We start from the raw sequence: 115343 nt of genomic DNA, 5'->3' as shown, positions 1-115343 counted from the left end.
CGGTGGCGACGCTGAACCGCGAGACCACACTGCTGCTGCTGCCGTTCTGGGCGATCTCGGAAAGCCTGGCGAGCGAAGGGCGCTTGAGCGTGCGTGGGCTGCTGCGGTGGCGGGTGCTGCTGGTGGCGGGGCCGCTGCTGGTGTTCTGGGTGCTGTGGCACCACATCGTGTTCGGGATTTTCAAGACCAATGCTTCGGAGTACTACCCGCGGTTCCTGTTCAACCTGCGCTGCTTCGCGCGGCTACGGTACTGGCCGCAGCTTGCGTGTGCGTTCGGGTTCCTGTGGCCTTTCCTGATGCTGTACTGGCGCGAGGTGCGGGACCGGCAGCTGCGGGCATGGCTGCTGGTGCTGCCGGTCTGGTACGCGTTTATGTTTCAGTGGGCGATTCTGACGGAGACCCGCGTGTTCGGGGAGCTGCTGCCGTTGCTGGCGCCGGTGGCGGTGATCATCGCCGAGGAACTGCTGAGTGCCAGGGTACTGCGGCTCGCCGCGCAGGACACGGCGCCAGCGTTGCCGCGTGAGATGGGCCGCGGTGGATGGACCGAGCGGGTGCTCGAGGAGAACCACCCGCCGACGGTGGTTGCCGCGTCGCGTTAGCTCTTGCTGGTGGGGCGCATGAGCACCTCGGAGACGAAGCTTTGCTGCTCCTGCCGGACCAGCATTTCGACGACATCGGCGACGTCGCCGGGCTGGATTTTGCGCTTTGCCCGCTCGTCTTCGCCAGCATCGCCGCCGCCGAAGCCGGTATTGACCGAGCCGGGGGCGACAACGGAGACGCGGATGCCGTGCGGGCGAAGCTCCTCCGCAACCGAGTAGGTGAGGCCATTCAAGCCCCACTTGGAGGCGGAGTAGGCGGCGCCGTTGGGCAGGGGATTGCGCCCGGCCAGCGACGAGATGTTGATGATGTGGCCGCTTTTGCGCTCGATCATGAGAGGCGCGAGTGCGCGGATCATGAGGAAGGGACCGCGGAGGTTGGTGTCCATCGTCTCGTCCCATTCGTCCGGGGTCATCTCGTGGAGCGGCTTGCCGATGCGGCCGACGCCGGCGTTGTTGACCAGCACATCGCAGCGGCCTGAGCGGTCGCGCACCGTCTGCGCGAGGGCTTCGGCGGCGGCGGGGTCGCGCAGGTCAAGCGGATGCACCAGGGCTGAGCCGCCCTTGGCCACGATGGCGGCCTGGACGGCTTCGAGCCGGGTACGGTCGCGCGCGACGAGCAGGACGTCAGCGCCCATTGCGGCCAGACGGTGGCTGATTGCTTCGCCGATACCACGTGCCGCGCCGGTGACCACGGCGAACTGGGATGCCATGCTTTGTGTGTTTGCCATATAGAGGAGAGATGCAGCGTCGGCGGCTGCCGGTCTGGTTCTGTGCTGTATCGGCACAGCCCGGGTATGGTCCGGCTATACGTATGGATTTTCTAAGCGAGTGGATTGTGCGTTATAAGAGTGGAGAACGGTTCCGGCTGGGTTTGTTCTCTTCGCGATGAACGAAAGCTGCACGGATACTCGGTTCCCAGAGCAATCCCAGATCGACCCAGAACTTCAGGAGCGTTGCATGAACAAGGTAGTTGTCGCATCACTGCTCGCGTTTGCGACCAGTACACTCGCCGCACTCCCTGCCGTCGCCCAGGACCAGACCACTGCCGCAGCGCCGGCGCAAGGTGCTTCATCCGGACAGATCACGATCAAGGATCCGGCGGAGTACAACGCGTACACGAACGCTATTGGACAGAGCTCGCCCGCAGCAAAAGCGCAGGCTATCGAGGCATTTCTCACCCAGTATCCGAACTCCGTGGTGAAGCAGGACATGCTGGAGCAGCTGGTGGGCGCCTACACGCAGGCGAACGACACGCCCAAGACCATGGACGCGGCACGCCGCCTGCTGGTGGTGGACCCGAGCAACATGCGCGCGCTGACCTACATTGTGTACGTGGAGAAGCAGCAGGCGCAGGGCGACCAGGGAAAGCTGGATGACGCGGCCTCGCTGGCGCAGAAGGGCCTGGGCTCGAGCAAGCCCGCGGCGATGTCGGACGCGGACTACACCAAGCTGAAGGCCGTGGCGACCCCGATCTTTGAGAGTGCGATTGCTGCCGATGACACGGGCAAGAAGGACTACAAGGGCGCGATCGATGCATACCAGGCGGAGCTGAAGGCGTACACCGACCCGACGCAGACCCAGACCGGCCCCGGACTGCTGGACACCTACCTGCTTGGTCAGGCGTACCTGCAGGTGGACCCGAAGGACCTGGTCAACGCGATCTGGTACCTAACGCGCGCGGCGCAGTTTGCCCCGGCCCAGTCCAAGGACCAGATCGAGAAGACTGCCGAGTATTGGTACAACAAGTACCACGGTGGGATGGACGGCTTTGACCAGGTGAAGACACTGGCCATGGCGAACCTGATGCCGCCGCCCGACTACAAGCCGGTACCGGCACCGCCGCCGCCATCGCCCGCCGACCTGGCCCACAAGGCCGTGGAAGGAACGGCAAACCTGAAGACCATGGCGCTGACGGACAAGGAGTTCGTGCTGGCGAATGGTTCGACCGAGGATGCGGAGAAGGTCTGGGCCACGATGAACGGCCAGACGTTTGCGATCCCGGGCAAGGTTGTGGTGGCGACCGCGGACTCCGTGCAGCTGGCAGTCTCCGAGGATGCGCAGCAGTCGAACAAGGCGGACTTCACGATCAACATGAAGGAACCCTTGAAGACGGTGCCGACGGTGGGTGCGACTGTGACCTACGTGGCCACGTTCGATTCCTACACGCAGAACCCGCCAATGATCGTGCTGAAGGATGGCGGTCCCAAGGCAGCAGCGGCACCGGCGCACCGCGCGACGCGTCGTTAAAGTAGGGCTCCCAAGGTAACGTGGGAAGAGCGAAACAGCGAGGGTAGCCTGCCAAGGCTACCCTCGCTGTGCGTAGTGCGGTGGTAGAGTAAGAGGCGCATGAACGTACAACGCCGCCTTGCCGTCGCACTCGCCTGCCTGCCCCTTGCAGGGTCTCTTGTACTTGCCCAGCAGAACGTGCCCTCAAACGCACAGCAGCCAGACCCGGCGCAGACGGTGCCGCCGAGCGCGACGCAGACTGAGCCCGGCACGCACAGCTCGCAGCTGACCCCGGCGAGCAAGTCGCCGGCGCCGGTGCAGCGGCCGGATGTCCGCCTGGACTCGAAGCCACACACGGACATTGATTTTTCGATCGACTCCTCGAAGGAGGCGCCGGACCTTGGACTTGGGTCCGCGCAGATGGACCTGGGCCCGGATATTCTCCCGACGACGCCGCCGGGCATGCTTGCAACCAGCGAGCCGGGCAATCCCCGGATGGTGTACTACGCGTTGCCGGGGCATACGGCGACCGACATGGGCGCGGGGGATGCCAGCATTTTGCAGAGCCGGCAGGCGGAACTGGAGCATGCGGCGCGCTCGCACGGGTTTGACCTGAAGCAGGGTGGATGGGCTTCGCGGCAGTCGATCTGCCCGGCGCCGGCAGGGATGCCTGCGGAGCGTGGGGGGCTGCTGCTGCTGCGCTTTGACCGGCAGGATGCCGGACGGGTGTGGGCGTTTACGGCGGTGGTGCCCGGTGACGCGAAGGAGCCGATCCGGGTGGTGCCGATTGCCAAGGGTCGGCACGAGATCGAGCGGGAGTTCCTGAGCAAGAAAACGAATCGCAAGGTCGTGGAGGCGGTGATTGCGCCAGCCGCGCTGTATGGAAACCTGCAGCCACAGCAGGCATGGATGGCGGCCTCGGCCTGCGCCGCGGCAGTGCAGGGGGCGACCCCGAACATTCCCAACGAGCCGTACCTGTCGGAAGCCGTGCTGACCGCGCCGCCGCCGATGGTGGACCTGGGGCTGGATGGCAAGCGCTGGCTGACCTTTACAGACCAGGTGAATGACAGGCTGTACGTGGTGTGGCACGAGGAAGTGTCCAACACAGGCAAGCTGCGCAAGATCGAGCACGAGCAGAATGTGATTGTAGCGAGACCGATCACAAATCCGCCGGTGCCGGTGGCGACGTATCTTGCGGATGTTCCGCAGCCGCCGAGCCGCATGATGCCGGATCCGCCGAGCCCTGTTCTGGGTTCGCAGCAGTAGTTGATTCGGTCGCGACCTGGCTGGAGTTGTTTTCGAGGGGAATGCCGTGGCCGGCATTCCCCTCGCGTGCGTTGTGCCGCGCGGCCTAGTTGTTGAGCAGGCCCGGGATCACGGGGGCGTCGGCGAAGACCGTGGACAGGGTGAAGTCGCGATACTTTGCTGCTTCCTCTGCGCGGGCGAGTTCAGCCTGCCTGACGCGGGCTTCGGCGTCCTTGCCAAGGATCAGGCGCTTGGGCACGTCCTTTGTGTTGGCGAGCGCCACGACCAGGTCGGCGATCTTTTTGGGATCGCCTTCGGACTTGCCGCGGACGGAAGCCAGCAGCTTGTACACGGCGCCCACGGACGGTTCGTACTCGGGAAGGACGTCGGGCGAGTTTTCGCCGGCGCGCTGGGCCCAGTTGGTGCGGATACCACCGGGCTCGAGGGTGCAGACCCTGACGCCGAACGGCGCGACCTCCGCGGCGAGCGAGTCGCTGAAGCCGCCGACCGCCCACTTCGCCGCGTGGTAGGGGGAGTTGCCGGGCATGGCCATCCGGCCACCGACCGAGGACACCTGGAAGATATGCCCGCTGCGCTGCGCGCGCATGATGGGCAGAGCCGCGTGCGTGGTGTAGACCACGCCGAAGAGGCAGGTCTCTACCACGTCGCGAAACTGGTCGGGGGTCATCTGTTCAAACGGGGCAAAGAAGCCGTACCCCGCGTTGTTGACCAGTACATCGAGGCGGCCGTACTTGCTGACGGCGAGTTCTACCGCGGCCCTGGCTGCTGCTTCATCGCGCACGTCGAGCTGTGCCGGGGTGATGCGCTCCCCGTACTGTGCGACCAGCGGGTTCAACTCTTCGAGGCGTCGGGCCCCGGCGACAACACGGTCCCCTGTGGCAAGGGCAGCCTCGGCGATGTCGCGCCCGAGCCCGTTGCCGCTGCCTGTAATCAACCAAACTTTAGCCATGTGTGTGCTCCTGCTCAATAGACGCTTGAATGAGCGAGTGGTTGCTCAATTATTTGGATCAGACACTACTTCGCCATTCTCCAAAAAGCTTCAAACCCCTGGTCGATGAGCAGCGTTCTGTCGCGTGCTTTTTTTCCGGCAGTGTCCATGACGGCCTGCTGCATTGCGAGCATGGCCGTGGAGGCGAAGCCTTTGGGCAGGTCTTTGAAGGCGCCACGGACCGCGAGTTCGTCCAGTGTCTGCTGTATCCCTTTTCGCCCGGCGTGGACGCGCTGCCGCGTGGCAGCGGAGATGATCGGGGAAAGGTTCAACAGCACGGAGACCTTCTGCTCGCCGGGGTTTTCCAATGCCCAGTGGAGGTAGACCGTCCAGATGTGCCGGGTTCGTTCGCGCAGGGCAGCTCCATGCGGGAAGCCATCGTCGACGCGCCGGTACACCTCGGATTTGAGTTCGACGTAGAGCTCGTTGAAGAGGTCTTCCTTGGTGGGGAAGTACGTGAACATAGTTCCGTCGGCTAGCTGCGCACCCCGGGCGATACGCGCCGTGGAGGCACCAAGGCCGACCTGCGCGATTTCACCCACGGCGGACTTCAGGATCGCCTCGCGCTTTTCGGAACTCTTTGGCCTGGCCATCTTTCCATGATGCCACCGTGATGCCACTGCGGCAGAAAAGCGCAGAACCTGGTGCGCGGCGCCTAGTGACTGCGCCAGGTCTTGTCGGGCGCCCAGCAGGTGGTTTCAAGCGGGCACTCGGCGCAGCGGGGTTTGCGGGCAATGCAGATAGCGCGGCCGTGCAGGATGAGTTCGTGCGAGAAGGCAATCCAGCGGTCGCGCGGGATGATCCGCATGAGATCTTTCTCGATCTTTTTGGGGTCTTGGTGCTTGGTGAGGCCGAGGCGGTTGGAGAGGCGCTGCACGTGCGTGTCGACGACCACGCCTTCGGCTAAACCGTAGGCGACGCCGAGGACGACGTTGGCGGTTTTTCGCGCGGCGCCGGGAACGGTGATGAGTTCGGCGAGCGTCTGCGGGACTTCGCCGTGGAACTGTTCGGAGACGGCTTTGGCCGCGCCGAGGATGGACTTCGCCTTGTTGCGGAAGAAGCCGGTCGTGCGAACCAGCTCTTCCAGCTCCGGCAGGGAGGCGGTGGCCATGGCCTGCGGAGTGGGGAAGGTGCGGAACAGGTCGGGCGTGACGAGGTTGACGCGCTTGTCGGTGCACTGCGCGGAGAGGATGGTCGCGACCAGCAGTTCCCAGGCATTGCGATGGATCAGCGCGCACTCGGCATTGGGCTGAGCAATGGCGAGGCGGTTGAGCAGGTCGTGGATGCGCGCTGGGGCGAGGTCGCGCCGGGGTCGTGGGCTGGGCGGGTCGAGCTTTGCGGGGGCAGCGCCAGCCTCGGCACCTTCAGCGGCGGTATGGACCGCGCGCGCCCCGCTGCGCTTCTTCTGCGGCTGCGCGGCAGTACCTTGCGCCAATGCGGCACGGGCACGCTGCTTCTTGGGCGCGGGAAGGCTTGTTTTGGCAGAGGCGGTGGGTCGGGTCGCAGCGCACATCCGCTGATGGTAAAGCAAGACTGCCTGCGCGGCTGGCGGCCACTTCGGTGCGTGTGTTTAGCGCAAAGCCCTCGGTGTGAGCGAGTACATGTTCCGAAGGGGCCGCCAGCCGCGCAGGTGGTTCTGGTCTTCTACTGCACGGTGGCATCGCCCGTGGACGCGGCGGCGTTGATGGTGGCGCGGGTGGTGGCGGCTTTGTCGAGTTCGCGGTAAATTTCTTCGTTGCGCATGATGGCCTGGACGTAGTCGCGGGTTTCGGTGAAGGGGATGGATTCGACCCACTCGTCGATGCCGGTGTAGTCGGTGGTGGCTTTCCAGTCGTCAACGCGAGCCTCGCCGGCGTTGTAGGAGGCGAAGGCGTACTCCTGCTGGTTGTTGTAGCGGTCCAGGGTCTGGCGGAGGTAGGCGCAGCCAAGCTTGATGTTGATCTGCGGGTCGAGCAGGGCGGCGGAGTCGAGATGGGTGGAGAAGCCGGTGCGCTGGGCCATCTGGCGGCCGGTGGAGGGCAGCAGCTGCATGAGGCCCCAGGCGTTGGCGTAGGAGACAACGCGGGGGTTGAACTCGGACTCCTGCCGGATGAGCGAGGCGACCATGTAGGGGTCGAGATGGTTGGCGGCGGCTTCCTGCTTGATGGTGGCCCAGTAGTCCTGCGGGAAGAGGATGCGCCAGTAGTCGAGAGGCAGCTCGTCGATGGGCGCAGAGGTGTAGAAGGGGATGGCTTTTTTGAGCGAGCGCATGGCGCGGTAGGACTCGCCGTAGGAGGCGTAGAGGCGGGCTTCGGCGAGCGAGCCCCACTCGTCGGAGCCTTCGGCGGCGTGGATCTCCTGCGCGAGGTAGTCGTTGAGGCCGGCGTTGGCGAGCAGCGCGGCCTTGGCGAGGTGGGGATCGCTCTCGGGGACGTCCTCGGTGAGGGTGGGGATCTGCTCGGGCTGGAGAGCGTCGAGCGAGGCGATCTGCGCGGGCGTGACGCTGGCGCCGATCTGGTCGAGCCGCTGCTGCGCGATGGCGGCGTAGTAGAAGTGCTGGAAGACGCGGGTGACGGTGGCGAAGTAGGCGGCCGCGGTGGCTGGGTCATGCTGCTGGTCGAGGAAGAGGCGACCGCGCCAGTACAGGGCGGCGGGGACGTTTTTGCCGTCGCGGAAGGTGGTGAGCTGCTCGTCCATGAGGCGGCCGGCCTCGGGGAAGTTGCGGAGGCGGTAGTTGAGCCAGGCAGCGCGCCAGTGGGCGTTGTCGGCGTTCTTGGACTGCGGGAAGCGGCGCGCGAGCTCGGTGTAGTAGGGGATGGCCGAGGGGTAGTCGCGCTTGAGCATGTAGAGGTTGCCGCTGGAGAAGAGCGCCTCGGCGAGCCACGAGGAGGTTTGGAAGCGGGTGCGGAGCTGGTTGACGAGATCCTGCTGGGTGCCGGTGTCCTGCGCGGAGCGGGCGACCTCCATGAGCAGGTAGAGGCGGTGCGCGCCGTTGTCGTCGTCGGAGTCGGGGATACCGGAGAGCGAGCCGGCGGACAGGCGCTTGAGCTTGAAGTCGCAGGTGGCGGCGGAGAGCAGCAGGCCGTTGCGTTCGCTCTGGTTGAGCGTGGTGTCGGCGGCGAGGGTGCGGAACTCGGAGGAGGCCTCGTTGTACTTGCCGCCGGAGAGCAGGGCATCGGCGTGCTGGCGGCGCTCGTTGACCGAGAGCGTGAGCCACTGGCCGCTGGACTGCAACTGCTGCTGGGCCGCCATGGCCTCGGGGCTGAGCGGGTGTTCGCTGAGCAGGCGCTTGTAGAGGGCGAGCGCATCGGCGGACTGGCCGTTCTGGTACTCGGCCTTGGCAAGGGCGAGCTGGTAGTCGGGCTTGGAGGCAAGGGCATCGCCGGAGTGGGCGCGGAGCACGGTAAGGGCGCGCGGGGCCTGCGACTGGGCGAGCAGGAGGTTGGCCTCGAGGATGGGCATCTGCGGGGTAAAGATGCTGTCGGGGTACTTCGTCGGGAAGGTGCTGAGCAGGGCGTCGGCCTGCGCGGACTGGTTGGACTGCAGGTAGGCCTGCGCGGAGAAGTAGTCGGCGTAGTCATCGAGCGAGTTGCCGGCAGCGTTGGCGCTGGTGAGCGCGGCAAGGGATTCGGTGTAACGGTGGTCAAGCAGGTAGGCGTGGCCCAGCGCGAGGTATGCAGCTGCTGCTGCGGCACCGGTATGGGCGTGCGCGAAGGCTTCGACGCCGGAGTAGGCGGCGGCGGAGCGGTAGTTGCCGAGCTGCTGGGCCATGGGGCGGAGCTGGGTGGAGGCGACAAAGGCGTGCTGGAGCTGCTGGGTCTTGGCGGTCTCACGCGCGGACAGGGCGCGGTGGCGTGCGTGGCGCTTGACGACGACGCGATGGACGCGGCCGTGCGTGCGCTGCCCGCGCGCGTTGCGCTGAGGGCGGGTACCGCGGCCTGAGGATTTGCCGGTGATCTTGCCATGTTTTGCGCCGGCCGCGTGGGTGGCTGCGTGTTTTTGCGCGCCGTGTGTCTTGGCACGGGCGGCAGCAGCGGCCCTGGCATGGGTGGTGTGCTGGAGCGCCCCGGCAGCGGGCGCAAACGGGAGCAACGAGGCAGCCGCAAGCAACAAGGCGGTGGCTGCGCGGCAGAGAGGTGCGGCGGGACGCGAAAACAGGACGATGCGGCTCACGAACGGGGGATCCTCTGCATTGAGAGTAAGCGAGCGGGAGTCGGGCGCCGGGGCAAAAGCAGGGAAGCGCGGCACCGTTGTACCGCGAACAGCACTGGATGGATGCACAGCGGCGCTCTCGAGAGGACGCGTTAGCATGGAGGAGACGGAAGGGCTGCGCTGCCAAGGGGTCACCGCACCCGGCGCCAGGCGCTGCCATCTCAGGAAAGGCGCGAAAAGCTGAAACTCTCACCCATGCCTCCCATCCAATCGGACAGACAGGAACCAGAAGACGGTGTCGGCAGTGTGCCACCGCCGATTGCCGTTGCGGCAATTGCAGATCCAGTCGAGGAACACCCGGACGTTCGTCTCGTCAACCTTGCCAAGGGTGGCGATGTCCATGCATTTGAAACGCTGGTAAAGCAGTACGACCGGCAGATCTTCAGAATCGCGCAACACATCACGCAGAACCGCGAAGACGCGGAAGACGTGATGCAGGACGCGTTTCTGAAGGCGTACGAAAAACTCAACCAGTTCCAGGGCAACTCGAAGTTTTACACCTGGCTGGTGCGGATCGCGGTGAATGAGAGCCTGATGCGGTTGCGCAAGCGCCGCACCGGGCGCATGGTGTCGATCGATGAGGATGTGGAGACCGAGGAAGGCTCGATGCCGCGGGAACTGGCTGACTGGGGCCCGAGCCCTGAGCAGCAGTATGGGCAGTCCGAGCTTGCCGAGATTCTCAAGAAGACGGTGAACGGCTTGCCGCCGAGTTTTCGCGTAGTGTTTGTGCTGCGCGATGTGGAAGGACTTTCCACAGAGGAAACGGCCGACACACTGGGTTTAAGTGTACCGGCGGTGAAATCAAGACTGCTGCGGGCTCGCCTGCAGCTCCGTGAACGGTTGAACCGCTACTTCAGCAACAGGATTGACGGTTCAGGCAAGAAGAATGGGGATGGTGGCGCAAAGTGATCTGCTCTGAGTTTCTGGTGCATCTCGATGACCTGCTGGACGGAACCACTGACCCCACCCTGCGCGTAGCGCTCGAGGCTCACCTCGGAACCTGCGAGCACTGCACGATCACCGTGACGACCACGCGCAAGACGATCGAGGTGTACCGGTCGAACGTGTTGTACGACCTGCCGGACAGCCTGCGCGATCGTTTGCAGACGGCGATTCTGGCGCGGTGCAAGAAGTGCTAAGGATCGTACTGGCAGGCCTGGTGCTGATCATCATCCTGCGCATGGTCAGCCGCGGCACCGGCCGCTAGACCCTGCTTACCGAAACAGCCCCTGGCGGATGACGCCAGGGGCTGTTTGCGTTGCGGCGGGCTGAGCCGAAGCGGGCTAGTTGCTGCTGCTGTCGTCGCGCTTGTGCAGGGTGGGGCGATCGTCGCCGGGCGCGGTGGTGGAGTTGGGGTCCTGCTGCGCGCCTACCTTGCGCAGCGTGGGCTTGTTGCCGTCCTTCTTGTCCTGCAGCTTGCGCTTGTTTTCAATGCGGGCGAGGCGCGCTTTGACGTCGTCGAACTCCGAGGTGTTCTCGAGGTACTCGTTGCGCGGCGGAAGCAGCGTGGCGATCTCGTCCTGCGTGCGGCCGATGCGGTCGGGCGTGGCGGGATGGGTCATGAAGGCCTTGGAGATCATGCCGGGCTTCTGCTTTTCGAGATTCTCGATCTTTTCGAAGAAGGTGACGAGTGCCTGCGGATCGTAGCCGGAGCGGTACAGGTACTGGGTGCCGAGGAAGTCGGCCTGGGCCTCGAAGTCGCGCGAGAACTGCAGGAACGTGAGCGGGATGCCGATGTTGGCGGCTTCGTAGAGGCCGTAGCCAAGGCCTCCGCCGACCATGATGAGCGGGATGGTGCTGAACTGGGCGTAGTTCATGCGGGTCTGCTCGCGCACCGCGTGGTGGGCGGCGACGTGGGCGATCTCGTGGGCCATGACGCCGGCGACCTCGGCCTCGTTGTCGGCGTTGAGGATCAGGCCGGAGTTGACGAAGAAGAAGCCGCCGGGCAGCGCCATGGCGTTGACTTCATCGGAGTCGATGACCTTGACGGTGAAGGGCACGCGCGCGTCCGAGTTTTTGACGATGTTCTGCGCGATGCGGTTGACGTACTCGGTGACGACCGGATCGTTGATGAACTTGGTGCTCTTTTCGAGCTCCATGGAGTACTGCTTGCCCATGCCAATTTCGGTGTTGGTGGAGTACCAGTTGCCGAGGCCGCGTGCGCCGATGTTGCGGTTGCCGACGGCGGAAACATCGTCATCGCTGCCGGGCTTGACGCCCTTGACCACGCCGTCGGGTCCGACCTGCGCCTGCAGAGGGACGGGCTTGTCTGACACGGCGGGGGCCGGAGCGGGCTTCTTGTCGGTCTTATCTGCCTTGTCTGTCTTGCCTGTTTTTGCGTCCGGGCTGTCGGCCGGGGTTTTCTGTGGGGCGGTGGTGGGTGGTGTCTGGGGAGCAGTCTGAGGAACAGTTTGGGGCGTGCTTTGGGGCGTGGTCTGCGGGACCGTCTGGGGCGTAGTCTGCGGCACAGTTGGCGGCGTGCCGGCCGGTGCGGACTGCGCGGCGAGCAGCGAGGGGGCGGCACAAAGGATCAGGGTAAGCGCAAGGGGACGACGGGTCATGAGTACACCTCAGAAGGAGCTTCCGCCTGTGGAGCTCCGGTTCCACCCTATATAGTACGGCGCGGCCACGCGCTTTGCCGCATACGTTGTGGGCGCGGTAAACACGGACGGGGAGCGGTTGAGCGCGGCCGGGCAGGCGCTTGTTGCGAACTCTTGTGCGCCAACCGTATGGCGGCGCCTTCGCGCAAACTCCGCACAGCATCTACACTGTGCACGTATGGATTTCATGGCAGAAGCACACCCCGGCAACACCTCGCAGGCAGCCCCCACGCACCCGATCACCCTGGCCATTGATATTGGCGGCACGGGATTGAAGATGATGACGCTCGACAACGACGCGAAGCCGATGACGGAGCGCGTGCGTTCAGAGACGCCGGTGAAGCCGACGCCGGAGCGCGTCACCGAGGTGCTGGAGACGCTGCGCAAGCAGATGCCGGAGTTTGACCGGGTGTCGGTCGGCTTCCCGGGTGTGATCAAGCAGGGATACACGCTGACAGCGGCGAACCTGCACCCGGAGTGGATCGGGTTCAACATGCAGGGCGAGCTGGAAAAGCGCTGGCAGAAGCCGGTGCGCGTGGCCAACGACGCGGCGGTGCAGGGCTATGGTGCGATCCAGGGCACGGGTGTGGAGCTGGTGCTGACGCTGGGCACGGGCATGGGTTCGGCATTGTTTACGCGCGGGCGGCTGGCGCCTGGGCTCGAGCTGGGGCACCACCCGTTTCGCAAGGGCAACACGTACGAGGACTACCTGGGCCGCAAGGGCATGAAGGAGATTGGCCACAAGAAGTGGAACAAGCTCCTGCTCAAGGCGATCGAGCAGACGCAGCACACGTTTAACTGGGACCACCTGTACATTGGCGGCGGCAATGCCAAGCTGGTGAGCTTTGAGCTGCCCAAGAATGTGAGCCTGGTGTCGAACCAGGATGGGTTGCTGGGCGGCATCAAGCTGTGGGGCGACCAGGACTAGGCAACACGTGGGAGCGATGAAGCCAGCGGCGGGATCAGGGATGGCTGCGGCGAGTGCCGGGGCGCAGCCGCAACCGATCCGCGTGATGGTCGCCGAGGACCAGGCAATGCTGCTGGGTGCGCTGGCCGCGCTGCTGGAGCTGGAGCCGGATATCGCTGTATGTGCCCAGGTGGCTGACGGGGTGGAAGCGCTGGCCGCCATAGCCAGCGCGAAGCCGGACATCGTGGTGACAGACGTGGAGATGCCGCGGATGAGCGGACTCTCGCTGGCGGCGGAGCTGCGGGACCACCACCCTGCCGTGCGCACGATCATCCTCACAACCTTTGCACGGCCGGGCTACCTGCGCAGGGCGCTCGACGCGGGCGCGCGGGGATACCTGTTGAAGGACAGACCCTCGGCAGAGCTGGCCAGTGCGGTGCGGCAGGTGCATGCGGGCAGGCGCGTGTTTGACCCGGAGCTGGCGGCGGAAGCGTGGAGCGAAGCGGACCCGTTGTCGGAACGCGAGCGGCAGATTTTGCGGCTGGCCGGGGAAGGGCGCTCGAGCGCGGAGATTGTCGCGGAGTTTCACCTGTCGGAAGGCACGGTGCGGAATTATCTTTCGGGGGCGTCGAGCAAGCTGGGTGCAGCGAACCGGATCGAGGCTGCGCGGATTGCGCGCACAAAGGGCTGGTTGTAGAAGCACTGCGCTGGTTCGTTCGCGCGGATGGCGGCCTGTTTGTGGGGTTGGAGGATTACGAGAACGGCGGCCTTTGCGGGCCGCCGTTTTTTGTCTTGAGCTGTGCAGGGCTTAGAGGGGCCTGGCGACAGTGGCGGTGGCGCGGCCGCGACGCAGGTGGCTCCACAGGAACCACACGATGCCGAGGAGGATGATCAGCTCAACGGCGACATGGAAGCGGTGAAAGATCTCCTTGAAGCGCGGGTCAGTATCCCAGTGTTCGCCGAGCTTCATGCCGACGTAGGCGAGCACAAAGCACCACGGCCACGAACCCAGGAAGGTGTAGACGTGGAAGCGGAGCTGCGGCATGCGGGCGATGCCGGCGGGCAGAGCGATGAAGGTGCGCACCACGGGGAGCAGGCGGCCGATGAGCACGGTGATGGAGCCGTACTTTTCAAAGTAGTGGGTGGTGCGGTCGAGGTCGTGGTGACTGAGCAGGATGTATTTGCCGTAGCGCTCGATGAGCGGGCGGCCGCCCACGGCGCCGATCCAGTAGGCGACGACCGAGCCGAGGTTGCACCCGAGGGCGCCGGCGGTGGCGACGCCGAGCAGCGTGAGCACGCCCTGGTGCACTTCGTACCCGGCGAACGGCATGATGATTTCGGACGGAAGCGGAATGCACATGGACTCGATGGCCATGAGGATCGCGACGCCGAGGTAGTGCGTGGCGGCGATGAAGGCTTCGATGTAGTGGGCAAGAAAGGCGAGGATCTTCTCTGACATGTCCCGGGGAGTATATCGCGGGCTGCTACCGCCTTTGGTGTTGCGCCCGACGGGGCGGAACCTTCCGTACCGGATGGCCCGAAGATGGGCCGGTCAGGCGGGTGCGAGCGCGGGTGCGGAGTGAGTGCGGCGTTCGGGCTGCTGGCGGAAGGCTGCGCCACGCTGTTTTTCTTCGGCGTTGAGCAGTTGCTTGCGCAGTACGACGCGCATGCTGTCGACGGCGCGCGGAGTGCGGACGAGCTCGTCGCCGGCGCCGGAGTCGCGCAGGGATTCGCCGAGCGGGGAAAGGCAGAAGTCGAGCGAGTCGATGGTGAAGCGGGCGTCCGTCCAGCCCATGTACCAGAACCACTCGGTGTAGTAGAGCCAGGAGCGCTCGTTGAAGGCGCGGACGTGGGTGGGGTCCTGCCAGGCGCCCCAGGCGAGGTCGTAGGGCACGTGGATGCGAAAAAGGCCGCCGGGACGCAGCAGCAGCAGCGCGTTGGTCATGGCCTGCATGAGATCCGGGATGTGCTCGAGCACGTCATTGGCGAGGATCTCGTCGAGGCAGCCGGGTTCGAGCACGACGGGGCCGAAGCGGTCGGTGTGGAGCGTGTGGGCGCCGGGGAACGGGTCGGCGAGGTTGAACACGGCGTCGGGTTGCCAGTGGTCGTTGATGTCGATGTTGAGGCATTCGGCACGCCAGTCCTTGCCGGAGCCCAGGTTCATGGAGCGGGGGAAGGACGGGGTTTCTGGCGGGGCCTGGGTGTGCGTTGTGGTGGCGAGGGCGGTGGTGAGGAACTGCGTTTCGGGCATGGTGGCGAAGAGGGCTGCGCCGCGTTGGGCGAGATCGGCGCGGCGGGTGTGGTCGGCGAGCAGGGCGAGGCAGCCCTGGACGATTTCGTCGTAGGGGAGCATGGCCACGGCCTCGGCAAGCAGGCCGGCGTCGTCGGAGTGCTCGGCTACCACGGCCTTGTGGTTGGTGAGCAGGTAGGAGACGCGCACGGTTTCAAAGATGGGAGCCTCGTGGGCGTGCACGCAGAGGACGAGGCGGGCGCGGGCGATCAGCGCGTCGCGCTCCGCGCCGTAGACGCCGAAGGCGACGTGCAGGCGGACGCCCGCAGCGCTGAGGGCGGCGAAGAGGGCCTCGCGGCGCGGCGAGAGGGAGCCGTAAAAGAGCACGTCGATGTCCTGCTCGACGGCTGTGGGGATGCGTTGGAGCTGCGGGGTGAAGCCGACGGGAACGAGCACGGGCGGGGTGGCGCACGGGTGCCGGTTCCAGAGAGCGAGGTTGAGGGGGCTGTAGTCCCAGATGGGGAAGCGGGTGGCGAGCGCCATGTACCAGGGCGGCAAAGGGGCGACGGCAAGCTGCTCGAGGTTGTAGATGATGGTCGAGGCAGGGAGCTGGGCGAGGTCTTCCTCGGGGAGCATGTGCGCGCCCAGGAGGATGTTGGCGGCGGTGGCGTCGATGGAGTTTTCGCCACGCGCGGCAAAGTGCCCGAGGGCGCGCAGGGCGTGCTCGAGGGTTTCGGCGATCTCGCAGAAACCATCGCTGTGCTGATAGCCCGCGGGGCGGAGCGTCGCTACATGGAAGCGCATGCCGGCGGCTTCCTTTCTGCTGGGACTGGTGTGAGAGTTGCCCCAATGTAGTGCCACGGCCGCGGAGGAGCAATGGTACGTCCGTAATTGAACGGCAAACGGGCGTGCGTAGAGGGGACGACGCATCTGACGAAGCAGGAGCGTGTGGAATGAACAGCATCAAGATCTCAGCAAGAAACCAGCTGCGCGGCACTGTGGAAGCGATTGTGCTGGGCACCGTGACGGCCAAGGTGAGCGTGCAGGTGGGCGAGAACCTGATCGAGAGCGTGGTGACGCGGCAGAGCGTGGAGGAGATGGGGATCAAGGTGGGCGACAGCATCGTGGCGATCATCAAGTCAACCGAGGTGTTGTTGATGACGGAGTAGCACGGCGGTGCGTGCGGGAGCGCTGCGATAAACTGGACAGCAAGAGGAGATACGCCATGGCAGACGCAGTCGCAACGCCCGAGGTGCAGCAGGGAGCCGGCACTGGCCCGAAGGAAGACGCGGGGGAGCAGTTTGCGAAGCGCGGCCAGCCGGCGGTGAAGCGGCAGGTGATCGGCTTTACCTTTTACAAGATTCTGCCAGAGTGGCGGCGCTTGCCGGCGGCGGAGCGGGCGGAGCACAAGCGGCTGTTTGCCGAGGTGTTTCACAAGTGGAACCAGCCGAACCGGCTGCTGACGCTGTCGTACTCGACGGTGGGGCTGCGCGGCGATTGCGACATGGTGTTGTGGTCGATCTGCTACTCGGTGGACGACCTGAACGCGATGCGCGCAGAGCTGCTGGCGACGCCGCTGGGCGGGTATCTTGAGACGCCGTACAGCTATCTCTCGATGACCAAGCGTTCGCAGTACATCATCGATGGCGAAGATGATGCGCAGGCGGAAACGCGCACCAAGCTGCGGCCGGGCGGCCAGCGGTACATCTTTATCTACCCGTTCTGGAAGACGCGCTCGTGGTACCTCCTGCCGATTGAAGAGCGGCAGCGGTTGATGAACGAGCATATCCGTATCGGGCAGGCGTATCCGCGGGTGAAGCTGAACACCACGTACTCGTTCGGCATCGATGACCAGGAGTTCGTGGTGGCATTCGAGACGAACTACCCGGAGGATTTTCTGGACCTGGTGCAGCAGTTGCGCGAGACCGAGATCAGCCCGTACACGCTGCGGGACACGCCGATTTTTACGTGCATCCGCATGACGCCCGAGGACATGCTGGACCGCCTTGGTTAGTTGGCTGGTGAACGCATGGAGAGGTCCGGCGAAGAGCCGGGCCTTTTCTGTTGGGCGGCGGGGCGCGGCGAGTGCGGCGCATGAAGTGAGAAAATAGGGCGTGAGCGAACAGAAGCCAGCCCCTCTCCCGTTTATCGATCTGCAGGCGCAGTACCGCGAGCTGAAGCACTCGATTGATACGCGCATCCACGCGGTGCTTGACCACGGCCAGTACATTCTTGGCCCCGAAGTGAAGCAGCTGGAAGAGCGGCTCGCGGCACGAGTCGGGGTGAAGCACTGTATCTCGTGCTCGAGCGGCACAGACGCGTTGCTGATGGCGCTGATGGCGCTTGGGGTGGGGCCGGGCGACGAGGTGATCACTTCTCCGTTTACGTTTTTCGCGACGGGCGAAATGATCGCGCTGCTGGGCGCGGTGCCGGTGATGGTGGATATTGAACCCGACACGTACAACATCGACCCGAAGCTGATTGAGGCGGCGATTACCGCGCGCACGCGGGCGATCATGCCGGTGGCGCTGTACGGACAGCCGGCGGAGATGGATGCAATCAACGAGATCGCGGCGCGGCACAAACTGCCGGTGATCGAGGACGCGGCGCAGAGCTTTGGCGCGATGTACAAGGGCAGGCACTCGTGTGCGCTGTCGACGATCGGGTGCACGAGCTTTTTTCCGTCGAAGCCGCTGGGCGGCTATGGGGATGGCGGCGCGTGCTTTACCGATGACGACGCGCTGGCGGTGAAGATGCACCAGCTGCGCAACCATGGGCAGGAGGCGCGGTATCGCCACTCGGAGATCGGGATCAACGGGCGCTTGGACACGCTGCAGGCGGCGATCCTGCTGGCGAAGCTGGACGTGTTTGATCGCGAGCTGATTGCGCGGGGCGAGGTGGCGAACGCGTACAACGGCACGCTGCTGGCCCTGCAGAAAACGGGCAAGCTGTTGAGGATTCCGGAGCTCCGTGCGGGGCGCACGAGCCCCTATGCGCAGTACACGGTGGAAGTGGAGCATCGTGACGCAGTGATTGCGGCGATGAGCGAGGCAGGGGTGCCGACGGCGGTGCACTACCCGGTGCCGATGCACCAGCAGCCGGTGTTTGTGCGCAGCGAGGCGGGTGAGCGGGCGGCTGGCACGCTGCCCAACGCGGAGCATGCGGCGGCGCATGTGCTGAGTCTGCCGCTGCATCCGTATCTTGGGCGGCGGTCGATGCAGCGGGTGACGCGGGCGCTGGAGGAGGCGGTGGTGAAAGCCGCGGCGGAAGCGCCTGGGGTGCCTGTGCTGGTGGAGACGGGCAAGGCTTAGCTGCGCCTTGTGGCCGGTGGGACGCGGGTGGAGGCTTCGGCAGGGGCTTGCATCGCGGTCATTTGCGGACGCCGGGCTTGCTGCGTCGAGTGTTGCTGATGTGCGTGGTTTTGCGCTATCTACAGCTCAAAAGTGAGATGTGAGGCAACCTGGTGTTGCTGCTGCGCCGGAGCGTGGCTGCTGCGGATGACGGTATTGGTGGGTGGACAACTTCTGTACTGATCCATCCATCCTAGGCACTCAGTAGGAAGTTCATCAGACGTTCACATGCGGTTGCACCTGCGCTGCCGGGAGCAAGAGCCCGGATGCGGTGATGGGTGGCTGACCGGGTTTTCCTTCCAGTCTGAAGTCGATCAAGGCCCGCTTCATTGTGGAGCGGGCCTTGTTCGTGTGCGCTGCGGCGGCATGTCGAGCCGGCGGCTGGCTGGTTCGTGGGTGCGATGGTAACTGCGTTTTTTTCTGTGTTGAAAGGTTTTCAGTGTCCAAGTCTCGTCCCAATGCTTCGGAACGTAAGAGTGTGCTGCAACGTCGGCAACACGAAAAGATGGCGGAGTCGGCGCACGCGTATGTGCGCGGCAACACGGTGCAGTTTTACCAGTGGCTGCAGAGCAAGGCTGTGCAGGCTGCCTTACCGGCGGGGCCGGATGTGTGGATCTGCGGGGATTGCCACACGGGCAATCTTGGGCCGGTGGCAGATGTGGATGGAAACATCGACATCCAGATTCGTGACCTGGACCAGACGGTGATCGGCAACCCGGCGCATGACCTTGTGCGGCTGGGATTGTCGCTGGCGATGGCGGCGCGCTCGTCGGACCTGCCGGGGGTGACGACGGCGCTGATGCTGGAGGAGATGATCAGCGGGTACGTAACGGCGCTGTCGGGCGGGACGAACCGCGTGGACATCAACGAGGTGGAGCCGATTCGCCGGGTGATGGTGGAGGCGAAGACGCGGCGCTGGAAGCACCTGGCGGAAGAGCGGATTGAAAATGTAAAGCCCACGATTCCACTTGGCAAAAAGTTCTGGTCGCTGAATGCTGCCGAGCGGGCGGAGCTGGAGAAGCTGTTTGCCAGTGACGACATCAAGAACCTGGTGCAGCGGATCGATGGCAAGGACGCGCGCGAGGTGCGGCTGCTGGACGCGGCGTACTGGATGAAGGGGTGCAGCTCGCTGGGGCAGTTGCGCTACGCGGTATTGCTCGGGATCGGCACAAAGAAGCGGCCGGAGTATCGGCTGCTGGATATCAAGGAAGCGAATGCCGCGGCTGCTCCGCATGCCAAGGGCGTGAAGATGCCGGCGAACAACGCGGATCGCGTGGTGACGGGGGCGTGTGCGTTGTCGCCGTTCCTGGGAGAGCGGATGCTGTCGGGAATGATCGGGCAGCGCACGGTGTTTGTGCGTGAGCTGCGGCCGCAGGATCTGAAGTTCGAGTTAGTGGGATTGCAGCAGAAGGAAGCGGTGGCGATTGCCTCGCTGATGGCGGGCGTGGTGGGTCGTGCGCACGGGCGGCAGGTGCCACGCGAGGAACGGCTGGCGTGGGCCAAGGAGCTGAAGACGCGGCATGGCAAGGGGCTGGATGCGCCGCGCTGGTTGTGGAGCGGGGTGCTGGACCTGGCGGCGCTGCACGAGGCGGCATACCTGGAGCATTGCCGGCGGTACGCGCTGGGTGAGAGTGCGGCTTAGCACGAGGTAGAGCAAGCGTGCGGGTACAGAGCCCGTAGCGCGCGATGCTGCTGCATCGTGCCGCCTCGATGCTTGCTTTGAACCTCGCTTTGCTGATGAAGGCGAGAATGGGGTTGTGAAGGCCGGCCGCCCTGGCCGGCTTGTTTGCTTGCAGCGTGCTCGGGAAGCGCATCGGACAGTGACGATCGCTGAGGGCTGATGTGGTTCGCAACGGCGAGTCAAGGCGAGTGGGGAAGGGCAAATGATCTGTTCGCCCAGGTGTTCCCCGCGATGGTTCCATGACACGTGCCCCGGTGCGGCGTCACTGACGATGGATGCTTGCCTGCGCTGTGACCCTGAGTTTCCGGTAAGCACCGCAGGGCTCGCCGTCCGGCGTGACTGTGCTGCTCGGCCGCGCGCTCCGCTGAACTTCGCGCTCACCCGGTAGCCGGGTTCTACCGACTGGAAGCCGGACGCTGCTGTTGGATCGTAGCGGTTGTTCCACGGTCGGTCGTGGCGAAATCCGCAGAAAAATACTTGTTGTTTTCTGTTGACACGCTTCCGAAACCCACTACCATATGGTTGTGGATAAGCTGGGTACAACGTTTGCAGCTCTCTCGGACCCGACGCGTCGGGCGCTGGTGGAGCGGCTTGCCCGCGGGCCTGCCTCGGTGCAGGGACTGACAGAACCGTTTGCGCTTTCGCAGCAGATGATTTCGAAGCACATTGCGTACCTTGTGCGGGCGCGCATCGTGATCAAGACCAAGCGTGGGCGCGAGAGTGTGTGCACGCTCAGGCCGGAGGCGATCAAGACGGTGAGCGACTGGGCAATCGGGTATCGGCGGTTCTGGGAAGAGAGTTTGGACAAGCTGGACGTGGTGGTGAAGCAAATCAAAAAAGCGGAGGAAGCACATGGCACAAAAGACGGCAAGTGAAACAGAGCGGATGGTGATCACACGAGTGTTCGACGCTCCACGCGAAGTGGTCTGGAAGGCGTGGACAGACCCGCAGTACACGATGCAGTGGTGGGGGCCGAAGGGCTTTACGACACCGGTCTGCAAGATGGATTTTCGCGTGGGCGGCAAGTTTCTTCTGTGCATGCGATCGCCGGACGGCAAGGAGTTCTGGAACGGCGGGGAGTACCACGAGATTGTGCCGTTCGAGAAGATCGTGTCGACGATGTACTTTGCGGACGCGCAGGGAAACAAGGTAGAGCCTGCGGCGTATGGCATGGAACACGAGACGATCGACGATGCTCCTGACGTGACGCTGTTTGAAGACCTGGGCAACGGCCAGTGCCGGCTCACCATTATCGGCAACGAAAGTGCGGAGGACGCAGCGGAAAGCGGCCAGACGGAAGGCTGGAACGAGATCCTGGAGAAGCTGGCTGCCGTGGTTGCGGAGGTGGCGCAAGCGAAGTAACGGCTGGTTGGAATGCAGTGAGCGGCGCAGCGGGAGAGGGTTCCCCCTGCGCCGTTTTGCGTTAGCGCATGCCTTCGAGGATGGAGCCGACGATGCCACCGACTACGCCGCTTTGCGCGGTTTCGCGGGCAGCGCCGGGCATGTATTCCTGGAGCTTGTGGGCGAGCTGCGGGAGCGGCAGGGTCTGCAGCCAGATGCGGCCGGGGCCGGTGAGTGCGGCGAGGAAGATGCCGTCGCCGCCGAAGATCATGTTGCGGATGCCCTGGATGCGGGTGATCTGGAAGCTGACCGAGGCCTGGAAGGCGCCGACGTGGCCGGGGTGGACGCGCAGGGTTTCGCCGGGGCGCAGGTCGCGCATGACGAGCTCGCCCGAGAGCTCGAGCCAGGCGATGCCCTGGCCGGTGATCTTCTGGAGCAGGAAACCGTCGCCGCCGAAGATGCCGGCACCGAGCGACTGCTGGAAGCCAACGCCGATGTTGACGGCGGGCGTGGCGCAGAGAAAGCCGTGGCGATGCACGAAGAACTCCTGCCCCGGGCCGACCTCGACGGGGACGATGTGTCCGGGCATCTTGGCGGCGAAGGCGATCTCGCCGGGCGCGCCGACGGCACGGTACTCGGTCATAAAGAGGGAGCCGCCGCCGGCGACGCGCTTGATGGCGCCGAAGAAGCCGCCGCCGCCCGCGAACTGGGTGTGGGTGGTGAGCTGGATGGAGCTTGACATCCAGGAGAGTTCGCCGGCCTCGGAGATGACGGTGTCGTTGGGATCGAGGAGGAACTCGAGGACGGGCATGGTGGTGCCGAGGATGCGGTTCTGCATGGATCAAGTCTCCCTGTGCGCCTGCGATGCCCCGGGTCCGCGAGCGGTGGCCGGCCCGGGTGTCTCGTGCAAGCAGGTACGTCGCGAGGCGCTTCGCAGTTCACGGTACTACGAGAGGCCGTCAGGGCGCCGGGGTTTCATCGACGATGCGGAAGCGCGCGGGCACCTGGAAGGTGGCGGGGTCGGGCTCGCCGGCGACCACCTGCTGGACGGCAACGATCTGCTCGCCGGTGCGCGGGTCGTTGTGTTTGAGGATGAGGTAGATGGAGAGCGCGGGTGCGTACCAGTACTCGTCGGTGATGGTGACGGGTTGGCCGGTGCCGCTGTCAGTGGCAGGCACGGTCCAGACCTTGCGGGTGCCCTGGAGCTGGGTGGCGCGGATGAACTGGTTGCCGAGGTCGGCCTGGGAGGTGAGGACGCCGCCGTCGTGGCTGCCGAGATTGGGCGGGTCGGTCTTCCAGGCTTCGCGGACCAGGGTCTGCTGGTGGGCCAGGTGGGTTTGGGGATTGAGAAACGTGCTCAGGTGGTTGGTGGGGTCGTAGATGAGGGCCGAGAGCAGGGGCGGGTCCTGATCCTTTGGCAGGCTGGCGACCATGGCGCGGCGCTCGTTGTAGATGCGGCCGCTTCCGTCGCGGGCGATGTGCGCGAGGGTAGTGCTTACGTCCTGTTGGCTGTCGGGGAGGACGTGCCTGGAAACGAGGTCGACGGTGGCGGTGAAGGGTGCGCCGGGTACGGGTGTGACAAAAATGCCGCTGGCCCGCTGGAGGACGCCGCGGTAGTCGGGCGGCATGTGCGGCGTGGACTGGGCCGGCGCGAGCACGGTGGTTGTGTAGACAAAGCTGAGTAGCAGCAGGGAACGGGGCACGGCCACCTCGCACGAGCGAGCATAGCGCAGATGGTGGTGATTTGGGACTTTGCTTGGCCCGGGGGTGGTGGAGGAGGGCGAGACCGCGGATCCTTCGCTGCGTTCAGGAGGACAGGTATTTGAGTGGTGTGGTGGGCAGGGTTTTACGGTGCTCAGGGGTGGAAGTGTTGGTTGGGTGGGGAGAGTTGCTGCAGGAACACGGCGGCGCCCTGAGAGAGCACTCCCGAAGAAGTGGGCGCCGGCCATGCAGGCGGTTTTGCTGTTATTTGAAGCCGAGCACCGGGTGGGGGATGTAGGCGGACTCGAGCTGCTGGACTTCTTCGGGGGTGAGTTTGATGTCGAGGGAGGCCACGGCGTCATCGAGGTGATGGGGCTTGGTAGCGCCGACGATGGGGCTGTCGACGTAGGGCTTGGTGAGCATCCAGGCGAGAGCGAGCGCGGCCTGGGAGACACCCTTCTGCTCGGCGAGCGCGGTGACGGCGTCGATGACCTTGCGATCGGCTTCCTCGGTGCCGGCGTACATGGTCTTGCCGAACTGGTCGGTCTCGAGGCGCTTGGTGTTTTCGGAGTTGGAGGGGCGGGCGAGGCGACCGCGGGCCAGTGGGCTCCAGGGGATGACGCCGATGCCCTCGGCTTCGCAGAGGCCCATCATCTCGCGCTCTTCTTCTCGGTAGATGAGGTTGTAGTGGTTCTGCATGGAGGCGAAGCGGGTCCATCCGTTGAGGTCGGCGAGGTAGAGTGCCCGGGCAAACTGCCAGGAGTACATGGAGGATGCGCCGATGTAGAGCGCCTTGCCGGCTTTGACCACGTCGTGGAGAGCCTCGAGGGTTTCTTCGATGGGGGTTTCGGGGTCCCAGCGGTGAATCTGGTAGAGATCCACGTAGTCGGTCTGCAGGCGGCGCAGGCTGGCGTCGATCTCGTGGAGGATAGCCTTGCGGGACAGGCCGCCGCCATTGGGCTCATCGCGCATGACGCCGTGGACCTTGGTGGCGATGACGGTGTTTTCGCGACGGGTATTTGCCTTGAGGAACTTGCCGAGGACCTCTTCACTGGCGCCGCGCGAGTAGACGTTGGCGGTATCGAAGAAGTTGATGCCGAGGTCGAGCGCCTGCTTGAGGAATGGCTGGGAGTCGGCTTCGTTGAGCGTCCAGGCGTGGCTGCCGGGGGTGAGCGTGCCCTTGGCGGGCTCGCCGTAGGACATGCAGCCGAGGCAGATGCGGGAGACCTGGAGGCCGGTTTTGCCGAGTCTGGTGTAGTCCATGGGGAAAGCGCTCCTGTTGCCGCTGAATGCGGCTGCTTGATTCGATGCGTGTGGGCGAGGCGGGTTTCGGGGTGAGTGCGGTATGGATGTTTTCCGAGCGGGGAACTGTCGTTGTGGTACCCGCATATCGAACGCGAGATGCGGGGCACCCGCGTTTGGTCGGGGTGCGGGCTCGGCGCGATGGCAAGGCGGATGCTACGAGGTGGCGGGAAGGATGCCGTACTTGTGGGCGAGGAACTGCTGCAGGGTGGGTGGCAGGGCGGGGCAGAGCTCCTGCCAGGTGAGCAGACGGAGGCGGCAACGCAGGGCGGCGCTGTGCACGGCGCCGATGACGGTGTGCCATTGGGCGATGAGGTCGAGGCGGCGGGCGTCGCAGAGGACGGTGAAGCTGGCTTCCGCAGTCGGATTGCCGGCGTGGGCAGCGAGTACACCGCGGATCAACTGGTAGCCGTGGAAGGCGCCGGTGGGGGTGCGGGCGAGGGCTTCGGGGTCGAGCACCGTGTGCCAGCCGGGGAAGCGGTTGAGCAGGGCGGGGCGGGCGGTCTGGAAGTCGGATTCGGTGAGCTTGGCTTCGAAGAGGCTGTGAGTGTCTCCATCGGTGAGCGCCATGTCGATCTCGGTGGTGTCGACGAGGTTGCGCTCGCGCAGAAGGCGCGGCTGCAGGCCGAAGACGGGCGCGGACGTGGCGGCACAGCCGAGCAGCGCGGCGACACGGCCGGAGCGGAACACGAGCGGGTGGCAGAAGATGTTCATGAGCAGGGCGTCGGAGCTGGCGGCGCAGTCAAGCTCACGCCAGTGCCAGTCGGCGCGGGGGCGCGCGCGGCGGCCGGCGGTGTGTGCCTTGAGCAGGCGGGCGCGCCAGGCGGGATTGCGGCAGATGGCGCGGTAGCTGGCGGGGTGGAAGTTGCCGTGGCGGCCGTGGTCGTCTTCGCCGAAGAGCACGCTGGGTTGTTTCCCGGTGGACAGCTCGTGCAGGAGGGCGTGTTGCTGGGCGAAGGCGTGAGCGCGCGCGTTGAGGTCGGCGCGGAGAGCGTTGCCGGTGCAGTGTGGCTGCGGAATGTGTTGGGGTGGCACCTGGGTATTCTAGGCGAACAAACGGCAAAACGGCGAGCGGTGGGTGCGGGTGGTGCGGGTGGGTCCTTCGAGGTCCTCGGATGGCAGATTTTTCGCTCGGCCGGAGGGCGATGCTGATGCTGGCGGGTGGACCGCAGATCCTTCGCTGCGCTCAGGATGACAGTTGTTTTTTTCGTGGCTGGGAGCGTTGGCGGTGGTGCGGGTGAGCCGCGGGTCCTTTGCTCCTTAGGGAGCGCTTCACGCCCCTGTAACGACACTGCAAAGGTCACAGATCGGCAACGATCGGCCTGCCGCTCGGGCGGTGTGGCTTTGCGCGTTGCGGAGCGTCGTGGGTGTGGTGGTCGGGGCTAAGATAGCGGAGAACACAAACATCGTTGTGGAAAGGGAGCGCAGATGCTCTCAGTGGATGAGTCGAAGCGCCAGGCGGCGGAACGCAGCATGGCGTACGTACAGGACGGCATGCGTGTGGGGCTGGGTACGGGCAGCACCGCAAAGCATGTGCTGGAGTTGCTGGGGAACGCGTCAAGGCGGGTCTGAAGATTGTGGGCGTGCCCACGTCGAGCGGGGCGCATGCGCTTGCGGTGCAATGCGGTATTCCGCTGGCGACGTTCAGCGAGGTGGGGGAACTCGACGTGGCGATCGATGGCGCGGACGAGGTGGGTCCGGACCTGGTGCTGATCAAGGGCGGGGGCGGTGCGCTGCTGCACGAGAAGATCGTGGCCACGGCAGCTAGGGAGTTTATTGTGGTGGTCGGCGAGGGCAAGGTGGTGCCGATGCTGGGCCAGTTTCCGCTGCCGGTGGAGGTGATTCCATTTGCCGGGCCGCTGGTAGAGCCGAAGCTGGCTGCTCTGGGCGGGGCGCCGGTGTTGCGGCGCGCAGCGGATGGCGCGGCGTACCTGACCGATGAAGGGAACTGGATCTTTGACTGTCATTTTGGACGGATCCCGGAGCCGGAGCGGCTGGCCGCCGAGTTGCGGGCGATTGTGGGGGTTGTGGAGCACGGCCTCTTTCTGAACACCGCGACGCGGGTGATCGTGGCCGACTCGACAGGGATCAGCGTGATTGAGCGGTAGTGACCAGAGAGCAGGGCAGCTTTCGGCCGCATCGAATACCATTAGAAATTGAGTGAGAATGCCGCGCGGAACTGCGCGGTGCACGCACATACGAGGAGAAAAGCATGCAGATTGGTTTGGTTGGCCTGGGCCGCATGGGCGCGAACATGGCGAAGCGCCTGATGAAGGGTGGCCACGACGTCGTGGTTTCGGATCTGAGCGAGAAGGCTGTGAGCGAGCTGGAAGCAGCGGGCGCGAAGGGCTCGACGAAGCTTGAGGAGTTCCTGGGCAAGCTGCAGGCACCGCGCGTGGTGTGGTTGATGGTGCCTGCCGGCGCGGTCGACAGCATGATTGAAAAGATCGTGCCGCACCTCGAATCGGGCGACATCCTGATCGATGGCGGCAACTCGTACTACATCGATGACATTCGCCGCTCCAAGGAACTGGAGCCCAAGGGCATCAAGTACATCGACGTGGGCACCAGCGGCGGCGTGTGGGGCCTGGAGCGCGGCTACTGCATGATGATTGGCGGACCGGACAAGGAAGTGCAGTACCTGGATCCGATTTTCTCAACGCTGGCCCCGGGCCGTGGCGATGTGCCGCGTACGCCGGGCCGCGAAGACGGCAAGTCGGACTCGACAGCAGAGAATGGCTACCTGCACTGCGGGCAGTCGGGTGGCGGCCACTTCGTGAAGATGGTGCACAACGGCATCGAGTACGGCATCATGGCGGCGTATGCAGAAGGCTTCAACATCCTGAAGAATGCCAACATCGGCAAGCAGAAGGAAGCGGAGCACTCGGCGGAGCTGACGCCGCTGCGCACACCGGAGCACTACCAGTACGACTTCGAACTGGACAATGTGGCCGAGGTTTGGCGCCGCGGTTCGGTGATCTCGTCGTGGCTGCTGGACCTGACGGCTTCGGCGCTGCTGCAGCAGCCGGACCTGGCGAACTACGGTGGCGAGGTTTCGGACTCGGGCGAAGGCCGCTGGACCACGATCGCGGCGATCGACGAGGGCGTGCCGGTGGATGTGCTGAGCGCGGCGCTGTTCTCGCGTTTCTCGTCACGCAACAACGGCGAGTTTGCGAACAAGATCCTGTCGGCGATGCGGTTCGGGTTTGGCGGGCATCTCGAGATCAAGAAGTAAGCAAAGCGGTCGCTGCAAAATAAACAAAGCCTTCAGACGATACCGGGCATGTGCCCGGGTCGGCTGAGGGCTTTTTTCATTGGTGCGGGCAAGGCGCTGAGAAGCAGGACCCCCCCGCGGGAGTGGGTTCCTTCGGGACTTTTGTTCTCTAAGTACAGGTACAGATGCAGTGGAGATTGCTAAGCGCGGACGATGCGGATGCCGCGTTCGATCAGGGGGGCGAGTGCTTCGTCGGTGGCGCCGGTGTCGGTGACGAGGGTGTGCACGTCCTTGACGGGGCAGATGAGCGAGGTGGAGACGCGGCCGATCTTGGTGGAGTCGGCGACGACGATGACTTCGCGGGCCTGGCGCACCATGGCGCGGAAGGTCAGGGCTTCTTCCTGTTCGAGCGTGGTGCAGCCGCGTTCGGCGTCGATGCCGACGACGTTGAGAAAGACCTTGTCGAGGTAGACGTCGTCCATGAAGCGGATGGCGGCGGCGCCGGTGAGTGAGAACGACCAGGCGTAGGGCAGCACACCGCCGGTGATGGAGGTGCGCATGCCGGACTGGTTGCACAGCTCCATGCCGATGTTGATGGCATTGGTGACGACGTTGATGTTGTTGCGGTGGCGCAGGGCGCGACCCACCTGGGTGGTGGTGGTGCCGGCGGTGATGCCAACGGTCTCGTGCGGCTGGATGAGGTCGGCGGCGGCGAGGGCAATGCGGCGTTTTTCGTCGGCGGCGCGCTGCTCGCGTGCCTGGAAACTGGTGTCGTAGCGGAAAGGCTCGTAGAGGAGCGGCTCGACCAGCATGGCGCCGCCGTGGGTGCGGCGGACAAGGCCGCGGTTTTCGAGACGGTTGAGGTCGCGCCGGATAGAAGGCGCGGAGGTGTTGACGGAGGCCAGCATTTCTTCGATGGTCGCTGAGCCTTTGCCCAGCAGCAGCCGCATGATCTGCTCTTCGCGGTTCTCTGTTTTTGCGGACATGTGGCGGCGAAACTCCCGTACGCGCGTGATTGATCAGGGCAGCCTGCCACGGTGCGACAGGCTCTCACCCAGCGTCGATGCAGCCCTCCTGCGCGCTAGTGCGCGGAGGAGGAAAGCGGGTCAAGCTGCACGGGCGCGTCGATGTGATGGGTGGTGAGGCCCTGCACCGAGCGGCCCGGCTTGCCGTCGAGGTCGAAGATCACGAGATTGTTGCTGCCCGGGTGAAGCCATGCTCCCGGCAGGTACAGCGTCTGCTGGGGGCCGACCATCCAGAAGCGGCCGAGCGGAATGCCGTTGATCCAGACCATGCCCTTGCCGAGTGTGGAGGTGTCGAGATAGGTGTCGGCGGGCTTGTCGACGGTGAAGTCGGCACGGTAGAAGCAGGGGCCGGTGCACGGCGCCTTGGTGAAGGCGAGGGTTTCGGGGGAGAGCATGGGCAGCGGCTGATTGTCCCAGCTCTCGAGGGTGGCGCCGTCAAGGGTCGGGGTGGCGAGCAGGCCGGCGCGCTCGTTGGGCAGCCCCTTGCCGTAATTGACGCGCCCGGTGTTCTCGACCAGGATGTCGAGCTTCGCGGCGGCTGTTTTGGGGTGGATGGTCAACGTGGACTGGTTGAGGCGGCGATCGATCGCACCCTGGAAGACGCCGTCGAGGTAGACCATGGCGTAGTCATGCACGATGGGCAGGCGCAGGGTGGCGCCTTCAGCCTTGCTGGTCGCGGAGGCGCCGAGCGTGGTGCGGTAGAGGATGTAGCCGTAGGACTGGCCGAGGTCTTCCATGGTGCGCGGTGCATTGCTGTGCACGGGCTGTGGCAGATTGCGCCACAGGCTGGCGGACTGCTCGAGTGCGAGCGGGCCGATGGCGACAGGTGGCGGCAATGGCGCGGGCGGCTCGGGTAAAGTCGCGTGGGTTACTTCCTGAATGACCTTGCGGAAGGCGAAGTACTTGGGGCGCAGCTCACCGGTTTCGGCGACCGGCACGTCGTAATCGTAGGACGTGACGTCGGGCTCGTAGTTGGCGTTCTTGCTGGTGGTGCCGTCGGCGTTGGCGCCATTGGAGTTGGCGCCGTTCATCCAGCCGAAGCTGGTGCCGCCGTCGAACATGTAGAGGTTGACGGAGTCGCCGTGGGAGAGCATGGAGCGCAGCTCGGCCACCTGCTTTTCGGCGTCGCGTGTTTCGTGCTTCGCGCCCCAGTGATCGAACCAGCCGTCCCAGTACTCGCTGTTGAAGTGGATGCTGCCGGGGCGGAACTTGTCGTAGAGGCCGAAGGACCGCTCCGCGTCGCCGGTGCCGAAGTTGACGCCGATGGGCAGCTCGGGAAGTGAGCCCTGCGCGAGGCGGTCGGCGCCGTCGGCGGTATAGAGCAGCGACTTGGTGTAGCCGGCATCGAGCACGGCCTTGTGGATCTGCTCCATGTAGGCGTGGTCGTCGCCGTAGGAGCCGTACTCGTTTTCAACCTGCACGGCGATGATGGGGCCGCCGTTGCCGATCTGCAGGGGTGCTGTCTGCTTGCCCAGCTCACGGATGAAGCGGTTGGCGGCGGTCAGGAAGCTGGGATAGGAGGAGCGGACGACCATCTTCGGGTCGCTGTTCAGCCACGCGGGGAAGCCACCCCACTCCCACTCGGCGCAGTCGTAGGGGCCGGGACGCAGGATCACGTAGAGGCCTTCCTGCTGAGCTTCGCGGATGAACTCGGCGATGTCGTTCTGGCCGGTGAAGTCGAAGTGGCCGGGGATGGACTCGTGCGCGTTCCAGAAGGCGTAGGTTTCGACGGTGTTGAGACCCATGGCGCGCGCCTTTTTAAGGCGATCGCGCCAGTAGGCGCGCGGGATGCGCTCATAGTGGATGGCGCCGGAGATGACCTGGAACGGCTTGCCGTCGAGAGTGAAGTGGTCGCCGGAGACGGCGAAGGTGTGCGGTGACTGTTGCGCGTGTGTCGCGGGGACGGCGAGCGCGAGGGCCAGCAGGGAAGAGAGCAGTGGCAGTTGCCGATTCATCGGGAGGCAGCTCCTTGTGCGCGCTGCGGCGGCGCAAATGACTGGCGCAGCAGGGCCGGCCGGGATTTCGCAAGTGTAACAATCAATTCGCCGAAGAGGGTGTTGGCCCAGGCGAACCAGGTACGGGTGTACTTGGCCGGGTCATCTTTCCAGAACGACTCGTGCATGAAGTGGGTGCCGGCGGTGCAGTTGCGCAGGGTGCGCAGCGCTTCGCTGATCTCGGCGTCGCTGGTGGCCGAGAACGCACGCTGGATGATCGACATGGGCCAGATGTAGCCGAGGCCAATGTGCGGACCGCCGATGCCTTCGCCCGCGGTGCCCTGGAAGAAGTAGGGGTTGGCGGTCGAGAGCGCGAAGGCGCGGGTGCGCTGGTACAGGTCGCGGTCGGACGGGTCCACGCAGTTGAGATAGGCAAGCGAGAGCAGACCGGGCGCGTTGGCGTCGTCCATGAGATTGCGGCCGCCGAAGCCATCGACCTCGTAGGCCCAGATGCGGCCGCTTTCGGGCGAGTCAATAATGCCGTTCTTCGCGATGGCAGCGCTGACCTCGTCGGCAAGGCCGTGCGCGGACTGGGCGAGCGTGGTGTCGTGGCAGGCGGCGGAGGCAAGCTCGGCAAGCTGCCGCAGCGAAGCCACGGCGAACAGGTTGGCGGGGATAAAGAAGGGCAACAGGCACGCATCGTCGGACGGGCGGAAGCCGGAGTGGATGAGGCCGTTGGGCTTGCCGGGGCTGCCGTAACCCGAGAGCATCATGGTGTCGGTGGGGTTGTTGGCGGTGCGCTGGAAGTGGTAGGGACCCGGGCCGTCCTTGCGCTGCTGCACGCGAAAGGTCTGGACGACGGTGCGCATGGCTTCGCACCACTGCGCGTCAAAGGGCGCGGTGTTGCCGGTGGCCTTCCAGTAGCCGTGGGCGAGACGGATGGTGTAGCAGAGGGAGTCGATTTCCCACTTGCGCTCGCCGACGCCGGGCTTCATGGTCGTGTCGTCGGTGGTGGACCAAGAAAGCGGCTTGCTGGCAGGGCTCGGCAGGAACGCGTTGGCGTAGGGATCGAGCAGGATGCAGCGCGCCTGGCGGTGAATCACGCCTTCGATCAGCGTGGCGAGCTTGCGGTCGGCGCGGCAGAACTGCAGATACGGATAGACCTGCGCGGAGGAGTCGCGCAGCCACATGGCATCGATGTCGCCGGTGATGACGAAGGTGTCTGGCTTGCCTTCAAAGGTGCCGGGCGTGACAGTGGTGTCGAGCGTGTTGGGCAGGCAGTTGGAGAAGATCAGCGCGAGCTCTGGGTCGTCGATCTGTTTTGCAACCGCAATGATTGCAGATTCGACGGCGGGGCTCGTGAAGCGGCGATCCTTGAGAGCCGGGCGCTCCCTGAGGGCCGGGCCGTCGGGCTGCGCGGCCGCGGTGTACGTGCCGAGCGAGGCGACCGCGCCCAGGGCAAGGCTGCTGCGCAGAAGCTCGCGCCGGGTGACGGGCGCGAGCTTCTCGGTGGGTTGCGTGGGGGCGTTGTTGCTCATACGGTCAGCGACGGAGGCGCCGTCTCGACCGCGGTGGCAAGGGTCTTGTTGGGTTCGGTGCCGAGCTCGAAAGCAATGTGACCGCCATGGGCGATCTCCGCGTGCGAGACCCAGAGCTTGTCCTGCTTTTTGCCGTTGACGCGCACGCTCTGGATGTAGACCGCGTCGGGTGAGGAGCGTTTGGTTTCGATCACGAGCTCCTTGCCGCCGGAGACCTTGAGCGTTGCCTTGTCGATGGAAGGCGAGGTGAGCACGTAGTTGCCGCTGGCGGGGTCGACCGCGTAGAGGCCGAGCGCGCTCATCACGTACCAGGCGGACATCTGGCCGCAGTCCTCGTTGCCCTCGAGGCCGTTGGGGTTGTTGCGGTACATGGTCTTGAGCAGCGAGGCGACGCGCGCCTGCGTCTTCCAGGGCTGGCCGGCGTACACGTACAGGTAGGCGATGTGGTGGGAGGGCTCGTTGCCGTGCGCGTACTGGCCGACCATGCCGGCAATGTCGGGTGGCGCGTCAGCGGGCAGGGTCGATGGCACGGTGAACAGCGAGTCGAGCTTGGTCACGAAGGGTTCGCGGCCACCCCACAGGGCGATGTAACCCTTGACGTCGTGCTGCACGCCGAAGGTGGTCTGCCAGGCGTTGGACTCGGTGTAGTCGCGGTACTTGGGGGTGTGGCCCATGTCGATCGGGTCGAAGGGACCGGTCCACTCGCCGCTCGAAAGCTTGGCGCGGATGAACTGGGTCTTGGGATCGAACAGGTGCTGGTAGTTCTGCGAGCGCTTGCGCTGCAGGGCGGCGTCGTCGTGCGCACCCACTGCCTCGGCGACATGCGAGCAGGCCCAGTCGTTGTAGTCGTACTCGAGCACCTTGGAGACGGACTCTTCTTCCTTGTCGGCGGGAATGTAACCGAGCTCGCGATAGAAGCCGAGGCCGCGGTAGTTGTCGTCCATGTTGCGCTTGCGCATGACCTTGTAGGCGCGCTGCCAATCGATGTTGGGGAACTTCTTGACGCAGGCCTCGGCCATGACGCTGGCGGAGTGGTAGCCGGTCATGGTGCCGGTCTCCTTGCCCTGCAGAGGCCATACGGGCATGCCCTGCGGGCTCTGCTCGGCCATGCGCACGAGGCAGTTGACCATGCCGGGCACGCGCTCGGGCTGCATGAGGGTGAAGGCAGGATGCAGCGCGCGGAAGGTGTCCCAGAGCGAGTAGGAGCTGTAGTTGGCCTCGCCGGCCTCGAGCTTGTGCGGCTGGCTGTCCATGCCCATGTAGTCGCCGTTGGCATCGTCGAAGCGGGTCGGCGCAAGCATCATGTGGTAGAGCGAGGTGTAGAAGATGACACGCTGATCTTCGCTGGAGGTCTCGATGCGGACGCGGCTGAGCTCCTGCTGCCAGCGCTGCTTGGCGGTGGCGCGGGTGTGGTCGAAGTCGTAGCCGGGCATCTCGGCCTCGAGGTTGGCCAGCGCATTCTCAACGGAAACGCCGGAGATACCGACGCGCACCAGCACCTGCTCGCCTGCAGAGGGGCTGTAGTGCAGAGCGGCCTTGAGGCTCTTGCCGGCGCTCTGCATGGTGCCGGCTGCGAGCGCGGTGTCGTCCTGCATGAGCTCGGCCTTGTGAAAAGGCTTGGAGAACTGGGCAGCGAAGTAGATGCGGCGGCCGTTTGCCCAGGAGTGCACGGTGCGTCCGCCGGTGACCGTGTCGTTGCCGACGATGGTGAGGGTCGCGTCGGTGACAGGGTTTTCGGGGTCGTCGTACGAGTGCTGGAAGTCGAGCACGAAGTGGCTGTCGCCGGCCTGCTGGAAGGTATAGCGGTGCAGACCCACGCGGTCGGTCGCGGTGAGCTCGGCGAGCACGTGGCGGTCCTTGAGCGGCACGGAGTAGAAACCGGGCTCCATGACTTCGTCGGCATGCGAGAAGGCGGCGCGGTAGCCCTCGGAGGGGTTTTCGCGGGTGCCGGGGTTCCACTTCACTTCGCCAGTGTTGGGAACGAGCAGGACATCGAGCAGATCGCCGCAGCCGGTGCCGCTGAGGTGGGTGTGGCTGAAGCCCATCAGGGTCGCGTCGGCGTCGTAGTAGCCTGCACACCAGTCCCAGCCCCTGGTGAAGGTATCCGGGCTAAGCTGCACTGCGCCGAACGGCACCGAGGCACCGGGGTACGTGTGGCCGTGGCCGCCGGTGCCGATGCGGGCATGCACGTACTGGGTGAGATCTTCACCCGCATCGCCAGCGGGCGCGGAGGCACCGAGCGCGGGGAGGGTTTGCAGAAGCGGCAGGCAGGTAGCAGCAGAGGCAGATTGCAGGAAGGTACGTCGGGTCAGCATCAGTATTGGACAGGCCTTTCAGGCGAGTGGATCGCACGGCAGGGTTCGCGCAGGGCCGCCTGCCGCGGCAGACGGGAGGGCAGCGGTTGGCCCCGGTTAAGAAACCTGCCGTGATCATATCCCCTTGAAACGATAAGAAATCAAGCTCAATGTTGATTTCTTTGGTGTAGGCTGCCAATCAGTTTCGCGCGTGTTTTTAGTGAAACGGGTGAGGCCGGGCGTGCTGGATTGTGCGCGGCCACCCCGGAATTTTGAGCCGTGCCTGTGGGGCGTTGCACAGCCAGATGCGTTGCGGCAAATCTGCTCCAGATCCAATGAAAGTGGTGACCGAGAATGAAACTGCATGTGCTTGCGTCTTTAGCCCTGGCAGGAGGTTTCGCGTGCAGTGCAGCGGGGGTAGGCCTGGCCCAGGAGATTGCCCTGATGCCGATGCCGTCCTCTGCCCAGCGCGCGGATGGCGCGCTCACGGTGACCCCGGCGAGCGGCCTGTCGCACTTTGCGTTTCGCTACGATGCCTCGCATGATGCGCGGCTGGAGGCGGCGACGCTGCGCATGCTGGACCGGCTGGATCGCACCTGCGGCGGGGATGTGCGGCGCTCTGCGCTCGCCACCGATACCAGCGGCGCGACCCTCCTGACGATCCACGTGGCTGGCCCGGGCGGCGCGGTGCAGGGGGTGGACGAGGATGAGTCCTACACGTTGAAGGTGACGCCCGAAGCGGCGACCCTGACGGCGGCAACCGACGTGGGCGCGATGCATGGCATGGAGACGCTGCTGCAACTGGCGACCAATGTGCGTGGCGCGTGCGTGCTACCGGCGATCTCGATCGAGGACACGCCGCGCTTTCGCTGGCGCGGATTCATGCTGGATGTGAGCCGGCACTTCGAGCCGGTGCCGGCGGTGGAGCGACAGATCGATGCGATGGCGGTGGCCAAGCTCAACGTGTTTCACTGGCACCTGTCGGAGCACCAGGCGTTTCGCGCGGAGAGCAAGCTGTTTCCGAAGCTGACCAGCGTTGGATCAGACGGGCAGTTTTATACGCAGGACCAGATGCGCGCGGTGGTGGCGTATGCGCGGGCCCGCGGGATCCGCGTGGTGCCGGAGTTCGATATGCCGGGCCATGCGACGAGCTGGATCGTGGCGTACCCGGAGCTGGGCTCGGGCGAAGACCTGCATGGGCTGGCGATCAAGTTCGGCGTGCCGCCGGGCGAGATGGACCCGACCAGCCCGGCGGTGTACAAGTTCGTCGATGCGCTGGTGGGCGAGATGGGTGCGATCTTCCCGGATGCGTACTTCCACATCGGCGGGGATGAGGCGCCGGGCGACTCGTGGATGAAGAACCCCAAGATCAAGGCGTTCATGGACAAGCATGGGTTCACCAAGCCCGATGAGCTGCAGGCGTATTTCAACCAGCAGCTGCTGCCGATCCTGAAGAAGCATGGCAAGCAGATGATCGGCTGGGACGAGATCCTGAACCCGGCGCTGCCCAAGAACATCGTGATCCAGAGCTGGCGCGGCGAGGCCTCGCTGAGCGCGGGTGCGAAGCAGGGATACCAGGGCATCCTGTCGGCACCGTATTACCTGGATGGCGAGAAGACCTCGGCGCAGATGTTTCTGGCCGATCCGATCCCGGTGGATACCACGCTGGACGCAGGGCAGCAGAAGCTGATCCTGGGCGGCGAGGTGTGCATGTGGGCGGAGCAGCTGGACGCGGAGACGGTAGACAGCCGGGTGTGGCCGCGTACGCTGGCGATTGCGGAACGTTTCTGGTCGCCGCAGAACGACCGCGACACCTCGTACATGTACCAGCGGCTGCGGCGGGTTTCGGCGGAGCTAGAGGATGTGGGCGTGATGCACCTGGCCGGACCGGAACGCCTGCGGCGCAACCTTGTGAGCACGGCAGAAGCCAGCGCGCAGCCGGAGACGCGGGCTGCTGCCGGGCACGCGCTCGACCTGCTCGCATCGGTCACGGAGCCGTTCTCGTTCGGTGAGAGGTACAACGCGCAAAGGACGGATGCGCGCACCTCGCTCGACCGGCTGGTGGACGCGGTTGCGGCGGACCCGCCGGCGCGGCAGGAGATTGCCGGTGCGGTGGATGCGCTGATCGGGAAAGCGGCGCCGGGCAAGCCGGCGCCGCATGCGCCGGATACGAGTGGGGATGTTTCGGCGGGCGGCAGGCTGTCGCGCCAGGATGCGATGAGCGACCTGCGCAGGCGCTTTGCAGCGTGGCAGGATGCGGTGCCCGCGTTGTTAACACTGGCGGCGCAGTCGCCGCGCATGGATGACGCGGGCCCGCTGGCGCTGCTGTGGGGGGAGACGGGCGCGGTGGGTACGCAGGCGCTGGGTTACCTTGACGCGAAAACTGCGCCGACGGCCGAGTGGACCGAGCATGCGCGCGAGGTGCTGGACCGGGCAGCGAAGGGTGGAGCCCTGGTGCACTTTGCGTATGTGGGATCGCTGCGGAGACTTGTGGATGCGGCCGCGGCACTGCCCGCGCCGCAGACTGCCGCGATGGGAAGCGACGCGAAGTAGGGCAGGGGCCATGCACCTTTGCAGTGCGGCCGGTGTGGCCGCACTGCAGAGGTGGCTTGGGTTAAGCGATCGATTTGCCCCGCAGTGCGGTGCGCGGGGGGAGGTCGCGCAGCACGGCGCGCACGTCGTCGGGGTTGACCGTGTAGAGGGTGTCCTGGTCGCGCGCGCCCATTGTTGCAGTGGTCTCGGTTGTGGTTGGGTCGGAGGTGTGCGCCGGGTGCGCGGCCTCGCTCCACACGCTGCGCAGTGAAGCATGCAGGGTGTCGATGGGAATGGTGCGCCAGAGTTCGCCCGCAGTGGCGACGCGGACGCCGGCGCCACCCATGATCTCGATGCGACCGGCTGCCTGGGCGACGATGCGGCGCACCTCGGCGGCACCGTCACCGAGGCTGGCAGCGCCCCCGGAGGTGAGCAGGATATCCGCGCCGCAGCGGATCACGTCTTCCAGGGCGGAAGGGCGATCGGCGGCGAGGTCAAAAGCGCGATGGAAACACAGGCGCATGGGGCCGGCTGCTTCGCGCAGCACCTGCATGGCCTGGACGTCGACTGCATGCCGAGCGGTGAGCACGCCAACTACGACGCCGGGTGCGCCCATTTTGCGCATGCAGCGAATGTCGGCGGCCATGACGGCAAGCTCCGCAGGGGTGTAGCAGAAGTTGCCACCGCGGGGGCGCACGATGCAGTGCACCGGCACGGCCACCTCGGCGAGCGCCCACTCGATAAAACCGGGCGAAGGCGTGAGGCCGCCGTCGGCAAGGGACGAACAGAGTTCGATACGTTCGGCTCCGCCGTTCACGGCGTTCTGGAGCGCGGATGGATGGTCGACAGCGATTTCAAGGCGTACGGGATTCATTGGTGCTGGGTTCACTCCGCTGGGCTGCCCATGGAAGGGGCGCCGATGTTTTGTACTTTGCCGCTGTAAGCGCCAAACGCGCGCATTTCCACCGGGCCGTTGGCGGCGAGGATGCGCAGACGCACCGCGGTGGCCTGCACCGGTGCGGGGAGCAGGTCGATCTTCTTGTGGCCGATCACGTGCGCGTGTACGAGCTCATGCCATTGGCCGGTGGTGTCGCCGGACAGCTTCGCTTCCACGGCGTACTCCTCGACATGCTGGCCGTCTTCGAGACGCTCCATGGTCAGGAAGCGATCAAGCTGCACGGGGCCGGCAAGGGTGACGGTAAGGGTCGCGGGCAGGGCTGTGCCGGTTGCCCACGCGGAGTGGTGGTCTTCGCTCAGGGCGGGCGCTGCCTCGGCGGGGAGAACACGCGGCGCGGAGGACAGCAGGTTTTTGCCCGGGCCGTAGAGGGCCTGCAGGCGGGCGCCAAACTCGGCGAGCCGCTTGACGTCGGCTGCCGGGAGGTTGCCGGTTCTGTCGGGGGCGAGGCCGAGCATGAGCTGCGCGCCGCGGCCCACGGTCTCGTTGTAGGTGGTCATCAGCTCGTCCACAGTTTTGAGGGTGCTGTCGCTGTTGGGGTGCCAGAACCACTGCAGGCGGTGCAGGGGCGTGTCGGCTTCGACCGGGCGCCAGCGCAGCATGCCGGAGTTATCGACCGTGTTCCACACGTCGAAGTCGACGCGACCGCTCTCGGTGCCGACCCAGCGGATGTCGCCGTTGCGATAGAGGCCGACGTCGCCGAAGACCAGGGTGTTGGACTGGTAGGTGCGCAGGTTGCGGATGATCTTGTCGAAGTCGTAGGTGCGGCCGGTGGAGCCGGCGCCGTCGAGCCAGAACTCTTCGAGCGGGCCGTAGCCGCTGGCGAGCTCAGTGAGCTCGGCGAGATAGAAGGTGTCGTAGGCGACAGGGTCCTTATAGCGTGGGTCGTGGCGATCCCAGGGCGACTCGTAGACGCCAAACCGCAGGCCGGCCTTGTGGGCGGAGTCGGAGGCCATGCGGATGAGATCGCCCTTGCCTCCGAGCCATGGGCTGGCCTTGACGCTGTAGTCGCTCTCGGCAGTGGGCCAGAGGGCGAAACCGTCGTGATGCTTGGCGACCTGCACGACGTAGCCGATGCCGGCGCTTTTGGCCGCGGCCATCCACTGGTCGGTGTCGACGTGGGTGGGGTTGAAGACGGAAGGCGAGGCCGTGCCGTCGCCCCACTCACGGTCGAGAAAAGTATTGGTGCCGAAGTGGATGATGGCGCCGATCTCGAGGTCCTGCCAAGCGACCTGCTGCGGAGAAGGCTTGATGTCGGCGAAGTTCTGCTGCGCGGTTGCAGGGAGCGAGGAGCAGGCGAGCAGGGCGCCGGGGAGCAGGAGTCGATGCAGCATGTTCAAGGTGGGTCCTTCCGCGACGCCTGCCCGGTTGCGGGGAGCGGCGGCGCGCTGAGTCTTGTGCCACGGGAAGAAACAAGGAGTTAGTCGGGCGGTTCTTCCGCGAAAGCAGCGGCGAAGCACAGACGCGGCTGATGCGGATGCCGTTGAGCCGTGTGCCGCACCCGAAAACCACTGGATTGTAGAGTGCCTTCGGAAAGAGGTGTTTGGCAAGCAGAAATGATCATTTGAAGGCGGTATGATCATCACCTAGGTGCTGTTTGTGGACAGCCCGACCTGTCAGGAAAGTCTGGTGACGCATGACCGAGTACACCCAACCCTCTGAGCGCATCTTTGCGCATGCCATGTTGCGCGAAATCTTTGAGCAGCCGGAAGCCCTGCGCGCCTTGTTGCGCGTGGCTGTTTCCGCGGACCAGCGCCGGTTAACCGACGCACTGTTTGCCCCGGTGCGGGCGCTGCTGGCCTCTGCCTCATCGCTCGTGATTATCGCGAGCGGATCGAGCCGTCACGCGGGCCTGGCGGCGGAGGTCACGTTTGAAGACCTGAGCGGCCTGCCGGTCGATGTGGAGTATGCCAGCGAATACTCGTACCGCACCAGCAACACCACGCCAGGCGCGGTGGTGCTGGTGATCTCGCAGTCTGGCGAGACGGGCGACACGCTGGCCGCGCTGCGCGAAGCCAGGGCGCGCGGGCAGCGCACGATCGCGGTGACCAACGTCCCCGACTCGACCATGATGCGGGAAGCTGATGTGGCGCTGTGCACCGAGGCGGGCAAGGAACTGGCGATCCCGGCGACCAAGAGCTTTACCAACCAACTGGCGCTGCTGCACCTGCTGGCGGTCGCGGCGGGTGAGGCGCGCGGGCGGTTGAGTGCGGAGGCCGTGGCCGAGAAGCTGGCGGCGCTGGCAGCCGTGGCGGATGCGCTGGAAGGCGCGCTGATTGGCTGGGACGAGCGTGCGGAGGCCTGCGCGCAGGCGTTTGCCGGTGCCAAGAGCTACCTGTTCCTGGGGCGCGGCGTGCACTACCCGCTGGCGCGCGAAGGCGCGTTGAAGCTGAAGGAAAGCTCGTACGTGCATGCCGAGGGTTACCCGGCGGGCGAGGTGCTGCACGGACCCAATGCGCTGGTGAGCGACGAGGTGCCACTGGTGGCATTGGCGGCGTTTGACCCTAAAGACGAAGACTCCGTACGCCGCTACGAGCGCACGCTGAACCTGCTCGGTATCCTGGAGAAGCAGGGTGCGCGGGTGCTGGCGCTGGTGAACCAGGGCGATGTGGATGTGCGTCCGCTGGTGCGCGAGACGATCGAGATTCCGCCTGTGCCCGAGCACCTGCTGCCGCTGCTGGAAGTGGTGCCGCTGCAGTTGTTTGCCTACTATGTGGCGCTGACGCACGGGGTGGATGTGGACAGGCCACGCAACCTGGTGAAGTCCGTTCCAGTGGCTTAACCAAAAGCCAGCGTGCTGCTGGAGCAGGATGTCGATGAAGCGAGGGTACAGCGACCGGCTGGCGCTCGCGAAACAGAAGCACCTCGCCGGCTCCTGCGCCTGGCGCTGGGCGAGGAAGATCCCGACACCTGGGCGCTGCTGCCGGATTACAAGTAAGACGGCCGCAAGGCTGGCTGCGCTTTCGAAGGCTGTTCTCCCGGGTGGGAGAACAGCCTTTTTGTTGCTGCCAGGCTTGAGGCGGCGCGCGCGTGGCTGGAGCCTGCGTGGCCGGGTGCAAGATGTTGCGCGCAAGAAAAAGGGTGCCGCGAACGACTGCGGCACCCCTGGTGGAAACCGCGTGGAAGCGGCTTACTGCTTGCGGAAGATCAACGCGGTTGGGTAAGAGGCGACCGTGGTGGTGTAGGTGCCGTTGCTGCCGGAAAGCGGGATCGTGGCGGGCAGCGCCGGGGTGAAGTAGCTGACGTTCCACGAGCCAGGGATCTGCACGGTTACGGGCACGGGCGTGACCCACTGCAGGATTTGTGCGGCGGTGTTCCAGACGGGCGCTTCGTTCCAGAGGAAGACCGCGATGGAACCGTCGGAACCGGTAAGGGCGAAGGCGTGGCCGGTGCTGGCGGGCAGCCCGCTGATGGCAGCCTGCACGGTGACCGGCGACGAGGCCTTGTCCTGCGGGAACGCCCGGGACAGGTTGTTCATGGCATAGGCCAGGACCTTGGGCGTGCCGTCCAGGTGGAAGAAGCCGAAGTGATCGTCCAGGATGGTGCCGGTCGGGTCAGGGTACGCATCGAGAAGCTGGTACATGTATGTGTGGACGATGCCCTGCAGCGCCGCGTCGAAGTAGTCGTTGAGCACGAGCTCGGCCTGGCCAGGCTCATCCACACCACCCCAGTCGGTGGACTGCGGCAGGGTGTAGTAGCCGGACTCGGTCACGGCCTTGGGCAGCGCGGAGGGATTGATAAACCGCTGGTTGAACTCAAGCTGCAGCCAGGACCAGGGCTGCTCTTCGGTGTGCGGGTAGGGGTGGCCGTTCTCGTAATCGGCAAGGCCCGGGTTGGCGCTGAGATCGATCTGGTCGCCGCCGGTCAGGTAGTACACCGGCACGTTGGCGAAGTTGCTGTCGCTGTGCACGGCGCTGTAGAGCGAGCGCTGGTAATTTTCGGCAGCCTGCTCGTTGGAGAGACCGGGAGCCGTGACCGGCTGGTTGTTGATCTCGTTGGGGCCTTCGACCGAGATCACCATGCCGGGCTGGGTCTTTTGCAGGTTATCGAGCTGCTGCATGTTGGTCGCGAGTGCCTGGTTCGGGGCGGCGATCAGATCAAAGTGAATGCCATTTGCGCCCAGCATCTGCATGGCTGCGAGTCCCTGGCCGACGGGGAGCCAGTTGGCAGGTTGTGGCACCTGGTCGCGCACATTGTGGATGCCGAGGAACTGCAGGTCGCTGAGCACGGCAGCGGCATTGGCGTACTGGCCGTCGGTGTACTCGATGTGGAGATTGACACCGAGGCTGTCCTGAAATGTTGCCAGTGGCAACGAGGGGATGGTTTGCAGGGATTGAGCGAAGAGCGGAGCACTGATACAGGAAGCAAGAGCAAACAAGCAGAATTCTTTGGGGGCAAACACGCGGGGCATATCGTTCCTCAGCTGAGTCGAAGGTGGGCGGCACCTTCGATGGATGGGTGAATACCTCGCATCCTAACCCGAGAGACAACCTCGCACGGCCGCGCTGCCTCGGCGCGCTGCGTGTCAATATTTCCATTGTTCATTGTGGCGTGTGCAGGCGCCAGGTAGAAGCGGCAAGGAAGTCGGGCAATCTTTTCTGCCTGAGGTGTATTTCGACCCCTGGAGCGGGAAGCTGTTACTGCCGCAGGGTAAAGAGTGCTCGCAGGGGCTGCGGGAAAAATGTGCCGGGTGCCGGCACATTTCCGCCTGAAAATATTTTTTGCGAATGTGCGACTTTGCTAGGTGACGAGCGTCGGGCGCTGCAGCGGGAGTGGGTCAGCAGGCGCGAGGCTGGGTGCCGGGACAGCCGCGCTGGCACGGCGGAGCGGCTTGGAGGCTGTGGCGATCCCGAACATGGTCCAGATGATGGGCGAGATCAGATCGGCGCCTGCGACAAGTTGCGCCACCATCATCACGAAGACGCCATAGAGTGTGCGCTCAAACAGAGCCAAGCGGACATAGCGGCGGGGCTTGAGCAGGGGCTTGGCGAGCTGCATGAGCAGGATCGCGAACAGCAGCGCTCCCGGGATACCCACGTTACCGAACAGCGAGCAGGCGAAGCTCGAGGCACGGACGCTGCCCCAGCCGGCGCCGAAGTAGTACGAGTCATGCGCTGTCTGCAGGGCGAGCGAGTTCATCATGGAGCGTTCGCGGTAAGAGTCGGAGCTCATCTTGTCGACGAACACCGTCATGAGGACCTTGCTGACGGTCTGCCCGGCGTTAGTAAGCAGGAAGGCGGGGACGGCGACGCCGATCAACGCGAGCGCGATGAGCACCTTGACGGGAGCTGCACCGCCCTTGCGGAAGGAGTGGCGCGCATAGAGCAGGATGCCGGAGAGTGCGAGCGTCACCATGCAGGCGTAGCCGGTGGTGGACACGGTGAGCACCAGCGCCGTGAGCATGAGCAGGAAGGCTGCCGCGGACTGCCAGCGGATGCGGTGCGTGGCAAGCTGCCAGCCCTGCAGGGCCAGGCCGATGGCCAGAAAAAAGGCAGCGGCGGAGGCCTCGGTCTGGGTGCCGTTGAGGCGCCAAACGCCGCCGATCTTGTACGCGTCGTAGATGACGTGGGTGGTGTTGGTGTAGAGGATGGCCGATGGGTAGGGAACGTGCAGTACCGCGTTGGCCAGCTGGTACATCATGAACGAGGCCACGGTGACGGCCGCATAGATAAACCAGTCAATGGCGTTGCGCTGCTGTTCCCGCGTGCTGTGGACCGCAATGAGGTACACGCACATGGCGCAGAGCAGGTAGGAGGGCTGGGCAAAGTTGCTGAACGTCCAGGCCAGGGGCTGATTCATGCCGTTGTGCGAGTTGCTGACCAGGATCCCGTGAAATACAAAGGGGCAGACCATCGCCGAAAAGAAGGCATAGCCCACAAACAGGAACATGGCGTGGTAGGCGCCTTTGTTCGTTCCGACCATGGGCTTCCACTGAAGGGTGCCCGTGATGATCTTGATCGGAAGGCAGATGGCCAGAGCGAGAATCCACGGCACCACGGCCGAGCCTGCCACGACCACGGCAGCGGAGGCATCGAACACCGAGCACATCAGAATGATCGGCAGCAGCTCGCCCTTGGTGCGCCACCAGAGAAATGCAATCAGTACAAGGACCGGCAAAGTGGAAGCAGTCATCGCTGCCTTTCTTGAAACTTGGACCTGAACGGCCCGGACGGCCATGACGGCCTGGTTCGGCGGCGGAGAAGCCGCCGCCGAGCGGGCGTCCTAGTAGGCGCCTTCGGTAAACAGAACAGTCTTGACCGTGCGGTAAAGAATATAGAGATCCATGGAGACCGACCAGTTCCGAACGTAGTACTCGTCGATTTCAGTGCGCCGTTCGTAACTGGTGTTGTTGCGTCCCGAGATCTGCCAGAGGCCGGTGATGCCGGGGGTGACGCGGCGGTAGTGCTGGTAGCGGCGGCCATAGCGTTCGACCTCGGCCATCACGATGGGGCGCGGTCCAACCAGGCTCATCTGGCCTGAGAGCACGTTCCAAAGCTGCGGCAGCTCGTCCAGGCTGGTCTTGCGCATGATGCGCCCGATGCGGGTGACGCGCGGATCGCGTTTGAGCTTGCGATCGCGGTCCCACTCGGCACGCAGAGCCGGGTCGCGTTCGAGATGCTCTTCGAGCACCTCGTCGGCGTTAGTGACCATGGAGCGGAACTTCCAGGCGGTGAAGAGCTTGTGGTCGCGGCCGATCCGACGCTGGCCGTAGAAGACCGGGCCGGGCGAGCTGAGGCGCACGCTGCAGTACAGCACAGCCAGCAGCGGCAGCAGGAACAGCGCGATGGTGGAGGTGACCAGCAGATCGAATGTGCGCTTGATGGCGCGCGGCATCATCTGCGAGAGGCGCTGCTCCACCTCGAGACCCAGCATGCCGCCGAGGTCCTTGGCCGAGACCCAGAGGCTGGACATGCCGGCGACGTCGGGCAGTACCAGCACATGGCGGAAGTGCTGGGAATACTCGTTGAGCAGTTCTTCCAGCTCGGTAGCGCGCAGATGCGGCATGGCCAGGATGGCGTAGCAGCCACGGTTGCTGGCGGCGAGCTTGGCGGCATGAGCGAAGTCGCCGGTGAACAGGCCCTCGGTGTGTTCGGCTCGCTGGGCGGGGGCGTGCTCGTGCAGCAGCGCGATGGGGCGCAGGCCAAGGGTGGGCTGCTGCTCCAGAATCTTGAGCATGGCCGCGCCGGTGTCATTAGCGCCGAAGATCACGGTGGGCACACCCCACCAGGATTGCCTGGAGCCGAAGGAGCGCACGGCGCGCCGGGCGATCGGCACCAGGGCCAGGGTGAGCAGCCAGGAAAGAACAAAGGCGATGCGCGAGTAGCGGTTGTTCACCTTGATCAGAAAGGTCGAAACGATGATCAGGAGATAGGAGATCGTGACCGCATGCATCATGGTGCGGAACTCTTCGATCGCGTTGGCGGCGATGCCCGGGTACATGTCGAGCGCAGAGAAGACCAGGAAGAAGAGCGGCAGGGCGGCGAGCAGGCCGAAATAGTCGGCCGGGCGGAACTCACCATGGAAAGCGAGGCGCAGCGACAGACCGACGCAGCCGGCGAACAGCACGGCCAGCAGGTCGGCACAGACCAGGGCGGAGACGGTAAGGGTACGGTTGCAGCCAGATGCCGGGATTGCTGTGCTGGTCGCTACGGGAGATCTCAACGTTGAAACAGTGCTCATGAACGCCACCTCTTGCTCGGTATCGCCACTTCAGCTGCGATAAATCGATGGTGCTGGCGCCGCAGCCCGGGAAAGGCGGAGGCAGATGGTGGAGCAGAAGCCCCACAGGGAAAGTGCATCAGCGTAGCCACGCGGCCTCGACCGGTGGGTCCAACAACTCCGTGGTGTCCCGGCGGCTCTGCAGTCCGCTCGGGATCTCAAGGGGCAAGGCCGGGGGGTTCACGGCTGCCTGGACGATTTCGGCCAGGCGGACGATGAAGGCGGCCTCGGAGAAGCAGCGCGCACGGGCGCGCAGCGTCTCGGGATGAAAGGCAGACAGGGCGCGTGCTTCAAAGGCGAGCATGGCCTGTTCCAGCGCTGCCACGGTGGGCTCGTGAAAGAACTCCGCGGTCTCGTTGGTCATGGAGTCGAGGATGCCGCCCTCGGCAAGCGCAATCACCGGGCAGCCGCAGGCAATGGCCTCCACGGGCACGATGCCGAAGTCTTCGACGCCGGGGAACAGCAGCGCACGCGCCTGGCGGTAGTAGTCGGCCAGCTCGGCGTCGCTGGCGAAGCCGGCGAAGACCACGTCGGCGCCGAGCTCGGCAGCCAGGGCGCGCAGCCGCTGGTTTTCGGGACCCTTGCCAACGATGGTGAGCTTGCGGCCCAGCGTGGCGCAGGCGCGGATGGCATGGTCCACGCGCTTGTACGGCACCATCGCCGAGACCACAAGGTAGCGGTCGCCGGCTTCGCGCACGGTGCTGCCGTAGCGGGCGACATCGACCGGCGGCGGCAGCACCAGGGCCTCGCGGCCGTAGATGCGACGCACCCGTTCGGCCACGTAGGTGGAGTTGGCCACGAACACATCGACGCGCGCGCTGGTGCGCTGGTCGTAGCGGCGAAGCGCCGCGGCGATGGGGGCAAACACGAAGCGCGAGGCAAAGGCACCCATGCGCGCGGGGCCGAAGTACTCGTCGAACAGGTCCCACACGTAGCGCATGGGGGTGTGGATGTAGCAGATGTGTAGCGGCTGGCTGCCGCCGGCGGTGCGCGTGCGCCGCACCATGGACTTGGCCACGGCATGCGAGGTGGAGATCACCACGTCGGCATCTTTTGCCTTGTTGCACTCGGCAAACAGCGGGAAAAAGGGCAGGTACGAACGGTACCGCCGCGCGGCCCCGGGCATGTGCTGCAGGAGGCTGGTGTGGATAGGACGCGTTTCGATCGCGGCACAGACGGAGCCGCGGTTATGCAGCAGGGTCCAGAGCGGCGCGTCCGGAAGCAGGGTGCAGAGCACCTCCAGAACCTTCTCGCCCCCGCGCATACCGGTCAGCCAGTCATGCACGAGCGCGACGCGTTTGCCAGCCAGTGCGGTGAGCTCAAGCGGTGCATCGCAGGGAAGCTCCTGCGCAATCTCAGGCAGTTCAAATGGAACAGGCATCAACAGGCTCATGCGACCCTCCAGCGACGTCCATCGGTCGCCGCGACCTTGCGGCGGCTGTGTGCGGCGCGCTGCAGCACATCTTCGGTACGCCGCGCGGAGTCAGTCCAGCAGAAGCGGCTGGCCTGTTCCATCGCGGGGAGAAACGGGGCAGAGGCGGCATTCTCGCTGGCGATGTGACGCAGGATCGCCGCAGCCAGCTCCCGGACGTCGAGCGGGTCCACGTAGAACGCCGCATCGCCGCCCACCTCGGGCAGGGAGCTGTTGTTGGAGGTAACGGCGCGCAGCCCGCAGCTCATGGCCTCCAGCAGCGGCAGGCCGAAGCCCTCGGCGAGCGAGGGAAACAGGAACAGCGAGGCGCCCGAGTACAGGCCAGCCAGGTGCTCCTCGGCGACGTAGCCGGTGAAGTGCACACGCGCCGGGATGGCGGAAAGCTGCTGCTTGCCGAACACCGAAGCATCGGCCTGCTGGCCGGCGAGCACGAGCCAGACATTGTCCGGCAGGGAGCGCTGCGCGATGCGCCAGGCGGCAAAGATCGTCGGCAGGTTCTTGCGTGCCTCGAGCGAAGAGAGCGACAGCACGTAGCGGCGCGAGGGCAGGGCGAGCGCGGCGCAGGCGCGGGCGGCCTCGAAGGTCGTGGACAGGCGCGTGGACTGCGCGGGCCCGTTGTAGACCACGGTGACATCATCCGGGTCGCAACCGAGCTGACGCACCAGCCGGTCCTTGGTGTAGGACGAGACTGCGATCAGGTGCGCTGCATTGGTGGCTAGCCGGCGGAACATCAGGCTGTACCACTTGGCGTAGGCGGCGGAGTACCACTCCGGGTGCTCCAGGGGAAACAGGTCATGAAAGGTGACGACCTGGCGCGTGTAGGAAAGAGGACCCGCGCCGCAGGGGCTCCAGAGCAGCCGGCCACCGGCCAGCCGGGGCAGCGCGAGCTGCTCCCAGAGGTGGCCGCGGGCGCCCTTGCCATTGCTGGGCTTGAGCATCTCGGGGGAGCCGCCCAGGCGCGAGGCAATCTCGCGTGCGTAGCGCTGGATGCCCGTGATGCGATGCGCCAGGAAGCGTGCATTCACCACGTACTCGGCACGGTCGGTTTGGGTCACGGGTGGGGTCATGGGGATCGCCTGCATCGTGTCTTCGCCCTTGCCTAGCTTGCGTTCAAAACGCGTTCGTCATACTGCCCGTACACGCCGAAGTGCTGGTAGGTGGAGCTCATTTCACGGCGAACCTTGTTGAGCACAAGTCCGAGGATCCTGACGTCCAGGCGGTTCAGGGTGCCGATTGCGGCGGCCACCGCATCCTGGTTGGTCTCGCCTGCCTGCGTGATCAGCAGCACACCATCGACGGAGCAGGCGATCTGGATCGGCTCGGCGAGGCCCAGCATGGGTGGGGTGTCGATCAGTACCAGGTCGTAGTCCTGCTCGGCATCGGTCAGCAGCGCGGCCATCTTGTTGCCGACCAGGTGCGCGGCGCGCATGGCCGAGGCACCGGCGGTGACCACGTGGAGGTTCTCGATGCCTTCGATCGTGTGGAGCACGTCGGCCAGGCTGCGGCCGTCCATGATCACGTCGGCCAGGCCTTCTTCATTGGGCAGCGAGAAGTGGTTGTGCTGCGAAGGGCGGCGCAGGTCGGCATCGATCAGCAGAGTCTTGCGGCCCTGCATGGCGTGAGCGATGGCGAGGTGAGCGGTGCAGGTGCTCTTGCCTTCGCCGGCCACCGCACTGGTCACCTGCACCGAGCGCAGTTTTTCGCGGGTGCGTTCGAGCAGTACCAGGGAGCGCATGGTGCGGATTGCCTCGGTGTAGGCGTCCTGGGTGCGGCTCCAGTCCAGCGGCTGCTTGCCGGCCACGGGGGCGGGCACATCGCTGCCGCTTTTAAGCAGGAGCTGGCGACCGGCGGGCTTGAGCTGCAGCACGTCGGGCAGGATCCCAAGCACCTCGACCTGGAGGCTGCGGCGGGCCTGTTCCGGATCCCGCACGCTCTTGTCCATCATGTCGGAGAGCAGGGTTGCGGCCACCGCGATCACACCCGACAGGAAGAAGCCGATGAAGATGAAGATGCCCTTCTTGGGGAAGACCGGCGCGTTCTGCGGACGGGCCTCGTCGGCGATGCGGATGGAGCTGTTCTGAAACCCGGAGTTGATGCCGGCTTCCTTGATCTTCTGGAACAGCTCGTTGTACAGCGTCTTGTTGGCGTCGGCATCCCGCTTCAGCTGCTGGTACTCAAGCGACTTGAGGCTGAGCGCGTCGGACTGCGCCTTGGCCGCGGCCAGGGTGGCAGCGAGCATCTTTTCGCGGGTGTCCGCCTGGGCGAAGTCCGTCTGGATGCGGCGACCGGTATTGTCGCGTGCCGCCTGGTACTCGCGGGTGACCTCGGCCAGGGTGTTGGCCGCCACCTTGTAGTTGGCGTTGTTGGGGCCGTAGTGGGTCTGCACGATGGCCATGGCCTGCTCGGCATCCTGCATCTGCTGCTGGAGGCGGGTGAGCTGCTCGGCCTGCGTGGAGATATCAATCGCGCTGGCATTGCCGGACTTCACACCCTGGTAGGCGGTCTGCTTGCGGATCCGGTCGTTCTCGGCCTCGGTGTACTCGCTGTTGAGCTGGGCCACGCGAGCGGAAAGGATGCTGGTCTGCTGTTCGGGATCGATCACGCCCAGCTGACGCTGGTAGGTGGTCAGCGCCTCGGCGCTCTTGTCCATGTTGGCCTTGAGGTCGTCGAGCTGCTTGGCCATGAAACCGGACAGGTTCATCGAGGAGTGCAGGCGCATGTCCATCGCTTCATCGATATAGGAGTGCGCGACGGCGTTGGCCACATCCGCTGCCTTGCGCGGATCCTTGGAGCGGTAGGTGATCTTGAGCAGCAGCGAGCTGGCGGGATGGGTAATGGTCAGCCCGGGCAGGGTCACGGAGCCGGCGGGCAGGAACTCCTTGCCCTTCTTGTCGCGGGGCAGCAGGTGGTAGGCCTTGGCCACGGGGCGCAGCACCGCATCCGACTGCAGCAGGTCAATCTCGGTGGTGAGGAACTCTTCCACGTCGCTGATGTTGGGCGTGGCCGAGTCCTGGCCGATCACGCTGGCCGGTACCTTGCTGTCCACCGCGAGGCGCACGGTGGCTTCATAGACCGGCGTCATCAGGAAGCAGGCAACCGCGGTCAGCGCGGTGCACGTCACAACAAACAGCGCAATCTTCCACCACGCGCGGCGCAGCAGCCACATGTAGTGCTGCATGGGAAGTAGTTCATCCGGCTCGGCGGCGGCCTGGGGCCCGGTGTAGTGCGCGATCTGGCTGGGCGGCGCGCTGGCAGGCAAAATCCTCGGCTTGTTGTTATAGACAGATGACATGGAAAATCCTCGCTGTGTGACTGCTCACTCTGGGGGTTGGCAGGAGACCGGGTGAAAAAGAGTGCCCGGCCAAATCAACTCAAGCAATACCGACCATCAATGGCGCGGTGGGCGCCTTACTTGTACACAATTGCCGTGCCCAGCGCCGTGGTGCCGAAACCGGCAATGCCGGCGAGCACCTTGGCTGTGAGCTTCTTGCCGCCATCTTCCGGGACATAAAGAATGTCGTCCGGCAGCAGCTGTACATCCGCTGCTTTGCGGGCCATGATCTCCTGCAGCGGCACGCTGATCTCCTGGCGCGGCTCGCCGGCCTTCTGCTCGCGATAGATAAAGGCCTGCCGGGTGGAGTACTGCTGCAGTCCTTCGCTCATCGCCAGGGCCTTGCGCACCGTGGTGTCGCCATCGGTCTGCATGGGGAAGCTGCCGGGCTTCTTGACATTGCCCGTGACAAAGATCCGAGAGGCTTCCGGCACCCGGATCTCCTCGTCGCCGACCAGCTTGACGTTGTACTTAGGATCGGCACCATTGATGAGTTCCTTGAGTGGAATCACCTGCACCGAGACCTGCATGGTTCCATTGGCGAGCGCCGAGTGGTGGGTCACGGTGAGATCGGAGCCCACGGTCGGCGAGAAGCCGCCGGCGCGGCCGATCGCATCGAGCAGCGTGGTGTTGCCGGTGGCCTGGAACGTCAGCGGGTTGCGCACGGCACCCACCACGCTTACAGGCCGCGACCGGTACTCAAGCACCGACACATTCACGGTGGGCTCGGTAAGGATCTGCTCGCTCACCAGGGCAGCCGCGATCTTGGTCTCAACCTCTGCGGGCTGAAGACCGCTGACCGCGATGCGCTGCTTCAGCAACGGCAGGTTGAGCGTGCCGTCGGAGGAAACGCGGAAGGAGTGCGACAGCTCGGGGCAGTACGGCACCAGGATCTGGACCAGATCATCGGCGCCGAGTGCCTGCGAGGGAAGAACAGCAAGCGGTGCAGGGGAAGCCGCTTCAGAGGGCACGGTGTTTCCCGTGCTTTCCGTGGACTGAGCGGTGAGGCAGTGCGGAAGAACCAAGGCGGCGCAGGCGAGCATAAGAACAGGAGCCGGGGTACGCATGGCGCGGACTGCGTGCTGCGCTGTTTTGAGGTGGAACAAGCGGAACAAGGTCATAATCGGTATCCAGACGAACTTCGGATGGCCGTCCGGAATCGCATGCGCGATGCCTGACAGTGGTTAGGTTTGCAGATCGGGGAACGCTGCCCGATCATCGTGCAAGAAACGCTCGCTGCGGATCTCGTGTGGCCGGCGGATCAGGTAAATTCCACCGGTTCTGCTTGATCTGTCCGGACTCTACCATCGGCCCCATCCCGTAACTCAAGCACTCTTGAGTCACGCTTTTGGCGGTCAAAATACAAATCGGTAACCATCGCCGTGGCATTCTTGAATCGGGAAATCGCCCAAAATTTCTCACAGTTCCCATGAATCCACCGCTTGAATGCAGAGAAAAAGAGTGTCGCGGAGAGGTGGTTACCCTGCGGTACCAACGCGCGATGATTCTCCAAGTCGACACTCCAGGCACTACGCATTTTTTTCCTAGCCGCAAGGGAATCGCCTACTTTTTGCTCGATTTGCGGAACGGCGGCGGTGGCGCAGGTCGCCCGAAGGCGCTTAGGCCGTGGGCGCGGGTAGGTAGCGGGGAGGGGTTAGCGGTGGCTGCCGATGAGCGGTGTGCGCGAGAGATCAAGCCGGCGCGGATTGAGCGCTCGTCGTAGAGGCATAAACCGCCTGACCCGGCGGAAGGCTTCTGCGGGGCGGGATGGCTGAATTTGCAAATCGACGTACAGCCTGCTGACAGGACGGCCGGCTTTGGGCGGGGTGATCGCGGAGAGATCTGGGCGAGGCGTGACTGGCGGGGCGGATGCGGAAAGGCGCGCGGCTGCGGGCGCCGGCCGCGCGCGTTGCTGCTAGCGCATATGGAGGATGCGGTCGGGGCGCAGGCGGCCGCGCAGCAGATCCAGCATGGCCATTGCATTGCCCCGGAGCCTGCCGCGGCGGTCCACGTAACTTTCCGGACGGATGCTGCGGACAATGTTAGCCAGCATGTTGCGGCCGACGCTTCGCAGGGCGTTGCTCCATGGGAAGCTGCCTTTGCGCGCGAGGTAGAAAGGGTTGATCACCTGGGAGTACCCGAGGCGCACGCCGGACACTCGCCCGACCTTGGCCCCGAGGTGAACGCCGAGAGCGTTGTCGAGGCGCATGACCGAGCCGAAGCGCGCCATGCGGCGGGAGAAATCGATGTCTTCGTACCAGCCGTACGCCGGCAGCTTCTCGTCGAAGCGCACGCTGTGCTGGCGAATGGTGGCGAGCCGGAAGCACATGTTGCAGCCATAGGTATTGAAGGCGGTGTGCCGCGAGTGTCGCGCCACACCCTGCTGCTCGGCGCGTGAGAGCACGGAGCGTGCATCCGCCAGCTTGAGCCCGGGCCCCCTGGCGCCGTCAGCGAGGACGATGCCGCTGCCTGCGACCAGGGTGGAGTCTTCAAGGAACGCCTGCTCCATGGCCTGCAGGTAGCCGGGGTCCAGGTAGAAGTCATCATCCATAAAGAAGATAAGGTCGAAGCCGGCGGCGGCATCGAGGATCTGGTTCCGCTTCTCGCAGAGGCCGCCCTGCGCTTTGCCGAAGTGCATGCCGGGAAGCTGCGCCTCGAGGTTGCCTATATCTTCAGGCTTGCTGTAGAGCACAAAGACCTGGTCGGGCCTGCGTGTTTGGCGGGCCAGGTCCTGCAGTGTTTCCGCCAGGATGACCGGGCGGCCGCTGGTGGCGATACCGATCGCGATGGACAGACGGGGTCCGCGTGGTTGCTCAGGAGAGGAAGCGGGCACGGGGCGGTGCGCGGGCTCAGACATGTACAGGGGCGTCCTTGAACAGCGTAAGTGGGTCACGAGGTGCAGTGCTGCAGGGAAGACAAGGCTGCGGACGAGGGTGGCGCCGCCGCATCCTGGTCCTTGACCACACTGATCTTCCCACTCGTCATGTAAAAAAGGAACTGTCAAGAGAGTTTTCTTTGCAGCGGCCCGGGTAAGATGCGATGGTGAATGGGTGCGCCTGCCGGATTTTTGCCGTGCGAAAGCCTGTTTTTTCAGGCTTGTTTCGTATCGGGGATTGCGCCTGGCTCGAGAGGAAAGTAATGCAGAAAGCAGGGGAGACACCTGTGGAAGAGGGCGGGGAGCAGGACGCCGCCGCCGCGGTTCGCAAGCTGAGCAGCAGCCGCACTGTTGCCATGAGCGCCCTGTGGAACCTGGTTGGCCGGGCCGGTCCGCTGGTGGTCGCGGTGCTTTGCACCCCGCAGCTGGTGCATCGCCTGGGACCGAGCCGCTGGGGCGTGTTCACCATCGCGCTGAGCCTGGTCGGCATCTTCAGCATTTTTGATTTTGGGATAGGCCGTTCGCTGACGCGGACGATCGCCGAGCTGCTGGCCGAGGACCGGGCGCGTGAGGCGGCCGACGTGGCGCGTTCCGGCATCCTGGCGCTGACCGTGCTGGGGACGATTGGCGGCCTGGTGATGGCTTCGGTCGCGCATTTCTGGGTGTACTCGGTGATTCCGCATGCGCTGCAGCACGAGGTGCTGTACGCGCTGCTGGTGCTTTGCCTGTCGGCGCCGCTGGTGATTCTGAACTCGGCATTGTGGGGCGTGATCGCGGCCTACCAGGAGTTCCGCTCGGCCAACCTGGTCAATGTGCCGATCATGGCGATGTACTACATCGGTCCGCTGCTGATGCTGCACTTCTATGACAGCCTGGTTGGCGTGATTGCGACGTTGGTGATGTGCCGCGTGGTGATGACCATCGCGTACTGGCGCATCTGTGTGCGGGCGATGCCGGAGCTGAAGACGGCGAAGTCTTCGATGGCGACGCTGAAGCCGGTGCTGCAGATGGGTGGCTGGATGACGGCCTCCAACCTGACGTTTCCACTGCTTACCTACATGGACCGCTTTATTATTGCCTCGGTTTCGACCACCGCGGCGATCGGGTACTACTCCACTCCCTCGGACCTGGTGCAGCGCTTCAACCTGCTGCCCATCGCCATCATGAACACGGCATACCCGGCGATGGCTGCTTCGTACCGGACGGACCCTGAGAACACGCGGGCACTATTCCGGCGAGGCATGCTCACGGTGGGTGCGGGGCTATTTCCCGCTTGCCTGGTGTGCGTGGCGCTGAGCCACTGGGTGCTGACGCTTTGGCTGGGGGCTGATTTCGCGGGGCACGCGGCTGTGGTGCTCAAGTGGCTGGGTGTGGGCATCCTGCTGAGCAGTATCGACAACGTGGTCGCGGGTCTGCTGGACAGTATCGGCAAGGCCAAGGTGAACACCATCTTCTCCTTTGGGGAGATTGTGGTGTACCTGCCGCTACTGGCATTCCTGGTGCGGCAGCAGGGGATCGAGGGGGCGGCGATTGCCTGGGCGATCCGCTGCATTCTTGACCTGGGGGTTCGCCTTTGGATCGTGCAGCGCTTCTACCAGCCGGCACGGCAGGCCGTGGTGCAGGTGTGGCCCTTTTTACTTGGTATGACGGCGACGCTGGTGGCTGCCGCTATGGCGGAAGGCTCTGCGTTTGCGCCATATGTATCGGCTGCAGGTGTGCTGCTGTTCGTGGTGCTGCTGTGGGGGGCGCTTTCGGCGGACGAGCGGACCAAGCTTTCGCTGCAGGCCGGCCGGCTGTTGCCGTTGCTCTCCGGAGCGAGCCGGTAGGCCGCGCCCCTAAGCTGCACTTTCTTTGACTGCCGCCTAGCGGGAGGGTGCAGCCATGTAGCCGAACAGGCGGCCTCGAAAGGTGCCCCAGTAGTAGCGCACGTGGGACATGCGCCGCCGCAGAAGGCTCACCACCACGCCACCGATGGGGCGAATGAAGTAGGGCGCGGCAATGCCTGCCGCGATCGAGTGCTTGCGCAGCACGCGGCCCATGCCGGCTCCGTACAAAAAGGCGCGCGCGATGGCGCCGGGGGTGAGGCGCTTGTCCGGGTGCCAGATGCCGAGGGTGACATCGTAGTAGCCACGGTAGTTCCGGCGCAGCAGACGCAGCGCGAGGTCGGGCTCTTCGCTTGACCCCCACGGCGTGCCGGGACCGATGGCGGGATCGAAGCCATTGATCTCCCGCGCGGGCGCGGTGCGCATCCAGATGGCGAAGCCGATGACGGTGGTCCAGACGGTCTTGTCGTTGATTTCGCAGGAGGCCGTGGTCCAGCGGCCATTGATCAGCTCGCCTGTCTCCGAAACGCAGTTGCCGGCGAGCAGGGTCAGCGTGGGGTCGCCGCTGAAGTGCGCAGCGACCTTGCTCATGGTGTCGGGCTTGTAGAGGCAGTCGTCGTCGGGGAAGCCGACGACCTCGCCGGTGGCCGCGAACAGGCCCAGGTTGCGAGCGTTGGAGCAGTTCCGGACATTGGTCCGAAGATGGATCACCGGGAAGGACCGGCTGAATTCAGCAACGATGGGAACAAGGCGGTCGTCGTCGTTCTGGTCGACGATCACGACCTCGAAATCCCGGTAGAGCTGTGCTTCGAAGCCCGCAAGCAGGGCATGGAGCTCCCTGGTTCGATCTACCGAAGCCACTACCAAAGAAAGTTTCATTCAAAGCCCCAGGGCCTGGTTATGCATGAACCAGGCTTCTCGCAGTGATCATCTCATGGCGTGCGCGCGTTGGATGGGCCGGCAGGGCACACTTTTTGCCGCCCGTACCCGAGCGGGAAAGCGTGCGGCGCTGGTGCGGCTCGGCGGCTGCTGTCAGGCCGGATTTGAGCCGCACCTCGTGCGGACCCGGGCCGTCGCTTCTGCAGGCCGGACGGCGAGGCCGTGCTAGCATCGCTGCCATGATTCGCTCCTGTGCGGCTGTGTGGTTGGTTCTGGGACTGGGTCTCCTGTGCGGCAACGCGCAAAGCAGCGAGCCCGGCGCGGCAGCACCCGCCGCTGCCGCCGCCGTGGTGCTGCATGCGGAGCACCTGCTCGACGTGGAGCGCGGGCAACTGGTTTCCCCGGGCGAGGTGCTGGTCGAGGGGGAGCGGATCGTGGCTGCGGGTGAGCGGGTGCCGCGCCCCGCGGGCGCGGTGGTGGTGGACCTGGGCGCGGCGACGCTGATGCCCGGGCTGATCGACGCGCATGTGCACCTGTTTCTGCATCCGGGCGCCGAGGACTCACAGACGATCGATGAATCGGTGCCGGAGCGCACGATTCTCGCTACCCTGGCTGCGCGCGCGGACCTGATGGCGGGCTTTACGGCGGAGCGCGACATGGGTACGGAGGGCGCGGGTTCGGCGGACTCGGCGGTGCGGAACGCAATCGACGCGGGGCTGATCCCGGGACCGCGCATGCGCATGAGTGGCAATGCGATCTCGATCACGGGAGGCCACGAGGATGCGATCCGCTACAACCCGGCGGAGCATATCTCGTCGAATGCGACATACGCCGATAGTGCCGAGGAGCTTGTGCGCGTGATGCGGCAACAGGTGAAAGAGGGTGCGGACTTCACCAAGATCTACCAGACCGGCGCAGATCACTGGGTGCCGGGGATGGAAGGAGTGCGGCTGGGTACACCGTACCAGTACACAGAGCAGCAACTAGCCGCAGCCGTGGCCGAGGCGGAGCGGCTGGGCACACGCGTGGCCGTGCACTGCACCGGGGAGCCGGGCGCCCTGTATGCTGCGCAGGCTGGGGTGGTCTCCATCGACCACGCATACCAGTTGAGCGCGGCGACGATGCAGTTGATGAAGGAGCGCCAGATCTATGCGGTGCCCACGTTTGCCATTTCTGAATATTTTGCGCAGCACGCAGCCACGCCTGCAGCAGCAGCGCAGGAGCAGGCGCTGCAGAACCTGCATGCTGCCGAGTTCCGCAAGCAGCTTGCTGCCGGTGTGCCGATGGCGGTGGGGTCGGACGTAGGGCCGTTTCCGCACGGCACCCAGGCGCGCGAGATGGAGTTGATGGTGCAGTTCGGGATGCCGGCGGCCGACGTGTTGCGTGCCGACCTGCTGCATGGAGCGAGGCTGCTGGGGTGGGAGGGCCGGATCGGCGCGCTGAAGCCGGGCATGTATGCGGATGTGATCGCGGTCCGCGGTGATCCGCTAGCCGACATCTCGGCGCTGGGCCGGGTTGTGTTTGTGATGAAGGGTGGAAGCATTGTGCGCGGCGGCGCGGCGGCCGGCGGGGTGGCGCGATGAAGTGGCGGTCCGGTTGGATTTGCGTGCTGCTGGCGGGGTTAGCGGCGGTGAGCTATGGACAGGGAACCCCGACGCGTACGCCCGAGCCGGCGGGGGCCGGAGTGCATCGGTGGTCCGTGGTGCTGCACGGGGGAGCGGGCGTGATTGAACGCTCCTCCATGACACCGGAGATGGAGAAGCAGTACCGCGCGGGGTTGAACGAGGCTGTGACGGCCGCGGGCGCGGTGCTTGACCGTGGAGGCTCGGCGGTGGACGCGGTGCAGGCCGCGATCGAACTGCTTGAGGATAATCCGCTGTTCAACGCGGGGCGTGGCGCGGTGTTCGCAGCCGACGGCACCAACCAGATGGATGCGGCGATTATGGATGGCGCGACGATGAAAGCGGGCGCCGTGGCGGATGTGCAACGCACGCGGCACCCGATTGCGCTGGCGCGCGCGGTGATGGACCGGTCACAGAACGTGATGATGATTGGCGCGGGCGCCGATGCCTTTGCGGCGCACCAGGGCCTGGAGCAACAGCCGCCGAGCTTCTTTTTCACCGAGCGCCGCTGGCAGGCGCTGGAGAAAGAGCTCAAGGCTGAGGGCCTGCCGGTGCCGGCGCGCCCGGCGGGTGTGCCGGCTGCGCCGGCCGGGCCGCTCAGCTTCGTGGAGACGCCGGGCAATCACCGGTATGGCACGGTGGGTGTAGCCGCAGTGGACCGGCACGGCAATCTCGCGGCCGGCACATCCACCGGTGGTGTAACGGCCAAGCAGTGGAACCGGGTGGGCGACTCGCCGGTGATCGGCGCAGGGACGTATGCGTCCAACACTTCGTGTGCGGTGTCGGCGACCGGCACGGGGGAGTACTTTATCCGGCTCACGGTGGCGCGGACAATTTGTGCGCTGGTGGAGTACCGGGGCATGCCGCTGCAGGCGGCCGTGGACGAGGTGGTGCAGCGGCAGCTTGTGGCGATCCATGGAGATGGCGGGGTGATTGCGCTGTTGCCGGACGGCAAGGCGGCCTGGAGCTTCAATACGCCGGGCATGTTTCGTGCGAAGTGGCAGCAGGGCGGTGCGGTGCAGGTGGGCGTGTATCGCGACGAGCCGTAGGGCGCACGACGTATGCGGGTCCGCCATTGAGGAGCCCACAGGGAAGGGACGCCGGTTGTGCAACGGCAAGACGCACGGGTATGCTGGCGCGTGGCAATACCCCGGGTTGTTGTTGCCGGACCACCATCTCAAAAAGCAAGTATGAAGACTGAAGCGGAAGGCATTCTGACGGTCAATCGAACTACATTCTGATCGATTTAGACGAGTTTGATCATTGCACCGGTTTAATTAACCTCTACTTAACCGTCCCGGGCACGTTGCGGGGCGAAGCTAGGAACGAAGCATAGTTCACTGTGCTCTCCTGTGGAGCTGCTGCTAGATGTCCCGATCCCGTATTCGTTTCTTCGCGTCTTGCCCAATGTGGCGGGTCGCCGCCATTTCCGCCATCGCTTTTTCCACGGCGGGTGTTGCTCTTGCCCAGTTTGATACAGCGTCTGTGCTTGGTTTCGTCCGTGACACGTCCGGAGCAGTGCTCGCCAACAGCACGGTCTCGCTGGTGAACACACAAACCGGCCAGAAGGTCACCGTGCAGACCGATGCACAGGGACAGTTCAGCTTCGCGAGCGTGCAGGTTGGCTCGTACCAGGTCGATGCCACGGCAAACGGCTTTGAAGAAACGATCACGGATCCGTTCAGCGTGAACGTCAATGCGCGTCAGCGCGTCGACGTACAGCTCAAGGTGGGAAGCCAGGCACAGACGGTTACAGTTTCAGGCGCTGCGTCTCAGCTGCAGAGCGAAACGTCGGACTCCGGCACCATTGTTCCGACCGTGGGCGTCCGCGAGCTGCCGCTGAATGGCCGCGCGTATGCCGACCTTGCCGCACTGGCCCCGGGCGTGCGCCGCAACTCGCTGGAGAACCAGAGCGTGACCAGTCGCGACGCGTCGTTCAATGTCAACGGCGAGCGTTCGGAGTTCAACAACTTCCTGCTCGATGGTCTCGACAACAACTCGTACGGCACCTCGAACCAGGGCTTCTCCAACCAGACCATTCCTCCTTCGCCAGACGCGATCAACCAGTTCCAGGTGGAGACGAATAACTACTCTGCCGAATTTGGACGCGCTTCGGGCGCTGTGATCAACGTGTCGATCAATAGCGGCACCAACAGCCTGCATGGGCGGGTGTGGGAGTACAACCGCAACACGGACTTCAACGCGCAGGGTCCCTTTGTGGCACCGACCAACGCGGCGACCGGCAAGCAGGCGCAGCCGACACTGGTGCGCAACCAGTTTGGCGGCGCACTCGGCGGCCCGATCCTGAAGGACAAGCTCTTCTTCTTCGCGGACTTTGAAGGCCTGCGGCAGTCGCAAGGTTCTTACGTGATCTCCACGGTGCCGACTGCGAATCAGCGCGCGGGCATCATGGTGGACAGCAAGGGCAACCCGGTGGCGCTGCATGACCCCGTGCTCGGCACCTCGTATGCGAACGGCCAGATTCCCATGGCGGCATGGACCCCGCTGGCCCAGCTGGTGGTTGCCGCGCTGCCGGCTCCGAACATCAATGCCTTCACCAATAATTACGCCACCATCGCGAACTCGAGCCTTGAAGATAACAAGGGTGACGGCCGTCTCGATTACGTCTTCAGCAACAAGACCACGATCTTCGGCCGTTACTCCCAGCACTATGCCGACATTGTCGACCTGAACCCGATCCCGGGTGCGGCGGGCGGCACCAGCGGTTACAACGGCAACATTCACGTCTACAACAAGGACATCGCTGCCGGCGTGACCCATGCCTTCAGCTCGAACCAGATCCTGGACGCGCGTCTTGGCTTTACCTGGACACAGGGTGGCAAGACACCGTATCTCTCCGGAACCGCCAACAGCCTAGAAGTGCAGGCCGGCATTCCGGGTTTGCCGACGGACCCGACAACGGTGCGCGCGCTGAGCTCTGAAAACATCACCAACTTTACCGGTCTCGGCGGACAAAGCTCGAGCCCGCAGTTCCAGAACCCGTTCACGATCAACCCCAAGGTGAACTACTCGTTCCTGGAAGGCCGTCACGACATCAAGGTTGGTTTCGAGTGGCTGTCGCTGAACACCGAGATCGATGACTTCAATCCGGTGTATGGCTCGGAGAGCTACAACGGCGCGTTCAGCCAGTACCAGTCGGCAACAGCGACTGCCTGCCCCACCGCTACGACCTGCGGCACAGCCGACTCGGGCGCCAAGCAGGATGTGTACCTTGCTGACTTCCTGTTCGGCGCGCGCTCCACGTACCAGCTGAACAACTTTGTCATCCAGAACCAGCACCAGATGATGTCGATGGCTTATGTGCAGGATGACTTCAAGGTGTCGCCGGCACTGACCATCAACGCCGGTCTGCGCTACGAGTACGGCACCGCGCCGGTGGTCGACGGCAACCGCCTGTCGAACTTCTCCTTCACCAGTCCCACGACCGGCACGCTCATCCAGGCCTCCAATGGATCCGCGTTCAATCGTGCGCTGGTTCACAACCCATCGCTGGACTTTGCGCCGCGATTCGGCCTGAGCTACCAGGTCAACCCGAAGACGTTGATTCGCTCGGCGTACGGTTTGAGCTTTGACCAGTTCAACCGTGAGGGTGGAGAAAACCTGCTGGCCTACAACGGACCCGCCGTGGTGAGCACCACGGTCAGCAGCCAAACACCGGAGCAGGCTTACAAGGGCACGGGCACGCCCGAGGCAACCTGTACGGATCAGAACTACGCCAACTGCTTCCGCACCGTGGCCCAGGGCTACCCGACCGGCTTTGCAAGCACCGCCAACTACAGCACCGCAACGTCGGAAGTCCGCTACGTGCCCAAGAATATTCCGACCGGCTACGTGCAGACCTGGCACTTCGATGTGCAGCGTGAGGTTGCCAGCAACACTGTCCTGACCGTGTCGTACGTGGGCTCACACGGCGTGCATCTCTGGGTGCTGGCCGACCAGAACCAGTCCAACTTCAACGCACCGGGAGGCACGCTGGGCGTCGATGCCCGTCGCCCGATTACCGGCTTCACCACGGTAGAGGTTTCGCTGCCTGACGGCTTTCTGAGCTACAACGGTCTGCAGACCAAACTCGAGCATCGCTTCGCAAACGGGCTGTACCTGCTCAACTCGTTCACCTGGTCGCATGCGGAAGACAATGCTGCCGGCCATCTGGATACGCCCAATGGCGATAACTCGCGCATCAACATTCGCAACCCGCTGTATGACCGTGGGCTCTCGGCCTACAACCAGCAGCTGAACGAAACGCTCAGCGTGGTGTATGACCTGCCCTTTGGCCACCAGCGGATGTTTGGCGCGCATACCAGCAGCCTGGTCAATTACCTGCTTGGCGACTGGCAGCTTACGGCGATCAACTCGGCCTCGAGCGGTCAGCCGATCAACCTCAACTACACTGCGTCGAACACGCAGACGGTAAGCTCGCTGCTGGTGTACCGCCCGAATGTCACCGGCAAGGTTGTGGCGCCGAGCAGTGCGCACGTCAAGACCAACACCTCGGTAACGGGGTACTTCAACACGGCCAATGTTTCCGCACCGACCGGCGTGAATCCTTTCGGCAACGCGCAGCGTAACTCGGTGTATGGCCCGGATTACAACGACCTGGACATGGGTCTGCACAAGGCTTTCAGCCTCTGGAACGAAAACTCCAAGCTCGATATCCGTGGCGAGGCCTTCAACATCCTTAACCACGTCAACTACAACGCTCCGGCCTATAACGTTTCCAGCAGTTCGTTCGGCTCGATCACCTCGGCGTTGCCACCGCGCCAGCTGCAGGTAGCGGCGAAGATCATCTTCTAAACGCGGCAGCCTGTTCGTCGCATACACTGGCCCGGCCTCAGCTACTGAGCCGGGTCACTTTTTTCAAGAAGCTATCGGAGCGCGCGCCATGTCGCCGACTCCTGCGAGGACTTTATGCATCGTGTTGTGTGTTCGGCTTTGCTTGGTTTTGCCACCGTGGCTGTTGCTGTTGCGGAGGGTGGGGATGGCGCTGTGCGGATCAACCAGATCCAGGTTGTGGGTACGCATAACAGCTACCATGCGGGACTGACGCCGGGTGTGGCGAAGCTGCTGCAAGCGAAGAGCCCGAAGACGTTTGCCGCGCTGGATTACACGCATCCTTCGTTGACGGCGCAGCTGGACGCGGGTGTGCGGCAGCTGGAGATTGATGTGTTTGCAGACAGCAAGGGCGGGCTGTATGCGCACCCGTACATGGAAAAGATGGTCACCGATGCCGGCGGGACGGGCGACCCGGACCCTGATCCGAATGGTGTGATGGACAAGCCGGGTTTCAAGGTGATGCACGTGCAGGATATCGATCAGCGCAGCGTGTGCGAGCCGTTCACGGCGTGCCTTGCGGAGGTGCGTGCGTGGTCCAAGGCACACCCGCAGCACCTGCCGGTGTTTCTGCTGATCGAGACCAAGCAGGGCAAGTTGAAGACGGCCGACTTTCCTTCGGTGACGCCGGAGAACTTTACGCCGGCGGTGTTCGACGCGCTGGATGCGGAGATCCGGTCGGTATTTGCGGCGGGTGAACTGATTACGCCGGACATGGTGCGCGGCAGTGCGGCGACGCTGAATGCGGCGGTGCTCGCGGGCAACTGGCCGACGCTGGATGCAGCGCGGGGCAAGGTGGTGTTCCTGATGGACCAGCGACCGATGGAGCCGGTGTACACCGAGGGGCATCCTTCGCTGCGGGGGCGCGTGATCTTTACCAATGCTGCGCCGGGCGCGCCGGATGCGGCGTTCACCGAGGAGAACGACGGCAGCGTGGACGAGATCAACGCGCTGGTGCGCCAGGGATACCTGGTGCGCACGCGCACCGACGCCGACACGGTGCAGGCACGCACCAATGACACGCGTCGCCGCGATGCGGTGATGGCGAGCGGTGCGCAGATCCTGTCGACGGATTACCCGCTGGGAGCAGCAGCGCCGAGCGGCTTTGTTGTGTCGATGCCGGGCGGTACGCTGGCGCGGTGCAATCCTGTGCTGAAGACAGCGACGTGCGACGATAAACAGCTTGAGGGTTCGCGCGCGGCACGCTGACAGCGGGGATGAACATGAGCGACACTCAGCAGATGAGTGAAGTGGGCACGCAGGACTGGGCTGGCTGGCGCCGCGCGAAACGAGCAGAGTTGCTCGCGCGGCGGGCCAGCCTTTCGCCCGCAGACCATGCTGAGCGCAGCGAGCGTGTGCTGTTGCGGCTGGAGGCGCTGGCATTGCCGCCTGCAGCGGTAGTGGGTTTCTACTGGCCGTTCCGTGCGGAAATTGACGTGATGCCGTTTATCGAGAGGCTGCGTGAGCAGGGACGTGCGGCTGCGCTGCCGCGCGTCGTTGGCAAGGGGGAGCCGCTCGAATTTCGCTTGTGGGAACCGGGTGTGCCGATGGATCGCGGGGTGTTTGGGATTCCATTCCCGCGGAAGCGAAGATTGTGAAGCCTGATCTGCTGATCGTGCCGGTAGTTGGCTTTGATCGGGCGTGTTACCGGCTTGGGTATGGCGGCGGGTATTATGACCGGACGCTGGCGGGTCGCGCGGGAGCGGTGTTTACGGTTGGGGTCGGGTTTGCGCTGCTCGAGGTAGATACGATTTTGCCGCAGCAGCATGACGTGCCGTTGGACCGGATTGTGACCGAGGATGCGGTGTACGAAGCACCGTTGTAGTTTGCTGGTGTGCGCGTGGTTCGTCCTGTTCGTCGCGGTCGTCGTGTGACTGGTCACGTCGTTGATGGCAGTTTTCGTTGCATCCTTGATCGCCCTGGTAAGTGCGTTGCTGGTCAGTTTTTCCGTTGCTTCGCGTTCTCCTGTGTTGCTGATGCGCATCGCCGGGTTGGGCTGTGGCGGGGGAGGACGTGGCAAGGGTGCATAGGTCCGCGCTGCAACTGTTTGCTCATTGCTTCATCTAAAGAGCGACTGGCCGCAGAAACATGCGGCGATCCAAGGAGCGTTGCATGCAGATTGGCATCGATAGCTTTGTAGCGCTTACCCCGAACCCCGTGGGTGGCGTGGCGCTCAGCCCCGTGGAGCGGATGAGCAATCTGCTGGACGAGGTGGAGCTTGCCGACCAGGTGGGACTGGACGCGTTCGGCATCGGCGAGCACCATCGGCCTGAGTACCTTGACTCTGCACCGCACATGATCCTTGCGGCCGCTGCGATGCGCACCAGGCATATTCGTTTGAACAGCGCCGTCACGGTCTTGAGCGCGGCCGACCCGGTGCGCGTGTTTCAGAACTTCGCCACGCTTGACCTGCTGTCCAAAGGGCGGGCGGAGATAGTGGTTGGACGCGGCTCGTTTATCGAATCGTTCCCACTGTTTGGCCTGAAGCTGGACGATTACGATTCGCTGTTTGCCGAGAAGCTGGACCTGCTGCTGAACGTTCGTGAGAATGTGCATGTCGAATGGCAGGGCAAGCATCGCGCGGCACTTACCGGGCAGGGAGTGTTTCCGCGCCCCCTGCAGCAGCAGCTGCCGATCTGGCTTGGCGTGGGCGGCACGCCCCAGTCGTTCGCGCGCGCGGGCACGCTGGGATTGCCGCTGATGATTGCGATCATCGGGGGCGAGCCGCATCGCTTTCGCCCGCTTGTGGACCTGTACCGCGAAGCGGGGCGCCGCGCTGGTCATGCCAGGGAGCAGCTCAAGGTAGGTATCCACGCGATGGGTTTTGTTGCGGCAACAACGCAGCAGGCCGCGAATGAGTTCTTCCCTGGCTACGCGCACGTGATGAACCAGATTGGCCGGGAGCGTGGCTGGCCGCCCACGACGCGCGCGCAGTTTGACGCGGTGCGTGGCGCGACCGGGGCACTGCTCGTGGGCAGCCCGCAGGAGGTTGCGGACAAGGTCGCTTACTACAACGAGGTGCTGGGCGGCATCGACCGGCTCAACTTCCAGATGAGCGCCGCGGCACTGACGCCCTCCATGCTGATGCAGGCCATTGAGCTGCTGGGTACGCAGGTGGTCCCGCTGGTGCGCGCGCGATAGCGGCTGCTTACTCATGCCAGCACTTGAAGGCGAGCAGCTCTGGAAAGTAGAGGCCATAACGAAGCGGCCGCTCGGCGCTGCCCGTGTGCCGCAGCGCTGCTCCGTAGGCTTCCAGCTGTGGAGCCCACTTCAGCTTCTGCTCAGTGAGCCACGTTGCGCGTGCAGCGTCTTCCGCGAAGGCATCGGGGCGGCGGCTTCCGGTCTTGTAGTCAACGATCCAGAGACAGTCTTCGCCGGTGCTGCCTGCTGTCTCTCCCGCGAGGAAGCTGCGATCCACACGCAGGGTGCGCAGGTGGCCGTCGGCATCCCAGTGCTGCCAGGTGGTTTCGCTGGCGCCCCCGGCATGCGGTTGCAGCAGCCAGCGGCCGATGGGATCGGTGGCGACACGCAACGCGTGCGAGGCCAGTAGCTGTGCTTCGTGGTGCGCAGCGCGCGGCTCAAACGCTGCTTCGCGCAGCACGCGTTCCGCGCTGTTAGCGAGAGCGCTGCGCCACGCTTCGAACTCGCTGGCCTCGTTGGGTGCCTGCGCATCGCGCGCGGCGAAAAGGTCGCTCAAGCGCTCAAGCAACGCATGCATGGCATTGCCCCGCGCGCGTGCGGCGAGCGAGCCCTCGCTGCGGCGGAACAGTTCCTGCGCAGCGTTTGTGGTGGCGCTGTTCCATGCGACATCGGCTGCGGCGGTGCGTGGCGCCCAGTCTGCGGGAAGGCGATACAAACCTTTCTGCGGCTTTGCGGCTGGGCTGGCGGGTGCAAGCAGCGGCGCGTTGTCGGCAGCACTTGCGGCGAGGGACAGCCCAGTAGAGGGTGCAGCCTCGAGAGGTTGCGGCGTGTCCACGAGCGCGAGGGTGCGTGCGCTTGCAGCCTGGTTCTGGGCCACTGCTCGAGGATTTCTTCGCCCAGCGCGGGCCATGCCGCGGCAAGCAACGATGTGCCGCGCGGGACGGCGATCTCGCCCTTGCTGTGCTGCACCAGCGCAAACAGGTGCAGACGCTTGCGCGCGCGTGTGCACGCTACATAGAAAAGGCGCCGGCGTTCTTCAGCATCGCGCGTGGCTTTCTGCTGCATGACCCACGCATAGGTGGGATCGCTGGTTGCTTCTTCACGGCTGCCGATGGGAGCGAGCAGGAGCTCCGACTCGCCTTTCTGTCCGGGCTGCGCGCGCTGCAGCATGGCAAGCAGCGCCCTGGGGTCGCTCATGGTGACGCGGTCGAGGCCTGGGAGCAGCACCACTTCGAAGCCGAGACCCTTGGCCTTGTGCATGGTCATGACCTGCACTCCGAAGCGATCGCTCACCGTAGCGTCGGGCGCGGCGCAGAGCCTTGCGAGGCGCAGTGCGAAATCGCCGCGGAGCACTTCCATGCCGCTCGGAGCGAGTGTGTCGAGAAGGCGAAGGAAGGCTTCGATGTTTTCGCGCGCGTTGGCATCGACGCACGCGCTGCCGCCGAGCGCCATCCATGTCTGCTCAAGCCATGCGGCGAGGGCAAGATCGCTGCCGCCGGCGAGTCGGTCGCGCTGTGCGGTCGCGAGGACGCTGCCTGTGCGCAGCACGCGCTGCTGCCCGTCTTCGGAGAGCAATGCGCTTCGTGTTTCTATCAGTTCCGCGATCGTGGCCCGTCGCAGCTTTACGTCGTCGTTGCCGGCAAGCATGTGCAGGTCTGGCATGAGCAGTGCGCACCATGGCGCGCGCAGCACGCTGAGCCATGCGACGCGATCGGCGGGATGCAGCAGCGCGCGCAGCAGCATGAGCATGTCGTGCACTTCAGGCTGATCGGCGAGTGGTTCGAGTTCCACTGCGCGGAAGGGAATCGAGGCTGCGCGCAGCGCTGGAAGAATCTCGGCGAGATGCGGCCGCGAGCGCACCAGCACGGCCACCTGGTACTCCGAGGCACCAGCGGCCAGCGCGGCTTCGACGCGGGGCTGCTCCTGCTGCAGCACGCGGATCACGGCCTCGGTTTCTTCGCGGCGGCTCTTGCGGTTCGATGCATCGTTGACTGCCTGGTCTTCCGCGAAATCTTCGTCGGCGTCGCCTTCACGCGCGTACTCGTTGCGCTGCTTCTCCACGAAGATGGGGTGGACCTCCAGTGCGTCTTCGAAGCCCTGGAGCGGCCACGCGTGCGCGGCAACAAAGGTGTCGCTGAAGCCGCCCTTAGCAGGCGCGGGTGGAAACATCCTTGCGAGGCGTTGGTTGAGAGCTTCGACGAGTGATGCGTGCGAGCGAAAGTTATGGGTGAGCTGCAGGGTGTGGCAGGGGTGGCGACGGTCCTCGCCGCACGGCAGTCCATGCTCCCGCGTCTCGTGGAAGAGGGCTACCTCTGCCTGGCGAAAGCTGTAGATGGATTGCAGGGGATCGCCGACCAGAAAGACGGTGCGGCCGTCGCCGTGGCGCCACTCGCGGAGCAGTTCGGCCACGAGCCGGTACTGGGCACGCGAGGTGTCCTGAAACTCATCGATGAGGATGTGTTGCTTGCGTTCGCTCTCGAGCAGCCCGCGCATGCTGGACTCGTCCTTGAGCACCTGCTCGGCTGCCTGCGCGATCTCCGTGAAGTCAACCATGTTGGCCTCGGCAAAGATGATGCGCAACTCCGCAACAGCGCGGCGCAGAACGCGAAACACGGCGAGCAGGGTTTGCCATTGATCGGTGGTGTAGGCCGTCGCGGGCAGGCTGCGCAACTGGCACAACAGCGGTTGCAGTAACGGGTTTTCGCTGTCGTTGTGCTGCAGGGAGAGAGCGCATTCTTCGATGCGCTGCTTGTGCTGCTCCCGCAACTCCTTGCCGGGGTTTTTGCCGGCAGCGGGGAAGCCCATGTTCACGGTCCACTGCCTGCGCCACGCGTGATCGCCGGTGAGCAGCAGCCATGCGATCGCCAGCCACTGTTCGCGGCTGCACTGGGCGAGGTCGGGTAGCTCGCGGATGGCCAGCAGGGCGGCCCTGTGCTCGCAGGAGTCTTCCAGGTTGTCGGCGGCGTAGCCTGCCATTACGACCAGTTCGTGTGCGAGCCCCGGCGTGTGCGCAAAGCTCTCCGCAAGTGCCTCCAGCGTTTGCCGGTTGCTGTTTTGAAAAGGCTGCTGGAGTCGTTCGCGCACTTCGTCCCAATTCACGTCTTCAGCAGGGCCGAGCGGCAGCACGCCGAGCCACGCGTCGCGGCCACGCAGCAGCGTCGCCAGCAGGCGCTCGCATTCGTGCAGGTTGTTGTCGCGCAGCAACAACAGGAGCTCCAGTGCTTCTTCGAGATCCGAGTCGTGGCCGCGGCCGAGCTGCGCCATGGTGCGGCGTGCAGCCTGCTCATACAGGGTGTCGGCGTTTTCGGCCGGAGCCAGTGCGCCGCCGAAGCGCGACAACAGGGGCTGGCTGTGGGCAAGCCGCAGGCACAGCGAGTCGATGGTCTGCACGTCGAGCCGGTGTGTCTGCTCGAGCAGGCGCCAGTTGCGCTGCTCCGCATGCCGCAGTGCCTTGTGCGCGAGCACGCTGGTTTCGTCCTGCGTGTCTGGCTGCGGGTGCCGCTGTGCTGCTTCGAGAGCGCCAACGATACGTGCGCGCATCTCCGCGGTTGCTGCCTTGGTAAAGGTGATTGCGAGGATCTGCTCCGGCTCTTCCACCTCGCTGAGCAGGGCGAGATAGCGCTGGGTCAGGAGGTTGGTTTTGCCGGCGCCTGCCGGGGCCTGCACGAGGATCGACCGCTCGATGTCGATCGCCTGTTTGCGCGCCTCGGCATCTTCGGGCGCGGGGGGGTGCGCCGCGGCTTCGTCGAAGCTGCGCGTCTCGGCGGGTTGGATGGGCGTGTCCGGTGTGGTCGAAGCGAAGAGTCCCATCTGCAGGTCAGCCATTGTGGTCTCCGTTCGATGCAGGGGCGGCCTTGAGCGAGCGCACGCGGCAGATGCCGTACAGCCCGCACTGTTTGCAGGTGTCGTCCCCGTGTTTCGGGTTTACGGGTGCATCGCCGCGCAGGTACGCGTCGGCGAGTGCCCGCAGCGCCTGGTCCCAGCCGTGCATCATTGCGTCGTCAAGCGTGCGGGGATCGGGCGGAGCGGCTTTGCCTTCTTTGGAGGCCCTGCTGTTGCGCGGCATGAGCTGGGTTGCCGGGTCGCGCGCCAGGCCGATGAGCCCGGTTTTGGCGGCGCGGATCTGCGCGAAGGCAAGCGCCTGCACATTGTCGATGCCGCCGAACAAGGCGTAGATCAGCAGCTGCGGTTCGTCGGGGCGCGCACCTTCCCAGAGGCGGGTGGTGACCTTGTCGGCTGTTTTGTAGTCGAGCACCAGACGGCTGCCATCGGCAAGCCGGTCGAGCCGGTCGGTGCGCAGCCTGAGCTTCAAGGCGCCGAGTTGTCCCTGAATGCTGGAGTCGAGTTCGTCTTCAAGCGCGAAGACAGAAAACTCGGCGCGGCCCTGCTCCACCTCGAGCCACGCGTGGATGCGCGTGCAGAGCCGCTCCTGCTCGAGCGTGAGGTAGCGGAACTGCCAGGGATCGTTGCCGGCGGCCAGCACCGTGCTGCGAAAGCTTCGCTCCACCGCTGAGGCGACCTTGTCGTCGATGCTGCCATCGCCGATGGCGCGCCGCAGGTCGTCGCGCGTGTGCAGCTTGCCGGTAGCGGTTTCGGCGGGATCGACGGTCCACAGTTCCTGCAGCGCCGCATGCAGAAGGGTTGCGCGGTCGGCTGCATCGAGACCCCAGGCTTCTTCTTCAAGCGCGTTGGCGCCGAGCCGGTGCGCGAAGCTCTGGAAGCCGCAGGCAGACTGTCGCTTGAGCACTTCGCTGCCACCGGCGGCACGCTCGGCAAGCCACGGGGCAACTGCAACCGGTTCGGTGGCAAACGCCGACTCCATGTCGGGCCACTGCGGCGCGGGCGCCGAGGCGGGGACGGCGATGCCACCGGCAAAGCTGCCCAGCAGAGGGGAAGGCCGCGCCGGTGAACCGTTCAGCAGTTTGCTGTAGCTGCACACCACCGTGGGAGCGCTGTGGAGGATGCGCCGCATCTGCTCGCGCGCCAGCTCGTAGTCAGCATCCGGTGAGCTGTGGGGCATCCCTGCATCGCGTTGCAGGGCAGGCGCGAGCAGGGGGTGCACCCTGCCACCGAGCGGCCAGCGGCCGTCGGTGACCTGCAGAAACCACACCGCGTCGAACTGCTGGCCGGATGCTTCGGCTGCTCCGAGAATCTGCACCGGGGCATGCAGCGACTCGGCGGCGAACAGGGTGCCGTGCGCCGCGACCTGGACCTCGCGCACAAAGTCAGCCCAGCTCACGGTGTCGCCGGCGAAGCCAAGCGTGCCAAGCTGTGCGAGCAGGCTGTCGAACCGCTTCCTGGCCTGGAAAGCGCGCGAGCCGTGCTCGGCATGGCCGGGCCATCCCATGTCCTTGAGCTGCGTGTCCACTGCTTCCACCCACTCGGCGTAAGTGCGCTGCCTGCCGGCTTCGCGGCGGGCCCAGCTTTCCACCTTGTGGAAGCGTTGCACAAAGGTTGCGGGCAGCAGCGCGTCTCCGCGGCGCAGCAGCGTGCCGATGCCCAGTCCCGTGGCGAGGATTCCCTTGCGCCGCAGCACTACATCGGCCTCGGCGAGACGACGGCTTTCCGCAGCGCCGATGGCGGCAAAGCCCGAGACCAGCAGCCACGTGACCTCGGAGCCAGGCACCGGGCCGGCGAGCCAGCGCAACAGGGTGAGCGCAGCCTGGATGACGGGAACCTCGCCGAGCGGGCTGCCGAGTGAAAACTCGTACGGAAGGCGTGTCGCCCCTGGCGGGGACTGGGCACTGCGGGGAAGCAGCACCCGGCGAAAAGCGCGGTCGATCTCGGCGCGGGTGCCGGACAGCTCGGGCACGAGCACGGCGAGTCGTTGCCCAGGGTCGTGCTCCAACCGGGCGCGCACCCACAGCGCACAGGCGCGCAGTTCTTCCTGCTCGTCCTCGGCGGCGACGAGGCGCTGGTCAGTGGCTTCGGCGCCGTCGGGCATGGTGCCGACGTGCACGCCGGTGTGCTCCAGCGCATCCAGCAACGCATTCTGCGCGGGTGTGAACCGGTCAAAGCCGACCAGCAACAGCTCGGGAGCGGTGTGCAGCCGCGCGGCATGGCGAACCAGGGTGGCGGTGAGTGCGCAGGGTGGCAGCACCGCGAGCGCCTCGCACTCCTCGTCGAAGGCATCGGCCCAGCGCAGAAAGTGTTCGGCGTCCTCGTGCGCGGCTGCCCACGAGGCGCGCCGGGATGCGTGCGCGTTGTAGTTGCCCAGCAGGGCATAGGCACCCTGCGCCAGGGCGGCCAGCTTGTCGGGGGAAACCACCATGAGGGCTTGCTGCGTTTGCACGCGCTTCCAGAGAAGCTGCTCCTGCAGGGTGCTCAGCAGCAGGGGGAGCGGCTCGGCGCTGCGGCCGGCGAGCTGCTCGTACTGCTCGCACTGCCAGCTCGACCAGTCCTGGATGGCAGGAGCCCGCCAGCTGAGCCGGCCGGCAGCGCGGGCATCTTCCGCGTAGGAAACGCTGAGGGCGCGGGCGGCGCGGGCGTTGGCGGTGAGCACGTGCGCGCCGCGCTCAAGCGCCGCGGCGATCACTGCGGAAAAATGCGGGAGAGCGGGGGAGCCGGTGGCCATCTCCGGTCCAGTTTACCGGTTCGCACCCTGTGGCCGGCCATGTGGATCGCGTGGAAGGCGCGCCCTGTGCCGGGGCATAGCGGATGGGCAACGGGGCCGACGTATAAACTGGGACCGTGGCTACCTTTGCGCGCTCCTTCTCCGTTTTCGCCCTTGCCTGCACGATGTTGGCCTCGAACGGCTGCCGCCAGACGGGTGCGCCGCGTGCCGACGCAGGGCCGGTTCGGCACTACCCGATCTCTGGGAGAGTCGTGGGCGAGAACCTTGCTTCCGGGGAGATCGAGTTGGACGCGGCGGCGATCCCGGGGTTTATGGACGCGATGACCATGCCGTACCGCGTTGCGGACGCCGCGGTTTTGAAGCAGGTGCACCAGGGCGACCGGATCTCGGGCGTGCTGGATGTGACGGGCGACGGCACTACGCTCGACCAGGTACGCATCACGGACAGCTCCAAGGAAGTGCGCGACCCCGTGCCGCAGTCGCTGATGAAGCCGCTGGTGCCCGGGGAGGCAGTTCCTGATTTTGCGTTTCTGGACCAGGACGCCAAAACGGTGCACCTGAGCGACTTCCACGGCAAGCTGCTGCTGGTGACGTTTGTGTACACGCACTGCCCGCTTTCGGACTACTGCCCGCGCATGAGCCGGAACTTTGCGGAGATCGACAAGAGCCTTGCGGCGACCGGGCCCCTTTACGCGGCGACCCACCTGCTGACCGTTTCCTTCGACCCGGCGCGCGATACCCCGGCTGCCCTGCGCTCGTATGGTGGGGCATACACGGGCAACTACGTGAATGAGACCTTTGCGCACTGGACCTTTGCGGCGCCTCCGGAGGCGGAGCTGGCGCGGGTGCTGGACTTCTTCGACGTGGGCTCCGTGCCCGCGCCCGGCGGCACGCTGACGCACACGCTGTCGACGGTGGAGATCGGGCCGGATGGGCGGATCCTGAAGTGGTATGGCGGCAATGACTGGACCAGTGCTGCCGTGCTGGCGGACGTGAAGCGGGCCCTGCAGCCGGCCACGGCCGGGAGCGCTGCATGATCGTGATCCTGATGGGCGTGACCGGGACGGGCAAGTCTACGGTGGGGCTGGCGCTGCGCAAGCTCACCGGGTGGGAGTTTGCCGAGGGCGACGACTTTCACAGCGAGGCGAACAAGAACAAGATGCGCGCCGGGGTGCCGCTGACCGACGGGGATCGCGCGCCGTGGCTGGCCAGCCTCCATGCGGTGCTTGCCGGCTGGGTGGCGGCGGGCAAGAGCGGCATCATGACCTGCTCGGCGCTGAAGCAGAGCTACCGGGACACGCTGGTGGAAGGGTTTGCGCCGGGCACGGTCCGGTTCGCACTGCTGGAAGCGCCGAAGCAACTGCTGGAGCAGCGGCTGGAGCACAGGCCCGGGCACTTCATGAATCCGGCGCTGCTGGACAGCCAGTTAGCGACGCTGGAGGTGCCGGAGGATGCGCTGCATGTGTCGGCGGCTTCGACCGCGGCGGCCTCGGCGGCGGAGATTGCGCAGCGGCTGGGCGTTGTGCCGGCACCAACTCCCGAGAAGTAGCTGCCCGACACCAGCGGCGGACCCGGTAAGATGGGAGTGGAGCGTTCACGATCATGGCACGGCTCACCATTCTCTTCGGTATCATCCTGATTCTGCTGGGCGTGCTCTCGTACATGGGCACCGGCAGCAAGTTTCCCACCTCGCTTATTCCCGCGTATTTTGGCGTTTTTCTGGGCTTGTGCGGCTATTTTGCACGCACGACCGACCTGAAGCAGCGTGCGCTGGCGATGCATATTGCCGTGACTCTCGGACTGCTCGGCTTTCTTGGTACCGCGAAATCGATTGCCGACTACATCCGCATGAAGCAGGGTGTGCAGTTCAAGCTGCCGATCGCGGTGGAAGAGAAGGCGGCGATGTCGGTGCTGCTGCTGATCTTTACCGTGCTGTGCGTGCGCAACTTCATTCAGGTGCGCCGTGCGCGCGCGCTTAGCGCTTGAGTAGCATGCGTGGTGGCTCCGCGATGCCGTTAAACGCAGAGCGCGGCTCGTCGACGCGCGGCGCCGTGCGCGCCGCTGCCGGCGACCAGCCGAAAAAGAAGACAGACTTCAAGCGCGTGCTGCCGGAGGTGTGGAAGCTGGTGCGCCCGCGCCGCTTCCTGCTGCTGTTTGGCCTGCTGCTGGTGTTTATCAAGAGCGCCGCGGGGCTGGTGCTGCCGTACGTGACGAAGTTCCTGCTGGATGGCGTGTTTGCGCCGCATAAGCCACAGCTTTTGCTGCCGCTGGTGCTGGTGGTGTTTGTGGCGACCACGATCCAGGCGAGCAGTTCGTACGCGCTCACACAGCTCCTGTCCAAGGCCGCGCAGCGCATGATCACGGAACTGCGCGAACAGGTGCAGCAGCACATCGGGCGTTTGCCCGTGTCGTTCTACGATGCCAACCGGACCGGCGTGCTGGTGTCGCGCATCATGACCGACGTCGAGGGAATCCGGAACCTGGTGGGCACGGGGTTGATCGAGTTTGTGGGCGGCATCATCACGGCGATCGTGGCTTTCGGCATCCTGGTCAAGGCCAGCCCGCGGATGACGGTGGTGCTGTTCGCGGTACTGCTGGTGTTTGTGTTCATCCTGCAGAAGGCGTTTAAGACGATTCGCCCGATCTTTCGCGAGCGCGGCAAGATCAACGCCGAGGTGACGGGGCGTCTGACCGAGTCGCTTGGCGGCGTGCGCGTGGTGAAGGGGTACCATGCCGAGCAGCGCGAGGCCGAGATCTTTTCAGGCGGCGTGCACCGTTTGCTGAACAACGTGATCTCTTCGTTGACGGCGACGAGCCTGCTGTCGCTTTCGGCAACGGCGATCCTCGGGATCGTGGGCGGACTGGTGATGTTCTTCGGTGGGCAGGAGGTGCTGGGCGCCCGGCTGACGCCGGGCGGCTACTTCCAGTACACGGCTGTGCTCGCGTTCATGATCGCGCCGATCTTCCAGGTGGTGAACGTGGGCACGCAGTTAACGGAAGCCATGGCCGGGCTCGATCGCACGATGGAAGTGCTGAGCGAGCGGGAAGAGTTTGGCGACCCCAACCGCAAGATCCAGATCCCGCCGCTTGCCGGGCAGGTGGAGTTTCGCGACGTGCGCTTTGCGTATGACGAGGACAAGCCTGTGCTGCACGGCATCTCGTTCGCTGCCGCGCCGGGCACGGTCACGGCGCTGGTGGGCTCGTCCGGCTCGGGCAAGAGCACGATCATCTCGCTGATCTGCGGCTTCCACAACGCTACCTCCGGCGAGATCCTGGTGGATGGGTATGACCTTGCCGCGGTGGACCTCGCGAGCTATCGCTCGCAGCTCGGCGTGGTGTTGCAGGAGTCGTTCCTGTTCGATGGATCGATTCGAGACAACATTGTGTTCTCGTTGCCGAGTGCTTCAGAGGAAGCGTTTCTGCATGCCTGCCGCATTGCGCGCGTGGACGAGTTTGCCGAACGCTTCGACGAGGGGTACGCCACGATCGTGGGCGAGCGCGGGGTGAAGCTGTCAGGCGGACAGCGGCAGAGGCTTTCGATCGCACGTGCCCTGCTGGCCAATCCGCGCCTGCTGATCCTGGACGAGGCGACTTCGTCACTTGATTCGGAGAGCGAGGCGATGATCCAGCACGGGCTGAACACGCTGATGCAGGGACGCACGACGTTTGTGATTGCGCATCGCCTGTCGACGATTCGCAAGGCGGACCAGATCCTGGTGGTTGAAGGCGGCCAGATCGTGGAGCGCGGCACGCATGACTCGCTGTATGCGCTGGGCGGCCGCTACTACGACCTGTACACCCGGCAGCACGGCATTGAAGAGAACCTGTTTCTCGCGCCCGGCGAAGGCGATGTCGAGGTTGTCAGCTAGATCGCGTCGTCCGGCACCTTGTTCTGCACTTCAACGGTATGCTCTTCAACATGGTGTTCAACCCGCTTACCGGTTCCGACGCGGCGCTGCTGATCACGGAGCAGTTGCTGGTGTTTGCCACTGTGGTGGGTTCGGTGGGCGCGTTACCTTCCTTTATCGAGTTCATGACGGAGCGCCGCAAGCGCCGCGAACGCATCGACCTTTCGCTGGAAGATGAGCCGGTGGAAGCGCTGCAGCCGCGGCTTGCGGGCATGAACGAGCTGCTCCAGTCGATTGAAGATCTCGTGGACCGGGCACGGCATCCGGAGGTCTACGAAGACCTCAAGATCGGCAACGAGGTCCTGATCATCGGGCCGCACCAGAGCGGCAAGAAATCTTTAGCGCAGAAGATCGCGAAGCTCACGGGCATGGAGCGGCTGGTCACGGTGTACAACCCGCGTGACTCCGACGCGCTGGCGCAGGCAAAAAGCCTGGTGCGCAGTTACAAGTGGCAGAAGATCATGCTGCTGCTGCCCCGCATCGACCTTGCGTACAAGGAGAGCGACCCCGAGGTGCTGGCGGAGCTGGATGCGTTGATCGAGAGCACGTCCGAGCGCGCGAATGTGCTGGTGATAGCAACTGCCACTACGTTTGTGCCTGATTCGGATCTCGATAACAGCTTCGGTATCAAGCTGGTGCTGCCGGGCGCGGAGGTGCTGGAGACAGATCGCCGCGAGATTCCGGAGGATGCACAGCGCATGTTTGCGGCCGTGGCAGAGTTTTACCTGGGCGAGGCGCGGCGAAGGGGCTTTGTGCTCGAAGGGATCACCGAACAGGAGTTTTGCGGGCGCATTCTCGAAGGCGCGATGAACCCGGCCGAGATCGAGGACATCGTGGTGTTGTGCGAGACCACGGCCTTGTTCCGTCGACGGACACGCCAGAGCGGTCGACTCGTGATCAACCCGGAGATTCTCGATACGGCAATCGGCCGGGTTATCGTGGGGTAAGTGCGAACGCTGCGGGAACGCAGCGTTCGCACTTACCGTTAGCGCGCGGCAGCTTCAAGCGTGGCGGCGCACCGGTTGAGTGCCCCGGTGATGATGTCGAGCTGTTCCTGTGCGACCCGGGCCTGCTTCGCGTCGAGAGCCTCGTTGACGCCGGGGATCACCACTGCCGCGTAGCCGGTGTACTGCCCCGGCGCGTAGATGGTGTGCTTGTACCAGTCGCGATTCGGCAGACCTCGGGCCGAGAGCAGGTCTGCTTCCGCGGCGCGCAGTGCCGTGTTGAGCGCGGCGTTGCCGTTTGCGGGAGCACTGGCCTGTTTTGCATGGGCAGCATCGGCGGCGGTGAGCATCTTCTGGGCTGCTGCATCGGCCGCGGCGGTGTCGAGTGCGAGGCCGAGGTCCTGTGACCGGGTCTTTGCCGCGGCGAGATACTCCTGGATTTCGCGCGCGTAGGTCACGTAGTCATACGGCAGCACGTCGGCATCGGCCATGTGCAAGACCTCGAGCCCGAAGACGCGGGCCTGCTGCTGCTCGTACACAAATGTTGGATCGGCGAACCTGGTGAACCATGCGTAGTTGTCGAAAACCGAGTGGTAGACCCCGTATGGTCCATCGGAGCCGATGTCTGTCGCTGGGACGCCGAGGTGCTGCAGGAACGGCGTGTAGTCAGAGCCTGAGCCGAGGTCGCCGATGTGTACGGCATCCATGCTCCTGGCTGCGCCGGGGCGCTGCTCGTTGAAGCCGTTGTTGGCGTGCCGGCCGCGGTCATGCTTCTGCGCGTCGGACCACGCATCGTAGACGCTGCCGCCCTTGGGGCTTGGCACTTCGCGGGTGACTTCCCGCACAAAGTCCTTGAGCGAGGGCACGGCGGATGAGTCGAACTCCGGCCCAGAGACACCTACATCCATGTTGAAGTAGGCCGCTGCCTGTTTCAGTTCCTCGGAATGCTGCTCGGCCCATTCGGTCGAGCCGATCAGGCCTTCTTCCTCGGCATCCCAGCTCGCGAAGATCACGGTGCGCTTCGGTTTCCAGCCCTCTTTCAGAAGCGTGCCGATGCCGTGCACGGACTCGAGCATGGCGGCTGTGCCGCTGTTGGGGTCGACCGCGCCATAGGTCCAGGCATCGCGATGATTGCCCGCGACCACCCAGCTCGTGCTGTCATCCGTGCCGGGGATGCGCCCGATCACGTCCCAGATGGTGCGGTACGCGTAGTCTTCCTTGAGCTCGAGGTGCACGGTGACATCAGCCGTGCCGCCCACGTGATAGTGAAAGGGCAGCGCGCCCTGGAAGCCGGACGGCGCGCCGGGACCGCCGAGATGGCTGAGGATCGGCTCGGCGTCATGGTAGGAGATGGGCAGCGACATGATGTGCGGCTGGCTGGTGGCCTTATCGGGAGCGACGCGCTTCGACTCCGGCAGGTCCGGTGTGGAGGCGACGCCAGGCGTGGTGACATCGCCCGGGTACTGGAACATGTACTGGATGGAACCGCGCTGCACGCCGGTGTCCGGGCGGTACGGGCCATCGGGGTACTTGTCACCGCGGGCGTAGCCGTCGTCCGCGGGGTCCGAGTAGATCAGCACGCCGGCGGCGCCATGCTCCTGCGCGACAAAGGCCTTGACGCCGCGATAGTTGGTGCCGTAGCGGACCAGCACCAGCTTGCCCCTGACGGAAATACCCAGCTCGTCGAGGCGTGCGAAGTCGGCTGGTGTGCCGTAGTTTGCGTACACGACCGGTGCCGTGACATCACCCGAGGCCGAGGAACTATTGAAGCCGGGCAGGACGCGTGGATCATCCTGGAAAGGGTCGCTCGAAACGTGTTCGGGGGTTGGACCCTGCAGCAGGACCTTGCCGTCTTTGCCCAGCACGGTGAGATGCTGCTCGCCCGGATGGTTGAGCCAGGCCGTGTACTTGACGACCTCGGTGTCGAGACCCGCCGCCTTGAACTTTGCCGCGACATACTGCGCGGTCTTGTAGTCCTCAGGTGAACCGGCGACGTGGGGCTCGGCAGTGAGGGTCTTGAGCGCTTCACCGGCGAGCTTCGCATCGGGCACCGCGAGGAAGTCTCGATCCCATTTCGCCTGCTGGGCTGCGAAGTCATGGAAGCCGAAGACCGTTTGCGGCGCGGCGGGCATGCTGGTCTGCGAGGGAGAGATGGCAGCGAGCGAGAGTGCGACAGCGGCAGCGGGAAAGAGAACAATGGCGAGTCGTAGCGGCAACGGTACACTCCTGGGCGGGCAATCAGCAGGGAATGAAACGAGTGTACCGTGCGCTCCGGCGATGGGAAATGCTATGCGCTCGAGCCGATGTGCGTGGTGTTAAGCGGCCACGGGCTGGGCGCAGTGAGAGCAGCGGCGCGCGGCAAGCGGGATCTCGCTGAGGCACTCCGGGCAGATCTTTGTGGTGGGCACAACCGGTGTTTCGCGGTGCAGGCGCTTGAGCAGGGTGTTGAGCGGCAGCACGACGAAGAAGTACATCGCGAAGGCGACCAGCAGGAAGTTGATGGTGGCATTGAGGAAGTTGCCATAGGTGACTTTGCCGCCGTGCACGGTCAGCACGAGGGACGAGAAGTCGGGCTGGCGCACGATGGCCGCGATCAGGGGCGTGATGATGTCCTTGACCAGTGAACCCACAATGCCGGTGAACGCCGCACCGATGACGACTGCAACTGCCAAGTCGACTACGTTGCCACGCAGGATGAAATCGCGAAAACCTTTTAACATCGGTAACTCCTGGATAGATCTGGCCGCAGCCGAAAGTCCGGCGGGTTGCCCCGCTCCTGACTGTCCGCCACTGTACCTGCGTCCTGAACGGACTGCAAGGAGAACACCGGATGGGCTGGAAACATGCGCGTCATAGGGTCGGAGCTGCGCGAAGCGGAGGGCTTTCAGACACAGCCGACCAGGGAAGGCGTGGAGATCGCCAGGCTGATCGGCTAAGTTGCTGTGACTGAAAGATGGTTGAAGGTGGTGACTGGCGGGTGTTACGCGGGCTGGGGAGAAGACACGGGCAGCGCGGACGCGCCTTGTTCCGTCTTTTCCGCTTTTTCCATGGCTGCCATGGAGGCGATCGAGGGAGCGTGGATGATGCCGCGTTCAGTAATGATGGCTGTTACATATTTAGCAGGCGTGACATCGAACGCGGGATTCTCAATATCCACGTTGTGCGGCGTGAGCTGCGTGCCCGCATGGTGGGTGACCTCGATGGCATGGCGCTGCTCGATCTCGATCTGATCGCCCGTTGCGGTGGCGGTATCGACGGTGGACCAGGGTGCGGCGACGTAAAACGGAATGCCGTGTTCCTTGGCGAGAATGGCCACGCCGTAGGTGCCGACCTTGTTGGCCACGTCGCCATTGGCGGCGATACGATCGGCGCCGACGATCACGGCCTGGATCTTGCCCTGACGCATCAGCGTTGCGGCCATGTTGTCGCAGAGCACGGTGGTGGGGATGCCGTCGTGCATCATCTCCCACGCGGTGAGGCGTGCACCCTGCAGGAAGGGACGGGTTTCATCGGCATACACGCGCAGCGTGGAGCCGGCAGTGACTGCGGAACGGATCACCCCGAGCGCGGTGCCGTAGCCGCAGGTGGCGAGTGCGCCGGCGTTGCAGTGGGTCAGTACGCCGCCCTGCTTCGGCAGCAAGGGGCCGCCGAAAGCTCCCATGGTTTCGCAGGCGGCAATGTCTTCGGTGTACATCTGCCGGGCTTCATGGGTGAGGCCGCTGCGAATGCTGGCGAGGGTGGCGCCCGGCTCTGCCGCAAGCGCCTCGAAGCGGTCGCGCATGCGCGCAATGGCCCAGAACAGGTTCACGGCGGTGGGACGGGTCGCAGCAAGCGTCCGGCAGATGGTTTCAAACTCCGGCCGGAGCGCCGCGAGGTCCTGGGCATGGCTTCGCTCGACGCCGAGCGCGACGCCCATGGCTGCGGAAACGCCGATGGCCGGTGCGCCGCGCACCACCATGGTGAAGATCACGTCGGCTACCTGCTGGTAGGTGGTGGCAAGGACGTAGGTTTCCTCAAGCGGCAGCTTGGTCTGGTCGAGGAAGCGAACACCGGCATCGGTCCATTCAAGTGTAGGAATCATCGCTTCCAGTTTACCGGTTGCGGCGGCCTTCGCCCCGGGGGAGGCCCGTTATACTGGCTGCATGCTGGCAGGGGTGCGCTTTATCTGGAATGCGACGCGTGGTTACCGCCTGCGACCGTGGCAAAGCCCCTATATTCGATGGCGCATCGAGACCTACTCAGGCATGCATGCCGAGACGCTGACCGCGCGCGACGTGGTGGGGTTTACCTGGCGCGAGCGCCGGCAACTGCTCAGCTTTCTTCGCTGGACCGGCGAGATGGAAGCCGGGAAAAAGGTGGAGCAGGATGCTTAAGGACTGGATGCTGAAGCACCGCGAAGAGCAAGCACAACCATCGTCCGCCGGCGAGCGGGCAAGGCGTGTGGCTGCCGTCGGGTGGTTGCTGACGGCGATCCTGTGTGGCGTGACTCTGCCCTCAGGGGCGCAAGCCCCGGCCACCCAGCCGGCACAGGGCGCAGCCTCAAGTGGTGTGCCGGTGCAGCCCGAGCCTGCCGTGTCTGCTCAATCCGGCGTGGCAGCGCCGCAGGCAGGCGACGCGACCACGACCCTGCGTGTTTCCACCGAGCTGGTGCTGGTGCCCACCCTGGTAGCGGCCAGGGATGGCTCAGTGGTTTACGGGCTGGGTGCGGATGCGTTCACGCTGACTGATAACGGGGTGCCGCAGAAGATCCGCGTGGATGAAGACCTGGACACGACGCCGGTTTCGCTCGTGGTGTGCGTGGAGAAGGGGCGTTCCAGCGGGATGCAGTTTGAGAAGTTTGTGCGGCTGGCGCCGCTAGTGAGCCTCTTCCTGGGCAACGGCAATGGCGAGGTCGCGCTGGTGGAGTTCGATTCGCAGATCAACTACCAGGAGTTCTGGACCAAGGACACGGACCTGCTGCAGAACGACCTGGACCAGCTGGAGCCGGGCGATGGCGGGGCCGCGCTGCTGGATGCCGCGGCGTTCTCGATCGACCTGCTGGAAAAGCGGCCGGCGGACCGCCGCAGGATCCTGCTGCTAGTGAGCGAGTCGCGCGACCACGGCAGCAAGCAGGTGAGCGCCCAGCAACTGGTGGAGCGGATCGGGACCAGCAATACGCTGGTGCTGAACCTTACATGGTCGCCGGCAAAGGCCGATGCCCTGGATGCGCTGATGCATCCTGGCGCGGGACAGTTTATGAACCCGGTATACCTGGCGCAGCTGGCCTTTAACGCGATGAAGAGCAATGCCGCGAAGTCGCTGGCGGTGATGAGCGGCGGGGAATCGATGAGCTTTACAGGCGAGCGTGGCTTTGAGGACCGGGTATCGGAGCTGGCCAGCCATGCGCGCAACCGCTACATGCTGTCGTTCCACCCGACCGACCCCGCGCCCGGCATTCACAAGCTGCAGGTAGAGTTGAAGGGTGGCGTGGCCGGGCAGGTGGTGGCGCGAACAGACTACTGGTCCGGTGCCGCGCCTTCCGGCGAAGGCAGCTCAAAGCCCTGATGCGTATGCGACAGGCAAACCCGAAGAAGGACCTACATGTCGAGTGAAACAGCGAAGTTGCAGGCGGCGGATGGACACACCCTGGATGCGTATGTAGCCAGTCCGGAGGGAACTCCCAAGGCTGCGGTGGTGATCCTGCAGGAGATCTACGGCGTCAACCATCACATCCGCTCGGTTGCCGACCGGTATGCCGCGGAAGGCTACCTGGCCATCGCCCCCGCGTTGTTTGATCGCTATGAGCGTGGCTTCGAGGCTGAGTACACGAGCGAAGGTTCGCAGCGGGGCATGGCGATCTATGGACAGCTTGACTTCGACCTTGCGGTAGCTGACACCCGGGCAGCCGTGGAGTACGCACGCGACGAATACAAGACCAAGGTGGGCGTCGTGGGCTTTTGCCTGGGCGGCTCCCTGGCATGGGTGGCAGCCGCCGAGCTGCCGGTGAGTGCGGCCGTGGGGTACTACGGAGGGCTGATCGCGGAGCGCAATGAGCTGCAACCCCAGGCACCCGTGATGCTGCACTTTGGCCTGCAGGACGACCACATTCCGCAGACCGGCGTGGAAGCGATCCGGGTGGCGCATCCTGCCGTGCCGGTCTACCTGTATGAAGCAGGGCACGGCTTCAACTGCGACGAACGCGGGAGCTACAACGAGGCCGCGGCAAATGAAGCGCGTGCGCGGACGATGGCGTTCCTGGACGAGCACCTGGGCGGCGCAATCGACAACTCCGGCAAGGCGGGGCTTTAAGGCCTGGGTAGTGCTGTCGTGGGGGTGTTCCAGAGCAGCCCCACGTGCTTCGTTGCGGCGGCCCGTTGCGCCGCAAACATATGGCGCACGGCGACTTACCGGTAGCCAAACCTCCGCTGAAGGCTGATTGCGGAGCCCGGCATGAGGGATTGAGCGGGCACACCGAATGACAGGAGTGTCGCTGCCCAGCGCGAAGTTTCCGCGTCGTTCCCGTAGCGCGAGCATCTAGAGGGCTAGACCGCGCCCGCAGTGAGGGTGCGCAGAGGTGTAGATGGCAGGTGAGTACGACGCAAAATGGCGACCCAAGGTCAACCCATGGCTGATTGCCGCGACCGTTGCGCTTGCCGCGTTCATGGAGGTGCTGGACACCTCGATTGCGAACGTGGCGTTGCCGTACATCGGCGGATCGCTGGGCGCCAGCAACGACGAAAGCACCTGGGTGCTGACTTCGTACCTCGTCGCCAACGCGATTGTGCTGCCGATGGGCGGCTGGGCGTCGAGTGTGCTGGGGCGCAAGCGCTTCTTCATGTGCTGCATCGTGGTCTTCACGGTCTCGTCGCTGCTCTGCGGGATTGCGCCGTCACTGCCCCTGCTGCTGATCTTCCGCGTCTTCCAGGGCGCTGGCGGCGGTGGTCTGCAGCCCATGGCGCAGGCCATCATGGCGGATTCATTTGAGCCTAGACTGCGCGGGCTTGCCTTTGCCCTGTACGGACTGGTTGCCGTATTGGCGCCTTCGATCGGGCCGGTGATCGGCGGGTGGCTGACCGACAGCTACAGCTGGCGATGGATCTTCTACATCAATCTGCCCGTGGGTATTCTTGCGTTCATTCTTACTGGCCGGCTGGTAGAGGATCCACCGTGGAGCCAGTCCGACCTCAAGAACTTCTTCAAGGTCGACTACATCGGCGTGGCGCTGCTGGTGCTTTCGATGGGCTCGCTGCAGGTCATGCTGGACAAGGGCGAGGAGAAGGACTGGTTCGGTTCGCACTTTATCCTGTTCTTCGGCATTACGTTTGCCGTCACTATCACTCTGCTGTTCATCTGGCAGTGGTGGGGTGCCAAGACGCCGCTGATGGAACTGCGGCTGTTCAAGAACCGAAACTTCGCCACCTGTTGCTTCCTGATGCTGCTGACCGGCGGCCTGCTGAACGCGACCACCGTGCTGCAGCCGCAGTTCCTGCAGGCGCAGCTGGGCTACACGGCTACGATCGCCGGCCTCTCGCTCGCCGGCGGCGGCGTGGCGCTGCTGTTCGTCATGCCGTTGGCCGGGCAGGCGGTCACGCGGTTCCCAGCGAGGAACATCATCGCGTTCGGGTTTGCGGTGCTGGCCCTGGCGTACTGGCTGACTGCGACCAAGCTGAACCTGGGCATGTCGTTCCACACAGCGGAATGGTTGCGCGTGGTGCAGATCGGTTCGATTCCGCTGGTGTTTATCGCGATTACAACCGCGGTATATTTCGGGCTGCCTCGTTCCAAGTCGAACCAGATTTCCGGACTTATCAACTTCGTGCGCAACATCGGCGGCTCGATCCTGATCGCGCTGACCAATGCCGCGGTGACCGAACGCGGCCAGTTCCACCAGGACCAGCTGATGAAGTACGTCTCGCCATCGAGCAGTAACTATCAGCAGCAGCTTGGGCGCTACCAGGGCACGTTCACGACCAAGATGGGCGCTGCGAACTCGCAGCACCTGGCGAATGGACAGATTCTGAACAACCTGCAGTCGCAGTCGGTGACGCTCGCGTACGTGGACGTGTTCTGGATCCTGTTCGCTGCATCGTGCTGCATGGTGCTGCTGGCGTTCCTGTTGCAGAAGAACAATCCTCGCGCGGGTGCGAGTGAACCCGTGGCCGCGCACTAGGCGTTCCAAGAGAGACGCATGGCGACTGCTCCATTGATACCGGCTGCGCCCGAGGGGCGGTACGCGCACGCCTGGCGAGCGCTGCGCGGCCGCAACTTCCGGCTGTTCTTCTCTGGCCAGAGCATCTCGCTTATCGGCACCTGGATGACGCGGGTCGCGACCTCGTGGCTGGTGTACCGGCTGACCGGCTCGGCCTTGCTGCTGGGTACCGTGAGCTTCGCGGGGCAGATCCCGACGTTCCTGATTGCGCCATTCGCGGGCGTGCTGGTAGACCGGATGGATCGCCGCAAGGTGCTGATCGCAACGCAGCTGGCGGCGATGGTGCAGTCGCTACTGCTGGCGGGGCTGACGCTGACGCACCGCATCACCATCCATGAGGTGGTGGCGCTCTCTGTGCTGCAGGGGGTGGTGAACTCCTTTGACATGCCGGTGCGCCAGTCGTTCATGGTGCAGATGGTGGACGACCGCAAAGACCTGCAAAATGCCATTGCGATCAACTCGTCGATGGTGAACGTGGCGCGACTGGTGGGGCCGTCGATCGCCGGCATCGTGATCAGCCTGTCGAGCGAAGGCTGGTGCTTCCTGGTGGACGGCCTGAGCTATATCGCGGTGGTGGCCTCGCTGCTGCTGATGCGGATCTCCGTGCCCAAGGTGGCGCGGGCCACAACCGGCATGCTAGCCCAGATGCGCGAAGGCTGGGACTACGTCTCGACGTTCCGTCCTATTCGCACGATCCTGCTGATGTTTGCCGTGGTGAGCCTAATGGGCTGGCCGTACATGGTGCTGATGCCGGTGTTCGCAGGGCAGGTGCTGCATGGCGGCGCGCACACGCTGGGCTTCCTGATGGGCGCAGCCGGGATCGGCTCGCTGGTTTCGGCGTTTTCGCTGGTGCTGCGCCGCTCCATCAAGGGGCTGCTCAAGATGATCCCGATTGCGGGGGCGACGTTCGGGCTGGGCCTGGTGGCGTTCGGCTTCTCGCACGTGATGTGGCTGTCGATGCTGCTGATGGTGGTGGTGGGCTGGGGCATGATGCAGGGGCTGACGGCCAGCAACACCATCATCCAGACGCTGGTGCCGGAAGACCGGCGCGGCCGCGTGATGAGCTACTACACCATGGCGTTTGTAGGCATGGCGCCGTTTGGCAGCCTGCTGGCCGGCACGCTGGCGCATACGCTGGGCGCGCCGCGCGCGGTGCAACTGACCGGGGCGTGCTGCTGCATCGGCGCTTTCTGGTTTCTGCGGCAGATGCCGGCGGTGCGCAAGGATATGCGGCCCATCTACGAGCAGCTCGGGATCCTTACGCCACTGGCAGCCGACGCGGTACCGGGTGCGGAAGCAGCCGCCAAGTAGGCCGAAACGTTACAAACGACACTACGCCGATCTCCCGCGGACTCTCTACAATTGGAACAGCCTGTGAGTCAATCCCACCGCATCCCGAGTCTTGACGGCATCCGCGCCTTTGCGGTGGCGACCGTAATCCTGTGCCACATCCAGCAGCGGTTCACCGTGATCAACTTTCCCGCGCTTGCACCCGATGGCGTGGAGGTGTTTTTCGTCCTCAGCGGCTTCCTGATCACGACGCTGCTGCTGCGCGAGCAGGAACGCACGGGGTCGATCTCGCTCGCCGGGTTCTTTGGGCGGCGAGCGGCGCGCATTCTGCCGCCCCTGTTCGTGTACCTGGCCGTGGCGGCGGTGGTGTGCAAGGTGGCCGGCAAAGCTGTTCCGTGGTCTTCGATCCTGGGCGCGGGCCTGTTTGTGGGCGGCATCTTTCCGCGCGTCAGCTCGTTTTTGACCGAGCATATGTGGTCGCTCGCGGTGGAGGAGCAGTTCTACCTCCTGTGGCCGTTTCTGCTGATCTGGGCATTGCGAAGGGGCGGCAAGCGGCTGGCGGCCTGGGCGTCACTTGGGTTGATCCTGGCGAGCCCGGTGCTGCGCATGGCTATGTTTGCGGTGCACTCGCCCATCCTGGCGCACAAGCAGGGTTCGGTGCTGCCGGGCCGCATGGACAGCCTGTTCGCAGGCTGCCTGGCGGCCATCTGCCTGGGCATGCCCCGGTTTGAACGCGCCTACGCACGGGCCAGCAAGATGTGGTGGCTGGCGCCCGTGTTCTTCTGCATTCTTGCGCCGGTGCTGCGTGTAGCAGTGGGCAATGCGTACACCTTCACCTTCGGCTACACGCTGGAGTCGCTGCTGATCGCGTTCTTTATTGTTTGGGTAGCGCGCAACCCGGCAAGCTTCGTCGGCCGGGTGCTGAACTTTCCGCCAATTGCCCTGCTCGGAGTCGCCTCCTACAGCCTGTACCTGTACCAGTCGGCGATGATCCACGGGTGGCGGGGCGCGTGGTGGACGCGGAGCCCGCTCACCGACCTGGTCGCAGTGCTGCTTGCCGGCTTTGGGTCGTATTACCTGGTGGAGCGGCCGGTGGTGTGGCTGCGCCTGCGGGCGCGAAGCACGCGCGAGCGCAGGCACGAGGCCGCGAGCCACACCGAGCCGCTGCAGGTGGGCGAGCTGCCGGTGCCGGCCCCGATCAACGCTGACTAAAGCCCGGTGCGGCGCTGCTTAACCCTGGCGCGGCGGCGCTTACCCTGGTGCAGCTTAGCGGGCGGCGGTGAGGTGTTCCGCGAGGAACTGGTTCCAGAACACGCCGCGCGGGTCGCAAGCGGATCGCAATGCGAGAAAGTCATCCATGCGCGGATACAGCGCGCGGAGCGACCGGGCATCCATCGCAAACAACTTGGCCCAGTGAGGACGCGCGCGGAACGGTGCGAGCCTGGCCTCGATGCGGGGCAGAAGCGCTGCCACGGCGGGGCCGTGCGGCTTCCAGGTGAAATGGATGGCAAGCGAGTCGCGCTCGAAGGCCATGCTGAGCCAGAGCGAGTCGGCGGCAACGGCGCGCAACTCTGATACCAGCAGATGCGGCGTGATGCTGTCGCGCAGCTCCTCCACTGCCTGGATCGCAGCCCATGCGTCGCGCCGGTCTACAAAGTATTCGGTCTGCAGCTCGGCGCCGCTGGACGGGGTGAAGTCGAGCCGGAAGTGAGGCAAGCGCTCGTACCAGGGGCCGTGCTCACCGAACTGTGCCGTGCAGTTTTCGGCGGGCAGGTCACCCAGCGGGTGGAGCTTTGCCTGTTGCAGTTGGGCGCCGTGAAACTGCTGTGGAAGCGGGGTGCGTTCCTGGCTCGCGAGTTCCCGGGGTTCGACGCGCTGTTTGTGCCAGACCTGCGTGGCGCGGTGATGCTGCCAGTCGGTGAAGAGGCTGACGCTGTAGGCGCTGCCGAGGATCGCGTCCACGCCATCGGCGAGGCGGTCGAAATCGAGATTCTGGTACACGGTCTGCGCGACCTGGAACGCAGGTTGCACGGCAAGCGTGATGGCGGTGACCACGCCGAGTGCGCCGAGCGCGACCACAGTGCCGTCGAATGACTCACCATCAGCGGCGCGCGAGCCGGTGTGGATCTCGCCGTTGCCGTCGACGGACTCAAGGGCGGTGACGGCCGTGGCCAGGCAGCCATTGCCGGTGCCTGACCCGTGGGTGCCGGTGGCGCAGGCCCCGACAACCGTGATGTGCGGCAGGGAAGCGAGGTTGTGCACCGCGAGCCCCTGCGCATCCAGCCACGGCGCCAGTTGCCCGTAGGTGACACCGCCGCCGACCCGCACCGTCTGGCGTTCGCGGTCGAGCTCCATGCTGTTGAGCGCGCGCAGCGAAAGCTGGGCACCGCCGGTGTCGGCCAGGCTGTTGAACGAGTGGCCGGAGCCGAGTGCCCGCAGTGCGGTGCTGCTGCGCACTGCCTGCTGTACCTCTTCCACGGTCGCGGGGGAGAGTAGTTCCTGTGCCTGGTACGCGTAGTTACCGGCCCAGTTCACGCGGGCAAGCGAGGTGCTGGAGGCTGGGTGTGAGTCAGGGTTGATCACGATGTCTTCATCATCCTCCAGCGCGCACTCCAGGTCGAATGCTTCGTGCAAGCGGCGCGCCGTGGGCACGGTTCGGCGCGGCGTTTTCCGCAGTTCACGGCGTGCGGACTGCGCTATGCTGGGGCTCACCACTGCCCTTGTTTCTCTCCCCACCAGCAGTGCTCTTAACTCCCACTGGTCCTGCTCCCGGAGGTTCCTCTGCGTCCTGTTTGTTTCAGTGCCCCGCTGCTTGTTTCCCTGTGCTGCCTGCTGGTGGATCCCTGTATACCGCGGCTGCATGCCGACGACGGTCCGTCGCCGGGCATCGGGATGGCGCCGCCGGACAGCACTACCACCGGCTCCACGAATGCAGGTGCGCAGCACATTACCTACAAGGCCGTGGTGGGTACGTTGCCCGTGGGCGCGAGCGATGCGGACGACGCAATGTTGACGCTGGATGGTAAGTGGATGGACGGCAAGACGCACACGGACCCGGACAAGGATCCGCCGGTGGCGCGGATGAGTTACGTGTACTACTCGGTGGCTGGTGCGCATGCGCCGCGGCCAGTGACGTTTTTCTACAACGGCGGACCCGGGTCTTCAACGATGTGGCTGCACATGGGCTCGCTCGGGCCGAAACACGTGGTGAGTGCGGACAACAAGCCGACCGGCGCCGCGCCGTACCAGCTGGCGGATAACCCGTACAGCCTGCTGGACGTGAGCGACGTGGTGTTTATCGACATGCCCGGCACCGGCTTTGGTACGCTGCAGGGCAAAGAGCCCGGCAAAGCCTTTTGGGGTGTGGACCAGGATGCCGAGGCATTCTCTCGCTTCATTGCGCGGTTCCTGGGTAAGTACGACCGCTGGAACTCGCCGAAGTATCTGTTCGGAGAGAGTTACGGCACTACCCGTTCAGCGGTGCTTGCCAACGTCCTGTGCAATCGCAAGGACATCGGGCTGAACGGGGTGATCCTGCTCTCGCAGATCCTGTTCTTCGATACGGATATCGACACGGTGACGCCTGGGAATGATCTGCCTTTCGCACTGGCGCTGCCGACGTATGCCGCGACCGCTGCGTACCATCACAAGCTTGCCCAGCAACCCGCGGCGCTGGAGCCGTTTCTCAAGGAGGTGGAAGCGTTCGCCACCGGGCCTTATCTCCACGCGCTGGCGCAAGGCACGGAGCTGCCGGCGGCTGAGAAGCAGGCCACTGCCGAAAAGCTGCATGACTATACGGGCCTGCCGGTGGAGTACCTGCTGCGGGCGAACCTGCGTGTGAGTGGTGGCGAGTTTGAGCACACGCTGCTTGGTGGCGAGTTGAACCATACCGGCCGGCTGGATACGCGCTTCACCAGCCCCACGCTCGATCCGCTGGAAAAGACGCCCGGCTACGACCCGGCAAGCTCTGCCGTCTCCTCGGCCTACGTGTCGGTGTTCAACTCGTACGTTCGCAACGAGCTGAAGTATGGCGAGGGACTTACCTTCAAGCCTTCGGCGTATGCCCTGCCTGGTTTCAAGTGGGACTGGAGCCGCAAAGCGCAGCAGGACAGCCTGCCGACCGCGACCGAGGTGCTGACCGACCTGGCGCTGGCGATGAAGCAGAACCCCGGCATGCAGGTGATGGTGAACGGCGGCTACTACGACCTGGCAACGCCGTTCTATGCCGCGGTGTACGAGGAGCATCACCTGCCGATTCCGCAGAAGCTTGCCGGCAACATCGAGTATGACTTTTACGAGTCGGGGCACATGGTGTATCTGCACCAGGACTCGTTGCACCAGTTGCACGACCGGGTCGCCGCGTTTATTCGACGCACCGAGGCCGGGGGCATGGCGCAGTAGCGGCTGAATGCCTGTTCGCGCTGCGCGGGGTTAGTCCAGGAGAAACACGGCATCGCCCTGCCGGAGCCAGCCCTCCTGCACGACCGTGGCGTACACCCCGGCGCAGCGTTCGTGCGTGGTGGCAACGTGGCGCAGAATTTGCGGCGAGGCTTCGCTTGTATCCGGCGAGAGCGTGATGATTTTGCAGCGGGGATCGCGCCGCACCACCTCGACGATCACCGCCGTTGCGTCCCGGCCCTGGCCGGCGCTGCCGAGTTGCAGGCGACGGCCTACAAAGTGGTCCTCGGCAAAACCTGTCGCGTTCGCAAGGTCGAGATACACGTTTGCGCGGAAGCGCCGTTTATCCACGGGTGTGTCGATCTCCTGCTCGAGCTGACGAGCGGTTTGCACGGAGAACAACGACAAGGGAAGTTCATCGGTCAGCGCGGCCGCGCTGGCCACCACGGCAAGCGTGGTGGGAACGCGGAGCTGCTCGCCCAGCATCTGCAACAGCCGCGGATCATCAAGCGCAAGCTGCTCGCCCGTTGGTGTTTCCACCAGGAGTGCGCGTCTGGCAGCATCCACGTCCCAGGTTTCGGGCTCCGAGCCCGCAGGCCAGAAGGGCCGGTAGAGCAGCATCTGTTCCTGCGTGCGGCTGGTCAGATAAGGCAGAACCGCAGGCGCGGCTGAGCTGCTGATGGCAAACCTGCGATCGCCGCAAATGCCGCGCACTGTTGCAAATGCTGCCTGCAACTGCTCGCCGCGCATGCTTTTGACGGGGTAGCGCCAGAGGCTCTCTACGTGGCCTACAGGTGTCATTCGGCTGCCTCGACCGAAGATATGTGCGCTGCCATCATAGCAATTCGATTTGGCCGGACCCCGCGCGTCGTGACTAGGATGTGGGTGTCACGGAAAGCCTCGCCTGGAGCGTATGTTCGGCGCCCGGTTGCACAGTCACCTTGTCGCTGAGGATGTTGCCTGCCTCGACGCAGAGGAACTGCGACCACTCTTCGTCTCCAAGATCCGCAAGCGCGGCGGCACCGTCAGACCACGGGTTCCAGACGATGGTGGTCGCGGAGTTCTGTTTCTCAAGCAGGATGCGGCGCGCTGCAGCCGGGTCCACAATCTCAGGCGCGGCATGCGTATCGAGGTAGGCGTTGTCCGCCGAGCGCTGTAGCTGCAGTTCGCCCGACTGCTGCTTGATCTTGTTGCCGTCCATGTTGTCGAGAAACGCAGCGCCGTCGAGTGCCTGCACACGAACGGTGCGCACATCGGAGACCTTGTTGTAGGTGTGCAGTGCTTCTTCAAACTGCCAGGCTGCGTTGTCGGTGTTCGTGACCGTGAGTGCCAGGTGCAGTGCGGCGCCGATGGTGATGCGATAGGTGAGTGCGAACGCATGGGGCCACCACTGGCGACTTGATTCATCACTCTCGAGCGTGAGCGTTGCCTGTACGCCTTCCCCTGTCTGCTCGAGCGCCGCGAGGGTCCAGCTCCGGGTGCGTGCGAAGCCATGCGCGGGTGCCTTGGGGTCATCGGTCTTGGCGCGGAACCATGGAAAGCAGACCGGGATGCCACCGCGGATGGCCTTGCCATCTTCCCAACGCGAGTGCTGGCTCAGGAACAGCACCTCGCCCGATGTGCCCGGCTGCCATGAGAGAACCTGTGCGCCGTGCAGCGAGATCTGTGCGCTGGCTGCCGGCGTGGTGATGGACAAAACAGGCAAACCGCCGTGGCCCGCGGCAACGTGTGCCACGTGATCGATGCCGAAGCGCTGGTTCAAGAGGTCTAGCTGCGCAGGAGTGGTCATAGGGAAATCTTACGGTTCCGGGCGCAGGAAGGCGAGACGGGAAGGCGAGATGGGATGGCGGAACGAGTGCGTGCGGTCTGGTGGCGAAGGCGCGTCGGTGCGCACGCGTAACCGTTTCTTCACCCTGCGTGTGCGCTGGCTGGTAGCACTTTCAACGCGGACCAAGGACAATGGGATATCTATGCGAAAACCCCTGCTTGCTCTCGCGGTTTCCGCCTTTGGCATCGGCACCTCGGAATTTATCATCATGGGGCTCCTGCCGGACTTGGCCCGCTCGTTCACGGTCAGCATTCCCAAGGCCGGGCTGCTTGTCTCGGGGTACGCGCTCAGCGTCACCGTCGGGTCGCCGATTGTCGCGCTGGCACTCTCGCGCATGGATCGCAAGCATGCGCTGCTGATCCTGATGAGCGTGTTTATTGCCGGCAATGTGTGCTGTGCGCTGGCGCCCACGTACGGGTTGCTGCTGGGCGCGCGCGTGCTCACGGCGCTCTGCCATGGCGCGTTCTTCGGCATTGGCAGCATTGTGGCCTCGAACCTGGTGCCGCGCGCCGAGCGCGCGCAGGCCATCGCGCTGATGTTTGCCGGGCTCACGCTGGCGAATGTGCTGGGCGTGCCGGCCGGCACCGCGCTGGGGCATGCCTTCGGCTGGCGCTTCGCGTTCTGGGCGCTGGTGCCGATCGGTCTCCTCGCCGCGGCTGGGCTGCTGCGCCTGGTGCCTTCGCAGCCTGCCGAGGCGATGCACCTCAAGCACGAGCTGCACGCGGTACTGCGTCCGCAGGTGCAGCTGGTGCTGGCGCTGAGCACGCTTTCTTCGGTCTCGCTGTTTTGCGTGTTCACGTACATTGCGCCGATCCTGGAGTCAGTTACGCACCTTGCCCCAAGCGCCGTGACGTGGGTGCTGGTGGTTTTCGGAGTGGGCATCACGCTGGGCAACCTGCTGGGCGGCAGGCTGGGCGACTGGAAGCAGATGCCGTCCGTGCTCGGCGGCTTCGTTCTGCTGATTGCGATCTTTCTGCTGATGCCGCTGACCGAGCACAGCATGATCCCGGCGACGGTGATGGTCTTTGTGTGGGGGCTGGTGCAGTTTGCGGTGGGGTCGCCATTGCAGGCGCGCGTCGTGGACCAGGCAAAAGGCGCGCCTAACCTTGCTTCCACGCTCAACCAGGGCGCGTTCAACCTGGGCAATGCCAGCGGCGCGGCGCTGGGCGGCCTGGTGCTGACCGCCGGGTTCTCGTATGCGAGTCTCTCGATTGCGAGCGCGATCGTGGCTGTCGTGGCCGTGGTGATCGCGTTGAGCGCTCTGTGGCTGGAGCGGCGCGATGAGCGTCGATCCCTTGCTCTGCAGGAGCAGGAAGCATCGCCTGCCTGAGCCGGTGCAGCGAGCTTGAGCCGGAAACAGAAGGGGGCGCACTCTGAAGAGTGCGCCCCTTTGTTTGTATGTGCGCTGCTTAAATGCTGTGCAGCGCGGGTGCGGGGTGCAGCAGGTCTTCGATGCGGACAGGCAGCTCGCGCTTGCGCACACCGGTCGCCTGGTAGATCGCGGCGGTGATCGCCGGCGCCACACCGGCAAGCCCAATCTCCCCAACGCCGCGCGCGCCGAAGCTGCTCAGGTTGGTGTCGGGGTAGTCGAGGAAGACGACGTCCATCTCCGGCGTGTCCGGGTTGGAGCTAATGATGTAATCGGCAAGGTTGTTGTTGGTCGGGCGCGCGGTGCGGGCGTCGTACTGGGTTTCTTCAAACAGCGCCATGCCGACGCCCATCACGACTGCACCCTCGATCTGGTTGCGAGCAGCACGCGCGTTGATGACCTTGCCGACATCGATCACGGAGACAACGCGGGAGACGCGCAACCGCGCAATGCCGGGGTCGTATTCCACCTCGACAAAGTGCGCACCGAAGGAGTGGAACGAGAACTTCTTCGCCGCATCGCTCTCAAAGCTGGACTGCGTGCTGCCCTTGCCGCCGGTTGCGCGGACGTTGGCGTCCTGCAGGATCTTCTCGAAGCGCACGCCGCTGGCAGGTGCCCCCGATTTCAGGTGCACATAGCCATCGGTCAGTGCGAGGTCATCGACCTTGGCGCCGGGGAAAGGCGCGGGATTGCCACTGGTGGCGATCTTGAGCAGCTGACCCATCGCTTCCCTGGCTGCTTCGTCGATGGACGGCAGCACGGAGCCGGTCACCATGGAGCCGCCGGACATGGGGCCCGATGGCAGCCGTGTGTCGCCGAGCACGACCTTGATGCGGTCCATCGGCACTCCCGTGCGGGCGTGCACCACCTGCGCAAAGATCGTGTACGTGCCGGTGCCGATATCCTGCGTGCCGCACACCACGCGGACAGTTCCGTCGTCGTTCATGCTGACGTGTGTGTCGGTACCGGAGCGACCCGCAATCCACGACGCAGCCGCGACGCCCCAGCCGATCGTGAGGTCGCCCTTCTTCATCGAGCCAACCTCGGGGTTGTAGCGGCTCCAGCCGAACTTCTCCGCGCCGGTGGTGAGGCATTCTTTCAGGTGCCGCGATGAGAAAGGCTTGCCGGTGCTCTCGTCGAGCTCGGGTTCGTTGAGCAGGCGAAGCTGGACCGGGTCCATTCTGAGCTTGATGGCAAGCTCGTTCATGGCGCTTTCTGTTGCATAGAGACCAGGCACCGCGCCGGGGCCGCGCATGGGCGTGGGTGTGCCGAGATTGCGGCGCACCACCGAGGCGCGCACGCGGAGGTTGGGCGTGCTCCACAGCAGGGGCGTGGCCTCGCCGCAGTTCTCACCTTTTTCATCAAGCAGGGAAGAGTCGCTGGCATAGTCGTGCGAGATCGAGGTGAGCTTGCCTGCGGAGGTCGCGGCAAGCCGTACCCGCTGTACCGTGCGCGGACGATGACCCACGTTGGTGAACATCATGTGGCGGTCGACCACGAGCTTTACCGGCCGGTTCAGATCGCGTGCCGCGGCAGCAGCGATCGGGGTGTGCGTCCACGGGAAGAGTTTGCCGCCGAAGCCCGAACCGAGGAACTGCATGACGACGCGCATGTTCTCCTGCGGCACGCCGAGCATGTCGGCCATTGCTTCTTTCGCATTGGCGACGCCCTGGGTCGACTCATACAGCGTGAAGTTGCGGCCATCCCAGTCGGCAACCACGGCGTGCATCTCAATCGGGTTGTGCGTTTCGATCGGCGTAATGTAGGTCTCGTCAACCGTCACCGTGCCTGCAGAGAAACCCTGGTCCACGTCGCCGCGCTTGCTCTTCACTTCCATCTTGTCGGTGAAGCCGTCGCTCAGGTCGCGCGAGATGTTAAGCGGCGTGGTGGCGTAGCGCACCTTGACCGCCCCGGCGGCCGCGCGCGCCTGGTCCATGGTTTCTGCAACCACCACAGCTACATATTGGCCGTTGTAGTAGATGGTCTCGTCATCCATGGGCGGCCGGGTTTCGCCGACCTGCGCGGTGCGGCTGGCGGGGTTGCTCTTGTACAGCCTGGGCATGTTGCCGTGGCGATAGACCTTGAGCACGCCGCGCATGCCCTCGGCCTGTGTCGCATCGAGGCTGGTGATGCGGCCGCTGCCGATGGTGGCCACCACGGGCACGGCGTACACCATGCGGGGAAGGTTGAAGTCAGCCGAGTAGCGCGCGACGCCGCTGGTCTTGAGCGGGCCATCGATGCGGGGAACAGCCGAGCCCAGGATGGCGGCTGGTGTTCCAGGCGCCGGGTTTGCCATGTTGATGTCGTCTGCCATGATGCACAACCTTTCCGGATCGCCTGAGCGGCTAGGCCTGCTCGGAGGTGACCGTGGTGAGGGCGCGCACAATGCAACGCCGTGCCAGTTCGATCTTGAAGCCGTTCTCGCGGTAAGGTTTGGCCGCACGCATGGCGGCCTCGGCTGCGGTCTTGAAGTGTGCTTCCTCGGCGGGCTTGCCTTCTAGCACTCGCTCGGCTTCTTCCGAGCGCCATGGCTTGGTGCCGACGCCGCCCAGCGCTATGCGTGCCTTGCGGATGCGTTTGCCATCGAGCTCCACGACGACCGCGGCGCTGGCAAGCGCGAACTCGTACGACGCGCGGTCGCGCAGCTTGAGGTAGTGCGATCGCGTTGCAGGCGTGGTTGCCGGCAGCGTCACATAGGTGATCAGGTCGCCCGGTTCGAGCACGTTCTCGATGTTGGGCGTGGTGCCGGGCACGCGGTAGAAGTCAGCGATAGCGATGTCGCGCTCGCCCTTGAGTCCGACCACGTGGATGCGCGCTTCGAGCGCGGTCATGGCAACCGCCATGTCGGACGGGTGCGTGGCGATGCAGTGCTCGCTTGTGCCCAGCACGGCATTGATGCGGTTGTTGCCCTCGATGGCGGCACAGCCGGAGCCGGGCTCGCGCTTGTTGCACGCGGGGAAGGCGGTGTCGCGGAAGTAGGTGCAGCGCGTGCGCTGCAGGAGGTTGCCGCTGGTGGTGGCCATGTTGCGCAGCTGTCCGCTGGCGCCGCTGAGCAGCGCGAGCGAGAGAACCGGGTAACTCCTGAGGACCTCGGGATTGTGCGCGAGGTCGGCGTTGCGCACCAATGCGCCGATCCGGAGCGAGCCGTCAGGATTGCGCACGACGTCCGCGAGGGCGAGGCCGTTGATGTCGACCACCTGCCGGGGCTGCTCGACGTCAAGCTTCATCAGGTCGACCAGTGTCGTGCCGCCCGCGATGAAGCGCACGAGCGCTCCCTGCTGGGCGGTCTTTGCGTTGGCTCCGAGGCGTATTGCCTGCTCGGTGGAGCCTGCGCGTGTGAGTGAGAAGTCAATCATGCAATCCTCCCGGTTTTCGCGGCATCCAGGTGTTCCTGCACAAAGGCGCTGACGGTCTGGCCGTCAGCAGCGGTGTTGCCTGCGTGGCGCGCCTGCTGGATCGCGGCGGTGATGTTCTTGTACGCGCCGCAGCGGCAGAGATTGCCGGCCATGGCTTCGCGCACCGCGTTGTCGCTGTCGCCCCATGGCTCCTTGAGCACGGCCACCGCCGACATGATCTGGCCGGAGGTGCAGATGCCGCATTGGTAGGCATCGTGCTCCACGAACGCCGCCTGCACCGGGTGCAGGTTTCCGGGCTGACCGATGCCTTCGATCGTGGTGATCTCGTCACCTTCATGCATTGCGGCAAACGTCAGGCACGAGTTCACGCGGCGCCCATTGATGTGCACGGTGCAGGCACCGCACTGGCCATGGTCGCAACCCTTCTTGGTGCCTGTGAGGTCCATTTCTTCGCGCAGGCAGTCCAGCAGGGAGACACGCGGCTCGATCTGCACGGTGCGGGGCCTGCCGTTGACGCGCAGGGTGACTGTGCGCTTGCCAGCTTCGCTCCTGGTTGCGACCTCTTCATCGACCGCGGGCAGTGCCGGAGCGGCTGCCAGGACGGGCGAGGCAGTGGCTGCCAGGCTTGCTGCTCCAAGGTGCCCCAGAAAGCTGCGGCGCGAAAAGCGCGGCTTTGTGTCCTGCTCGGAGACTTCTGGCTTGGGTAACTCTTCCGCAGTTTCTTTGCTCATCTCGGGTCCTCGGGAACTCGGCTGCTCGGGTCGCAGGCGCGTTCAACCGCGTGCCTGCTAAGGCGGGCATGCGCGTGCTGATTGATCGTATCCCTTTCAGCACGCGCAGTGTCTCGTTGTTTAAGAGACGGAAACCTGCCTGCCCAAGTCGCATGGGGGGACTCAGGCGCGGGCTCAACTTACCGGATCGCGCGACTTAGCCGGAGAGATCGATTTGGACGATACAGAGTCGTTCCTGCTACGCGGGATCCGGCTCCATCGTGACCTCGTCGACGTAGCACCAGATCCAGTTTTCATCGGGTTGGGCGGACTGCATCAGCGGATGTTTGGTGTGCTGAAAATGCTTGGTCGCGTGGCGGTTAGGCGAGCTGTCGCAGCAGCCCATGTGTCCACAGATGAGGCACATGCGCAGGTGGACCCAGCTGTCGCCGGAAGCAAGGCACTCTTCGCAGCCGGGGGCGCTTGGTGTTACGTCGCGGATCTGATCGAGGTGGGTACAGGCGGGCATAGGTCGATCTCCATGGGTGTGCTGGTTGAGGTGCGTGTGTGTTGCCGGAGCAGCGCCTGGAAGAGGCCAGGGATGGAACGGAGCGACAGCAGCGCCAAGTCGGTTGCAAGGGGGTGTGCCCCATGGCGAGCAGTGCCCGCGACATGACGCGCGCCGGGCGCAGCAGCTTTGCATGCGCCCGCTGGTAAGAGGCGAGGCTGCCTTGCGCAAACGCACCGGGAAGCGCGAGTGCCTGCGCAAACGCCAGAGAAAGTCCGTCGCCGGTGATGGCATCGACGCTGCCCGAGGCGTCGCCGACCAGCGCCACATTGCCGCGCCCGACCCTCTGCAGGCTTCGATGCACGCTGACTGCACCGCGCGGCGAGCTGCATACCGTGGCGTTGCGGAGCAGTGCCTGCAGGGCAGGGAATGGCTCCAGCGCAGACGCCATGCTGCGCAGCTTTGCGGAGCACAGCACGGCGACGCCGATCTGTCCTGGAGCGATCGGGGTGACATAGGCCTGGGTGCCCGGCGCCCAGTACACGCGGACCAGCGAAGGGTCGAAGTCGGCAGCGGGCAGGGCGTAATGCTGCCGGAGTGCGTAGCGCTGGGACGTGACGTACTCGCCGGCGAGGCCAGCTGCGTGCCGCACCGCCGAACGGGAGCCGTCCGCGCCAACGATCCAGTCAGGCGTGTAGGTCATGCCATCTATAAATACCTGGCGCACCTGCACGCCGCCCGGCTGCGGTACGAGGCGGGCCGAGGTGGCGAGGATGCTGACACCGAGCTCACAGGCCCGCCGCTCGAGCAGGCTCTGCAGCATGGTCCGGCGCATGCCGATGCCCGGACTGGCAGCGGCAAACGTGGCTGCGACTTGCTGGCGTGGCGAGCAGAAGTGAATGCCGCGGAAGGGACGGCCGTGCGCTTCGAGCAGGTCGCGGCTGAGCCCGAGACGCCCGAGTGCCTCGATCGCAGGCGGCAGCAGCCCTTCCCCGCAGCACTTATCGAGCGGGCTGCAGCGGCCAGCGGCGTTGGTGCCAAGGCCCGGCTCGGCCAGGGTGACCAAGCACCCTGCCTGCGCTGCCGCGATTGCGGTGGCAAGCCCGGCTGGACCACCACCGATGACGAGCACAGTTGTACGGCCAGACGCGGGCATGCGCCTAAGCCTACTCGCTCAGCAGCTCGTTCAGCAGCACCCGTGCCTTGGTGGTCAGTGTCTCGGCCCCGTCCAGGTCATTCTCGGTCAGCGCCTGCCTGGCCTTGGCCAGAAAGCTGCGCACCTGTATCTGCACGGCGCGAGCTTCGCTGCTGCTGGGCGCGGGGACCTTGGCAAAGCGGGCATCCTGCTCCTGGATCTCCACCAGGATGCGCGACCGGTCGCGCGTGGTAATGGTGTTGCCGGCGGAAAGCTGGCCGAGCGTGTTGGCTGCCTCTGCCGGCGCGGGCTGCGTAGGGGCGGCCGTGGTATCCGGGGCCGGCGCGCTGGTGCCGGTCGCGCCCGTGGCGGGCGTTGCCGGATGCGTGGCCACCGCCGGCGCGGCAGCGTCCGGTGCCGTGGTTGCCGGGGCCTTGTGCTTCGCGCGGCGCTTCGGCTTTTCAGCAGCCGGCGGCGGGGCGGCGGGTGGATTCTCGGTCTGCGCCTGCTGGGTCACGTCCGGATTGCGCTTCGGAGGCACGGATGGTAGCGGCGTGATCACGGTGATCGACGATGGGGTGATGGGTGGCGCGGTGGTGGCGGCCGGCGGTGGAGGTGCCGGCTGCGGATGCCGGCACCCGGCAAGGCAGAGAAGCGGCAGCAGGGCCATGGCAAGTATGGAAGAGAACGGGGAGGTTGTAAAAAGGGCAGGGCAGCGCGGAGCGCTCATTCGCTTTCCTGCCTGAGTGCCGTGGCCGGTTGCGATGCGCTCTTCGTATCCCGTTCGTTGCTGTGGCTCAACGGCAGTTGCAGCCGAAACTGCGTGCCGCGGCCGGGTTCTGACTCCACCTCGATTACTCCTGAGTGAAGCTGGACGATGCGGTAGCACATGGCGAGACCGATGCCACTGCCATCACGCTTTGTAGTGAAGTATAGGTCAAAAATACGCGGTAAAACTTCACTTGCTATGCCAGAGCCTGTATCTGAGATTGTCAGTACTGCAAAGCGGGCTTCCTCGGTCAGCGAAATGCGCAGCGTGCCGCCGTCCGGCATTGCCTGCGTGCCGTTGAGCACGATGTTCAGGATGGCCTGGCGCAGCATGTCTGCATCCACCTTGACCATCACGGCGCGCTGCGGCAACACGGTTTCGAGCTGTATGTCCTGACTGGAGAACTCCGCAGAGGCAAGGCGCAGGACGTTGGAGGTGATTCCGCGGAGGTCTTCGTCCTGGAGTTTCAGCTCGACCGGGCGCGAGAAATCAATCAGGGTTTGCACAACGCGGTCGAGCCGCTGGATCTCGCTCTGGATCACATCCAGGTGGCGCATGGCCGGGGAATCGCTGCCGCCGTCCGGATTGGTGAGCTTGTTGCGCATCAATTCCAGGTGAACCACGATGGCATTGATGGGATTTTTTACCTCATGGCCGACGCCGCCGGTGAGCCGGCCGATGGCCGAGAGCCTGCGGGAAAGCTCCAGTTCGCTCTCGATCTCGCGTACGGATTCGAGGTCATGCAGGGTCAGCAGGGCACCCAGGCTTTCGCGCTCGTCCTGGATGATTTCCAGAGCAATCTGGATCCGTCGGCCGCTTTCGATCTCGATCTCTGCCTGCGGAATGGAGGTGCGGTTCTGGAAGGCATCGCGCACCATGCGCCCGAGCCGGGTGGAGCGGCTGAAGATCTGGATCGCGTGCGCGCCCAGCATCTGCTCCCGCTCAATACCCAGGAACCGCTCGACCGAGCTCGAAACCAGCACGGCGCGGGAGTCGCGCGTAAACAGCATCATGCCGTCCTGCAGGTTGGAGAGAATCTGGTCGAGGTTCTCCTTGAGCGCGGAGAACACTTCCTCCGTATTGCGCATGCGCTCGCCGATGCGCTCGATCTTGCTCGAGACCCGCAGCAGCGTATCAACCCGGTCGGCCGGGGTATCGGCCGCGTCGGCTGCCTCGGCGTTCAGGACGTCGAGCCTGCGGCTGATCTGCTCCAGTGGCGCGAGCGCCAGCGAGGCGACCACCGCGGCGGCCAGCAGCGAGATCAGCAGCGCGGCCGCCGTGTAGCTTACGGCGCTCAGCAGTGTGGGGCGGAACACCTGCAGCAGGAAGCTGGTGCGCATGCCGATGTGCACCGAGGCGAAGGGATGGCTGTTGCGCTCGAGCATGAGCGGCAGGTCATAGACCCGCGGTTTGCCAAACACGATCTGCAGAATCTTGATCGGGGATCGATAGCGGAGCCTGCCGTAGTCGGGCCGCCACGCCAGCTTGTGCCCCGTGACCAGCGGGTCGGTGCTGACCAGTGCCATGTTGCTGCTGTCGGCGACCGTGATGTCGTAGGTTGTGGGCGAGTAGCTGATGATGGAGTCCATCAACGCATTCAGCGCCGGGTCGCGGCTCAGCGTTGCCGCGACCTGGTCGGCAGGCAGACTGGGGGCGATGGTGCCACGCAGGACGCCCTGCTCGATTGCCTGGCGGGTGGCGAACAGCACCTGATGCGCAATGATGTCGGTAGAGGAGTAGCTCTGATCAATATACTGCCGCATGGATCGCGACAGGTACAGCCATGAGGTGGCTGAGACAAGCAGAAAAACCAGGCCGGTGACGGCTGCCACGAGTTTGGTTTTGAGTCGCATGGAGTGCTGCGGATCCGGGGACAGGCGCTGCTTCAAACGGCTGCGGAAAACGCGGCGGCGGCGCGGATGTCCCCCGGTTCCTAGTGCTTCTGCTCCTTGATCTGGTCGGCAACCGGGGCTGCGTCGCTTCGGGGCCGAAGCCGGCTTTGGCTGTACTCCTTGAGCTTGTTGTGCAGGGTCTTGAGGCTGATGCCGAGGATTTCGGCGGCGCGGGTCTTGTTGTTGTTGGTGGAGGCCAGTGTCTTGACGATCAGCAGGCGCTCGGCTTCATCTACCGTGGTGCCAACCTCGACCTTGACCGAATTGGCGATGGACTGCTCGGCGGAGGCTTCCACGCCGCGCGAACCGAAGCCGGGCGGCAGGTGCTGGGTGCCCACGGCGTTAGTGCCGCAGAGGATCACCGCGCGCTCGATGGTGTTGCGCAGCTCGCGCACGTTGCCGGGCCAGTCGTACTGCATCAGGCGCTGCAGCATGCCGGGTTCCACACCCGGTACGGCGCGGCCATGCTTGTCGTTCATGTCCTGGATCATGGAATCCACGATCGCCGGGATGTCTTCCTTGTGGTCGCGCAGCGGCGGCATATGGATATTGAAGACGTTGAGCCGGTAGTACAGGTCAGGACGCAGCTGGCCAGCATCGACTGCGGCATCAGGGTTCTTGTTGGTGGCGGCCAGTACGCGCACGTCCACCGGCGACTCCACCTTGGAGCCGAGGCGGCGCAGCTTGTGATCCTCCAGCACGCGCAGCAGCTTGGCCTGGGTGGCGACCGGCATCTCGCCGATCTCATCCAGCAGCAGAGTGCCTTCCTCGGCCAGCTCGAAGCAGCCGGCGCGACGCTCCATCGCCCCCGTAAAGGCTCCCTTTTCGTGACCGAAGATCTCGCTCTCGATCAGGGTTTCGGGGATGGCGGCGCAGTTGACGGCCACAAACGGCCGGGGCTTGCGGGGGCTCAGGGCATGCAGCGCGCGCGCCACCAGCTCCTTGCCGGTGCCGCTTTCGCCCGTGATCAGCACGGAAACGTTGGACGGCGCGACCTGTTCGATCAGCGCGTAGATCTCCTTCATTTTGCGGGAGGAGCCGACCAGCGGGCCCAGGATGCCGGTGTCGCGCAGCTTGCGGCGGGTGACCTCGAGCTGACGCTCGGTTTCGCGCATGTGGGTCGCGTTGTGCAGGGTGTTGCGCAGGCGGGCAGAGTCGACGGGCTTCTGGATGAAGTCGTACGCGCCGATCTTCATGGCTTCCACGGCGAGGTCGATGGAGCCCTGCGCCGTCAGCACCACCACGGTGCAGTCGTTCTTGTTCATGGAGAGCTGCTTCAACAGCTCGAGGCCATTCATGCGGGGCATTTTCAGGTCGGTCACGATAATGCCGGGCTGCCAGCCGGACAGCTTGTCCAGGGCCTCCTGCCCGTCGCCGGCCATCTCGGTTTCGTAACCCCAGGAGGAGACGAGCTCGGCGAGGCCATGCAGCGCATGGACCTCGTCTTCGACAATCATGACCCGTTCTGTGTTCCCCATGGCTTTATGATCCTGTCTGCGGCCACAGGCCGCACTTGAAGTAGTCGTTCCGGCCTGCGTGTGACTGGCCTGGCGCCTGTACAGCAAGTTCCTGTTCGGAACGGGCGGATGGCGGGTAGATTGCCGAATCTGCGTTGCGAACAGCTGACATCGATCAGGCTAAAGCTCTGCGAACGGCCCCGGGGAAGGGCGGTTTATCCTAGATGTCATGCTGCCTTACGAGATTGAACCCGAAGCGCTTGCTGCTCTCCGACAGGATACGCGAGCCACCCCATTTACGGTGATTGACGTGCGTGAACCCTGGGAAGTCGAAGTCGCCGCTCTCCATGGTAGCGTGAACGTGCCCATGGGGGATATACCTTCGCGCGCACACAGCGAATTTGACCCGGATCAGCGCATTATTGCGGTGTGTCACCACGGCGTCCGTTCGCTCAACGTGGCAGTGTGGCTGCGCAACCAGGGCTTTGAGCAGGCACAGTCGCTGGCCGGCGGCATCGATGCCTGGTCGTCCCGGGTTGACCCGGCCGTGTCTCGTTACTAGACACTCTCTGCCTGGCACTCGAAGCTCGCCGTTGTGTCATGGCGGACTCGCTGGCTCCAGCTCGTCGCCATTCCTGATCCAGAACCGAGGCATGATCCCGTGAACCAAGCATCTTCTGCTGCCGTCGCCTTCGCTCGCAGTCACCAGGCCCCTTTTCTCGAGGAACTGAAAGCGCTGCTGCGCATCCCCTCGGTCTCGACCCTGCCAGAGCACCGGGGGATGTGCGCCGCACCGCCGAGGTGCTTGCCGCGGAGCTTGCCCGCATCGGCATGGAGCACGTGGAACTGATTGAGGTGGCGCTGCCCGGCGGGCAAACCGGTCATCCCCTGGTGCTGGCCGACTGGCTCCATGCGCCGGGCAAGCCTACCGTGCTGTGCTACGGCCACTATGATGTGCAGCCGCCCGACCCGCTGGATGAGTGGCACACGCCTCCTTTCGAACCCAGCGAGCGCGACGGCAACCTCTACGCCCGGGGAGCGGTGGACGACAAGGGACAGATGTACATGCACGTCAAGGCGCTGGAGTCGCTGTTTGCGGCTGGCGGAGGGCAACTGCCGCTGAACGTGCGCGTCCTGCTCGAGGGCGAGGAGGAGGTTGGCGGCGAGTCGATCGCTGCTTTCCTGCGGAGCCACCCGGAGAAAGTCGAGGCCGACTTTGCGCTGGTTTCGGACACCGAGATGTTTGCTCCCGACCTGCCGACGTTGTGCGTGGGGCTGCGCGGGATGATCTACACCGAGGTCGAAGTGCGCGGCGCGCGCACCGATCTCCACTCCGGCATGTATGGCGGCGCGGCGCCGAACCCCTTCTTTGCGCTGGCGCAGATCATTGCGCAACTCAAGGACCAGGACGGCCGCATCCTCATCCCGGGCATCTATGACGGGCTCCAAGCCCCGTCGACGGACGAACTTGCTGCATGGGCGCGCCTGCCCTTTGATGAGGTCCACTACCTCGCGACCGAGATCGGGGCGACGTCGCTGGTGGGCGAGCCCGGCTACTCGGTGATGGAGCGCACCTGGGCGCGGCCCACGCTGGAGATCCATGGAATGCCCGGCGGCTTCATCGGCGCGGGCGCCAAGACGGTGATCCCCGCCCGGGCGACGGCCAAGCTCTCCATGCGGCTGGTACCTCCAATGGAGCCGATGACAACGTTTGCGCGGCTCAAGGAGTACATCGAGTCGCTCACCCCTAAAGGTGTGTCGGTAGAGGTCCGCCTGATCCACGCGGGAGAAGCCGCGGTGATCGGCACCGACAACCCCTACATCCAGGCCGCCGTGGCTGCGTTGAAGCAGATCTGGCAGGTCGAACCGGTGTTTGTGCGCTCAGGCGGCTCGATCCCAGTGGTTGGCGACTTCGAGCGCTGCCTCGGGATTCCCTCGGTCATGATGGGGTTTGGACTGCCGGACGATAACCTCCACGCGCCCAATGAGAAGTTCAACATCCGCAATTTTCACCTCGGCATTGAGACCCTGATCGTTTTCTTCGAGGCTCTCGGCGCGGAACACAACGCGGCAGGGTTCGGGGTGGCAGGCTGATCGCCGCCCCGGAGCCTGCCGACCTGCCGCAGCCGCGCGCCTTTGTTCTGGCCGGCGGCCAGAGCAGCCGCATGGGGCGCGACAAGTCGCAGTTGCTGCTGGGCGGGGTGACGCTGCTGGAGCACGGGGTACGCAGGCTGCGCGCGCTGGGTTTTGCTGCGGCCGTCGCGGGTCTCCGCGCAGGCGCGTTGCCGCCATTTGGCACGCCGGTGGTTGCGGATGCGTTTGAAGAGTGTGGCCCGCTGGGTGGAATGGAAGCCGCCCTGCGCTCGCTGGCTTCGCTGCCCGCGCAGCCGGTGCTGTTCGTCGCGGTGGACCTGCCGCTGTTGCCGGCTGCTTTGCTGGAACAACTGTGGCAGCGGGCGCTCTGTACCGGCGCCCTGGCCACGGTGCCGTACCTGGTGGGGCGTCCGCAGCCGTTGTGCGCGGTGTACCACAGCAGCCTGGCGGCCGGTTTTGCCGAGGCGCTGGCCCGCGAAGATCGCAAGATCATGCGCGTGCTGGAGTCGCTGGTACCGCTGGACCGCTTCGATCGTTTCCGGGTGGAGGCGCTTGCGGCCACGCACCAGGAGCAGCCGGCTGCCGGTCCCATGAGCTTTACGCACGCGTGGTTCGCCAACGCCAACACGCCCGAAGACTGGCAGCGCATCGTAAGCGCCAGTGACCCTGGAGTGCAAAGCTTTGTGCCCGGCTGCACCGGTCATGGCTTGCACGCATCGATTGCAGCAGTACCCGCAGAGGGCGGAGACGCACAATGACCGAACCCAACACTGAGCCTGAGAACAAACCCGGCAGCACCGAACCCGAAAGCGATGCCACCGCCGAGGCGTCGCCCAAGGTTGACCTGGAGCATCTTCCCGAAGGCTTTGAATACATCGAGAAGCTGGTGGACGAGCCGGCGCCGGACGACCAGCAGATCCGCGAAGAAACCGGGCAGCAGACCACCGCGCACCAGGAGCAGCAGCCGTACATCGCCTTCGACCATGTCTCGAAGTCCTTCGGCGACTTCCACGTGCTCAAGGATGTGAGCTTCTTCGTCAACGCCGGGGAAACGCTGTGCATCCTGGGACGCTCGGGTGTGGGCAAGTCTGTCTCGCTGCAGCAGTTGATGGGCTTCTACAAGCCGGACAGCGGGCGCATCCTGGTTGCCGGGGAAGACATCATCGACTTTGACGAAGAGCAGATGCAGGCCATTCGCAAGAAGGTCACCATGGTCTTCCAGAACGGGGCGCTGTTTGACTCGCTCTCGATCCGCGAGAACGTGGCGTTTCCGCTGCGCGAGAACCAGCACCTCGACGAGGACCAGATCCAGCAGATCGTATCGGGGCTGCTCGAAATGGTGGGGGTTACCGGTCAGTCGGACGAGCTGCCTTCATCACTCTCGACCGGCATGAAGCGCTCGGTCGCCATCGCGCGGGCGCTTGCCGCGCAGCCGGAAGCCATCCTCTACGACGAGCCCACAACGATGGTGGACCCGCTGATTGCCAAGCTCATGGGCGACCTGATCCAGAAGCTCAAGTACCAGCTCAAGCTCACCTCCATCGTGGTGACGCACGACATGCGCTTTGCGCAGCGACTCGCCGACCGCGTGCTGTTTCTGCATGAGGGCAAGGCGCGCTTCTTCGGCACCATCGACGAGATGAAGGCGTCGGACGACGAGATCCTGTGCCAGTTCCTGGAGCTGGACGAGCTTGTGCTGCCTGGCTGAGGCTGCGGCGCGACTCGCCCTGGGCGCGTTGCTACACTGAAACAGTGAAGATCGCGCTTGCCCAGATCAACCCCACGGTCGGCGATTTCTCCGGAAATCTAACTACCATGCTTCGCTTTGTGGAGCGCGCCGCGCATGCGGATGCCGAGCTCGTGATCTTTCCCGAGCTGTCGATCTGCGGGTATCCGCCGGCCGACCTCCTGGAGAAGCCGGCATTTGTTGAGCGCGCCCAGCAGGTTCTTGAGGAGCTTGCGCAGGGCGCTGCGGCCTTTGGCATCACGGTGCTGTGCGGCTATCCTTCGCCCGCGCCCCTCTCGACCGGCAAGCACGTGTATAACTCCGCGGCGGTGCTGAGCGAGGGCACGGTCGCGTTTGTGCAAAGCAAGCGCCTGCTGCCGTTCTACGACGTCTTCGACGAACAGCGCTACTTCGCCCCCGCCACGGCACAGCAGGTCTTTGAGATCGCAGGCGAGCGCGTGGCCATCACCATCTGCGAAGACGCATGGAACGACAAGAGCTTCTGGGAGACGCGCCGCTACCAGGTCGATCCCATCGAGGAGCTGATGCGGTCCGGGGGGGTGCCGCAGGGTTCGGAACCGCCATCGCTGATCCTCAACATTTCGGCGTCGCCGTACTGGCGCGGCAAGCATGCCACACGCGAAGCGATGCTCGCTGCCATCGCCCGCCGCTACGAGCGGCCGGTGGTGATGGTGAACCAGGTAGGCGGCAACGACAGCCTGTTGTTTGACGGTACCAGCCTCGCGCTCAACCGCAGGGGCGAGGTCGCGGCGCGTGCGCTGTCGTGCGTCGAGGACATGGTTTTCTTCGATACTGCCACCGAGACCGGCATGATTCGCCCGGCGATCGACGATGAGGATGGCCTGGTGGTGGAAGCGCTGGCGATGGGCGTGCGTGACTACATTCGCAAGTGCGGCTTTCGGCAGGTGCTGATCGGCCTGAGCGGCGGCATCGACTCGGCGCTGGTGGCGGCCATTGCGGTGCAGGCGCTTGGCGCGGAGAATGTCATCGGCATCGGCATGCCCAGCGACTACTCGTCCACCGGCTCCATTGACGACAGCCGGGAGCTTGCCCGCAACCTCGGCATTCGTTTCGAACTGGTGCCGATCGCGCCCATGTTTGCCAGCTTCACCACCGCGCTTGCGCCCCTGTTCGATGGCGCGGCGGCGGACCTCACGGAAGAGAACCTGCAGTCCCGCATTCGCGGAACGCTGCTCATGGCGGCTTCCAATAAGTGGAACGCCCTGGTGCTGACGACCGGCAACAAGAGCGAGATGGCCACAGGGTATTGCACGCTCTACGGCGACATGGTGGGGGCGCTGGCCGTGATCGGCGACGTGATGAAGACCGAGGTCTACCGGCTGTGCCGCTTCATCAATCGCGAGCGCGCGATCATCCCGGAAGCGATCCTCACCAAGCCGCCCTCGGCCGAGTTGCGACCCGGCCAGCTGGACTCGGACTCGCTGCCGGACTACGAGCACCTGGACCCGGTGCTTGCCGCCTATGTGGAGCACTACGAGACCGCCGACGAGATCGCCGAGGCGACGGCGCTCGACCGGAAGGAAGTGGCGCGGGTGTTGAAGCTGGTGGAGCGGAGCGAGTACAAGCGCCAGCAGGCCGCGCCGGTCCTGAAGGTCACGGAAAAGGCATTCGGCATGGGCCGCCGCTTCCCGATCGCGGCCAAGGCGCAGGTGTAGCAGCGGGTTTGATTCGGCGCGGCACCTGGCTAGGAGTGCGTCGGCAGCAGCACGCGGTCGCCCTGCGCGCTTGTGTGCGAGAGTCGCACAATATGCGGCGTGATGATCATGATCAGGCTATCCCGCGTGCGGTCCGTCGTCTTGTTGGTGCCAAGGGTAAAGCCGGGGATCTCGCTCAGAAAGGGCAGCCCGATGAGGCTGTGACTTTCCTGTTCGGAAAGAAGACTGAACAGCACTGTTTTCTCGCCCGGCTTTACGTTGAGGATGGAGTTGCTTTCGCGGTTGTTGATGATGGGGTTGCTGTTCAGCGTCTGGCCGCTCAGGGACGAGAGCTGCAGTCGCAGCTTCAGCGAGATGCCCCGACCCTGCTCGACGCGCGTGGTCGCGGTCAGGGTCAGGCCGATGTCCTGGTACTGCACCTGGGGCACGCTTGCGCTGGCCGCCGAGGTAAGCGACGCGAGGTTGACCCCGAGGTTCTGCAGCGTGTTGGAAAGCCCAGCGGAGGTGATGCCCGCGATGCTGGTGGAACCCGTGGCGAGGTTTGAGTAGGAGGACGTCACGATCGGGTAGCGCTCGCCGATCTTGATCGTGCCTTCTTCCTGGTCCAGCAAGCGGAGCTGGATCTTGTCGAGCATCCGGGTTTCCGAGGTGGCGAGCAGGGCATTGGCGGACCCGCTGGCCAGGGTCAGTCCGGTCGTGGTGATGCCGCCGCCGAAGTACGCGAATGGTTGCGAAAGCAGGGTAGTGCCGGCCTGGCCGGACAGCACCAGCGCCAGCGCGATCTCTTCAATGTTGCCGGGACTTGCCAGACCGCTCGAAATGATCTCCTGCACCAGCGTGGGATTGCTCGAGATGAGGCTGTTTACTTCCGAGGTCACGTTGAAGATGCTGGTGGTCTGCGGCAGCTGCACGCCCTCGTTGGCCATCCGTTCGCTCTGGACTTCGTACACATCCACGTCGAGCATCGTCTCGCTGCGACCGGCCAGCAACTCGTTCACCTCGTGGTTGAAGGCGCGCATGCGCAGACCCGGCGCGCGCACGGTGAGCGTGTTGCTGGACTCGTGCACGTTGGCCTGCGTGGCTTCGAAGACGTTTTTCGCGATGTTGCCCACGTCGGAAAGCTCCGCGGTGGTCAGGCCGGGCAGGTAGATCGTTTCAAAGGCTTCCCGCTCGTATTTGGTGCGGTTCTCCTTGGTGTCGAGCGCCAGCAGTGCGCGCTGTGGATCGAGCGGAACCAAAAACGTGTTGGTTGCCAGCGTGACCATCTGCTCCGCCTGGGCGTAGGTCACATCGTCGGCGTCGAAGTGCACGCGGTCGCCGCCGGCGCCGGTCACCGACGCGTCTACCGTGGGCGCAACGCCGTAGGCGGACAAAACCTGCTTGAGCACCTCGGACCGGGAAAGCAGCAGGTGGAAGCTCTGCGTGTCGCCTTTCGGGGCGAGCTCGACCAGCGGACCGGCATCACTCCTGGCCGGCTGCAGCGTTGCCGGCTCACGGGAGGCGTTGTCGTCGGCCAGGTCATGCTGGTGTTCAATGACCAGCGGATTGCGGCTGTCCTGCTCGGCGGCAGCGCGCAGACGCGCGCGCCAGGTAGCATCGTCGCCCTTGAGCCGGGCCTTGAGGCCCTCCTGCATGAGTTGCGTGGCGTAATTGTCGCGGGCAATTGCGAGCGCTGCCTCGTCGTCAGCGTTGGACGGATCGAGGGCGGCCGCCTTGCCGAAGTTTTCTGCCGCGAGGTCGAGACGCTTGTCCTCGATGGCCTTGGCGCCTTCCAGGTAGAAGTGGCGCGCCCGCTCGCGATCGCGGGCGCTGGCCGGTTTCGGGGCGTTCGGTGGCATCGCGGGAGACTGGCTGCGTACACCTCCCGCCGCGGCCAGTATCTGGTTCGCGGCGGTGACTGCGGTCTGGCTCGTGGCAGCCTGCGGCGGCGCGGGCGCACTGACTGCCTCGGACTGAGTCTGGGGCTGGGCGGTCAGTGCTGTACCGAGCAGACAACAGGCAACAAGCGCCCCGGTGGCAGGTCGCAACTAGCGCACCTCAGCCGGTGAGGTCGCAGTCTGCAGGAGCAGGGCTTCGAGAGAGGTTGCGCAGATTTCAGGCTCCGCCTCCATCAACTCGTCGAAGGAGTAGTTGCCGGTGGCAACGGCGATGGTGGGCAGGCCGTTGGCGCGGGCAGCGAGCACGTCGAACTTTGTGTCGCCCACCACGCATACCGTCGCCTGCGGGCCGGCTGCTTCCCGCGCCAGCAGCAGGGCGTTGGCAATCATGTCCGCTCGCTGGTCGTAGCGGTCCGCAAAGCCGCCGAAAGTGAATGAGTCACGAAGACCAGCCACTGCGACTTTGATCCAGCCAATGGTTTCGATGTTGCCGGTTGCCACTCCCAGGGCCGCGCCACGCCGCTTCAGGTGCTCCAGCGTCGGGATCACGCCGGGCATCACGTGGAGGTCCATCTCCAGCTGCTTGGCAGTTACGGACTCGGTCATGTGCCGGAAGATGTCGTCGAAGTGGGGACGCCACGCGCTCTCCTCGAGCCCGGAGCGCTGAAACGCGTCCCGCAGGATGCCGGGATCGGTGTTGCCGTGGAGGGTGACTCCGTCGAGCACCAGGGGCTTGCCCGTGACATGCTCCACGGCCGCGAAGAAGGAGTCGTAGTGCACCCGGTCGCGCGAGCGCAGCAGCGTGCCGTCGATGTCGAACAGGTAGGCGTCGTAGGCGTCCCAGTGGAACCCCGGACGAATGAAAACGGGCGCGTGCAGCGGCGAGGACGCGTCGGGAGCTGCCGGGATGGTGGGTTGCAAGGGGGCTGTCATACGCACAAGACTAAAGCACGGCAGCTAGCGGGGAGTGTTGCCTGCGCGCTTCATCTCAAGCATTGGACGTTCGCTGCGGGGTGGACGTTTCAGACCGGCACGCACCTCCGCCGGATCAATCGCCAACTCGGTGATCATGCGGCTCAGGGTGTTGCGGTGCACCTGCAGCTCCTTGGCTGCCTTGCACTGGTTGCCGCGGTGTGCCAGCAGCACCTCCATCAGAAACCGTTTGCGAAACTCGCGTACCGCTTCGGTGTAGGTGATACCACCGGCATACATCTGCCCAACCAGGGAATCCAGCTCGCGTTTCACTCAGGCTTTCTCGCTTTCCTATTGCTGCTTGTTGCTGTGGTGCCCGGGGTCGACCTCTGCCGCCGCGGCCTTGCTGGTGCTGCTGATCTTGTCGAACTCGTCGAGCGTTACCACCGGGGAGCCGAGTGCTCGCGCAGTAGCATTGCTCCGTACATCACCTTGTCGCGCAGCCGGGCGGGCGTGCCCACTGTGCTGCCTCGGGCCGCGGCCACGAAGTACGGGCCCAGCCGGGAATCCCGGAGCCAGGGCGAGGCTGGCCAGAAAGCCACCAGCAGCAAAACACCAAGGGTCACCAGCACCGCACCCTTCACCAGTCCAAACGCAGCACCCAGCAGCCGGTCTGCCCAGCCCAGTCCGATCGAGCGCACCGACCAGCGAACCGCCCGGCCCACCAGGCCCGCTCCCACCATCACCGCCAGGGCGATGCACAGGAACGCGGCGGCATCCGCCAGCGCGGCCGAGCGCAGCCAGGGCGTAAACCACGGCAGCACACGTGTGTAGTTCCAGCTTGCCACGCCCACACCCGCCACGATCCCGGCAAGTGAAAAAGCTTCCAAAAAGAATCCGCGCCGCGCGGCCTGCAGCACGCACAGGAGCAGGATCACCACGATCACCCAGTCCGTTGCCGCCACCTGGGTTCTCCTTTACCAGGCCACCCGGCGTTGCCGGCCGGGAGGCATTTTCACAGAGAAAGTGCCTTGCCGGTCAGCACGCGGTAGGCCTCCAGGTACTTCTCCTGGGTTCTCTCAATAATCTCCCATGGCAGGACGGGCGCAGGCGCCTGTTTGTTCCATGCCACGTCCTCAAGGTAATTACGAACGAACTGCTTATCGAAACTCTGCTGTGCGCCGCCCGGGGTGTAGCCGTCCCTGGGCCAGAAGCGCGAAGAGTCGGGCGTCAGCACTTCGTCGGCCAGCAGGATCACGTCGCCCACGGTGCCGAACTCGAACTTGGTATCGGCCAGGATCAGCCCGCACTGGTCGGCATGCCGCGCCGCCTGGCTGTAGATGGTAAGGCTGAGGTCGCGAAGCGTCTCCGCTTCCCTGCGGCCGATGCGCTCGCATATGTCCGCAAACGAGATGTTCTCGTCGTGCTCACCCTGCTGGCTCTTGGAAGCAGGGGTGAACAGGGGCTCGGGCAGGGCATCGCCCTCGCGCAGCCCCGCCGGAAGGGCAATGCCGCAAAGCGCGCCGGTCTGCTGGTAGTCCTTCCAGCCGGAACCCGACAGGTACCCGCGCACCACGCACTCTACCGGAAACATGTTGGCGCGCTTGACCAGCATGGAGCGGTCGCGCAGCTCTTCCCGGAACGGCAACAGCTCCGTCGGGAACACGTCCACCTCCGACTGGATGAGGTGGTTCGGGACGGTGTGCTCCAGGAACTCGAACCAGAAGAGCGAGAGCTGCGTCAGCACCTTGCCCTTGCCGGGGATCTCACTGCCGAGTACGTGGTCGAAGGCAGAGATGCGGTCGCTGGCAACCAGGAGCAGGTCATCTCCGACGGCGTACAGGTCGCGTACTTTGCCGCTCGCAATCTTGGGAATGCCAGCAAGCGATGTGGGCAGGATGTCTTGCAAGAAGTGCCTTTCCGGAGCGGGGAGTGTTGAGTCATCGACCGCGCCGATACCCGATTCTGCGGCGGTGCCCGTGCTTTGTCAATGTGGTTCTTTGGCGGAGCCGGACGGGCGGCGACACTCCACAAAGCTTGAGGAATCTCGTGTTTACAACGGTATCGTGTCGGGCCGCTGCCCGACAACCGGCGCGGGACCACTGCGCGCGGCGGCCACCAGTCGCCGTACCCGCGCGCCCTGTTCTGCATTACGGGTATTCTTTTCTGATGCAGGTGCGAGTCCTTTTTTTTGGAGTTTTGCGCGAAACATTCGGGGACAGGGAACAGTCAGTCGAGCTGCCCGGGCCTGACCACTCAGTGGGCGGGCTGCTGCGGCACCTGCAAACAGGCAAGGGCACGCACCTCGCGAGCCTGTGGCCCCGGCTTGCCGTGGCCGTAAACCGGGAATACGCGCACAGCGACCATGTACTGCAGGGTGGTGAGGAAGTGGCATTGCTGCCCCCGGTAAGCGGCGGGTTGGGAAGCGACCCCGCCACGCCCGGCATAGTGGAAACCGTGCTGCTCACCGACCAGCCCCTGCGCACCGACGAGGCCGTGGCATTTCTCAAGGCCGGCTCGGATGGGGCAGTGGTGGTTTTCGACGGCATTGTGCGCAACAACACCCGCGGGCGGCAGACCCGGTACCTGGTGTACGAGGCCTATGAGGTCATGGCCCTGGCGCGGATGCAGGCACTGGTCGACGAGGCCGCCGAGCGTTTCTCCGTGCGCCAGGCGCTGCTGCACCATCGCCTTGGCCGGCTCGAGATCGGGGAGACCAGCGTGCTGATCGTGGTCGCCTCCGCCCATCGCGGCGCTGCCTTTGACGCCTGCCGCTGGATCATCGACACGCTGAAGCAATCTGTGCCCGTCTGGAAGAAGGAGTACTTCGTGGATGGGGCAGTGTGGGCGGATGGCGAAGCGTTTCCGCCGGAGCTGCAGGCCGGACTGGAGCCGGGCGCTTGAGGCCACTGTTTTGCGCGGCGCTGCTCTGGGCACTCGGGCCTGGCTGTTGCGTCCCGGCCATCACGGCGCAGGATGCCGGGGAGCAGACGCTGCGGGTGCAGGTGCGCCTGGTCAGCCTCTATGTCAACGTCACCGACGCGCACGGCGCGCCCATCGCGGACCTCGCCAAAAACAACTTCGCGCTGAGCGAGGACGGCGTGGCGCAGACCATCTCCGTGTTTGAACGGCAGACCAACGTACCGCTTTCCGCAGTACTCGCG

The 115343-nt window shown here is 64.8% G+C and carries 93 protein-coding genes and 2 pseudogenes (2 of these 95 running past the window's edge); 46 read left to right on the top strand and 49 right to left on the bottom strand.

Annotated elements, in window-relative coordinates:
• Window positions 1–599, top strand: the 3' end of a protein-coding gene (locus D1Y84_RS02170) for a hypothetical protein (protein WP_124847050.1). 664 nt of this gene lie to the left of the window's left edge; only the last 599 of its 1263 coding nucleotides appear in the window; its start codon lies off the left edge, out of view; the stop codon is at window positions 597–599.
• On the opposite strand, the gene D1Y84_RS02165 is transcribed toward D1Y84_RS02170, so the two are convergent.
• Window positions 596–1327, bottom strand: a complete 732-nt coding sequence (locus D1Y84_RS02165; protein WP_124847049.1) for an SDR family oxidoreductase — start codon at window positions 1325–1327, stop codon at window positions 596–598. The genes D1Y84_RS02170 and D1Y84_RS02165 overlap by 4 nt on opposite strands.
• A 229-nt stretch (window positions 1328–1556) precedes the next feature.
• Here D1Y84_RS02165 and D1Y84_RS02160 point away from each other — a divergent pair, with 229 nt between their 5' ends.
• Together D1Y84_RS02160 and D1Y84_RS02155 are read left to right on the top strand one after the other, a co-directional pair.
• Window positions 1557–2846: a lipopolysaccharide assembly protein LapB gene (locus D1Y84_RS02160; RefSeq protein WP_124847048.1), complete on the top strand. Its 1290-nt coding sequence runs from the start codon at window positions 1557–1559 to the stop codon at window positions 2844–2846.
• 99 nt (window positions 2847–2945) lie between these two features.
• On the top strand, window positions 2946–4091 hold the full coding sequence (locus tag D1Y84_RS02155; RefSeq protein ID WP_124847047.1) for a hypothetical protein: 1146 nt from the start codon (window positions 2946–2948) through the stop codon (window positions 4089–4091).
• Between the two features lie 85 nt (window positions 4092–4176).
• Here the strand turns inward: D1Y84_RS02155 and D1Y84_RS02150 are convergent, their stop codons facing one another.
• The 4 genes from D1Y84_RS02150 to D1Y84_RS02135 all read right to left on the bottom strand — a co-directional run bounded on the left by D1Y84_RS02150 (window position 4177) and on the right by D1Y84_RS02135 (window position 9231).
• Entirely contained in the window at window positions 4177–5040 is an 864-nt protein-coding gene (locus D1Y84_RS02150; RefSeq protein WP_124847046.1) for an SDR family NAD(P)-dependent oxidoreductase, read from the bottom strand.
• A 65-nt stretch (window positions 5041–5105) separates the two neighbouring features.
• Window positions 5106–5672: a TetR/AcrR family transcriptional regulator gene (locus tag D1Y84_RS02145; RefSeq protein WP_124847045.1), complete on the bottom strand. Its 567-nt coding sequence runs from the start codon at window positions 5670–5672 to the stop codon at window positions 5106–5108.
• Window positions 5673–5734: 62 nt separating this feature from the next.
• Window positions 5735–6514 carry an endonuclease III gene (gene nth / locus D1Y84_RS02140; RefSeq protein WP_233580999.1) on the bottom strand — a complete coding sequence of 260 codons (780 nt, stop codon included), beginning with the start codon at window positions 6512–6514 and terminating at the stop codon, window positions 5735–5737.
• 209 nt (window positions 6515–6723) lie between these two features.
• Window positions 6724–9231: a transglycosylase SLT domain-containing protein gene (locus tag D1Y84_RS02135; protein WP_158615269.1), complete on the bottom strand. Its 2508-nt coding sequence runs from the start codon at window positions 9229–9231 to the stop codon at window positions 6724–6726.
• A gap of 234 nt (window positions 9232–9465) precedes the next feature.
• Between D1Y84_RS02135 and D1Y84_RS02130 the strand changes: the two genes are divergently transcribed.
• Window positions 9466–10179, top strand: coding sequence for a sigma-70 family RNA polymerase sigma factor (locus D1Y84_RS02130; protein ID WP_124847042.1), 714 nt, complete (start codon window positions 9466–9468; stop codon window positions 10177–10179).
• A complete protein-coding gene (locus D1Y84_RS02125; RefSeq protein WP_124847041.1) occupies window positions 10176–10409 on the top strand; it encodes an anti-sigma factor in 234 nt (77 codons plus the stop codon). Before D1Y84_RS02130 ends, D1Y84_RS02125 begins: the two co-directional genes overlap by 4 nt.
• Window positions 10410–10553: 144 nt before the next feature.
• On the opposite strand, the gene D1Y84_RS02120 is transcribed toward D1Y84_RS02125, so the two are convergent.
• A complete protein-coding gene (locus tag D1Y84_RS02120; protein WP_124847040.1) occupies window positions 10554–11831 on the bottom strand; it encodes a M48 family metallopeptidase in 1278 nt (425 codons plus the stop codon).
• Between the two features lie 226 nt (window positions 11832–12057).
• Here D1Y84_RS02120 and D1Y84_RS02115 point away from each other — a divergent pair, with 226 nt between their 5' ends.
• Window positions 12058–12798: an ROK family protein gene (locus D1Y84_RS02115; RefSeq protein ID WP_124847039.1), complete on the top strand. Its 741-nt coding sequence runs from the start codon at window positions 12058–12060 to the stop codon at window positions 12796–12798.
• Between the two features lie 40 nt (window positions 12799–12838).
• The gene (locus tag D1Y84_RS02110) at window positions 12839–13474 is read left to right on the top strand and encodes a DNA-binding response regulator (protein WP_124847038.1); all 636 of its coding nucleotides are present in this window, start codon (window positions 12839–12841) and stop codon (window positions 13472–13474) included.
• Between the two features lie 111 nt (window positions 13475–13585).
• Here D1Y84_RS02110 and D1Y84_RS02105 read toward each other — a convergent pair whose 3' ends face one another.
• Entirely contained in the window at window positions 13586–14236 is a 651-nt protein-coding gene (locus D1Y84_RS02105) for a DedA family protein (RefSeq protein WP_124847037.1), read from the bottom strand.
• A gap of 93 nt (window positions 14237–14329) precedes the next feature.
• Window positions 14330–15811, bottom strand: coding sequence for a hypothetical protein (locus tag D1Y84_RS02100; RefSeq protein ID WP_124847036.1), 1482 nt, complete (start codon window positions 15809–15811; stop codon window positions 14330–14332).
• A 149-nt stretch (window positions 15812–15960) separates the two neighbouring features.
• Here D1Y84_RS02100 and D1Y84_RS02095 point away from each other — a divergent pair, with 149 nt between their 5' ends.
• The 6 genes from D1Y84_RS02095 (at window position 15961) to D1Y84_RS02070 (ending at window position 21400) form a co-directional block, all read left to right on the top strand.
• Window positions 15961–16176: a molybdopterin-binding protein gene (locus D1Y84_RS02095; protein ID WP_233580997.1), complete on the top strand. Its 216-nt coding sequence runs from the start codon at window positions 15961–15963 to the stop codon at window positions 16174–16176.
• 56 nt (window positions 16177–16232) lie between these two features.
• The gene (locus D1Y84_RS02090; protein ID WP_124847035.1) at window positions 16233–17021 is read left to right on the top strand and encodes a chlorite dismutase family protein; all 789 of its coding nucleotides are present in this window, start codon (window positions 16233–16235) and stop codon (window positions 17019–17021) included.
• 100 nt (window positions 17022–17121) lie between these two features.
• Window positions 17122–18318 (top strand): DegT/DnrJ/EryC1/StrS aminotransferase family protein, encoded by a 1197-nt coding sequence (locus tag D1Y84_RS02085; RefSeq protein ID WP_124847034.1) that lies wholly within the window; start codon window positions 17122–17124, stop codon window positions 18316–18318.
• A 478-nt stretch (window positions 18319–18796) separates the two neighbouring features.
• Entirely contained in the window at window positions 18797–19999 is a 1203-nt protein-coding gene (locus D1Y84_RS02080; RefSeq protein WP_124847033.1) for a DUF2252 family protein, read from the top strand.
• 557 nt (window positions 20000–20556) lie between these two features.
• Complete coding sequence (locus D1Y84_RS02075; RefSeq protein ID WP_124847032.1) at window positions 20557–20913, top strand: helix-turn-helix transcriptional regulator; 357 nt, start codon at window positions 20557–20559, stop codon at window positions 20911–20913.
• On the top strand, window positions 20891–21400 hold the full coding sequence (locus D1Y84_RS02070) for an SRPBCC domain-containing protein (protein ID WP_124847031.1): 510 nt from the start codon (window positions 20891–20893) through the stop codon (window positions 21398–21400). The genes D1Y84_RS02075 and D1Y84_RS02070 overlap by 23 nt, the downstream gene beginning before the upstream one ends.
• 61 nt (window positions 21401–21461) lie before the next feature.
• On the opposite strand, the gene D1Y84_RS02065 is transcribed toward D1Y84_RS02070, so the two are convergent.
• From D1Y84_RS02065 to D1Y84_RS02050, 4 genes are all read right to left on the bottom strand, one after another.
• Window positions 21462–22217, bottom strand: a complete 756-nt coding sequence (locus D1Y84_RS02065; protein WP_124847030.1) for a TIGR00266 family protein — start codon at window positions 22215–22217, stop codon at window positions 21462–21464.
• A gap of 121 nt (window positions 22218–22338) precedes the next feature.
• Window positions 22339–23082, bottom strand: a complete 744-nt coding sequence (locus tag D1Y84_RS02060; RefSeq protein ID WP_124847029.1) for a hypothetical protein — start codon at window positions 23080–23082, stop codon at window positions 22339–22341.
• Between the two features lie 262 nt (window positions 23083–23344).
• Window positions 23345–24343, bottom strand: a complete 999-nt coding sequence (locus D1Y84_RS02055) for an aldo/keto reductase (protein ID WP_124847028.1) — start codon at window positions 24341–24343, stop codon at window positions 23345–23347.
• A 195-nt stretch (window positions 24344–24538) separates the two neighbouring features.
• Window positions 24539–25417 carry a hypothetical protein gene (locus tag D1Y84_RS02050; protein ID WP_124847027.1) on the bottom strand — a complete coding sequence of 293 codons (879 nt, stop codon included), beginning with the start codon at window positions 25415–25417 and terminating at the stop codon, window positions 24539–24541.
• A 393-nt stretch (window positions 25418–25810) separates the two neighbouring features.
• On the opposite strand from D1Y84_RS02050, the gene D1Y84_RS18290 reads away from it, so the two are divergent.
• The 3 genes and pseudogenes from D1Y84_RS18290 (at window position 25811) to gnd (ending at window position 27617) form a co-directional block, all read left to right on the top strand.
• Entirely contained in the window at window positions 25811–25954 is a 144-nt protein-coding gene (locus D1Y84_RS18290) for a hypothetical protein (protein ID WP_233580995.1), read from the top strand.
• Window positions 25942–26490: pseudogene (gene rpiA / locus D1Y84_RS02045) on the top strand (ribose-5-phosphate isomerase RpiA); the annotation flags it as partial. The gene D1Y84_RS18290 and the pseudogene rpiA, both read left to right, overlap by 13 nt.
• A 104-nt stretch (window positions 26491–26594) precedes the next feature.
• A complete protein-coding gene (gene gnd / locus D1Y84_RS02040) occupies window positions 26595–27617 on the top strand; it encodes a phosphogluconate dehydrogenase (NAD(+)-dependent, decarboxylating) (protein ID WP_124847026.1) in 1023 nt (340 codons plus the stop codon).
• 179 nt (window positions 27618–27796) lie between these two features.
• Here the strand turns inward: gnd and D1Y84_RS02035 are convergent, their stop codons facing one another.
• The 4 genes from D1Y84_RS02035 to D1Y84_RS02020 all read right to left on the bottom strand — a co-directional run bounded on the left by D1Y84_RS02035 (window position 27797) and on the right by D1Y84_RS02020 (window position 34408).
• A complete protein-coding gene (locus D1Y84_RS02035) occupies window positions 27797–28582 on the bottom strand; it encodes a DeoR/GlpR family DNA-binding transcription regulator (RefSeq protein WP_124847025.1) in 786 nt (261 codons plus the stop codon).
• Window positions 28583–28677: 95 nt separating this feature from the next.
• Complete coding sequence (locus D1Y84_RS02030) at window positions 28678–30576, bottom strand: beta-galactosidase family protein (protein WP_124847024.1); 1899 nt, start codon at window positions 30574–30576, stop codon at window positions 28678–28680.
• Window positions 30573–32093, bottom strand: a complete 1521-nt coding sequence (locus tag D1Y84_RS02025) for a glycoside hydrolase family 125 protein (RefSeq protein WP_124847023.1) — start codon at window positions 32091–32093, stop codon at window positions 30573–30575. Before D1Y84_RS02025 ends, D1Y84_RS02030 begins: the two co-directional genes overlap by 4 nt.
• Entirely contained in the window at window positions 32090–34408 is a 2319-nt protein-coding gene (locus D1Y84_RS02020; RefSeq protein ID WP_124847022.1) for a GH92 family glycosyl hydrolase, read from the bottom strand. Before D1Y84_RS02020 ends, D1Y84_RS02025 begins: the two co-directional genes overlap by 4 nt.
• 423 nt (window positions 34409–34831) lie before the next feature.
• Between D1Y84_RS02020 and D1Y84_RS02015 the strand changes: the two genes are divergently transcribed.
• On the top strand, window positions 34832–36940 hold the full coding sequence (locus tag D1Y84_RS02015) for a beta-N-acetylhexosaminidase (RefSeq protein WP_233580993.1): 2109 nt from the start codon (window positions 34832–34834) through the stop codon (window positions 36938–36940).
• Between the two features lie 61 nt (window positions 36941–37001).
• Here D1Y84_RS02015 and D1Y84_RS02010 read toward each other — a convergent pair whose 3' ends face one another.
• Together D1Y84_RS02010 and D1Y84_RS02005 are read right to left on the bottom strand one after the other, a co-directional pair.
• The gene (locus D1Y84_RS02010) at window positions 37002–37793 is read right to left on the bottom strand and encodes a copper homeostasis protein CutC (RefSeq protein ID WP_124847020.1); all 792 of its coding nucleotides are present in this window, start codon (window positions 37791–37793) and stop codon (window positions 37002–37004) included.
• A gap of 11 nt (window positions 37794–37804) precedes the next feature.
• Window positions 37805–39208, bottom strand: coding sequence for an alpha-L-fucosidase (locus D1Y84_RS02005; RefSeq protein ID WP_124847019.1), 1404 nt, complete (start codon window positions 39206–39208; stop codon window positions 37805–37807).
• A gap of 302 nt (window positions 39209–39510) precedes the next feature.
• On the opposite strand from D1Y84_RS02005, the gene D1Y84_RS02000 reads away from it, so the two are divergent.
• Together D1Y84_RS02000 and D1Y84_RS17815 are read left to right on the top strand one after the other, a co-directional pair.
• Window positions 39511–40656: an SIS domain-containing protein gene (locus tag D1Y84_RS02000; RefSeq protein ID WP_124847018.1), complete on the top strand. Its 1146-nt coding sequence runs from the start codon at window positions 39511–39513 to the stop codon at window positions 40654–40656.
• A gap of 12 nt (window positions 40657–40668) precedes the next feature.
• Entirely contained in the window at window positions 40669–40812 is a 144-nt protein-coding gene (locus D1Y84_RS17815; protein WP_158615268.1) for a hypothetical protein, read from the top strand.
• A 192-nt stretch (window positions 40813–41004) separates the two neighbouring features.
• Here the strand turns inward: D1Y84_RS17815 and D1Y84_RS01995 are convergent, their stop codons facing one another.
• The 8 genes from D1Y84_RS01995 to D1Y84_RS01960 form a co-directional block, all read right to left on the bottom strand.
• Entirely contained in the window at window positions 41005–42252 is a 1248-nt protein-coding gene (locus D1Y84_RS01995) for a hypothetical protein (RefSeq protein WP_124847017.1), read from the bottom strand.
• 362 nt (window positions 42253–42614) lie between these two features.
• Window positions 42615–44006, bottom strand: coding sequence for an O-antigen ligase (locus D1Y84_RS01990; protein ID WP_124847016.1), 1392 nt, complete (start codon window positions 44004–44006; stop codon window positions 42615–42617).
• Between the two features lie 90 nt (window positions 44007–44096).
• A complete protein-coding gene (gene wbaP / locus D1Y84_RS01985) occupies window positions 44097–45554 on the bottom strand; it encodes an undecaprenyl-phosphate galactose phosphotransferase WbaP (RefSeq protein ID WP_124847015.1) in 1458 nt (485 codons plus the stop codon).
• 118 nt (window positions 45555–45672) lie between these two features.
• Complete coding sequence (locus D1Y84_RS01980; protein ID WP_199726340.1) at window positions 45673–46986, bottom strand: glycosyltransferase; 1314 nt, start codon at window positions 46984–46986, stop codon at window positions 45673–45675.
• Complete coding sequence (locus D1Y84_RS01975; protein WP_158615267.1) at window positions 46983–48092, bottom strand: glycosyltransferase family 1 protein; 1110 nt, start codon at window positions 48090–48092, stop codon at window positions 46983–46985. The genes D1Y84_RS01980 and D1Y84_RS01975 overlap by 4 nt, the downstream gene beginning before the upstream one ends.
• Before the next feature lie 32 nt (window positions 48093–48124).
• Window positions 48125–50317, bottom strand: coding sequence for a polysaccharide biosynthesis tyrosine autokinase (locus D1Y84_RS01970; protein ID WP_124847013.1), 2193 nt, complete (start codon window positions 50315–50317; stop codon window positions 48125–48127).
• 116 nt (window positions 50318–50433) lie between these two features.
• Entirely contained in the window at window positions 50434–51477 is a 1044-nt protein-coding gene (locus D1Y84_RS01965) for an SLBB domain-containing protein (RefSeq protein ID WP_124847012.1), read from the bottom strand.
• Between the two features lie 794 nt (window positions 51478–52271).
• A complete protein-coding gene (locus D1Y84_RS01960) occupies window positions 52272–53213 on the bottom strand; it encodes a glycosyltransferase family 2 protein (RefSeq protein WP_124847011.1) in 942 nt (313 codons plus the stop codon).
• 281 nt (window positions 53214–53494) lie between these two features.
• Between D1Y84_RS01960 and D1Y84_RS01955 the strand changes: the two genes are divergently transcribed.
• Window positions 53495–55057, top strand: a complete 1563-nt coding sequence (locus tag D1Y84_RS01955; RefSeq protein ID WP_158615266.1) for a flippase — start codon at window positions 53495–53497, stop codon at window positions 55055–55057.
• Window positions 55058–55093: 36 nt separating this feature from the next.
• Here the strand turns inward: D1Y84_RS01955 and D1Y84_RS01950 are convergent, their stop codons facing one another.
• A complete protein-coding gene (locus D1Y84_RS01950) occupies window positions 55094–55933 on the bottom strand; it encodes a glycosyltransferase family 2 protein (protein ID WP_124847009.1) in 840 nt (279 codons plus the stop codon).
• A 239-nt stretch (window positions 55934–56172) separates the two neighbouring features.
• Here D1Y84_RS01950 and D1Y84_RS01945 point away from each other — a divergent pair, with 239 nt between their 5' ends.
• From D1Y84_RS01945 to D1Y84_RS01915, 6 genes and pseudogenes are all read left to right on the top strand, one after another.
• A complete protein-coding gene (locus tag D1Y84_RS01945; protein WP_124847008.1) occupies window positions 56173–57516 on the top strand; it encodes an amidohydrolase family protein in 1344 nt (447 codons plus the stop codon).
• Window positions 57513–58604, top strand: a complete 1092-nt coding sequence (locus tag D1Y84_RS01940) for an isoaspartyl peptidase/L-asparaginase family protein (protein ID WP_124847007.1) — start codon at window positions 57513–57515, stop codon at window positions 58602–58604. The genes D1Y84_RS01945 and D1Y84_RS01940 overlap by 4 nt, the downstream gene beginning before the upstream one ends.
• 319 nt (window positions 58605–58923) lie before the next feature.
• Entirely contained in the window at window positions 58924–62370 is a 3447-nt protein-coding gene (locus D1Y84_RS01935; protein ID WP_124847006.1) for a TonB-dependent receptor, read from the top strand.
• A 114-nt stretch (window positions 62371–62484) separates the two neighbouring features.
• On the top strand, window positions 62485–63615 hold the full coding sequence (locus tag D1Y84_RS01930; RefSeq protein WP_124847005.1) for a phosphatidylinositol-specific phospholipase C1-like protein: 1131 nt from the start codon (window positions 62485–62487) through the stop codon (window positions 63613–63615).
• Between the two features lie 8 nt (window positions 63616–63623).
• Window positions 63624–64231: pseudogene (locus tag D1Y84_RS18285) on the top strand (5-formyltetrahydrofolate cyclo-ligase).
• A 287-nt stretch (window positions 64232–64518) separates the two neighbouring features.
• On the top strand, window positions 64519–65547 hold the full coding sequence (locus D1Y84_RS01915) for an LLM class flavin-dependent oxidoreductase (protein WP_124847002.1): 1029 nt from the start codon (window positions 64519–64521) through the stop codon (window positions 65545–65547).
• Window positions 65548–65554: 7 nt separating this feature from the next.
• On the opposite strand, the gene D1Y84_RS01910 is transcribed toward D1Y84_RS01915, so the two are convergent.
• From D1Y84_RS01910 to D1Y84_RS01900, 3 genes are read right to left on the bottom strand one after another with little or no spacing between them, the layout of a single operon-like run.
• Window positions 65555–66124, bottom strand: a complete 570-nt coding sequence (locus D1Y84_RS01910; protein WP_233580991.1) for a PD-(D/E)XK nuclease family protein — start codon at window positions 66122–66124, stop codon at window positions 65555–65557.
• Window positions 66100–69372, bottom strand: a complete 3273-nt coding sequence (locus D1Y84_RS01905; protein ID WP_124847000.1) for an exodeoxyribonuclease V subunit beta — start codon at window positions 69370–69372, stop codon at window positions 66100–66102. Before D1Y84_RS01905 ends, D1Y84_RS01910 begins: the two co-directional genes overlap by 25 nt.
• Window positions 69365–72121 (bottom strand): PD-(D/E)XK nuclease family protein, encoded by a 2757-nt coding sequence (locus D1Y84_RS01900; protein WP_124846999.1) that lies wholly within the window; start codon window positions 72119–72121, stop codon window positions 69365–69367. Before D1Y84_RS01900 ends, D1Y84_RS01905 begins: the two co-directional genes overlap by 8 nt.
• A 116-nt stretch (window positions 72122–72237) precedes the next feature.
• Here D1Y84_RS01900 and D1Y84_RS01895 point away from each other — a divergent pair, with 116 nt between their 5' ends.
• From D1Y84_RS01895 to D1Y84_RS01875, 5 genes are read left to right on the top strand one after another with little or no spacing between them, the layout of a single operon-like run.
• The gene (locus tag D1Y84_RS01895; protein WP_233580979.1) at window positions 72238–73158 is read left to right on the top strand and encodes an SCO family protein; all 921 of its coding nucleotides are present in this window, start codon (window positions 72238–72240) and stop codon (window positions 73156–73158) included.
• A complete protein-coding gene (locus D1Y84_RS01890) occupies window positions 73155–73670 on the top strand; it encodes a gluconokinase (RefSeq protein WP_124846998.1) in 516 nt (171 codons plus the stop codon). The genes D1Y84_RS01895 and D1Y84_RS01890 overlap by 4 nt, the downstream gene beginning before the upstream one ends.
• Before the next feature lie 53 nt (window positions 73671–73723).
• A complete protein-coding gene (locus D1Y84_RS01885) occupies window positions 73724–74107 on the top strand; it encodes a hypothetical protein (protein ID WP_124846997.1) in 384 nt (127 codons plus the stop codon).
• Window positions 74108–74130: 23 nt separating this feature from the next.
• Complete coding sequence (locus tag D1Y84_RS01880; protein WP_233580973.1) at window positions 74131–75990, top strand: ABC transporter ATP-binding protein; 1860 nt, start codon at window positions 74131–74133, stop codon at window positions 75988–75990.
• A gap of 38 nt (window positions 75991–76028) precedes the next feature.
• Window positions 76029–76976, top strand: coding sequence for an ATP-binding protein (locus tag D1Y84_RS01875; RefSeq protein WP_124846995.1), 948 nt, complete (start codon window positions 76029–76031; stop codon window positions 76974–76976).
• A 38-nt stretch (window positions 76977–77014) separates the two neighbouring features.
• Here the strand turns inward: D1Y84_RS01875 and D1Y84_RS01870 are convergent, their stop codons facing one another.
• The 3 genes from D1Y84_RS01870 to mtnA form a co-directional block, all read right to left on the bottom strand.
• Complete coding sequence (locus D1Y84_RS01870; protein ID WP_370245689.1) at window positions 77015–79189, bottom strand: M28 family metallopeptidase; 2175 nt, start codon at window positions 79187–79189, stop codon at window positions 77015–77017.
• Window positions 79190–79288: 99 nt separating this feature from the next.
• Window positions 79289–79693 carry a large conductance mechanosensitive channel protein MscL gene (gene mscL / locus D1Y84_RS01865; protein ID WP_124846994.1) on the bottom strand — a complete coding sequence of 135 codons (405 nt, stop codon included), beginning with the start codon at window positions 79691–79693 and terminating at the stop codon, window positions 79289–79291.
• 260 nt (window positions 79694–79953) lie between these two features.
• The gene (gene mtnA, locus D1Y84_RS01860) at window positions 79954–81054 is read right to left on the bottom strand and encodes an S-methyl-5-thioribose-1-phosphate isomerase (protein WP_124846993.1); all 1101 of its coding nucleotides are present in this window, start codon (window positions 81052–81054) and stop codon (window positions 79954–79956) included.
• 61 nt (window positions 81055–81115) lie between these two features.
• Here mtnA and D1Y84_RS01855 point away from each other — a divergent pair, with 61 nt between their 5' ends.
• The 6 genes from D1Y84_RS01855 (at window position 81116) to D1Y84_RS01830 (ending at window position 87663) form a co-directional block, all read left to right on the top strand.
• Window positions 81116–81346 carry a hypothetical protein gene (locus D1Y84_RS01855; protein WP_124846992.1) on the top strand — a complete coding sequence of 77 codons (231 nt, stop codon included), beginning with the start codon at window positions 81116–81118 and terminating at the stop codon, window positions 81344–81346.
• Window positions 81339–82517 carry a VWA domain-containing protein gene (locus tag D1Y84_RS01850; RefSeq protein ID WP_124846991.1) on the top strand — a complete coding sequence of 393 codons (1179 nt, stop codon included), beginning with the start codon at window positions 81339–81341 and terminating at the stop codon, window positions 82515–82517. The genes D1Y84_RS01855 and D1Y84_RS01850 overlap by 8 nt, the downstream gene beginning before the upstream one ends.
• A gap of 36 nt (window positions 82518–82553) precedes the next feature.
• Window positions 82554–83261: a dienelactone hydrolase family protein gene (locus D1Y84_RS01845; protein WP_124846990.1), complete on the top strand. Its 708-nt coding sequence runs from the start codon at window positions 82554–82556 to the stop codon at window positions 83259–83261.
• 271 nt (window positions 83262–83532) lie between these two features.
• On the top strand, window positions 83533–85122 hold the full coding sequence (locus D1Y84_RS01840) for a DHA2 family efflux MFS transporter permease subunit (protein WP_124846989.1): 1590 nt from the start codon (window positions 83533–83535) through the stop codon (window positions 85120–85122).
• A gap of 18 nt (window positions 85123–85140) precedes the next feature.
• A complete protein-coding gene (locus tag D1Y84_RS01835; RefSeq protein WP_124846988.1) occupies window positions 85141–86472 on the top strand; it encodes an MFS transporter in 1332 nt (443 codons plus the stop codon).
• Between the two features lie 63 nt (window positions 86473–86535).
• Window positions 86536–87663, top strand: a complete 1128-nt coding sequence (locus tag D1Y84_RS01830) for an acyltransferase (RefSeq protein ID WP_158615262.1) — start codon at window positions 86536–86538, stop codon at window positions 87661–87663.
• A 54-nt stretch (window positions 87664–87717) separates the two neighbouring features.
• Here the strand turns inward: D1Y84_RS01830 and D1Y84_RS01825 are convergent, their stop codons facing one another.
• A complete protein-coding gene (locus D1Y84_RS01825) occupies window positions 87718–89085 on the bottom strand; it encodes a D-arabinono-1,4-lactone oxidase (protein ID WP_233580971.1) in 1368 nt (455 codons plus the stop codon).
• 201 nt (window positions 89086–89286) lie between these two features.
• Between D1Y84_RS01825 and D1Y84_RS01820 the strand changes: the two genes are divergently transcribed.
• On the top strand, window positions 89287–90852 hold the full coding sequence (locus D1Y84_RS01820) for a S10 family peptidase (protein WP_233580969.1): 1566 nt from the start codon (window positions 89287–89289) through the stop codon (window positions 90850–90852).
• Window positions 90853–90882: 30 nt separating this feature from the next.
• Here the strand turns inward: D1Y84_RS01820 and D1Y84_RS01815 are convergent, their stop codons facing one another.
• Window positions 90883–91650 carry an MOSC domain-containing protein gene (locus D1Y84_RS01815; RefSeq protein WP_124846985.1) on the bottom strand — a complete coding sequence of 256 codons (768 nt, stop codon included), beginning with the start codon at window positions 91648–91650 and terminating at the stop codon, window positions 90883–90885.
• Between the two features lie 73 nt (window positions 91651–91723).
• On the bottom strand, window positions 91724–92638 hold the full coding sequence (locus D1Y84_RS01810) for a D-hexose-6-phosphate mutarotase (RefSeq protein WP_124846984.1): 915 nt from the start codon (window positions 92636–92638) through the stop codon (window positions 91724–91726).
• Between the two features lie 181 nt (window positions 92639–92819).
• On the opposite strand from D1Y84_RS01810, the gene D1Y84_RS01805 reads away from it, so the two are divergent.
• Entirely contained in the window at window positions 92820–94007 is a 1188-nt protein-coding gene (locus D1Y84_RS01805; protein WP_124846983.1) for an MFS transporter, read from the top strand.
• A 79-nt stretch (window positions 94008–94086) separates the two neighbouring features.
• Here the strand turns inward: D1Y84_RS01805 and D1Y84_RS01800 are convergent, their stop codons facing one another.
• The 8 genes from D1Y84_RS01800 to D1Y84_RS01765 all read right to left on the bottom strand — a co-directional run bounded on the left by D1Y84_RS01800 (window position 94087) and on the right by D1Y84_RS01765 (window position 103894).
• Complete coding sequence (locus tag D1Y84_RS01800; protein ID WP_233580967.1) at window positions 94087–96360, bottom strand: xanthine dehydrogenase family protein molybdopterin-binding subunit; 2274 nt, start codon at window positions 96358–96360, stop codon at window positions 94087–94089.
• Window positions 96361–96391: 31 nt separating this feature from the next.
• On the bottom strand, window positions 96392–97402 hold the full coding sequence (locus D1Y84_RS01795) for a xanthine dehydrogenase family protein subunit M (protein WP_124846982.1): 1011 nt from the start codon (window positions 97400–97402) through the stop codon (window positions 96392–96394).
• Window positions 97399–98133 (bottom strand): (2Fe-2S)-binding protein, encoded by a 735-nt coding sequence (locus D1Y84_RS01790; RefSeq protein WP_124846981.1) that lies wholly within the window; start codon window positions 98131–98133, stop codon window positions 97399–97401. Before D1Y84_RS01790 ends, D1Y84_RS01795 begins: the two co-directional genes overlap by 4 nt.
• Window positions 98134–98371: 238 nt before the next feature.
• Window positions 98372–98539 (bottom strand): UBP-type zinc finger domain-containing protein, encoded by a 168-nt coding sequence (locus D1Y84_RS18805; RefSeq protein WP_370245688.1) that lies wholly within the window; start codon window positions 98537–98539, stop codon window positions 98372–98374.
• A complete protein-coding gene (locus D1Y84_RS18280) occupies window positions 98493–99776 on the bottom strand; it encodes an NAD(P)/FAD-dependent oxidoreductase (protein WP_124846979.1) in 1284 nt (427 codons plus the stop codon). Before D1Y84_RS18280 ends, D1Y84_RS18805 begins: the two co-directional genes overlap by 47 nt.
• A 10-nt stretch (window positions 99777–99786) precedes the next feature.
• Window positions 99787–100485: a hypothetical protein gene (locus D1Y84_RS01775; protein ID WP_124846978.1), complete on the bottom strand. Its 699-nt coding sequence runs from the start codon at window positions 100483–100485 to the stop codon at window positions 99787–99789.
• Window positions 100482–102377, bottom strand: coding sequence for a nitrogen regulation protein NR(II) (locus tag D1Y84_RS01770; protein WP_124846977.1), 1896 nt, complete (start codon window positions 102375–102377; stop codon window positions 100482–100484). The genes D1Y84_RS01775 and D1Y84_RS01770 overlap by 4 nt, the downstream gene beginning before the upstream one ends.
• An 80-nt stretch (window positions 102378–102457) precedes the next feature.
• Complete coding sequence (locus D1Y84_RS01765; RefSeq protein WP_124846976.1) at window positions 102458–103894, bottom strand: sigma-54 dependent transcriptional regulator; 1437 nt, start codon at window positions 103892–103894, stop codon at window positions 102458–102460.
• Between the two features lie 208 nt (window positions 103895–104102).
• Between D1Y84_RS01765 and D1Y84_RS01760 the strand changes: the two genes are divergently transcribed.
• The 5 genes from D1Y84_RS01760 to D1Y84_RS01740 all read left to right on the top strand — a co-directional run bounded on the left by D1Y84_RS01760 (window position 104103) and on the right by D1Y84_RS01740 (window position 109390).
• Window positions 104103–104435 (top strand): rhodanese-like domain-containing protein, encoded by a 333-nt coding sequence (locus tag D1Y84_RS01760; RefSeq protein ID WP_124846975.1) that lies wholly within the window; start codon window positions 104103–104105, stop codon window positions 104433–104435.
• A 221-nt stretch (window positions 104436–104656) separates the two neighbouring features.
• The gene (locus D1Y84_RS01755; RefSeq protein WP_370245687.1) at window positions 104657–105967 is read left to right on the top strand and encodes a dipeptidase; all 1311 of its coding nucleotides are present in this window, start codon (window positions 104657–104659) and stop codon (window positions 105965–105967) included.
• On the top strand, window positions 105964–106725 hold the full coding sequence (locus D1Y84_RS01750) for a molybdenum cofactor guanylyltransferase (RefSeq protein WP_370245799.1): 762 nt from the start codon (window positions 105964–105966) through the stop codon (window positions 106723–106725). The genes D1Y84_RS01755 and D1Y84_RS01750 overlap by 4 nt, the downstream gene beginning before the upstream one ends.
• Complete coding sequence (locus tag D1Y84_RS01745) at window positions 106722–107675, top strand: ABC transporter ATP-binding protein (protein ID WP_124846973.1); 954 nt, start codon at window positions 106722–106724, stop codon at window positions 107673–107675. Before D1Y84_RS01750 ends, D1Y84_RS01745 begins: the two co-directional genes overlap by 4 nt.
• A 44-nt stretch (window positions 107676–107719) precedes the next feature.
• Window positions 107720–109390 carry an NAD+ synthase gene (locus D1Y84_RS01740; protein WP_124846972.1) on the top strand — a complete coding sequence of 557 codons (1671 nt, stop codon included), beginning with the start codon at window positions 107720–107722 and terminating at the stop codon, window positions 109388–109390.
• Window positions 109391–109419: 29 nt separating this feature from the next.
• Here D1Y84_RS01740 and D1Y84_RS01735 read toward each other — a convergent pair whose 3' ends face one another.
• The 5 genes from D1Y84_RS01735 to D1Y84_RS01715 all read right to left on the bottom strand — a co-directional run bounded on the left by D1Y84_RS01735 (window position 109420) and on the right by D1Y84_RS01715 (window position 114088).
• Entirely contained in the window at window positions 109420–111417 is a 1998-nt protein-coding gene (locus tag D1Y84_RS01735) for a type II secretion system protein GspD (protein WP_124846971.1), read from the bottom strand.
• A complete protein-coding gene (locus D1Y84_RS01730; protein ID WP_124846970.1) occupies window positions 111418–112200 on the bottom strand; it encodes an HAD family hydrolase in 783 nt (260 codons plus the stop codon).
• 24 nt (window positions 112201–112224) lie between these two features.
• The gene (locus tag D1Y84_RS01725) at window positions 112225–112512 is read right to left on the bottom strand and encodes a helix-turn-helix domain-containing protein (RefSeq protein WP_124846969.1); all 288 of its coding nucleotides are present in this window, start codon (window positions 112510–112512) and stop codon (window positions 112225–112227) included.
• 107 nt (window positions 112513–112619) lie between these two features.
• Window positions 112620–113144: a CvpA family protein gene (locus tag D1Y84_RS01720; RefSeq protein WP_124846968.1), complete on the bottom strand. Its 525-nt coding sequence runs from the start codon at window positions 113142–113144 to the stop codon at window positions 112620–112622.
• 50 nt (window positions 113145–113194) lie between these two features.
• The gene (locus D1Y84_RS01715) at window positions 113195–114088 is read right to left on the bottom strand and encodes a phosphoribosylaminoimidazolesuccinocarboxamide synthase (protein WP_124846967.1); all 894 of its coding nucleotides are present in this window, start codon (window positions 114086–114088) and stop codon (window positions 113195–113197) included.
• Window positions 114089–114348: 260 nt separating this feature from the next.
• Between D1Y84_RS01715 and D1Y84_RS01710 the strand changes: the two genes are divergently transcribed.
• Together D1Y84_RS01710 and D1Y84_RS01705 are read left to right on the top strand one after the other, a co-directional pair.
• Window positions 114349–115083 (top strand): molybdenum cofactor biosynthesis protein MoaE, encoded by a 735-nt coding sequence (locus tag D1Y84_RS01710; RefSeq protein ID WP_124846966.1) that lies wholly within the window; start codon window positions 114349–114351, stop codon window positions 115081–115083.
• Window positions 115080–115343, top strand: partial view of a VWA domain-containing protein gene (locus D1Y84_RS01705; protein ID WP_158615261.1) — the start only. Its footprint extends 744 nt past the window's final position; only the first 264 of its 1008 coding nucleotides appear in the window; the start codon lies at window positions 115080–115082; its stop codon lies beyond the right edge, outside the window. Before D1Y84_RS01710 ends, D1Y84_RS01705 begins: the two co-directional genes overlap by 4 nt.

Origin of the sequence: Acidipila sp. EB88, assembly GCF_003858395.1 — a bacterium.
In the GTDB taxonomy this organism is placed as follows: Bacteria; Acidobacteriota; Terriglobia; order Terriglobales; family Acidobacteriaceae; genus EB88.
The sequence above is the reverse complement of the archived record's forward strand: the minus strand, read 5'-3'. Positions and strand labels throughout refer to the sequence as shown.

Bases quoted from the DNA above. Each gene is read 5' to 3' on its own strand.
- D1Y84_RS02090 (WP_124847035.1), top strand. From the start codon at position 16,233: ATGGCAGACGCAGTCGCAACGCCCGAGGTGCAGCAGGGAGCCGGCACT.
- mtnA (WP_124846993.1), bottom strand. From the start codon at position 81,054: ATGATTCCTACACTTGAATGGACCGATGCCGGTGTTCGCTTCCTCGAC.
- D1Y84_RS02020 (WP_124847022.1), bottom strand. From the start codon at position 34,408: ATGCTGACCCGACGTACCTTCCTGCAATCTGCCTCTGCTGCTACCTGC.
- D1Y84_RS02110 (WP_124847038.1), top strand. From the start codon at position 12,839: ATGGCTGCGGCGAGTGCCGGGGCGCAGCCGCAACCGATCCGCGTGATG.
- wbaP (WP_124847015.1), bottom strand. From the start codon at position 45,554: ATGAGCACTGTTTCAACGTTGAGATCTCCCGTAGCGACCAGCACAGCA.
- D1Y84_RS01990 (WP_124847016.1), bottom strand. From the start codon at position 44,006: ATGACTGCTTCCACTTTGCCGGTCCTTGTACTGATTGCATTTCTCTGG.
- D1Y84_RS01795 (WP_124846982.1), bottom strand. From the start codon at position 97,402: ATGATTGACTTCTCACTCACACGCGCAGGCTCCACCGAGCAGGCAATA.
- D1Y84_RS02150 (WP_124847046.1), bottom strand. From the start codon at position 5,040: ATGGCTAAAGTTTGGTTGATTACAGGCAGCGGCAACGGGCTCGGGCGC.
- D1Y84_RS01815 (WP_124846985.1), bottom strand. From the start codon at position 91,650: ATGACACCTGTAGGCCACGTAGAGAGCCTCTGGCGCTACCCCGTCAAA.
- D1Y84_RS02145 (WP_124847045.1), bottom strand. From the start codon at position 5,672: ATGGCCAGGCCAAAGAGTTCCGAAAAGCGCGAGGCGATCCTGAAGTCC.
- D1Y84_RS02005 (WP_124847019.1), bottom strand. From the start codon at position 39,208: ATGCTGCATCGACTCCTGCTCCCCGGCGCCCTGCTCGCCTGCTCCTCG.
- gnd (WP_124847026.1), top strand. From the start codon at position 26,595: ATGCAGATTGGTTTGGTTGGCCTGGGCCGCATGGGCGCGAACATGGCG.
- D1Y84_RS18280 (WP_124846979.1), bottom strand. From the start codon at position 99,776: ATGCCCGCGTCTGGCCGTACAACTGTGCTCGTCATCGGTGGTGGTCCA.
- D1Y84_RS01955 (WP_158615266.1), top strand. From the start codon at position 53,495: ATGCAGAAAGCAGGGGAGACACCTGTGGAAGAGGGCGGGGAGCAGGAC.
- D1Y84_RS02055 (WP_124847028.1), bottom strand. From the start codon at position 24,343: ATGGACTACACCAGACTCGGCAAAACCGGCCTCCAGGTCTCCCGCATC.
- D1Y84_RS01765 (WP_124846976.1), bottom strand. From the start codon at position 103,894: ATGGGGAACACAGAACGGGTCATGATTGTCGAAGACGAGGTCCATGCG.
- D1Y84_RS02030 (WP_124847024.1), bottom strand. From the start codon at position 30,576: ATGAATCGGCAACTGCCACTGCTCTCTTCCCTGCTGGCCCTCGCGCTC.
- D1Y84_RS01935 (WP_124847006.1), top strand. From the start codon at position 58,924: ATGTCCCGATCCCGTATTCGTTTCTTCGCGTCTTGCCCAATGTGGCGG.
- D1Y84_RS01745 (WP_124846973.1), top strand. From the start codon at position 106,722: ATGACCGAACCCAACACTGAGCCTGAGAACAAACCCGGCAGCACCGAA.
- D1Y84_RS01905 (WP_124847000.1), bottom strand. From the start codon at position 69,372: ATGGCTGACCTGCAGATGGGACTCTTCGCTTCGACCACACCGGACACG.
- mscL (WP_124846994.1), bottom strand. From the start codon at position 79,693: ATGTTAAAAGGTTTTCGCGATTTCATCCTGCGTGGCAACGTAGTCGAC.
- D1Y84_RS01880 (WP_233580973.1), top strand. From the start codon at position 74,131: ATGCCGTTAAACGCAGAGCGCGGCTCGTCGACGCGCGGCGCCGTGCGC.
- D1Y84_RS01875 (WP_124846995.1), top strand. From the start codon at position 76,029: ATGCTCTTCAACATGGTGTTCAACCCGCTTACCGGTTCCGACGCGGCG.
- D1Y84_RS02130 (WP_124847042.1), top strand. From the start codon at position 9,466: ATGCCTCCCATCCAATCGGACAGACAGGAACCAGAAGACGGTGTCGGC.
- D1Y84_RS02015 (WP_233580993.1), top strand. From the start codon at position 34,832: ATGCCGATGCCGTCCTCTGCCCAGCGCGCGGATGGCGCGCTCACGGTG.
- D1Y84_RS02075 (WP_124847032.1), top strand. From the start codon at position 20,557: ATGGTTGTGGATAAGCTGGGTACAACGTTTGCAGCTCTCTCGGACCCG.
- D1Y84_RS01805 (WP_124846983.1), top strand. From the start codon at position 92,820: ATGCGAAAACCCCTGCTTGCTCTCGCGGTTTCCGCCTTTGGCATCGGC.
- D1Y84_RS01885 (WP_124846997.1), top strand. From the start codon at position 73,724: ATGGCACGGCTCACCATTCTCTTCGGTATCATCCTGATTCTGCTGGGC.
- D1Y84_RS02115 (WP_124847039.1), top strand. From the start codon at position 12,058: ATGGCAGAAGCACACCCCGGCAACACCTCGCAGGCAGCCCCCACGCAC.
- D1Y84_RS01970 (WP_124847013.1), bottom strand. From the start codon at position 50,317: ATGTCATCTGTCTATAACAACAAGCCGAGGATTTTGCCTGCCAGCGCG.
- D1Y84_RS02160 (WP_124847048.1), top strand. From the start codon at position 1,557: ATGAACAAGGTAGTTGTCGCATCACTGCTCGCGTTTGCGACCAGTACA.
- D1Y84_RS02065 (WP_124847030.1), bottom strand. From the start codon at position 22,217: ATGCAGAACCGCATCCTCGGCACCACCATGCCCGTCCTCGAGTTCCTC.
- D1Y84_RS01915 (WP_124847002.1), top strand. From the start codon at position 64,519: ATGCAGATTGGCATCGATAGCTTTGTAGCGCTTACCCCGAACCCCGTG.
- D1Y84_RS01845 (WP_124846990.1), top strand. From the start codon at position 82,554: ATGTCGAGTGAAACAGCGAAGTTGCAGGCGGCGGATGGACACACCCTG.
- D1Y84_RS02095 (WP_233580997.1), top strand. From the start codon at position 15,961: ATGAACAGCATCAAGATCTCAGCAAGAAACCAGCTGCGCGGCACTGTG.
- D1Y84_RS01890 (WP_124846998.1), top strand. From the start codon at position 73,155: ATGATCGTGATCCTGATGGGCGTGACCGGGACGGGCAAGTCTACGGTG.
- D1Y84_RS02070 (WP_124847031.1), top strand. From the start codon at position 20,891: ATGGCACAAAAGACGGCAAGTGAAACAGAGCGGATGGTGATCACACGA.
- D1Y84_RS01960 (WP_124847011.1), bottom strand. From the start codon at position 53,213: ATGTCTGAGCCCGCGCACCGCCCCGTGCCCGCTTCCTCTCCTGAGCAA.
- D1Y84_RS01710 (WP_124846966.1), top strand. From the start codon at position 114,349: ATGCAGGTGCGAGTCCTTTTTTTTGGAGTTTTGCGCGAAACATTCGGG.
- D1Y84_RS02000 (WP_124847018.1), top strand. From the start codon at position 39,511: ATGACCGAGTACACCCAACCCTCTGAGCGCATCTTTGCGCATGCCATG.
- D1Y84_RS02155 (WP_124847047.1), top strand. From the start codon at position 2,946: ATGAACGTACAACGCCGCCTTGCCGTCGCACTCGCCTGCCTGCCCCTT.
- D1Y84_RS02105 (WP_124847037.1), bottom strand. From the start codon at position 14,236: ATGTCAGAGAAGATCCTCGCCTTTCTTGCCCACTACATCGAAGCCTTC.
- D1Y84_RS01945 (WP_124847008.1), top strand. From the start codon at position 56,173: ATGATTCGCTCCTGTGCGGCTGTGTGGTTGGTTCTGGGACTGGGTCTC.
- D1Y84_RS01975 (WP_158615267.1), bottom strand. From the start codon at position 48,092: ATGACCCCACCCGTGACCCAAACCGACCGTGCCGAGTACGTGGTGAAT.
- D1Y84_RS02035 (WP_124847025.1), bottom strand. From the start codon at position 28,582: ATGTCCGCAAAAACAGAGAACCGCGAAGAGCAGATCATGCGGCTGCTG.
- D1Y84_RS01950 (WP_124847009.1), bottom strand. From the start codon at position 55,933: ATGAAACTTTCTTTGGTAGTGGCTTCGGTAGATCGAACCAGGGAGCTC.
- D1Y84_RS01850 (WP_124846991.1), top strand. From the start codon at position 81,339: ATGCTTAAGGACTGGATGCTGAAGCACCGCGAAGAGCAAGCACAACCA.
- D1Y84_RS01810 (WP_124846984.1), bottom strand. From the start codon at position 92,638: ATGACCACTCCTGCGCAGCTAGACCTCTTGAACCAGCGCTTCGGCATC.
- D1Y84_RS01965 (WP_124847012.1), bottom strand. From the start codon at position 51,477: ATGACCTTGTTCCGCTTGTTCCACCTCAAAACAGCGCAGCACGCAGTC.
- D1Y84_RS01840 (WP_124846989.1), top strand. From the start codon at position 83,533: ATGGCAGGTGAGTACGACGCAAAATGGCGACCCAAGGTCAACCCATGG.
- D1Y84_RS01930 (WP_124847005.1), top strand. From the start codon at position 62,485: ATGCATCGTGTTGTGTGTTCGGCTTTGCTTGGTTTTGCCACCGTGGCT.
- D1Y84_RS02100 (WP_124847036.1), bottom strand. From the start codon at position 15,811: ATGCGCTTCCATGTAGCGACGCTCCGCCCCGCGGGCTATCAGCACAGC.
- D1Y84_RS02165 (WP_124847049.1), bottom strand. From the start codon at position 1,327: ATGGCAAACACACAAAGCATGGCATCCCAGTTCGCCGTGGTCACCGGC.
- D1Y84_RS01980 (WP_199726340.1), bottom strand. From the start codon at position 46,986: ATGAGCCTGTTGATGCCTGTTCCATTTGAACTGCCTGAGATTGCGCAG.
- D1Y84_RS01760 (WP_124846975.1), top strand. From the start codon at position 104,103: ATGCTGCCTTACGAGATTGAACCCGAAGCGCTTGCTGCTCTCCGACAG.
- D1Y84_RS18805 (WP_370245688.1), bottom strand. From the start codon at position 98,539: ATGTGCCTCATCTGTGGACACATGGGCTGCTGCGACAGCTCGCCTAAC.
- D1Y84_RS01910 (WP_233580991.1), bottom strand. From the start codon at position 66,124: ATGCATGCGTTGCTTGAGCGCTTGAGCGACCTTTTCGCCGCGCGCGAT.
- D1Y84_RS02120 (WP_124847040.1), bottom strand. From the start codon at position 11,831: ATGACCCGTCGTCCCCTTGCGCTTACCCTGATCCTTTGTGCCGCCCCC.
- D1Y84_RS01730 (WP_124846970.1), bottom strand. From the start codon at position 112,200: ATGACAGCCCCCTTGCAACCCACCATCCCGGCAGCTCCCGACGCGTCC.
- D1Y84_RS01800 (WP_233580967.1), bottom strand. From the start codon at position 96,360: ATGGCAGACGACATCAACATGGCAAACCCGGCGCCTGGAACACCAGCC.
- D1Y84_RS01900 (WP_124846999.1), bottom strand. From the start codon at position 72,121: ATGGCCACCGGCTCCCCCGCTCTCCCGCATTTTTCCGCAGTGATCGCC.
- D1Y84_RS01775 (WP_124846978.1), bottom strand. From the start codon at position 100,485: ATGAGCGCTCCGCGCTGCCCTGCCCTTTTTACAACCTCCCCGTTCTCT.
- D1Y84_RS01770 (WP_124846977.1), bottom strand. From the start codon at position 102,377: ATGCGACTCAAAACCAAACTCGTGGCAGCCGTCACCGGCCTGGTTTTT.
- D1Y84_RS18290 (WP_233580995.1), top strand. From the start codon at position 25,811: ATGCTCTCAGTGGATGAGTCGAAGCGCCAGGCGGCGGAACGCAGCATG.
- D1Y84_RS01790 (WP_124846981.1), bottom strand. From the start codon at position 98,133: ATGAGCAAAGAAACTGCGGAAGAGTTACCCAAGCCAGAAGTCTCCGAG.
- D1Y84_RS02025 (WP_124847023.1), bottom strand. From the start codon at position 32,093: ATGAGCAACAACGCCCCCACGCAACCCACCGAGAAGCTCGCGCCCGTC.
- D1Y84_RS01855 (WP_124846992.1), top strand. From the start codon at position 81,116: ATGCTGGCAGGGGTGCGCTTTATCTGGAATGCGACGCGTGGTTACCGC.
- D1Y84_RS01940 (WP_124847007.1), top strand. From the start codon at position 57,513: ATGAAGTGGCGGTCCGGTTGGATTTGCGTGCTGCTGGCGGGGTTAGCG.
- D1Y84_RS01835 (WP_124846988.1), top strand. From the start codon at position 85,141: ATGGCGACTGCTCCATTGATACCGGCTGCGCCCGAGGGGCGGTACGCG.
- D1Y84_RS02010 (WP_124847020.1), bottom strand. From the start codon at position 37,793: ATGAATCCCGTACGCCTTGAAATCGCTGTCGACCATCCATCCGCGCTC.